Origin of the sequence: Pseudoalteromonas sp. MMG005 (assembly GCF_018101015.1) — a bacterium.
GTDB classification, from domain to species: Bacteria; Pseudomonadota; Gammaproteobacteria; order Enterobacterales; family Alteromonadaceae; genus Pseudoalteromonas; species Pseudoalteromonas aurantia.
Window position 1 is genome coordinate 57,672 of record NZ_JAGJEK010000007.1, and the last position, 115,343, is coordinate 173,014.

Here is a 115,343-nt window from a genome sequence, read left to right on the forward strand (position 1 = left end):
GCGCCCTCACACTCATTTTTCGTGGGACTAACTCGAATCAAGCGAAGAAAATACTCGCTAATCAAACATTAGGGGGGGAGGTCAGTGCTGGCCAAGATTTGCCAAGTCCGGGTGAAGCCGCCGCAAAAGCACAAACCGGACTAAATATAAAAGAAACGGAGGAAGGCCGTATTGAGGAGTGGTCCACTAAGTTTGGTGGTTTAACTGGGTTTGCGACAGATGGTGTCATGCTTGTAGCCCTAGTAAATCGTGACTCAATTGCGACAAGTGAGTTATCAATAGGTGAGCAAGGCGCAACTGGTTACGCCAAGCAACCATTAGTCAGTGTTGCGATATATGAGATTGGGCGAAAATCAGAAACACCTGATAATGTGAAGTTTTTTGATACAGTGAAAAAGTCTTTCAATTTAGCACATGGTGGACAAGATAAAACTCAAGCTAAACCACATGTAGCTAAACCAGTAGCTAATTTTGATCCGTCGGATAAATTTTTTGATTAATGCGAGTAACGCTATCAGTAAGAGGGCGTAGAGCGGTAATGTATTTTGTTTCGGAGAAAGACACACTGTACTTTAGAGCCCTTTTGCCTTGGATTCAGTGAGTTGTATTACTTTGTAAGTTGGGCAAAAACACAGAAAGAACACGTGATTTCCAAACAAATTACATGCTGTTTTTTAAAGTACGACGAAACAAGCGGTTTGTTCCTACTGACCTTTGGGTGAATAGGGTAAATCCAAAGTAAGAAAAGGGTTGAGATATGCATATGCAAAGAGAAAAGCCACAAGAGAATCAATGTAGTGAGGCTACGGATTCTATTGTGCAGAAAAAGTGTCATGTGAAGCAAGCACGTAGATTTGTTAATAGTTGGTCTAACTCAATTACACAAAGGAGGCTGCACGAAGCAAAGGAAAATAACCGCCCGATGCAGATGGTGGGTAATAATGATTCCACCACGATTGTACAGAGAATGGGGTATGAGCAAAAAAACGGATCAACGATATACTCAGAATTAAAAGAGGACGATAGCGAGATTAGTTTTGAAGGGGCAATTCGCGATAGTGAAGAACAAGAAACAGCGATTAGTGCCCGTTTGGCTTTTAATGAAATGACAATACCCTTGGCGAATGTTCAAGCGGGACTGGGGTTTTTGGATAGAAAATTCAAAAGTACAACCGCATTGAATATACAAACATTGGATGCAACGCCAAGAGGCAGAAAAATTGGTCAGATATTAACATTTCACTTGGCTGAGCGAGCAAAAAATAAGGGGGTTCCGTATGTAATTGCAGGTGGCGTTAGTGACGCAAGAACGCCTTTTTATACCCCGCTTGGATTTAAAGATATGCTTAACGCACCGCCATGGGTCGATTTGGTACAGGAAAAGGCTGAATTGGAAAATGAATTACGAAAGGAATTGTCAAAAAAGCAAAGTGAACCACTATTAAAGCGGCATCAAGAAATATCTAAATTGATGGAGTCTAATAGAATTTACATCGCTGCAAATGATTTATCATCGAACTCAAAATCAAAAATGGATGTTGTTTGGAACACATCATTGTTTTGATTAGTAATATGGCTAAACTTTAAAGAAAGGGATTCAAGATATACGTCAATAAGCGTTAAACGAGTCAGTATATTCGATAATTCACAGTTGGGGGAGATCTTAACGGATTGAGTACGAGTACACTTTTTATCATATGATGAGTTGTAGACGTAGGCGGAAAAGGTCCGTTCATAAGCTGTTGGCTAGCCAGCTTTTTTAATCACGCTGCGTGAAACACACTCTCGGTTTTATTACGTTGTTCCAGCCTATAGTGTGATGTCTTGTTACCATTTTTTGTTGATTGAAGCGCCGAAGGCGAGTTTAGGTATGGTTTATACAGCCGCACATATCCTTGTGTGCCAATAAGTGGGTTGAAGTATGCAATTTGGCGCAGCGCATAAACGTCAAAGCATTTCGTTATTTAAGGAAAAATCAAGGGGCTAAAAGCAGCCCCTTCAGTTTGAATTAAAGTGAATAAATGTGTATTTCTCGGTTTTGTTGCTGCTCGGTAATTTCCCACACCTCGACTGCACGAGTGGTACCGCCAGTGCTTTTACAAGTAACTTCATTTACGAGCACGTTGACAACGGCGTCGTACTTGGCCTCACCGTTGACGGTGATTACATCACTGTAAAAACCGGTGTTATGGCGCTCTGTAAGCAATGTTGGGATTATACCTCTAAAAGATTTGGTGTGGCAGAAGCCATCGGGTTCGCCATTATCAATATTAAGCTGGGCTTGATAGGCAACGCTGTCATAATAACCAGGACGAAAGCCATCTGAATCAATCCAGTCTGCAACCGTCAGTTGGCTTGTGAAGCTAATTTTTGGTGCCGGTGCTAATTTGTGTCTGAGCGTTTGGCTATTACCTTGTTCGTCCGTGCAATTGGCTTGTACATATTTTACTTGGTCTTCATGTCCTCGAGGGATTTTTCCCGATAGGGTTTTGTTGGTTACTGACAACGTTACGATCAATGTGTCGGTATTTTGGTCGTACACGGCTGCGCTTTGACAAGGCGTGGGGTTGGTATAATGTGGCGTGTATACACTTAAATCATACGTAGAGCTTGATTGCGTTACCATTGCCGAAATGGGGGCGTTGTTATAATAAGTGACGCGGCCCGCGCTACCGTCAGTATCATAAATGAGTTGCGATGCAGCAGCATTATCGTTTGTAATTGTCAGTGCAATGCCTGTTGCAATGATGAGCATTAATTTTTTCATAAGTATTCCTTTTTATAAATGAAGTATGAATTAAATGTAAGTTAAGTGTTCGCTTATACAATACGGGATAATTTAATTTATGAATAATGAATTTTTTGCGAATTGTCTTTTTATAAAATAATGATTTTATCTATATTATGATGTTTATCACAGCGCTGTTTTTGTAAAAATAAACTGTGATGGTGTTAAAGAATATTTATCTAATTAATATTTAAATTTCACAACGCAGTATAATTCGCGTCCTTGTTATTGAGTCAATAATGACTTTTAAATAATAATTAAGGAAATAACTATGTCAGATAATAATTGTGGTTGTGCACCAACAGAGTCATCAACTATTTTTAACCCTGAATTTTCAAATCTTAAAATGAAAGTTGTTGAATATACTGCTGCAGCGGGTGATACCTGCTTCGATAGTTCATCGGTAGTTACGTTAGCGGCCGGTACCTGTATTAATGCAGATGATGTACAACTGACAAAAGCGAAGTTAAGTGAAGTGGTTTCACCTGAGTATTTAGATGTGGTTAATGCACTATTAGCTGGTGTTGATTTTGCGACGACGCTAAATACTTATACCGTTGATATTGCAGGGGCGATGAGTCAAGTCGATCTTAAACTTTTGATTAAGGTTAACGCTTTGACTAACCTACAAGTTGTGACACCATAACCTATAAATACGTTTGGTAAATTGACGCGGTTAGGGGTTACCTAACCGCTTTTTATATTGCTCTAAACAGCTGCGGTTGGTCTTAAAAAATCGACTAAATCGGATTTATGGTTCGGTATTTTGAATTTTCTCAATACGCTCATCAAAACTAGGATGTGTGCTTAACCAACTAGACTCATCTTGGTTCTCTGTTGCGAGTTTTTGAAACACGGCGCTCATAGCATTATGGTCACCATATTGGGCTATTAAATGCTCAGATGCATATTTATCTGCTTCCAATTCAGCCTGTTTGGAGTAACTTTGCGTTATACCAATAATGGTACCTTGCAGTAACACATCTGAAAGTGCGGTAACATCTCCTAATATGACACCTAAGCCAACAAATACGAGGGAAGAACTGACAATAGATTCCATCACATGATTGTGTTCAATATGACCAATTTCGTGTAATAAAATCGCGCTTAATTCTTGTTGATCAGCTGCCAAAGCGACCATTGCATCGGTAATAATAATGGTGCCGTTTGCCAGCGCCATGGCATTGGCTTGACCTTCCCAATTGCGAAACTCAAGTGTATACACATGCTGGGCCTCGCGTTTATTGTCGATTAATTGTGAAAAGAGTGTGCTGATCTCTTGCTGTTTAAGCTCACTCAATTGGGTTTTTGAAAGTTCAGTATCATCGAGGGTAGTCAGGGTATGCTTATCGACGGCTTGATAAACGGGCTGAGGAATGGCGACGGCAATCTTTTGGGCCAAATAGGGAATCGCTTGGGTATAAAGTTGATAACTTGCAAACAAAACAACAAGCAGGGCGCTCATTGCGATCCATAGCCACTGCTTTTGTTTTTCTTTTCGTATCCTATGTTCTAGGTTGGAGTTCATTGATAACGTTTTCCATCACTTTAATATTGTGCTTTCTGATAATTGTTTGGCTACGAAAAAGCTGAGGTAATTCGATGATGATGACAAATAAAATAATAAAAAAGCCAATGCTTGATAGGGTCGCTAAGCCGATGAGCATAAGGGCCAAATTCATTATCCCTTTTAATGTTTTACCTAGATAGAAATGATGTAGCCCAGCCGCGAAAAAATAATTTAAGACGGCATAAGTATCGGGATCTTTGACGAGCGTTTGTTCTAATTGATAGTAGCGTTTTCGGGCCTCTTGCGGTAACAATGAAACGGCTTGACGCAATGCTTCCTCTTGGTCTCTTAAACTCGAATCATCCATTTTACTCTCCTAAGGTAGAGGGTCAGATTTAACATCAACACAGTCTGGGTCGTTACAACGTCGAATGCGATTTATTCCAAGCCGTAGGCCTTTTCGTAAGCCATATTTCTCAATTGCTTGATAAGTATAGGCAGAACATGACGGTGTGAAGTTACAAGATAAATTAAAGTGTGCTTTGGCGCCGCCATTGGCCTGATAAGCGGCAATGGCACGCAGCACAAAGCGTTTAAGCACGTTTTCGACCAAGCGTCAGAATAACAGCTTCACGGCTCCAAAATAGCAAAAAGCGCTTATTTTCTATGACTTGAAATACAAGCTGCCAGCCGTCTTGTGCTTCGCGATTAAGCGTGGCTTCTAGCTTCTTTAATGGTAAACCACTTGAGCCTAATAATAACGTACCACAGCCACCTTCAACGACATGGATCACTTTATATTCATCATATTGAGTCATAATACTTCCTTGATTTTATTAATTATACAGACGTATTTTATCGTTACAGAAATAAGGAAACAACCATTTTGTTTTTTCGCGATGGGAACTATTACCTCGTCGCTCTGAATGTGCTTTAGGGTCTATGCTGAGCGTGGTGTTCGAAAACGAACTTTGGGGTAAAGTTTGCTTGGATGCTGACCTTCGTCAGGAAGACTGGGGAGTCGCTAATACCATATCTGCGTCATTAATATCTTGTCTGTGTCATGAATATTTGATTGGCATGATTAATACCTCGTCGCCCAGAACGTGTTTCAGGGTCCATGCTTGGTTAATGTGCACGGTTAAGCGCTTTGGAAATAAAGCAGATGTGGATCCTGACCTGCGTCAGGAAGACAGGGGAGTTGTTAATACCATATCTGCGTCAGGAAGACAGGGGAGTTGTTAATACCATATCTACGTCATTAATATCTTGTCTGTGTCATGAATATTTGATCGGCATGATTAACACCTCGTCGCCCTGAACGTGTTTCAGGGTCCATGCCTATTCAGCGTGCGCGGTTAAGCGCTTTAAGAGCGAGAAAGTAATCACATGTGAACGTTGATTTATCACAATGCGTAAATAGGCGCGTCTTAGTCATATTGAGTAATTCAGTGTGAGTAAATATCTATGCCTCTTGTATGTGTTGATGGAGCGGCCATAAAAATCACGGTTAATGGTGCACAACAATTAGTGAAAACCACGGATAACATCCCATCGGCGACAAAAAACAAACTATCGCAAGGAAAAAAGCCGGTATTAACGGAAGACGACGTCAAGCAGTGGCTGCAAAAGTTTCAATCAAATTATGATAATGCGGCATTTAAAGGCGGTATTGCGATGGGAAAAGTGATCTCAGGAAAACCAAATTTAACCGTTAAGGGAAAGTCAAAAACCGCATTGGTGACTAAAGATACCAAAATAATGGCGATGTTACAGGTATCTAAGCCTGCACAAGACCCACAAGGTGTGCCAGATCCCGCTCCGGTGATCAATATATCGATTGAATTTACTGATGCCGCGCAAACTAAGCTGACAATTGCGTAGTCAAGTTTGCGCTAACGTATTTGTTACTTGGCTTAAGCAGAGTCGCCTTGAGCATGTTTCAGAGTCTATACTTAGCGTGGTATTCGAAAACAAACTTAGGGGCAAAGTCTACATGGATCCTGACCTGCGTCAGGAAGACAGGGGAGTCGCTATGTTTTGTGGGAGTCGCTAATACCATATCGGCGTCATCAATATCTTATCGGCGTCATCAATATCTTATCGGCGTCATTAATATCTTATCGGCGTCATTAATATCTTATCTGTGTCATCAATATCTTGTCTGTGTAAGGAATATTTGATCGACATGATTAATACTTCGTCGCCCTGAACGTGTTTCAGGGTCCATGCTTAGTCAATGTGCACGGTTAAGCGCTTTGGAGATAAAGCAGATGTGGATCCTGACCTGCGTCAGGACGACAGGAGAGTCGCTAATATCTTATCGGCATCATCAATATCTTGTCTGTGCAATGAATATCTTATCGGCATGATTAATACCTCGTCGCCCTGAACGTGTTTCAGGGTCCATGCTTGGTTAATGTGAACGGTTAAGCGCTTTGGAGATAAAGTAGATGTGGAACCTGACCTGCGTCAGGAAGACAGGGGAGTCGCTAATGTTTTGTGGGAGTCGCTAATACCATATCTGCGTCATTAATATCTTGTCTGTGTCATGAATAGTTCATCGGAATGATTAATACCTCGTCGCCCTGAACGTGTTTCAGGGTCCATGCTTGGTTAATGTGAACGGTTAAGTGCTTTCGAGGTACAGCTGATGTGGATCCTGACCTGCGTCAGGACGACAGGGGAGTCGTTAATGTTTTGTGGGAGTCGCTAATATCTTATCGGCATCATCAATATCTTATTGGCGTCATCAATATCTTGTCTGTGCAATGAATATTTGATCGGCATGATTAATACCTCGTCGCCCTGAACGTGTTTCAGGGTCCATGCTTGGTCAATGTGCACGGTTAAGCGCTTTCGAGGTAAAGCAGATGTGGATCCTGACCTGCGTCAGGAAGACAGGGGAGTCGTTAATGTTTTGTGGGAGTCGCTAATATCATATCTGCGTCATCAATATCCTGTGAGTGTCATTAATATCTTCTCGGCGTCATCAATACTTTTCCTATGTAACGCGCTCCTTGTGAGTGGCCTAACAGACATCAACAATTTTAACAGCTGATTTTATCGTAAAGAGGAAGCAATATGGGATTTTTATCAACTCTATTCTCTACCAATACACAAGCCCCCATGGTTGCCATTGGCACATTATTAGATGAGCTTTTTACCAGTGATGAGGAAGCACTTAATCTGGCAATATTAAAGCAACGAGTCGCTCAGCAGCCTAATTTAGTACAAAACACCGTTAATCAGGTGCAAGCCTCTCACCGCAGTTTGTTTGTTGCAGGGGCGCGGCCATTTTTAATGTGGGTGTGTGGCCTCGGGTTTTTATTTGCATTTGTGATAAACCCCATTTTGCAATGGATTTGGCCCGGTATCGGCACTCCGAATTTGCCTTTAGATGCCATGCTAGAACTCACGCTCGCGATGCTAGGTTTAGCGGGGCTGCGTACTGTAGAGAAGTTAAAAGGCGTGGCGAAATAAGTGTGAAATGTTGCCAAATATCGACCAATTACCGTGTCACGTTTGTAGTCGCAATTAATTTAAAATTTAAAATTTAAATTCACAGCCATCGGTTGATGGCGTCTTCATTGTACAAAAAGATAAATACGTACACATCAGTTGGGACTGATGTGGCGGAGCCGTGGCAAAGGCTCACTGTCTTTTGGGGAACAAGTTTGGCCCACAGGTTAAGTTCCCAACCACGGCGCTTGTGGGTATGCCTTTAAAATAATCGAACTTGTTCCCCATCCCTTAAATTCTTGCCGACTCGGCGCTTAAGAATATGTTTATTCAACGAAAGGAAACATTATGTCTCAATACAAAACCCCTGACGTCTACGTTAGAGAAAAGTCGATTTTGCCTCCTTCAGTGGCGGAAGTCGCTACGGCAATCCCCGCGTTTATTGGCTATACCACAACACAAGATCAAGAGGATTCAACGAAAGCTTTATTTGAAAATATGCCAGTGCGCATAAAAAGTATGGTTGAGTTTGAAGGTCATTTTGGAGGGCCGCATCAGGAAGGCTTTACCGTTATACCGAACTCTACGGGTGGCTTTGATATTTTTGAAAGTGACGACGATACAGATAATACTAATGATACAAACAACCCGTTAATTGCGGCTAAGTTCTTTTTGTATCAAGCAGTAAGCCACTTTTTTTCTAATGGGGGCGGCGCGTGTTACGTCGTGAGCGTTGGTTTAGCTAAAAACGGGTTAATTGATGCGAAGGATAAGTTTGTCGCGGCAATCAATTTGTTAAATAAAGTCGATGAAGTTACGTTAATTTCTTCTCCAGAAAGCATAGGTTTAGATAAAGTAGATCATTATGAAGTGCAAAATACCGCATTAAAACATGCAGCAAAACGCATGGATCGATTTGGGTTGGTTGATGTGCAAATGCAAGGCCCGCAATCAGGCAGCTCCGAAAGCGAAAATGATGCTCAAGAATTGCGAGCAAACATTACGCAGGGCCTAAAGTATGGTGGTGCGTATTACCCATATCTGCAGACAAATATAGCGCGTAGTTATGCCGAAGAAAGTGTTAAAGTCCACTCTTCAGTACCCGTGGTTATCAATAATACCCCTAGCTATAGTTTAGAAGTCTTTTTAGGCGCTAAGGACTCTACTGCAATTATGTCAGTGATTGATGATAATTATACTTATACGTTAGGGGATGTCACTCACGTCGCCCATGTAGATCAAGTATATATCAAAGCAACAGCAGGCCAATATTATTCATTAAAAGGACTTTATGAAGTCGAATTTGATTCAACGAATAAACAATTTAAGAAGAAGGAAAGTGGCACTTATTTTGCTGCAGCCAATGTAATGTATGGAGAGCCTACAGGTGGTGTACACAAGCTCTCTGATTTAGGGGACCCAAATTATCCATTTGCTTCAGCTGAAGTGTATAACATGGTTAAATCTCGTCTCGCTAAAAATTATCTTGTGCTTCCTCCGTCGCCGGCAGTAGCTGGTGCCATAGCGAAAACGGATAAGGAACGCGGAGTATGGAAGGCACCCGCTAATGTCGCATTGGCGCAGGTGTTGGCTCCGGTACTCGCCATTGACAACGACGACCAAAAAAATCTGAACGTTGATGCTACTTCCGGCAAATCAATTAACGCTATTCGCAGCTTTGTGGGTAAAGGCACTTTGGTTTGGGGCGCTCGTACGCTTGCAGGTAATGACAATGAATGGCGTTATGTATCTGTCCGTCGTTTGTTTAATACTGTCGAAGAGTCGATTCAAAAAGCCACGCACTTTGCGGTATTTGAGCCAAATACACCGTTTACCTGGCTAAAGCTTAAAACCATGATTGAAAGCTACCTCGAAAATCTGTGGCGAGCAGGCGCATTTTTTGGTGAAACTCCAGAGCAAGCATTCTTTGTCAATGTGGGTCTGGGCCAAACGATGACTGAAGATGATATTAACAATGGCATTATGAATATCGAAATCGGTCTAGCTGCGGTGCGACCAGCAGAGTTTATCGTCTTGACTTTCTCACATAAAAGCATAGAAGGCTAAGCCCTCTAACTCAATGATTGGGTGAGGTTATGCATTCAATCAATACACCCACTCAATCAATCTCATTTCTTATGGGCAGATGCTGCTCACACAATACAAATTTTGGAGTTTATATATGGCTACAGCAAGAACGGATATTGAAGCGGAGTATCCTATTCCAGTTTACCGCTTTGTGGTAAGTTTTGGCGAAGAGAGTATCCCGTTTTCAGAAGTTTCTGGGCTAGATATTGGTGTTGAAACAATTACTTATAAAGATGGTCATGGTAAAAAACACATGCCTGGCCAACCGACAGATGTGAATATCACCCTTAAGCGCGGCTTAGTACGTCAAAAAAGTCAATTTTACGATTGGATTTCGTCGATTAGCCTAAATTTGGTGGATAAAAAAGACATTACCATTTCATTGACGAATGAAGATCGCTCCCAACCGTTAGTAACGTGGAAAGTGATTAATGCCTTCCCTAAAAAGCTTACAGCGCCAAGCATTAATGGCGGCTCAAATGAAGCCAGTGTTGAGTCACTAGAAATGATGGCTGACGATATTAAAATCGAATTCCATTAATCATTACATTCTCCTTGTGTCAGGCACTTCGGTGCCTTTTTAGGACATATTATGATCCAAGATCTAGGCATTCCTTTAGTAGGGTATCGATTTGCAGCAGTGATCATGACTGCCGGCATTCCTAACCCTATAGATATATTCTTTAAAGAAATTAGTGGACTAAAGTCAGCTCGAGGCGTGGAGCGTAGCGGAAATCGCGTATCTATCGCCAATACAAAGCAAGCACGGACTTTGGTCCTTAAGCGTGGGGTATTGAAAGTACCAAGCACGGTACAAGAAGGTAATTTAGTGAATTTGAATTACTGGGATATGTACATGATGCGTAACGATATTCTAATTACATTATTGAACGACAATAATTTGCCGCTCAAAGCATGGTTTGTACAACGGGCGTTTTTAGAAAGTTGGGAGTGGGACAGTCTGGACGCAACTCGGAATGATGTTCTGATTGAGTCTATGAGTTTTAGTTATAGCGACTTAAAGTCAGTATCGATCCCAATTCCCTAATGATGTGAGAATGCAAAGGAGAGAGCGTGGACATTAAATGTGATCAAATTCAAGTTAAAGCAAAGTTAAAGACACAAGAACCGACTTCGAGTTCAGCTTCTGCCGATGTGGATAATGGCGAAATTAATGAGGCATTAACACCGGATGAAAATTGTGAATGTGCCCCTGAGAATGAAACACTCAATGAAGATGATTTAGCCAGATGGTCAAGCAGTGTTGCTGTGGACCTTAAACGCTATGTTGATCTTAAATTTGCACAATTTGTAAGACAAAAGAGGCCATAGATAATATGAAAAATAATGGCATAACCGCGGATGGTTTACCGCTTTGTAAAATTACCTTCTATACAAAAGTTGAACGCGGAGCAGGGAATAAAATTGCTGAATTGACGCTCCCTTACGATTCTAATTCTTTGCAAAGTTCGTACAAAAATAATGTAACCAGTTCAAGCGTTGTGGGGGCCGAAAGTGGTGCCAGTCAATATCAAAAGTCGGCACCATCTACTTTGAAAATGACTTTTTTATTGGATGACTCCGTTGTTGAAACACCCAATCAATTGCTTCAGCGTGTAATGGGTGACAATACGACTGAAACACATATAAAAACGTTATTGAAATATGGCACTGCGGTACAAGGGAAAACCCATGTGCCTGCGTTTGTGACAATTACCCCACTCAATATGGCACTTAATGCGGGCGCTGATGGCAGCTTTAGCGGTATGTTTTCCGAGGTAGAAGTCAAAAATGAGCTCGTTGATAGCAAAGGCCGCCGGGTGAAGGCCCAAGTGAGTTGTTGTTTGACGGAATGTTTATCAGAGAAAGAAATAAAATTAAAGTCAGGGAAAAGCTCACCAGATTTAACGCATATTTTTCAGCTTAAAGCAGGTGATAAGGTGTTGGTACAGGCGGCGCAGATCTACGGCTCTGCGCAATTTGTTCACCACGTTGCATCAGCAAATAATCTGGCATCAGTGCGACGGGCAGAGATCGGTCAGCAGATAACTTATCCCCCGTTGGAGCGATAGCATGGATATACGGTATACCATTACAGTGGCAGGTAATGCGGTATCTGAAAAAGTCGCCGTGCGAGAGATAAAAACGTGCATGGGAGTGAATCAAATTTCGCAACTGACGCTACTCATTGAAGATGGTGATATGGCGGCCGAGTCGTTTTTTACGACGGATGCTGATTTATTCAAAATGGGCAAGGAAATTGTTGTCAAAGCGGGGATTGCAGAGGCGCAGCAGCAGATAATTTATATTGGCGTTATCACCGAACAATCGATTGGTTATGACCGTGCAACTTACCTTCAGGTGATTGCGCGTGGCGACGTTAATAAGCTTTGCCAAGCAAAGCTAAGTAAATTGTATGACCCAAAAACATCAGATACTGACATCATAACGGATTTGCTATCTGGAGTTGGGGCGACAGCAGGTAAGATTGCTAAAAGTGAGATTAAACACCACCAATTTCTAATGATTGAGCAATCCCCGTGGGATATGTTGATGCATCGGGCTTTGGTGAATGGCTTTGTCTTATGCGATGAAGGCAAAGCTGATGTTGTTGACCTTAAAAAACACCAACCAGGCACCCATACGTTTAATTTGGCAATGGATGGATGTATTGACTTTGAGCTGTCTGTAGACACAAGCAGCCATTTAAAGAAAACACAATACACCGGTTGGGATATAAAAGAGCAAGCCTTGCTTGCGAATGCAGATCCTCTTGCGAGTAGTTACAAATATCCAAAACATGCAGATGCAGATGCCGCGTTTAGTTTGCCTGCTCAGTTATGCCATGCGCAAGCCCCCGTTGATAAAACTGAGCTTGCCGCGAGTGCAACAGCGGAGGTCAATTTTCGTTTATTGGATATGTACCAAGGTCGCGTTCGCATTGATATGTCGAGTAAAAAAGCATTAAAAGGGGTGAAATTACTCGATGCGTTAACTGTATCTGGCGTTGGCAAGCTCAGTGCTGGAGAGTATTTAGTGGGGGAAATTCACCACCATATCAGTGACAGAGGCTGGTACTGTGAATATGTATTGGGTGTGCCATTAACACGAACACTGTGGTCACCATGGCAGACGTTACCTCCAGCAGCCCCTGTTATGGCAAAAGTGGCCGCTTTTCAAAAAGATGATGAAGCGTTACAACGCATTCCGGTGTTATTACCAACGGCAACCAACAAGAAGGTCGTTTGGGCGCGATTGTTAACGCCGTTTGCAGGCAAAGAGGAAGGCGTTTTCTTACCGCCAGACCTTGATACTGAAGTATTGGTGGACTTTATTGGAGGAGATGCGCGTTATCCTGTGATTATTGGTGCATGTCATAACCCAAAAGTCATGCCGCCTTTTGCATATGATGATAAAAATGAACAGCGGGGCATCTTTTTTAAAGAACCAGCGTTGGCTGTTCAATTTACATTAAAAGAACCGCACTTACTGCTTAAAGGTAGCAAAGATCAAACAATTACCTTTGGGCAAAAGCAAGGCTATGCCCTTGCGCAAAAAGATATGGCCACGATAACAGCAAAAGACACGCTTAATTTGATGAGTAAAGATAAAGCGATGGTTGATTTAAGTAAAGATATTCACCTCAAAGCGGATGGCAATGCCACCATAGAAGCCAAAGCGACAGACGTTAAATAGTACATAAAGGAAAAATTCATGTCACAAAGTGCATTTTTAGGACAAGGCTGGGCGTTCCCTCCACGCTTTGCAACCTCCGAGTCAGGACCCGCTATAGCGTCAGGTGAAGTTCTATTGCAACAAGCCATTTATTTGGCGTTGCACACGCTCATTGGCGAACGTCCACTGTGGCCCGAAATGGGTTCTGGGTTGTCTAGTTTTACTTTTTCAGAAGCCGCAGAGCAAAGTTTAGCAGACCTAAAACAAGAGATAGCGACTGTATTACTTAATTATGAGCCAAGGATCACATTACAAGACATTGTATTTGATAGCTCAGCGTTATATGACGGCATACTCACTATTGAATTGCAGTATTTGATTCGCCAAACCAATAGTCGCAGTAATATGGTTTTTCCTTTTTACCTACTTGAGCAATCTGTATAGCTTCATTGATTGTTACTTGGGCTAAAAGAGTTCACGTTTTACACCTCTCGTTCAATGCGCAACGCTTTTGAACTGCATATTCAACATCGCTTCGTACGCTAAATATGACGTTAACCTAATCGTACCGAATTTTTCGAGTTTATGCGCTGTATTCATTTCGTGGTTATTGCAAAACCAGCACCTTAGCTTGGATTTGTAGGCATTGCTTTAATTTTAGAATGATAACTTAAGGTTTTATCATGACTGAAAAGTCTAATTATCCTGTACATATATTATCCCCTTTACACCAAGGGTTAAGCCAATCTCAGCGTCGTACAGAGCCACTGTCGAGTGCTTTTTTTCAAATTGAAGCACGCACGATTGAGCAGTGGTTGGTGTACCTGCAACAGCTAGCAAAACAAGTACGTTTTATTGATGAAGCAAGTGTGCCGAATTTACAGACTTGGGAGCAGGTTTTACCTGATGCCAATCAGTTAGCATCATTAGCCAACATGCTAAAAAACCAAGTTGTTAGTACTGATACTCAGGCATTGGCGAGTCGACCTGATCTGGCGTTATTGCTGACGTTCATTGATTTGTTACAACATACAAGTGCACAATTTAATGCGTTTGTGAGTCGGCATTTGGATCATTATTTTCATGATGTATTGCGTTTTACCAAGCAAGTTGCGCAACCGGATAGTGCGCATGTTGTTATTACACTTGGTGATATCGCCTCAATGACGCTTGCTGAAGGGATTGAGTTTGATGGTGGTAAAGACAGTGAAGGTAATGCACTAATTTACCATACAACGACACCAGCAGCGATTAATCATGCCCAAGTTGATTTTGCAGCCACCTTAAATCGGGTGATCACATCAGAGTCGGGTCAACAGGCATCATTGCAGGTGGCACGCAATGTCATCTTTGATGCTCAAACAGGGCAAATACTTGAACAGAGTGTGCCAAGCTTAGGGACGTTATCAACCGAAGAAGGTCAACCTGAGGTTGAGCTAGGGTTTAAAGTCGCCTCTCAAGATCTGTTTTTGCTAGGCGGCGAGCGCGTAGTCACATTGCAGTTTGCGACGGATAGGCTGGGAAGTACGCCCGTAAATGTATCCGATTGGCAGAGCGTATTTGATATTTATGCCAGTACTGTAGATGGACCAAGGTTATTGGCTGCTGATACGTGGGCATTTGAAAGTCATGCGCAAAGTGTTGACCAAACTCGACTTCAGATCACCTTATCGCCTTTATTCCCTGCGTTATCTCCAGCTGATGATGAATATATTGGTGGCCATTTGCATTTACCCTATTTATCGTTTGTATTGAAAAGCGATGCATATTTGTCGGTTTATGGTGAACAAGCATCGAATCAAGGGTTACTGAGCCAAATTGGCATAGAGCATATTAAACTTAATGTGAAAGTGACTGGCGCATCAGGGGTTATTGCGAGTAATAGCGAAGGCGCACTGGATACACAAAAGCCGTTTGATCCTTTTGGTCTAGACCCTAGGCTTGCGGCTAAATTTCATTTTACCCATCCAGAGTTATTGTGCAAAGACATTACTTACGCCAGCTTATCGTTTACTTGGTTAGATAGACCCAGTGACTTTAATACGTATTACAAGCCATATAGCTTCTACCTCTTTACTCAAGCGGATCAATCACAGAACTCTGAGTTCTTTAATGAAAGTGGCCGTTGTACTGTGGAAGCGTCTGATTCGACTCGCGCGGAAGAAAAGGTATGCAGTGCTGTGACGTCGTTTGACTTAAACACATTATTAGATAGTACGTGTGATTGTTTAATTTGGCCCGATAGCGAAGTGAAGATTTATCAATCGGACAAAGCGCTGGGAAGTGAGTTAGCATCAGAAGCACTTTCTGGGAAAGGACACAGCACGAAACTGTTTTATGATGATTATGATCAGGATACATTGCCAATCGTTGTCAACAATAAAGCCGCAAATACCATAGAGTTTACGACAGCCGATAATAATGTAGCGGCAGACTATGGCACGTTGCCAATGGCTGAATTAGATGCGAGGCAGTGGCCAAAATGGTACAGCCTCGAATTAACCAGCCAAGATTTTGGTCACAAAGACTACACACGTGTTGTGGAGTACTTTGCTTATCAAAATGGCATAGCGTTGGGTAAATCACCAGATAACTTCATACCCATTCAGGTTTCTCCCCCTTATACACCGCATTTGGAATTAGTTCAGTTGAATTATGAATGTGAAAGCGTCACTAGCGCCCATAGCGCGGTAGTTGGGAATACCATTTGGCTTGAGCATATAGCGCCTATTGGTCGCCAAACACTAGCATTGAATCGTATGGCACAGGCTAAATTGTTGCCAGAAATTGATAAATTAGGGTATCTCTATATTGCTTTAAAAGACGTTGTGTCTCCTGGGCAAGTGAGTATGTATTTTCAAATAGATCCCATCGATGGTTATAACATGGGGCACTCGCCTAAATTTTTGTGGGAATATTTTGATAATGGTCATTGGCAGCGATTAAAGCGAGAAGATTCACAAGGCGAGGCAGGCGAAGGGCGTATTTTGCAAGATAGCACTTATGATTTACTTGACTCGGGTATCATTATTTTTTATTTACCAAAAGTTGGCTTGGAGAATAGCTTTAATCATGATGGCCGGCTGTGGCTTAGAGCAAGTATTGAGTATGACTCCGTTGAATACCCGACCAATGAGTCTTCAATATATCCCATTTATTCACGCATACGTGGCATGTTCACACAGGGTGTAGAAGTCACATTAAAAAGTATTGAACACCCACAAGCACATTACGAGAAACCCTTATCGGCCGAGCAAATTGTAAAGTTAGCGCAACCAGATCCAATGGTTAAGCAAATTAGCCAGCCTTATCCAAGTTATGATGCCAAAGTCACAGAAACGACAGCAGCATTTAATCAAAGAGTAAGTGAGCGTTTACATCATAGGGGAAGACTGTTAACAGCGTGGGATTTTGAACATTGTGTATTACAAACTTTCCCACAATTACATTCAACACGAGCGGTACATACTTCCCAAGGGGTAACCTTGATTGTGATCCCATTAAATTATGATCCAGATGTGTTGCAACCAAAGGCACCTCGATATTTAAAACGAGAGGTACTTAATCTGATTGAAGCGCTCACAGTACCTGGGTTAGCTGTGAAGGTTGAAGATCCAAATTATGTAGAGGTGCAAGTAGAGCTGATTGTAAAAATTAATCCGCTTTATGATATCCAAAGCTCTGTTATCGAGCTCAATCAACTGGTCATAGATACATTAACACCGTGGAATAAGTCAGAGTCCGAATTGTCAAAAACGATTTATTTAACAACGTTAGCCCAAGTGTTAGAACAACATGTTGCGGTAGATATGATCCAAGTGATCAGAGCGAAACGCGCGGGTGACAATCAGAACGAATATAGTGCATTAGCACCAAAGGATGCGCAAGAGATCCTAGTACCGGCTCGCAACCATAAGATTTCATTAGCCAGTGTCTCGGGCGATGTGTTTGAAGGCATTGGTAAATGGGAAATTGAGCATGACTTTAAAGTGCAGTAATACAGCAACCCCTTGCTAATCGAATACATAACATTGCGACGCAAAGCTTAAAAGAAAGTTTTCACAGCTTTTCGGTCAGCGCGTCTTGCGTATATCACCTCTATTTTATTAGGTAAATTATGGTTTCTAATCCATTGAAAATCTCTAATGATCTTGTTTTGCATCGTGGACAAGATCTCGAGGGATTGAGAGTACAAGCACTTGAGCGGCTGCAACAATTTGCACCAAATACGTGGACTGATCACAACCGTTTTGATCCCGGTATTACGTTACTGGAGGTATTAGTCTATGTCCTGTCAGATTTAAGCTATAAATTCAGTTTTCCTGTAGAAGACCTGTTGTCTCGTGCAGAAAGTGATGCGAATCGCGGGCAGCAGTTCCTCGCACCAGAAACGGTTCTATTCAGCCATTGTGTGACAGCTGATGATTATCGGCGCTTATTTTTAGATATTGCAGAAGTAAAAAATGTGCATGTCAAAGACATAAATACAGGAACGGGGAGCGCTAGCGATACCTTTGATTTGATGATTCAGCTGTATCAAAGTAGTGATGAAATACGTGCACAAGTCATCAGTAAAATCCATCAAGCATTTATCAGTAACCGAACTGTTAATCATCAACTCGGCCAAATTGGCTTTTATGGGGTGGAAGATATATTACTGACTGTCAGCTTAGATTTAAACAACGTCGATGATGTAGTTGAAACGCTGGTGGACATTTTTCGACTGATAGACAATGAAATATCACCGAGTGTTCCTCAATATACCGCGGCGCAACTACAGCAAAAAAACATCAGCTTAGAGCAAATTTATAATGGACCAAAGCTAAATAATGGGTTTGTATTAGATTCAGATTTAGCGAACACAGCCCAAAAACGGCATCTTTATAGTTCAAATATTCTCAGTGTGCTTGATGGCCATCCACACATCGCCAATATTAGTGAATTTAAGTTTATAACCGCATCATCTCAGCAAGGGTATGAATATTGGCAAACAAAAATCCCGCCAAATGCAAATGGTGATGTGTGCCTGCCTGCGTTATTTTTCCAAAGCCCACAGTTTTTTGATGCAATCAATATCACCATTGAACAGCAAGCTTACACGTTAACTACAGATGAAAAAGTTCGAATTCGTGCTGCGTTAGATACATTCAAATCGGCACCGTTGAATGAAAGAAATATATTATTAGCGCCGCATAAACAAGGTGAGCATCGTCCATTGAGTCACTACGATTCATTGCAACACGAACTACCAAAGGTGTTTGCGGTTACCGAAAAAAGCTTAGATCAACTTATTGACTCAGGGCAAAAAGCACAGCTGTTGCAGTTTAAAGGTTATTTACATTTATTCGATCAGATACTAGCGGACCAACACAAGCAACTTGATGTGCTCCCCCATATTCTGGCATTGCCAAGCCCAGACAGCTATCAGGTTATTGCATCTTTATTAGATGACATGCTGGCCAGTGAGTCAATTAATCAAACGCAATGTGTGGCATTTTGGACCTGTGTAAATGCACTACCTCACTCTCAATTGAGTCAGGCACTGCAAGGAATTAGTGGCTTAGCGCATCTAATTACTATGTCAATTGAAACGTATCAGAATGAAGGTATGCAGCGTACCTTAGAAGCGCATTTTAGCTTAGCCCAACTGACGCGCCTCAATCGCAGTACAGCACACTTATTGGCCCGTTTTTGTATTACAGTACCAGACCCTAATTCATTGAAGTACCAAAATGTTTTTGCCTTGTATGGGACTGAACTTGCAAACAATGAATTAGATCAAAGTGGTGAAGAATGTTTGGTGGCTCGCTTAGTTTTACTTCGACAGTATATTGATAAATGTCGATTACTCAATGAAATAGGGGAGCTTGGGTGCCAGCGAGGAATGGGGTTTAATTATTTGTCACGTTTACCACACTGTGATCAATTAGCTGGGCTCAGTAAATATATTATGCGACATATTGGGCTCTCCCACCCAGGACAAATGCCGCTTGCGACCAATAACAAGGAAAGCTTCTATTTGCTTGAATCAAGCTTGCTTAATACCGATTTAAAAACCGGTAGCATATCTGAACAGCCCTTAGTGACTCAGCTACATTTTATTTTGCCAGATTGGCCGACGCGGTTCCAAAACCTTGAATTTAGAGCCTTGGTGTCTTCTCAAATTAGGATGTATACACCACTGCATCAAAGTGCCCAGAGTATGTGGTTGGACAAAGAAACTACGAGTCTTTTTGAGCGGCTGTATTATGGGTGGCTGAATTTTTATGGCGAAGCTCAGCGGAGCCGGTTCATGCAATTCAATGAGTCTGTTATTGCGGTTGCAATGAGACTGAATACGCTATTAAAGCAGTTTCTTAGGCTACCAATAGATGCGGCATCGGACAGCGCCGAGCATCGTTGGATGCTGGCTTCATTGATTATAAATGAAACGAATGAGGAGGCTGATTTCGAGACCATTAAGCAAGTCATGTATGACATATTACAGACGTACTCAGAACAGACATTATCAGATGAGCTCGAGATCGACGGCGTCGTTTTATCCGAAATTCATCGTTCAGTTACCGCTATTATTGCAAACGAAAACTTTGAATTTCCAATCGGTTTTAGCGCGGATACAGTATTTTACCTGACCGCCCAGCACTGTATTGACGAAATATGTAAACCTAGCCTGTTAGACAGCGCTAATAATCATCGCCGTTTTACTGTGGGTTATACCCCATTGCCATATTTAACGCCTATTTCACCGGTTTCACTTTCAAAAATAAACCCTACAAGCCCAGAGGCTTCTAAATTTACTGTCGCCAAAAGTACGGCAAATCGAATCTAATCAAGGAACTACTTATGACTACCTCAACTGAGCAAGATATTGAGTCGAGCACCGAATCATCAACGCCAGCACCTGAAAGCCGTGCGTCATTAATTGGCAAATTTGATGATTTACAAACCCCGACAGGTGATGATTTTGAGTCATTAATTCGCTCTAGCTTTAACCAAGTGGATGATCCCTTAAAAGTGACAGGCGCCGGTGACGATGAAACGTTGGAAGTGACTGCGCCTCTGCATATAAAGTGCAAAGACTTGGCGCCAGGTTCAACGGCACCTAGCGCGAACATTACCATAACACCAGAGCAACTGATAGTTGCAGGAGCCGATGCTGAAGCAACCATGGTGAAAGTTACGGCAGACGCTGTGTCAGTGGGCGAAAGTGGTAATTTCACGGCCAGTGCAAACACGTTAAATGCATACAACGTATTAGAAGTGAACGCAGATACCTCAATGGTCAAAGTGACTGGTGATATTAAAACGCAGTCACTGACAAGTGAGTCGGCTCACATGACAACGGTGCAAGCTGATCAAGTAAACACTGAAAAGTTAATTGTTACCACAAATACGACCTTAGGTCCGAACACCACGGCAGAGCAGTTAAATGTTAGTGGTGCAACTACGCTGAAGGACAGCTTAGCAGTTACTGGGGCAACCAATCTTGAGGGTAACCTCATTGCGAATAATGCTATTTTTAATCAACATCTGGAGGCACATAAGGCGCTGGGTGTTGGTATCAATAAAGACAGTACTAAGGCAATACTGCATATTAATAAATCAAGCAGTGACATGGATGCATTGCTACGTGTTGATGATGAGAATAATGATGACACGCCGTTCATTATCGACTCTGAAGGTAAAGTGGGTATTAATACATCTATGCCTGATAGTCATTTGCATGTGGATGGATCGTTTTTAGTTGGCGTCAGTAAAGACAGCGCCACAGTACACCTTAAAAATGATGGGCCGAGTCAGTTTAATAACGAGGTGAAAATAGCACAAGGGCTTACAGTACAAGGTGGTGTATCAGTAGGAACGTCGCTGGGAGCTGTTGCACAAGGTAATGCAGCCATATCGGGAAAAGTCGGCCTTGGCACGCATCAACCTGAGGCATTGCTGGATATTCATGCGGCGCAACCAGGTAGCATGCTCAACATGCAAAACGGTGATGATAAGTATATTAAAGTCACGAGTGCACCTGTGACCGATGAAACAGAAATAACGCTATATAAGCCAACTAAAATAGCACAAGATTTATATGTATCGGGCCGGGCGACCAGTCAAACATCTGTTGTCGAGGGCAGCTTAACCGCACAGAATACAGAGGTAGAGACGCTTCATGTTTCAGACTCCGCAACGGTATCAGGGCTCACTCAAAGTAAAACATTACTAGTGGGAGAACAATCAGGCACCACGGAGCCTGAACGCGCAGCAGGTGCTTTGATTAATGCCCCATTGACTGTTAAGCACAGCGCTCAATTTCAAGATATTACTGCAGCAACAACTTTGCAGGCGACTGACGCAGTGATACGTGAACGGTTAAATGTAGGTCATGCACAAGGTCAAAGTAACGCGCGGGTTAGTATTAATGCGCAAGGTGCAGATGAAACCACGTTACTCATCAAAGATGATGAAGATAAAGCACTCTTACGTGTTAAGAAACAAAAAGTCACACTGGGCAGTGAGGGGGGGAGTTTACCTCTTTGTGTTGAAGGCAGCATGCATGCGACAGGCAAAGTCAGCGCACCATCACTCGATATTTCAGGACATGTCAATGCCAATACTTCGCTGGTTAATGAACAAATTAAAGTTGCCGCGTTATCGTATGCTCATGGGTTTACGACGTCAGCCAAATTTGCTGTACTGGCGGATGAGACGACGACATCAGGCATCGATGTCAGTTATAAAAACGGCAATGCAACCACCTCAGTGTTGGTAAATAAAGCGGAGTATGTGGGGGTTCATAAGGCAGATCCGCAAGTTCATTTTCATGTCGGCTCAGAAAGTATGTTTGAGGGACATGTTACGCTTCGAAACACGCTAGACATTACACAGAGCGAAAATAGCCTACCGGCTTTTCGTGCCAGCTTAACACAGACACAAGTTGGTTCCGATGCAACGGATGCTCAGTTTATGGTGTATGGCAACACCGAGTTACGCGGCGCGTTTAGTGTCTTCAGCGATGATGGCGATTTTATTCGTACTAACGACTCTCAGTTGCAGTTAACGCAACTTGGTGTTGAACCGGTGTTTAAAATCAGTGATGAGACAAACGCTCAGGTGATTTATGCGCAACCAGGAAAGTTGGCAATTAATCAAGCCATCGATGTGAATAGTGCCGACTTTTCTCTCACGGGTGAGGCGAAAATAACCGGAACACTCGCAATTGAAAATCCTGAGCTAGCATTGCAGGTGAAAGGTCGAACAGATATAGAAGACAAATTACAGGTCATTGGTGAAACGGCGTTACGAAATGGCCTTGATGTCAGTGTCACAAACAACACCGCTGAGGCGGCAAAAGACGCATTGTCGGTATCAGGTTCCAGTGTGTTGAATGGCACATTAACGGTAAGTGAGGCGACAGACATAGCAGATACCCTCACAGTGGGTAAATTGGCGCGATTAAATGACGCGTTAACTGTGACTGCGCATACACAACTCAATGATACAGTGACCGTAGAGGGCGTACTTGTTGCACAAAGTAACGTCGTTATTAAAGGGCAAGTGGGTGATAATGCCTTAACGGTTGATAATAAAGCTGTATTTAGAGATGACGTGAGCATCGGCGGTGATCTGAGCTTAACACCTTACGAAGCATCAGCACGGGTTCATATCTGTGAACAGCAAGCGCAAGCGTTACGCATAGATCACCATAATGGTGAGGTGGGGTTAGTATTCTCACAAGGAAACTTGGGCTTAGGGCTAGAGCGACCAGAGTACATGCTGGATGTGGCTGAGGACAGTCGTTTCCATAAAGATTTAACTGTGTCAGGGCGTGTGGAAATTGATGACAGTTTGCATGTAAATGAATACGCCAGCTTTCGTAGTAACTTGAATGTTTATGGTAATACGGAGCTATTGGGCGAGGCCCGTGTAGGTTTAGCATTTCATCATCAGCAAGATGATTCATCGTCAGCGAGGTTAGGTAATGCGCAATTAAGTATTGAACAAAACCATTTTGATAAAGCGTTGGCTGTTTATCACCAAGGCAGTGACCCCGTGGTTTTCAAAGAGGGCCGATTGGGTATTGGGACAGAAGACCCCCGAGCACACTTAGATGTGACTGGCAATGTTACTGTAACAGGTGATATTGAGTTAGACGGTGTGTTAAAAGGGGCGGGTCGTTTAGAGTGTTTAGACGGCGCAAAGATTTTTGGGGATGTTGAATTACGTTCTGATTTAACCGTAAGTGATGACGTTCTACTCAAAGATAGCTTAACAGTCGAAGGCCATGCTGTATTCACACGTAAAGTTCGCGTGGAAGGAGACAGTGATTTTGTCAAAAATGTCGCCGTTGCTGAATCTCTCACTGTAGAGAAACGTACTAGCTTGAAGGATGATTTACATGTTGGCAAGCATGCGACTATTCAAGGTGGCGTTAATATTGAAGGTTTAGAAGCCGACAGTAAAGTATTGATAAAACCAGACACAGCACTGATGGGTTGTTTGCAGGTGAATGGTCCAGCTGAGTTTAACACGACCTTGAGTACAAGGTCGTTGAGTGCGCAAGATACATTAAATATAGGAGATACGCGAGCGTCAGCAAAATTGGCAATAAATAGCGAAGAAGGGTTAGCTGGGTTAGATATTGCGATAAGTGGTGACACGCAGCTACACCTCAATTGTGAAGGTCAATTAGGCTTAGGCACAGCACAAGCAAGTCATAAACTGGATGTAAATGGTGATGCGCGAATTAGTGAAGCCCTTTCGGTTGAGGGACGTTTGGAGGTAGGCAACGGTGCGCAAATAGCGGGGGATTGTCAGATTCAAGGCGCGTTATCGGCTGATGATTTATCTATCTCAGCGGTCAACTTACCAAATAGTCCGACGATTAATATGATTTCTCAAGACCCGCTACTCGGTGGTGAACAAACGTCAAATAACACATTGGCCACGCAATCAGCGGTAAAAGCGTATATTGATGAGCATACTTGGCAGTTGAGCCATGGTAAGAAAGTCATCGCGATTCATGATCAGCAAGAGTTTGATGCCGTGTTTGAACGTGGCACGTTGAATAATGTGACTATTTTACTCTATCCACACAACAGTCACCCTCAAGTAACTCGTGCGTACAAGCTTAATCAAGCTGTAGAAATAGGCTCAAATGTGAGTATTGTCGGCTTTAACGAGCAAGAAACACGTATTGTTAAAGCACACCCAGGGTGTCGCTTTGTTCTGCGGGGAGAGCGAGACGCGAAGGTGAAAAATGTACAGATGAAAGGCTTCACTTTTGACGGTACGATTGCCGGTGAACCATCTCGCTTTGAAGGCAGTGGTGGCGCGTTTAGTTTACGTTATGTCGAAAATATTCAACTTAACTGTGTGATAGAGCATCATTGTGTTAGCCATGATGGTGGTGCGATATATGGAGATGTCGAAGCGACTGAGGTACAAGCGTTGAACATTAGACAATGTAAAGCGGGTCGCCAAGGGGGAGCCGCCTATGGCTTGAAATACTCAACAATTGATGCTCAATTTTGCCAAGCTGAACGTGGAGGTGCTGTGGCACATTGCGATAACAGTGAAGTCTTGGCAAAACATAACAGCGCGTCGCTTTATGGTGGGGGGGCGTATAAATGTGAGAACTTAATGTGTACAGGCCACTGGCGTAACAACCGCGCAAACGGGGGGGAGGGTCAACACATATACAGTGCTGGGTGTGAGCATGGTGAACTACATGAACAGTCGCATCAAGAGGGTTATTTATGGCATGCCGTGTATCTTGACCACGCGCTTACTTGCGCGCATGGTTATTGGCGAAATGATCATATTTAACCTCAGGTTTGGATAAGGGTTTTGGCATAGAAAATGTTTTGTAAACACACTTACGTACAACCCAAGGATGATATTTTGTTCAATATCAAGGCGCTTTTATGCAGTCATAGCGGGCTATTACAAATGAAAGCAACGCCGAGAGTGAGAAAAATAGCTTTATTGGGCAAATTCGCTTATCCAGAGCTGAGGTTATTTAATGATGCAATTACACGTTAATAAAATAGGGGTCGAACTTGAGACCCCACACAGTGTGTTAGTGCACTCAGGTAAGTCTTTAACTGATTTAGAGGCGACATTTAATCAGTGGTTATCCAAAGGGTTATCATTGTTGCAACTAGAGCTGCCTGAACTATCAGGCACAACAGAGCAGATTCAGCATTTATCAGATATAGAAATAGTATTACCCGAATTGGATTGGCAGGCCATTGAGCAGAATTCACAACCGTATTTTAATGCGGTTGTGAAACCCATAATCATGGCAAGCTTACAATCAGAATTTGATTCAGGTGTACATGATGTAATGCTAACTCAGGGGGATTATTCGCTACCGAGCAATGGCACTTTAGGGGGTTCACAAGGGCCATACAGTCCGCTTTGGAGCCATTTTGTTAAGACTTATTGTGCGCATCCGGCACGCGATGTCGTTAATACACAGAGAAATAACCTACAGGGGGTAATTGCAAGTCACTTTAAGTTAGACAAAGTCATGTTAGAAAAATTGATTCAAGATGCTGATTGGCCCGCTACGCGAGGTCGTTTGATCAATTTATTTAATGATAGTCGTACAATTTTGGCGAATATTATGTTCCCTTTATTGCATGTTATACAGCGGAATATGCATGGGGGAAACAAAACTGAGGTGTCGTATTTCACGGATATATTGATGAAGCTGTCGGTTCATGATGTTGAGCGATTTTGGATGTATTTAGAGCAAACTTATATTCAATGTGTGGCTCAGCCATTACACCATGCTCAAACAGTTTCAGTGATACTCAAGAGTTATCATTGTTATGTATTTTGCCATGCGTTTACGCAATCACACTTGCAACGTGTATTAGCTGGTTTGGGTTCAAAAGGGTCACAGTTAAAGCTAAATACATGGTTTGCACTTCACCCTCAAGGTACTACTGTCGATCATCCTGCGCTAATAGGCCTTGAACGTATTTTGGATGATATAGAAGTGCATTATCAAAGTGCGAGTGAAAATCAAGCGATTCAGTGGGTAAACGAGGTAACAGAAAAGAAAAAGCCAGCTTTAGGCCTTAATGTATATACAGATATGTCTCACTATGACCAATTGCCTGAATCGTCATTGATCAGTATGGCCGTTGATAGAGCCGCGTCTGTGCACTTTAGTGCGCGTTTGTATCAATTGCAAAGCACGTATCGACTATTAAATACATTGCAAGTTGGCGCGATGTTACCGGCTATGTTTACTATAAAGTGGTCACAGTTACAGCAGGAGTTACAAAGAAGCCACCAACTCCCTATCCAGTTTCGTATGGCCTTAGAAGCTTTTGTGTTATCGGCCAGACCCGAAATAGACACGCATCGATATGTAATACAACGTCTTGAATTGTTGCACCTCTATATCAACCGTGAGGTGGCACAGCTCAGCTTTGCTGATAAGCCGCAACACCTAAGTAAAATAAGAGTGTTACTGAGTAGCTTTTCAGATGTACCAGTTGCGTTAATTATTAAACTCAGAAAACTGATACTGTCATCAAATGATATGTCTGATGCGGTAGCGCGACAGCGCAAGGGACATGTGTTAAATGAGGTTACGCTTTGGTTGGAGCACTATCAGAAACGCGTACAATTGTGTATAACGCGGCATTCTGAAAGCTACTTGCCTGCGTTTAACATTGATCAGAATAACGAACGGGCTCAGGTTAATCGCACCGAGAGTGTGGCAACTGACTTATTGATGACTGGCATTGAAGCTATCGAGGCAAATATTGGTGAAGCCGACTATTTCTATTGTGATATTCGGGTTCGCTTGAAATATCTTGAACCTCTTTTAACACAAAGCCAATGGTTGGGCGCTCAACAATACCTAGTTACGCATGATTATGTCGGGTTACTCCAATTCATAAAAGACCCAGAGCATATGGCCATTGCAACGCAAAGCTCGACGACGAATGCTGCAACGAGGTTTCGTTCAAGGGGGCTTGTTGCTACGGATAAAATAAATCATGAGTTTGAAAAAGAGCAAACTCAGCATTTAGCTGGTGTATGTGCAGCATTGGCAGCTCGATTGAATGATATACAAACCAATAATGGTAAGCGAGTTGAAAGAGCGAATAATCAAGGTTCGAGTCATCAAGGCTATGAGGAGGTGTCAACGGGTGTGCCGGTTTTATCTACAATAGTGTTAGATTTGATAAAGTCGATGGCAATTCATTTAGAGGCTATATCACTTCAAAAAGGTGATTTTGTGCCGTCACAGCATCAGTTATATGAGCGACTTACTGAACTATTGATCTGGCTTAATAGCCAATATCAATTGTGTGTTAAGCACAGAAATACTTTGCCTATTCTTAATGAAATCATTGTGTCTATTGAACAGTTGGTCGAGATTAAAAAGCGCTTTGACGACATCAACCCGAGCCTTAGTCGCGCATTACAACGCGGCATATATTGGACTCTTCCTTTAATAGAGTGGGGGGCTGAAGCGCTTATAGAGTTAGGTCAAACCAACGCGAAAAAAACCATGCAGGGTGACTGTGAACCGAATGAAGATGAACATCCCGTTGTGCATGTACAAACTGCATCGTTAGAGAAGAATTTCTTAGAGGTTGACACTCAGCGTGATGATAACAGCAGTGTGAGTGTGTTGTCAGGCCAAAGGGAGTCGGCACTGATACATCAAGTATTGTCATCTATTGAGCCAATTTTTTGGATCCATAATTGGCAAGAGGCGAAAAAGCAGTTAAAGCAGCTACGGCGTATGGCAACGAGACAACTACCAACGGTTAATAATACCCTGTTTGAGGGGAAGGCCGACCACGGTGTTTTTGAGCTGCAAATGTTACATGATGCGGGAAGTGAAGAGACACGTTATCAAATGCCGAACTCAGAGGGGCTAATTCAGTCATTGAAAAATGCTGTTTCAGTGATTGAAAATAACCTGATGACTCAGAACAACAAGCACAGGCAGCAACTGTGTGAGCATGGCCTTGAACAATTGTTAGTTCAGGGGGAGCAAGCCATCACCGCGATGCGCTGCCAGTTAATGGATAATGAAGCATTAGCTAGTGCCGATGCCGGCATTGTTTTGCTCTGGCCTTTTTTAACGCCATTGTTTGCTAAGTTAGGACTATTGGATATGAAATCGGAGCCTACGCAGGGGCAATTTGTCGACGAACGAGCCCGTGCGAAAGCGCATAGTATACTGTGCTTTATTGTGGGGGTAGACCCTATGGTTCACGCGACTTACACCATTAACGCATTACTTGGGTTACCACCTACATGCGTTGTGGAAACTCCAGAGGAGGTGCTTGAAAGTGAACATAGTGCAGTTGAACATATGCTCGCAGTGGTGATTTCGCGTTGGCATGCACTGCAAGATATGTCTGTTGCGACGTTTTCTGCATTGTTTTTACAGCGTGAAGGGCAAGTGCAGCTGACAGAAAGAGGACTTGCGATCAGCATTCAAAACAAGCCGCAAGATGTACTAATGATGCGTATGCCATGGGGACTTGGCTTAATTCAGTTACCCTGGTTGCCCAAGTTATTAATTGATGTTAAATGGCACAGCGGCTTTTAACACTGCAATATACCGTAAGCATTTATACTATTTGGAGGACAGTTATGTCACTAGTTCAAAATTCGACGCTACATCAACTGATCAATGATCATCAATCACGTTATGAGCAATATGAAATCGCACGCCAAAAAGCTGAAGATCAAGCTCAGCATACAAAGGAGCACTGGTACTTTACATTAAATACGCTGTTTGTCAGTCATGTATTACCGCAATTGGAGTCAGTAAAAGGACTATTGGCTGAGCACGGCTTTGAGTCAAATATTGTGGTTCAGAGAAAGGCAATACAAGCAATGGATGGTTCAGTAGCAGATGCCATTACACAAATCACTTTTTCATTATCGGGTTTACACAGTAGTGATAATACATTGATAGAGCAAAATAATAATATCAACCGCTTATTGTTTTTTACAGCTGAGCATTCGATGCACATACATGCGCGTTATATTACTGATATTGCATCAAGTGAAACACAAATGATGTATTTCTTAGACGAAAATGCAGCATCAAATACGCAAAGACCGCCTTGGGCTCATACGCCGGAACAGCACCAATATTGCCCACCTTGTTATGATCATGGCAGTGAATCACATAGCGTGATCAGTGATTTCATTAATTTTGTATTTTTACAAATTAGAGGAAAATTAAACCCATAACACCTTCGCTATCAACGACCTGCAGTTGGTTATTTCAAACTTTTTTTATAGTGTTTATCGAACACATTGCATTTTTCTTCACACATTCTGCACTACGACGTCTTCAATTTGAACAAACACATTAAGGTGACTTATGGCTGACTATATCAGTACATTTAATCATGTATTTACCAAATCGGAAGTTGAAGTTGATATTTTTAATGTGGACATAAATACATTGGGGTGTTGGCAAACGTTACAACAAGCGGGTTTTGAGCCTGCAGAGCTACTGACCATATTCCGTCAGCAATATTGTGTTGAAATTTGGCAGCAAATAAAAGGTGAGTGTATTCGCGACCAGTTTGTTGCTGATCTGCTATTTAAAGCTGCGGTGAGAGGTTACTTAGAAAGTTTACTTTTACGGTTACAAAATGCCTACTCGTTACCTTGTAACGGCATGTTGTGCAACAGTACTTTGTACATTCTAAATCATGGTAAAAGCTGCGGCTTAGATGAGTGGTTAGTATGGAGTATTGTTTATTTAGATAGCATTCAAAGCGCTGCTGTAGAGTCAAACTTTGTGTCAGGCAATCACTATTGTGGCGATATATTCAGCACACGGCACTAAAATTCAGTCTTACTTTATACCCTGTTTTCTAGTTTATATTTGCGTGCTAAGTGCAAAGCAATGCGATACCTAGACTCTGGCTTCTTTATCCCCACCATCTCCTGCTTTTGATAATTAAAGTAGCGACCAATTATGGGAGCATCAGCTCCCCCTTCTTTCTCAAGTGAGCTTTACCAATCATTTTCCTTCTCTTTAAGGCCGTTCCCAGCTATGAAATAACCCCTTTAAAGTTCAGTTTGAGTCAATATTTTTAGTCATGATCGGAGTACTCAATATGAAACCAAAACCTAATTCTGAAATTACGCGTATTCAGCTTGGTCCCACAGCAAAAGAAAAAAACCAAACAACAAAAAAAAGGATGCACCGACCTCGCTTACCACAAGACATTGTGATGGTCATAGTAGGCAAGTGGGCGATGCCAACAACGGTCGTTTTGGTGCTAATAACCTGCTTATCGGGTTATTACCTGGATGTTGAAGCGTTTACGCCTGTGGTTGGTATGATAGCACCTGTCATAATGGCGTTAATCATGGTGATCAGGGAAGCATCGGTGGGCAAAGATGAAGATCAGGCTTTGGCTGACCGAAAACGTGAAAGAGATGAAAGAATAAAACAATATCAAATAGAAAAAGAGCTTAAATTAGCGCAAATGGCATTGGAAGAAAAAAGGCACACGCAAGAACTAGATGAAAAAGCGAGGCAATTTGATTTATCACAAGCAGCAGCTAAGGATGTGGTTGAGTTAGCCAGAGAGATGAATTCGAGTTTAGTAGACATTATGAAAAAAGAATCAGATTAAGCTGAATCAAAAATACAGGTGTCACCTATCTACATGATTCATTATTAAAATTAGAGGTGAAACAGTACAAAAATAGGGCGCGCTTAATGAGAGGAAAGCATTTATAGCATGTAGATAGGTTTGTGTAAAAATGCAAGTTGGCAAAGCTTAGCGATGTGGGAATGGTTAACTGTTTATTCTTATTAATGCACTTCTTGTGAACTTTTTATTTTTACATTAATTACCATTTGTTAAATTATTAAACTTGTTTGTTTTCATAGTGTATTAGTTTTGTTCAAGTTTTTAATGTTACATAATATCATTGTTGCAGTTTTCCGGCCATAAATTCACCGGTGACTGTTTCTTAAAGTGGTACTATCCTTTCATTGATGCAATATGCGCCATAGTTGGTTTAAATCTTGATCTATTTATCTTTAATATGTTTTTTTTATGTCCTTTTTTTTACTTATTTTAGTATTTTATGATCAAGAACAATTATTAGAATAAATCATGGGTTTTAGTTGAGTGTTATATTCATTATTAAAACTTATGAGAGTAAGATCAGCATCGCTTTTATAATCTAAATTGAAAGGAAGTATAAGCGCTGTCATGTTTTATGAAGAATCTAATAAAAATCAGTTTAAAAGGGCTTTTTTGGGTCCGTTTACACTTGATAATCGTTCTCAAACACTCAAGCTAGGGAATGCCTTGATAAAGGTTGAACCGCTTATTTTTGAGTTGTTAGTATACTTTGTGCTGAATCCGGGCAGAGTAATATCTAGAGATGAACTTGGAGAGAAAATTTGGCAACAAGAATTTGTAGATAATAACTCTATAAATCGTGCGATTTCTGAATTACGGAGAATTCTTTCGCATGAATCGTTACCTGAAAATGTTATTAAAACCCACTATCGAAAGGGCTATAGTTTTAACTTAGACGTGAGGTTTGATCCTCTGAACTTATTTAGTGCTATGTCCTTAGAGATCCCTCACCTGAACCGTCAAAATATCCAGTTGTTTTTTCTTGCATCCTTATTAATAATCCTACAGTTAGTCATTATTTTTTAATTATAGATTTTATTAATATTTTCATAAAAAGAGGCTTTAAGCCTCTTTTTTTGTTTGTTTTTTAATCCATAAGCTTTTCCGAAGACAAAATTGTCATATCATAAGCAAAAATATCCCCTTCATAAGCGACATTTTAGAAGAGTCGCGTCATCTTGTGCCCGTCGAAATTTAGCGCCATTTTTATTCAAATATTACAAAGAGCACAACATTATGGAACAACAATTTGTTGATAGAAGAGCATCGCTATTAGCTAACAAAATAGCGCGTACCAATTCATTTATACAACGTCAAAACATTCAAAAAGTCCCGGTGACTTTTGAGGGTGAACAGCTCGATTTTATTCGTTTGGCAATGGTCGATGGTATAAATGAGGATGCCTTAAGAACGATTGACTTTCACCAGCGTTGTTTAGGCGCTGAAATTGACAATGGTCGACAATATTGGTGTATGAAAAAAGGAGATGAAATTATCGGTTTGTCGGGTTTCCATTATCGTTTATGGGATCCAAAAAGTATCGTATGGGGAGGGTGGTTTGTTGCGCAACCGAATGCGTCGGCGATGACTAAAATTGCCATGTTGCTTGATACACTCAAAGTCTTGTTAGAAGAGACCAATTATCAGCAACTGTATATTGAAGTTTTTGCCGATACAGAACAATCGAATATTCTCGGAATTTACCAATCTTTATTGTTTACTGAACTTTCACGCTTCGAAAGTTTTTATGGGCCTAACCAAGATATGGTGGTGATGAAGCTAGAACTAGATGATTTGCGTAAGCATTGGTTAGATGTAACCCGTTGTCAGCAATTGGTGCAATAAGTATGTTGATTTTGTATGTAGAGTCAGGGGCAGGCTCTCGAGCATTGGCACTGACTATGCAACAACATTTACAGCGCAGAGGCGAATCATCAACGCTTGTGTCGTTGTCTGATATTTTACCGTTATGGTTAACTCGGCTATTGTTTGACCAATACTATGACTGGTGTTTAGAGGGTAAGCAACATCATAGTAAGTTGTATGGCAGCCGCTGGTTTTATCCTGTGCTATATAAATTACTACCTTGTATGTTGTGGTTTAAAGGGAATGATAAACAAGCCATAGCAAAAAAGCTGTTCAGTGAACATGAACAAGTATTAGCGTGTAGTTATTATGGTGCTTTTTTTGCGCGCTATTATTGTAATAAATTCTCACTCAAGCGGCCCATCCATGGCGTACTTGGCGATTACAGTATTTCGTCAGGATGGCAAACACCTGTTGATAATTTATTTGTGTCGCACGCATACAACAACAGCGTGTTTGATTGGCATAGAAGTCGTTTGGCAGCGGTACACGCCAGTGGGATCCCTGCACTTGTAAGCGATACTAATAACCTATATCAAGTAAAACGAGGTCAAGTCATGCTGTGCGGAGGTGGTTGGGGCTTAGGTATTACTGCATCAATCGTCAGTGCATTACTGGGCACTCATAAAGTCACTCGATTACAAGTTGTTTGCGGTCAGAACACAGCCTTATTTACACAACTCACACGTGAGTTTTCAACATATATTGATGCACAGCAATTACAGGTGATGGGGTTTGTTGATGACTTGAGTCACCTGTATCAACAAGCTGAAATACTGATCACCAAATCTGGTGGTATTACCTTAACGGAAGCATCTTTAACCAATACTTGTATGGTGATCAGCTCAGCATTACCAGGGCAAGAGCAGCATAATCGCGCCGTTTTTAAAGAAGCCGGTGCGGTGGCTGTATGTGACTCGGTTGAGTCATTACGAGATGCTGTTGAGCAGCTGCTTGGCAATACACAACGAAAGATTACCTTAACAAACAATGCCGCGACATTGGTGCGGCACGATGCGCCAGATTACATCTGCAATGTGCTTTTAAATTATTATCAGGAGAACCGTCATGTGGACTAAAAAAGCCACACACTTAGAAAACTCAGATTTACCACAAGGGCATCTGAATTTTATCGAACGCAACCCCAGCTTTATCAAGCATCATAGGGCAAGTTCAGAACGGGTTACTAATGCGTTAGCACGTTATGCTGAGTCTGAAGTTGTGGCAGAGGAAAACATTTGTAAGTTAGTCGTTAAAATGACAAGTAGCTGTAATTTACGATGTGAGCAGTGTTTTCAGTGGCGTGAAGGCGGTTTTCACAATGGCTTAGATCCTACGGCGATACCTTATGATGAGAGTGGCAACTTATTCGATTTTATTGACCGTAATCAGTGCGATATTATTTTGACTGGTGGTGAGCCAACTTTACACCCTGACTTTCCCAAGTTTTTTAGGCGCTTAGCAGAGGCAGGTTGCTTTATTTATATCTGTACGAATGGGTTGCTGATAAAGCGCTATTTTGAGCTGTTTAGTGAATTTTCAGATCAGCTGGCATTTTTAATCTCAATTGATGGCCCAAGTGAAATTCATGACTCTATTCGTGGCAAAGGCACATTTAGGAAAACCATTCAGGGCATAGAGATGCTCGCCAAGGGCAAGCAAGAAGATGGCAAAGGCTGGCTGATTGGCGTTGAAAATACCTTAATGGCAAAGAATTTAGATCAATCCATTGAGTTGCTCAAAGTGTGTGAAACACATGGTGTAGACTGGATGATCTTCAATCACCTATGGGTGGTGGATTTATTTGCGCGTAGTGAGTATCACAAGTTTTGTGAAGAGTATAATGTGGTACCGAACTCATATACTGGTTTTGATATGGGAGACTTTAGTCACGACTATATCGAAAAAGTTATCTCGACTTTGGCGCAACTACGTGAATACCCCGCACAAATTCCGGTGCTATTTGGCCCCGATTATAGTGACGATGAATTGCGTAAATACTATCGAGGGAAAATGCCTGCTCGTGAGAACTATTTAAAAATGGGCGTGAAGTTAGATGTTGATATTGGTGGGAAATTGGTGATGACAAAACAATTTCCAGATCTGGTTTTTGGCAGTGTACTGGATGACACTTTAGAAGATTTAATGGCGTCAGACGCTTACCAGCGTGCGGCTAAATCAATGCGTGAAGGTTCTTTGAGGGTACTCAATGCCTGTCCTGATGCCCATAACTTTTTAGTGTAGGTATTTGCATGTTATCGGTCATTGTACCTGCACATAACGAGGCGTCGGTGTTGTCACATACACTGTCGTCTTTATGTGAACAGTTAGCCCCAGAAGATGAGCTGATCGTGGTGTGTGATACCTGTCAAGATATCAGTGTTGATATTGCGCGTACCTTTACGTGTCATGTGTATGATGAGCGGCTTGGCTCAGCCGCACAGACACGTAATTTTGGGGCACAAAAAGCCACCAAAGACGTGTTGGTTTTTATCGACGCTGATACTCACTGTGCCAAAAACTATGTTGCTGCAATAAAGCACTCAATGCGCGGTGGTACTGAATATGGTTGTGCACCTTTAAAAAGTGAATCTGGGCATTGGTTAGGAAAATGGATAGCCAAGAGTATCAATCGATTTAATTACACACACTGTACTTTTGGTGGAAATTGCTTTGTGAGTACACATTTGTTCAAACAGTTAGCTGGTTTTAACGAGGCGTTAATGAAAGGCGAAGATACTGATTTGGGTGAACGGCTATGTAAACTCAAGGCTCAATATGGGTGGCTTGCGCAGAGCTATATTGTTCATAACGAACGCAAGTTTAAAGAACAGGGCTACATACGTTATTTCAGCAAGCTGTGGCTGGAGTCGGTGTTATGGCAGGTGGCACCAAGCGTCTATCAACGTGTCGTAGGAGTGAAAGGATGATTTCTGCATTAAAGTTATTGTTTGCTGATATTAGTGGTCGCTTGATGATGGTGAGTGCAATCAGTGCAGTGACCACACTGGGTATTGTGCATAGCATTAATATTGCGCTACAACATCGCCATGGTGACACCCAAAACTTACTCCACAATGGGATGATATTTTCTGTGGCGTTTTTGGCGTATTTTATCATCCAGCTATTTTTTCAACGTCGTACTTTGCAGCTAACTGAACACACAATAATGCGCGTTAGGTTGTCTATTTTAGATGCAGTTCGCGCTGCAAGGTTAGCCAATGTTGAGAAAATAGGGCCGCAAAAGATTTTGGCAGCCATCGCTTATGATGCGAACGTTATGAGCCAATTGAACCGCTTTGTTGTGGTGAGTGTTGGTCAGCTATTTACGGTGATAGCAGCATTATTGTATTTGTGTGTGGTATTGCCTGTGGGCGCGGTGATCGCGTTGGTATTATTTGTACTGGCAGCACTGGCTTATAAATATCGTTTAAAGGCCATAGAACACGCGATGGCTGAGGGTCGTCATGCTGAAGATGGCTTTTTTGACAGTATGCATCACTTACTCACAGGTATTAAAGAGAATAAGCAAAACCAAGGTCGCAGCGATGCCCTCTTTCATGATATATCAACCCAAGCGCGCTCAGTACGAGATAACAAAGTACTGGCAGACTCTCAGTTTATAAATAATCAAATTATACTCATGGCTGCAATGTATCTTGTGGTGGCTGTTGTGGTATTTGTGGTGCCATTATATGGCTGGCTCAGTTCTGAGCAGCGTATGAGTTTTGTGATCATCATTCTTTTTCTAGTGAGCCCATTCCATAGCAGTATGGAGTTATTTCGGGTATTAGCGCAGTTACGAGTCTCTAAAGCAACCCTTGATAATTTGTATGAGCAAACTAAGCAAGCGCAAGAACCCGTGTGTTGTGACAGCGCAGTACAATCGAGTGCCCAGCCTGTTAACGTACTGGCATTTGAAAATGCGCACTATGCGTACGACAGTGATGGTGCATTTAATATCGGACCCATTAACTTTTCAGTGAACGCGGGTGAAATCGTGTTTATTTCCGGTGGTAATGGTTCAGGGAAAACCACTTTATTGAAAATGTTAACTGGTCTATATACCCCAACGGAAGGGGCCATATTACTCAATGGTAATGTGCTCAGTAAAACGCAATACGCCCATGAACATCGTCAGTTATTTGCGACGGTGTTTGCAGATAGCGTGGTATTTAAACCCTTTTACGGTGTAAATAAATTAGATAAAGCAAGGTTGCAGCATTGGCTAACACAAGCCAATTTGGCGGATAAAGTACAGTGGAATGAACAAGGGTTTTCAACGACTGAGCTGTCAACTGGGCAACTGAAGCGGTTGGCTTTGGTGCAGGCTTTAATGGAACAAAGACCGTTCTTAGTGTTGGATGAGTTTGCAGCCAACCTCGACCCTGAGTTTAAACATATTTTTTATACACAATGGTTGCCGCAACTAAAAAAAGCAGGAAAAACCCTCTTAGTGATCACCCATGACGAGCAATATTTCGATGTGTGTGACCAACACCTTTTGATGCGAGAAGGGCAGTTACATGCTTATGTGCCTTCTGTGCAGCCATTCTTTCATGCAATGTAGAGTACTTTACTAATGAGCTATTCTTTATCTTGGTTACACCAAAATACACAGGCCAATAAAACCGCAATATTGGTCCCTTTTTTCAATGAAGCGGGCAATGGTACTCATTTTAAACAGCGGCTAGCTTACTTTGATACGCTGGCGAGTAGTTTGCCTGCCGAGATAGACATTATCTTAATTGATGATGGTTCGAGTGATAATCCTCAGCAATATGTTAGTGCCCATTATCAAAGGTTGAGTGTGGCGAGCGTGAGCCCAAATGGACAAAAGATAGGGGCGTTGCAGCGCACGATTGAAGCACTCGATCATGAGTACATTATTTTTACCGATTTTGATACTGAACTTGAAAATTTGGCGCAGTTAACACACACCTACAGCAAGTTAGCCGCAGATGAAAATTGTATGGGGTGTTATTTTAAAATGATGCCGATTGCCAATTCAAAGCCGGTGGTGCAATTTCAATTGCTGGAATATGCCTTAGAGCGTGCTGCGTACCATTTTAACGCCAATGAAGGGTCTGTGCCAATAATGCCAGGTGCGGGATGTTTATATAAAAGACCTATTATTGAAGCATTATTGGCACGCCATAGTGGTTTGCGCAGCGGCGAAGACCGGGAAACTTGTTTACTCGGGATTGAACAAGGGTATACCGTTTTCTATGAAGCTGAGGTTGTTGCGATGACCGCGCCTCCCCAATCTTTTTGGGCGCTATATCAACAACGGGTGAGGTGGTCACGTGGGTTTATTGAGGTAGCCATTAACAAAAGCGATTTTTATGGTCAGCAAATGCGTAAAAAGACGGTGCTCGGGCGGCGTCATTTACTCGATATTATTTCGGTCAGCACATTCTTAATTGCGCCCTTATTATTGCTATTTTTGTTCTTATTAAATGAAACAGTTGGGTGGGGGTTTTTAGGTGTATGGAGCTTGATTGGCATTATTGAAACCTATGCGGTGTATCGCGTTGCCAAGCAGGAATTTAAGCAACTTCCCCAACATCGCTGGCAGTTAGTGCTGATGCCATTTGCCCGCTTATTGCTTGAAGTGCCTACTTGGTGGAGCGTGAGCAGTGCCATGATATGGCAAAAATTGCGTAGTAGGAGCACGGTATGAGTCAAGCGCAAGATGTGCAATTAAGCCCAGCCGCAGGAGAGTATGATTGTATCTATAGCTTGGGTATGGACTGTCGACCTAGACATATTATGAAGCAACTGGACTTAAAAAGTCGACGAGGCCCGTTTGACTGGATAGGCAGTTGTGCTGTGGCATCTATTATAACGGCGTTAAACACTCGGTGTGAAGATGTTTTGAAAAAAGAGCATTTGCAGCCTTTTGACACGGATTGTAAGGAGTACAAAAAGTATTGGGATCCAGTGACTCAATTTTTGAGCACCCATGACTTTGCGTTAATTGATGGTGATTTAGATCGGGAATATCCTGCGTTTAGAGCCAAATTTGATGGGATCAGCGCACGTTTTTTTAATCATATTAAGCACAGTCGTCGCGTGTTGTTTTTCTTAAATATTGGTATTGAACAGCAACCAGAATTTGAGAGCGAGTCTATCAATGAGCTGAAAGTCTTGTTACCCAAATTACAGCAGTGTTTAACTGGTTTATGCGCAGGAGAAGCCACTTTATTGGTCGCGACTTTTCACCGTGAATTGGCCGCATTAGTTGCTCCTCATATTCATTTTGTGATTAAGCAGAGCTTCTCTGAATCCTCTGAGTGGATGGAAGGTGAAGAGCGACAGCAATGGGCGGATATGTTGACCGGTGTCAACGTGCCCAAAGATACCAGTGTGAGTCACTCTCATTCGCTCACGGCACACTCACAGCCGTGAATTTGGGTATAAAAAAATTTAATTAATGACCACTTTGAAAGACGATTTATCAAGGAAAATAGGGTACTAAGTATGAACAGCGATAATGCACCACTGGTTATTTTAGGCGTAAATGGCGTATACCACGAATCATCCGCCGCGATAGTGATTGATGGACACACTAAATTTGCGATAGAAGAAGAGCGTTTAAATCGTGTAAAGCACGCTAAGCCAGCAGGGCTAGATAATCCGCACGTGTTACCACATAACGCTATTTCGGAATGTCTTAAGTTTACTGAGCTGAGCATGAAAGATGTGGATATTATCGCATTCTCATTTAATCCGGCGAAGCGTTTGGCAAAACATCGTTATTTGCAGGAACCATGTGAACCGCACAGTTGGGGCACTGTACAAGCTGAGCGTGCGTATTTCGATAAATTAATGACCATTCCTCGTCAATTTGCTGAGCTGGGGTTTGCAGGCCAGTTTATGTGGGTCGACCATGAAATGGCCCATGCTGCATCAGCATTTTATCCAAGCCCGTATGAACAAAGTGCGATTATTTCAATTGATGGAATTGGTGAATTTGAATCTGCGTCGATTGGGTATGCCCAAGGTAATGACATTCAATTTACGCATCATATTAATTACCCGCACTCAATTGGTTTTTTGTGGGAAAAAATGGCCAAGTATTTAGGGTTTTCTGAATATGACGCATGCAAGGTCATGAGTGTGGCGTCTTTTGGTGATAGTGCGCGTTATAAAAAGCAGATGCAATCGTTGCTATACCCAGAGGGGTTTGGTTTTAAAGTGGATGCAGACACATTGTGCTTTCGGTTAGAAGATTACAGTCATTTAACGGCTTTGTTTAATGTATCGAGGCGTCATGATCATGAGCCATTATTAGCGGTACACCATGATATCGCTGCGGCATTACAGGCGGTTACCAGTGAGGTGTTACTGCATTTGGCTAAATCGGCCCATGAACTGACAGGCAGCAATAATTTATGTATGGCCGGTGGTGTTGCGCTTAACTGTGTGGCAAATACCGTTTTATTTGAAGAGGGGCCTTTTGAAAACCTATACATACAACCCGCTGCGAACGACGCGGGTACTGCTTTAGGGGCTGCACTTTGGGCATATCATGGCGTACTTCAGTCAAACACGCGAGTGCCACAACCAGAACATACTTATTTAGGGTCATCATTTGATGATGCTGCTATACGCGCGGTATTAGACAACGCAGATGTGACATATACCCAGCATGATGACTTGGCTGAGCGGGTTGCGCAATTATTAGCCCAAGGAAAAGTCATTGGTTGGTTTCAAGGGGCGATGGAGTTTGGGCCGCGGGCATTGGGTAACCGCTCTTTATTGGCAGACCCTCGAGACCCAGAAATGGTGAAACGCTTGAACCGTTTGGTGAAACATCGTGAAGACCATCGACCATTTTGCCCTTCCGTATTGACTGAGTATGCGGATCAGTGGTTTGAAATAAAAAAGCAGGCTGAGGCTGCTCGATATATGTTGATGGCGTACCCTGCGAATGAACAGTTAAAAGATAAAATTCCCGCCGTTGTTCATATTGATGGCACTTCGCGTATTCAGCGTGTAGATAAGGTAAGTAACCCAAATTATCACGCAGTGATCAGTGCATTTAATCGCCTCACGGGTGTACCCATGTTATTGAATACGTCGTTTAATGACCGGGAGCCAATTGTGTGTACACCGCAAAATGCAGTTAATACCTTGATGCGTACAAACATCGATTTCTTGGTCATTGGCTCTTACTTAGTGCTCAGCAATGCTAAAAATACACGCACTAAAAATCACGCGGAAGCACAGGCGTTGGCCTAGTTTTTATTAGCCGCAATCGTGTGGGTGAATGTAGGTAATATACATTCACTCTATTAACCTAAGCGTGGTTAGGCACAAACCATCCGCTCTTAGATTGTGTAATGTATCGTTTTGAGTAACCCCTTTATGCCTAATCAACCCGTACTGCCTCAAAGCCCGAATGAGTCGGATAGCTTAACGCCAACATTAGACCAACTGGTGTTGGATATTATGACGCAAAACCCAAATGCTCTGGCAATTGTAAGCCCGCAATGGCAATGTAACTTTGCGCAACTAAGACACCATGTTGCGCAGTGTTTAAGAATGATGGATGACCATGTAGCGTGTCACTCAAAACCGATTGGCATATACAGTAAAGACCAACGAGTGATTATAGCGAGTATGCTTGCTTGTATGATCAGACGTACCCCGTTTGTGTGTTTAGACTCGAACTTTCCTGCTTTACGAGTGAATTACATGGTTAAGCATAGCCGAGCAAGTTACGTACTAACCGACTGCACCGAAACGATTTTTAAAGTGCCTAGTTTGCTGATGAGCCTGACGGAACCAGATACCAGTACAGATAGTTTGTCATGTTTAATTGGCCATAATATCGCATGGGGTCAACACCATAGTGAGTATAAACATCAAAGTGAAGCCAGTTTAGTTGCGTATGTGGTGTATACATCGGGTACCACAGGGCAACCAAAAGGCATCGCAATATCACGCGCAAGCTTGGCACATAAACTGGCGCATGCACATCGCTTTTATAATCTTACCCACTCAGACCGTTCATTGTGTATGGTCTCGTGTTGCACGGATACCTTTATTCAGCAATCAGCCATGACGTTACTGGGTGGTGCGAGTTTACATTTTAGTGCACGTTCATTGGTTGACCCTGAAGACTTTGTACAGTTTTGCCAATTGCACCATATTACGTTTACTGACTTAGCTCCGAGCTTTTGTTTGTCGTTGCTAAGTGATGAACGCGCTACGATGTGGTGGCAATATTTGTCACTGAAAACGCTGGTACTGGGTGGAGAAGAGCTTAATCAGAGTATTGTAAGTAAGTGGCATCGGTTAGGGTTATTCTCACGATGTAGGCTGGTGAATGAGTACGGACCGTCTGAAGCGACCATCACCTCGGTAATACATCAAGTAACAGCAGCAGATAGGCATATCAATCGAATTCCTATCGGGCGTGCAGTGGGCGATAGCCAATTACTTATTTTAGATAAACATGGCAATGAATCTACACAAGGCGAGCTCTACATTGGAGGGATTGGTGTTGCCATTGGATACTTGCATGACGATCAAAAAACGGCTGAAAAGTTTGTTTATTTAGACGTAAATGGCGTATCCCAACGTTTTTATCAAACCGGTGATTTGGTAACACGAGATGAACAAGGTCGATTGACGTTTCTAGGTCGCTTTGATAATCAAGTACAAATTATGGGGCAGCGCATCGAACTCGATGGCATAGAAGCAGTCCTTGAGAAGTATCCGCAAGTGACACTCAGCGCGGTGATATGTGTGGAGAATACATTGATAGCCTATGTTACTTGCATGGGTCAACTAGACAGAACACAATTACACGCGCACATTAATGCACAGCTTCCCGCTTATATGCAGCCTAATAAAGTGATTGTATTGAATGCCTTACCCCTTACCCCGATAGGTAAAATTGATAAAAAGGCGCTTCATGTGAAATACCAAAGTGCGTTGCAACAACGCATTGTTGAAAAATCGCAGACGCCAAGTAGTGTATTCAGCGCCATTGCTGAGGTGCTAAATATTTCTGTATGCAAATTAAATGTGTCACGCAGTTTTCGTGACAATGGCGGAGATTCATTGCGCGCGTTAGCTGTACAAGCGCGCTGTAAGGGCAGTGATTTACCAGTAAAAGTGTGGCAACTTCTGTCAGATACACCGCTAGAAGAATTAAAAGGAGGAGATACATCGACCCACAATCACACATTTGATCAATCGCTATTAAACTATACCTTGCCTAATAAGTTGTCGATGATTGAAAGCCCTGCGTTGGCAAAGTGGTTAGTGACATTTAGCTTATATTGCGCAGCGCCGTTTGAGGTGGACAAAATCTCACAAGTAATGACTATTTTATTGCGTAAATACCCCAGTTTGCGATTGGGCTTTAATACTGATCCAGAGCCATCTCAGCATTTAAACGCGTTTACTCAGGTACACTACAATCATTTGGATTGTGAAAGCGACGATGAGTTTAAGCGTGCGGTAAAAGACCACTTTAGTGCCAGAGTGGAGCAAATGAACATCAGTGATAATTTGCTGATAGTACATGTATTCGACAGCGCATTTGGTCAGTATATTTGTTTTGCGATGAACCATATGTTGGTTGACGATATCAGTTTGTCGCAATTATCCAGTGACACGATGTTACTGTTACACGCACCGGCGCAATTTTGCCGAAAGACCGATGTGGGTTTGTTTCAGTGGCAGAAGCAGTTACATGATATTGCAATACAAGGCGGCTTTAATGATCAAGCTCAGTATTGGTTAAATGCCTTAGATCATGCCTCAATATTTTTTGCACAGCTTAACGGCAGAGCCGCACAAAATACCCGAGTGTCACAATACACAGCACGGAAAACTGTTTTCTCAGCTGCACAAATGACGCAAATTCAGTCAAAATTGGCCGCTCAAGGTGTGAACATTATTCATGGCGTGTATGCGGCACTCATGGAAGCATTTTATTGGTTAACTGGTGAAAGTGAATTGCTGTTATCGCAAGATATGCACGGCAGAACCGCACTTGATAATTGTGTAGATGTGAGCCAGTCTGTGGGGTGGTTTGCCAATAGCGTGCCGATATTACTCACGCGGCATGCCAACTCATTATTACAACTGTCGCAAGCAAAGCAAGATATTGTCGAGATCCCTAGCGGTGGACATAGCTTTTTGCAGTTACTGTGTTTTGCTCAGCACGCAGCATTGGCCCAAAAAATGAAAAGTGCTCGACCCTATGTGCATGTTGTGTATGAGAACAACGCTTTGTTTGATTTAAACACCTTATTTGAATGCAAAACGTTAGGGTTAAGTACCCATAAACTGCTTGATGAGCACCGCTTATCACCAAATGAAGCCTTGTATCATTTAGTGAAAATTACCATATCTGAAAGCGAAACGGATGGATTACACATTGCAATTGCGGCATCCAAACACATTTTGAATGAGCAAATTATAGAGCGACTATTAGACAACACCATTGCCGCACTTGAAGTGCTGGTATAACGCAATGGCAAGTAAAGCGCACTAAAAATTGGTGTGGGTGCGCTTTATTTTTGTTTATGCTTTGAACCTTTTAGCGTGTTTTCTATACAGGATTAAATACTTATGTTGTTAATAGTAGGTCTTTTTTGGAATGTGTTGTATATGAAGGGCTTTATATGCAGCGAATAATATAGCTTGGTTGCAAGTCATTATAATTAATCATGGTGATGGGGTAACCCGAATTAAAAAAGTGTTGATAATGGACTAATGACACAATTAGCACCGCGCTCTAAAACATGAGTGTAAATTTGTGTGGTTTTTACATCGCTATGGCCCAATTGTTCTTGAACTGTTCTAATATCAGCTCCGCTTTGTAATAAGTGTGTTGCAAATGAATGCCTTAAGGTATGGCAGCTAACACTTTTGATGATATGGGCTTTTTTGGCCGCTGTTTTTATGGCTTTACGTAAACCAGATTCATCAATATGGTGGCGGCGCTTAGCATTGTTATTATATGGGTCATGGCTGTGCTTTTGTGAGTAAAATAAATAATGCCATTGTGGGTCATAGGCTGCATTTGGGTATTTCTTACTAAGGGAAAAAGGCAGCCAAACACCGGCATAATTATTTGCATTTAAATCATTCATAGCAACGGCTTTTGCCTGTTCTATTTGTGCTAAAAGTGCAGGCTTCAGCTCTGGAACGAGTGTAACAACTCTATTTTTATTACCTTTTCCCTGCCAAATTTTAATACTTGAGTAATCAAAATCAAAATCAAAATCAAAATCAATATCTTGTATTCGCAGGCGTGTGACTTCCATAACGCGTAAACCACTGCCATACATAAGCTGACAAGGTAATAATACATTAGGGGAAAGATGCGTAAGTAGGGTTTTAACCTCTGATTGTGTTAACACCACTGGGAGTTTGGTGGGTTGCTGGCTGTGATTAAAGTTCAGTGTATGTTTGAACGGTTGTTTTAAAAACTCTCGGTATAAGAAGACCAATGCATTTAAGGCCAAAGATTGTGTGCTGGGCGCCACATTCATCTCATTAGCCAGATGTGCTAAATAATGTTCTACATGACGCTCTTCCATATCTTTAGGGGCTGTTTATTATGAAATAAAATATATTTATAGACCCAATAGACATAACTTTTAATGGTTCTTTTTGCGTATCTACGGGTGATCATATAGCGCTCAAGCGCATTGAGGAAAGGTGAATTAGCCATGTAATTAATCCTAAATGCATGTTTAAATAAACAGTAGTTGGATAACGGCTTTTTGCAAGGTGTTAAAGTGCCTATTTTATCGGGGCTATTCCGTACTAATATGAGCCTGCAAAATAAGCGTTTGTATTTGTTCTCATTTTATATTATTTTGACAGAATTAAACGGGACACTGACCTGATTTTAGCGATAGAAAACAAGGCCAGCGTCCTTCTAAAAAGCTGTTATGCTTACTCAGGCAAATTATCAAAACGAGAGTAAATTTTAATTATATGATTTATCACTATTGTGCTGTTGATTCAATTGTTCCGATAATAAGCTCAAAGCAACTTTGGATGTCAGATCTAGAAAAAATGAATGACCCTTCTGAATATAATTTGGGGTTTGACATAGTACTTTCTGAGTTTGGGGAAATTTATCCAGAGCATATTCCTTGGCTAGAATACAGACATACAAAACACTCCAATAGGGTTTTGAGTACGTCTTTCACAAAGCAAGGAGATATGTTAAGTCAATGGAGAGCATACGCTAGTAATGGCTCAGGTATATCGTTAGGCTTTGATATAGAAGTTCTATTGGATATTAATAAATATATTCAGTCTGATGAGATTAACTATAGTAAGAGCTTTTTAATTGAAAAAGCTCGCAAACTAATCACCAATCATGAAGTTAATGAAAATAGCTTTGTGATGAAAGGCTTTAATACTTACGATCTAAATCTAGCTACAGAATTATCCAAGCTATCAATTTTTTACAAAAGTGAATTTTATCGCGAAGAAGAAGAGGTTCGACTTGTTACTTATTTGAATGATGATTCTGTTATTCATTCGAAACAGACTGGTAACAAAATAGAAGACAGGGAAGTACAATTTAGAGTTTCCCAATACGGGCTAGTACCTTATATGGGTTTGAAATTTTGTGATGAAAATAGAAATGCGTTAAGAGAGGTTATCATTGGTCCCAATTCAGCTCTTGCGCCTAATGATGTGAAATTGTTACTTGAGTGTAATCATTTAACCGATGTCAAGGTAGTCTCATCAAACGGAAACTATCGGTAAGCTCTATTGCATATGATTTTATCATAAGCATAACAAGGCCTTAAAGTCGGATTCGTAACAGTTGGCTCGGTTCCGCTTCGCTTCACATTATAGCCAACAATTACTCACCGCTTAAGGCGGCGTTGAGGCTGTAGAATTACTTGTTTCAGGAACTGATCTTACACTGATAGACTTGTTTTCTTTTTAGCCTTGAATCGACTGTTTTACTGTGATCTAATAGATATTATTCACCCACGGTAAACTGTTATGGCTCACTATAAGCCTGACTTATCTTGTCAAAATAAATTCATTCCTATCAATTTCGCAGAGCAAATCTTGCCAGGTACATTTGAGTACGCACTTTGTTATATTGTTGAAAATAAGCTCGACTTATCGGGGTTTGATGTATGGTATAACAATGATAAAACGGGTGCTGCGGCGTATTCGCCCACTGTGATGTTAAAGATAATTTTACTCGGTTATGCACATGGGTTGATCAGTAGTCGCCGTATCGCCAAGGCCTGTGAAAACAATATTTTGTTCATGAGTGTATCGGGCGATGTGCAGCCGCATTACACTTCAATCGCGGCGTTTGTGGCAAAAATGCATGAGCAAATTGAACCCTTGTTTACCCAAGTGCTGATGATATGTGATGAAGAAGACTTAATTGGCCGCAACATGTTTGCCATTGATGGGTGTAAATTAAAGTCCAATGCGAGTAAAGAGTGGAGCGGCACATTCGATGAGCTTAGGCGCAAAAAAGCAAAACTAGAACGCGCAAGCAAACGTATTATTGAACGTCACCAATCACAAGATGGACTGGGCGAAGAGTTGATAACTCAGGATTTAAAACAAAAAGAAAAGCTGGATAAAAGTGCAGATAAAATCACTGATTTTTTAGCCACTCACAAAGAAAAAACAGGCAGTAAAGGCAAGCCAGTTAAAAGTAATATTACCGACCCCGATAGTGCGAAGATGACGACCTCAAAAGGGACAATTCAAGGCTACAACGGCATCGCGATAAATGACGATAAACACCAAGTCATCCTGCAAGCTCAAGCGTGGGGCTCAGTGGGCGAACAACAAACTTTACAGCCAGCCGTAGCACAATTAAAACAGCAACTCGATAAATTGACCACTAATAAACTCAAAGGCGAGCACACGATAAAATTCACCGCAGACAGCGGGTTTAACAGCGAAGAAAATCTCGAATTTATGGCGCAAAGTGGATTCGATACCTATATTGCGGATAATCAGTTTAGAAAACGAAATCCGCTGTTTAAAGCCAGCGAAACATACGAAACGGAGCAAGAAAAACGCCGACTAAAACGCAGTAAAAAAGTGAAAAAGGACAGACACAAATTTCTTGCATAATTGGGTGGTTTAACTACTGTTTATATATCCAGTTTGTTTGAGTGGTTAAAATGACAAGAGCAAGGAATGCTTTAATTGATTTGTCTGCAACGCCTTATTACCATTTAATAGCACGGTGTGTACGCCGTGCTTTTTTGTGTGGGGAAGATAAGTATTCAGGAAAGAACTTTGACCACAGAAGGGAGTGGTTGGTTGAGAGAATGAAGTTACTCAGTAGCGTATTCGCAATAGAAATAGCGGCTTATGCGATTATGAGCAACCATTATGGGAAAGTGAAAAAGGACAGGCACAAATTTCTTGCATAATTGGGTGGTTTAACTACTGTTTATACATCCAGTGCGTTTGAGTGATTAAGATGACAAGAGCAAGGAGTGCTTTAATTGATTTGTCTGCAACGCCTTATTACCATTTAATAGCACGGTGTGTACGCCGTGCTTTTTTGTGTGGGGAAGATAAGTATTCAGGAAAGAACTTTGACCACAGAAGGGAGTGGTTGGTTGAGAGAATGAAGTTACTCAGTAGCGTATTCGCAATAGAAATAGCGGCTTATGCGATTATGAGCAACCATTATCACCTTGTTGTGAAAGTAAATAAGCAAACTGCGCTCGATTGGTCAGATGATGACGTTATTAAGCGTTGGTATCAACTTTACAATGGTGATTCATTGGTAGACAGATATATCAGTGGAGAAGTACTCGATGATGCAGCGATGACTTTCTTCAATGAAATAGTGTCAAAATGGCGTTTGAGGTTGTATGACATTAGCTGGTATATGAAGAATTTGAACGAATTCATAGCCAAAGAAGCGAATAAAGAAGATAACTGTACGGGTAAATATTGGGAGGGCCGCTATAAGTCCCAAGCTCTGTTAGATGAAAGAGCACTATTGAGCTGCATGGCGTATGTAGATTTAAATCCAATCAGAGCGAATATAGCAAATACGCTTGAAGAGAGCGATTTTACGTCAATTCAAGAACGGTTACTGCACTTTAAAGCTCATAAAAAAGACAATAAAAAAGCACAATTAAATCCTTCTCAAAACATCCCTCAAAAAGATGACCCAGCTGATATAAGTCAACCTGCGGAATTAAAACCATTTGGTGGAGAGCACATAGCAGGGTGCATCCCATTTAGCCTACTAGATTATTTTGAATTGGTAGATTGGAGTGGTCGCCATGTACACCCAAAAAAGACAGGCTATATAAGCGGCTCAATACCAAGGGTATTAGTGACTCTCAATATAGAAGAAACGGTATGGTTAGAGCAGGTACAAAGCTTTAGACGACAATATGCAAACTTTGCAGGGAGTAAACACGCATTATGCCGACAGGCGGCAAAGAATGACGTTAAATGGTACAAAGGGGCTGGGTAACCAGAATTTTATCTATAGAATATCAAAAAACATCAATACGAACCTAGCAAGCACATCAGTTAGCTGTTTTGCTTTCTGTGTTATGAATGAAGTTACTAGTGTGCTTCTAGATTGCACGTGGCTTGTAATGGTGAATGTACAATTATTTGCCTGTCCTGTTGTTGATGCAATTATGTGCCTGTCCCGTAACTTATTTAATTATGTGCCTGTCCCGTAACTTACTGTCGTTGTGCCTGTCCTGTCCTGTTGTTGCAGTTACTGTAATTATGTGCCTGTCCCGTAACTTCCTCCCGAAATAAAAAGCGACAGCTAATCGTTAAAAGGGTTTTGTTATAATCGAGCGTCACTGATTTAAAAGTCAGTGACGCCTTTTTGGTATGAAGTATTGTATTGCAACAGGCAAAACCGTTGACATGAATAATTACGCTAAAGTATTTAAGAATTATAAGTCGTGCTTTTTTATTTGAGTATGTAAAAGCAATAGATAATGGTTTTGAGGTATTTGATGATCTTGGAATCATTTAGGTATATTGTGATTTAAGTTCGCTGAAGCTGTAAGTACTTATAGCACGCTGTGAAACAAGGATAAAATACAGCTGATCTTTGCCACTTATTTTACCAAGCATTATTTGCTTATTATGACGGATGCAACAAAGCCTAAGGAGGTGTTATGCAACTTTCAGATGACAGTATCGAACTTTTACCATTTAAAGAGTCTGATTTTGAACTCTTTCTAGAAATTATTACTTGTCCACAGATGATGGAGCATGTTTATGATCCTTTGACTTATGATGAGGCTAAATTTTCTTTTGGAGAAAGATTACCACCTTGGAAACTTGAAAGTGATAAATGGCGCTCTTTTAGTATCAATGAAATCAAAAGTGGTGAAAAGTTGGGGTATATATCGCTTAGAATTGTCAATCATAACGCTAAAATTGCTGAAGTAGGCTTTATGATTAAAGCGAGTGCTCAGGGGAAAGGTGTTGGTAGTAAAGCGCTTAAACTTATTAAGCAATACGCATTTGATGCATTAATGCTAAATAAACTCGTTGCTTTTTGTTCTGTACATAACTCAGGCTCATTTAATTTATTAGAGAAAGAAGACTTTTCCCGTGAGCGCTGTTTAAAACAAAATACCTTAATTAATAATCATTACAGAGATGATTATGCGTATGGCTTATGTAAGCCCACTTTATAACACATGTGAACCCAAATTTTTGAATCCAATAGGTGATAATAAAGATATCACCTATTAAGCATGTTGCGTGCATTGTGGCTCAGAGTTGATCACTCAATAAAAATATCAGCTCACTACAAGCTAATTATTGAGGACAACTTTTCTGATCATACTTGCATAATCTCTGGCATCTAGATGTTCGCTATTACAAAACACGATACTAGAATACGCTTTGTCTGGAATACGCTCATAATTAGTGACTGTGCCTAACCAGCCACCACTATGGGTATATATTTTACCAAACTCACTGTCGACCACCATTTGCCCATTAGCGTATTCAAATCGTTCATGTCTTATTTCACTATTCGGGGTTAAAAACTGTCTAAGTAACGCTGTGGGGTTATTTCCTAAGGTTGGGTTATAGAAATAACGATCCCATTTAGCCATATCTTCTACATTTGTATGTAATCCACCATCACCTACCCAAAATAAATTGGTCATGCTGTTGATATAGCCACCTTGTTCAGATGGACGATATCCACTTGCTCGCCTTTTAACAATTTCGGTTGGCTGATCGCTAAAGAATGTATGGGTCATATTAAGTGGTTTGAAAATACGCCGTTCTGCATAATCTCGTAGTGACTCGCCCGAGACTTTTTCTACCAGCATCGACAATAAGAAATAGGCATAGTTACTATACTGCCATTTTTTTTCCGGCTCATGACGCAAAGGTACTGTTTTCACGTAGTCGTAGAACTCACTAATCGTCAAATAATCTTCGTTACCTAATCTAAATTTATTGCCAGCAGATGATCGCAACTTCATTGCGTCTGGATCTTCTAAATTATCAACAAAATCATAATCACCCATCCCTGCAACATGGCCTAGCATGGCATTAATTGTAACCTCTGACCCATAATTTCTCAGCTTTGGTAAATATTGACGTATATCTGCAGATAACGATATTTTACCTTCATCAGCCAATAGCAAAACGGCCATAGCGGTAAACTGTTTAGAAACTGATGCAATTCTATGCACATGAGAGCCATCTAATGAATTATTAAGCTCTAAATTGGCGAGCCCGTAACCATCTTGATGCACTAGTTCACCATGCTTTATAACACCAACAGAGCAACCTGGACCATCCTCAGGTATATTAGCAAATATGGCATCTATTTTATCATCAAGGTCGTCGGATTTATTATCTGCCTGAACCGAAAGGGATGCCGCCCCCATGAATAATGCCAGTGAATATTTTAATGCCTTTTTCATATTAAGTCCTTTCCTATATATTTATTAGCTTTGCTATGATTAGTCTTTGCTTCTAATGTGGTTTAGTTAAAGAATAAATACCAAATGTTAAAAATTAAATGTACCTTTTTTATGTTCTAAAAAGCAAAGACAATTTAATTAATAATTGATTTTGAGCTATATGAAAAAAGCAAAGGCATACATTTTTTCATAATGCATTAAGGTGGTTACGCTTTTTACCTTAAAATAGTTTTGCGATTAGTTTAATAACGCCAAATACAATGCTTAAACAGGTTAACGATTAACAAGCTACAAAGCCACTAAATGATTGAATTTAAATAGGAATTCCGCTATGGTGGCACATTAATTCAAACCAATTTTAAAATGAGTAATTCTACAGACTCGTTATAAGGAGAGGGAAGCTTTGGAGCGTATCGAAGTCACGTTAGTCAATTCATTTACCGACAATGGAACAGGTGGTAACTCTGCGGGGGTTGTTTTTAACGCCGATAAATTATCAAATACGCAAAAATTGAAAATCGCGCAGGCTGTCGGGTTTTCGGAAACCGCTTTTGTTTCAGAGGATAACGAAGCGGATTTTGAAGTCTCTTTTTTTACGACTACCAGTGAGGTCGACTTTTGTGGTCATGCTACGCTCGCTGCGTTTTCAACAATGTATCAAAAAGCTATTATCCCTGTTGGAAACTATGTTCAACGCACCAAAGCTGGAATGCTTGCTGTGTGTATTGATCCAAATGGCAAGATAGTTATGGAGCAAAAATTACCACAAAAGTTGCGTGATTTTTCATATCAAGAAATATCAGATGTGCTTGGTATAGAAGTTAATATTCTGGAAAGAACGGCATTGCCTATAGAAGTTATTTCAACAGGACTACCCGATGTCATTATTCCTGTTCCGTTAGGTTTTTTAGATAAAATAAAGCCAAACGATCATAATATTGCCGAATTTTGTAGAAAACATAAAGTGGTTGGCTTCCATGTTTTTGAACTTTACGAACAGCAAAATACATTAACCGCAAGCTGTCGTAATTTTGCACCACTGTTTGGTATTTCTGAAGAGTCGGCAACAGGAACTTCTAACGGTGCGTTAGCCTGTTATCTCGCCGAACATTTAGACATAGGGTGCGACTACGTTTTTGAGCAAGGTAGGGCAATGAATTGTACTTCAATCATTACCGCTTCTGTGCAAATAGAAGAGTCACAAGTAATCGATGTGAGAGTCGGTGGGTTCGCTGATGTTATTGATACTGTTGAAATCTCTATATAACAAGAAATAATAACCCTGCTGGGTAGCTAGGAACGCTATTCTAGAACTGCGAAAGTGGCATAAAAAGATAATCATTTTATGCCTGTTTTATCAATCAACGACTATGATCTTTTTGATTCACAACCCCTTTGATTCGACACACTCGTTATGGTGCTGGCTTATTTTTAAGCTACCTCTCGAAACCGGAGGTGAATACCAAGGGGAATAGTTTGTGGTGCTAAATTAGCTTACTGTCGGCAGTATGTCGTGTATTTTTCGTCACCGACACTTTAAAAAATTTGACATTATTATCGCTCAAAGTAGCGAGGAATATAAATGATATTAAAGAAATTAAGAGCAGATAAAAACTGGTCACAAGAACAAGTTGCAACATTTAGTGGACTTAGTACGAGAACTATTCAACGTGTTGAAAGCGGCCAAAGTGCCAGTATTGAAACACTTAAATCTCTTGCCTCTGTATTTGAAGTTGACGTAGTAACATTAACAGCGGAAGTTACAGTGATAGATAAAAAATCTGAACATTGGAAAGCGCAGCATTGGTTCTTTAGAATGTCAGCTTTGGGCACTGCATCACGAAAAGCTCAAATTAGAATCGAATTGGTACTTTTAGGTTTGGCTATTTTGGAAACCATCATGAGCTACTTCGATCCTATACATACACCCGTAGCACTGATATTGATGTACAGTCTTTATAGCCACGTTGTTTTTATTAGGTATGGTGATAAGAATCATGCTTGGGACACGCAAAATACAAGGCATGTTAAAAGCTCTAAAGCGGTTGGTTAGATGTCGCTTTGCGAAAGAGGTGGGGAGATGAATTAATGATGAGGTTGTTAGTACTGATTTAAATTGCAGTGTTAAATTATACTCCTTCTAAAGTTGCGTATATTAAGACCCTCTGGCAAATTTAAAAGACGAAGTAAGATTACTAAATTACAATTTACGCTTGTATTAACGAATAGGCAGGGTATCGTATAGCAAAAATTCTAGCTCGTTTTTAAATTGGAAGTCTGATGCGTAAACTGTTGTTATTGCTTTTATGGTTGTCGACCCCGGCTATGGCCTATCAAGTTCAGCCTATGATCGTTGATCTTGCATCACAGGGTAAAAAGTCACTCGTCACGTATCGACTGCAAAACCCCAGAGACACTGCTCTGCCGATTGAAATTGAGGTGTTCAAGCGTACATTCGATGAAAACCAAAAAGAAGTGTTGGTACCTGCAGAAGATGACTTTATTGTACTCCCTCCACAAGTAGAAGTACCTGCAAAGAGTTATCAAGTATTTCGCGCTAAATATTTAGGCTCCCCTGAGTTAAAAGAAACCAACTCCTACCGCATCGTTTTTAAACAACTACCTTTACCTAACGAAGATGAAGAGTCCGGTGTTAAAATGGTATTCAACTTTGCAACCTTAGTTTTTGTTAGTCCCGATGGCGTCAATGCGCAACAAAAAAGTACACTGAACTGTGTGCAACTAGACGACTGCACATTGACGATTAGTAATGAGGGCCAACGCGTGCTAAACCTTTCGCACTTTGACTACCATTTTCATCAGGGTAAAACCATTGTGAAATGGGCACAATTTCAATCTATCACACCTGGGCGCTTTATTATGCCAGGGCACAAAGTAGAGCTAGATCTCAAGCCTCTGTTAGGGGAAAAGCCTACGAAAAGCGCCGCACTTATCAACCTATTTAGTAAAAAGTAAGATAAGTGATGATTAAACTGGGCTTTTTTACTCAGCCTGCTCAGTGTAAGTGTGTCATTTTTTCACTACTACTATTTTGGGCTTGCTCACCTTTTGCGGCAACTTTCAATATGGACTTTCCCGTGCGGCTAAATGCTGCCGAAGTGGGGCAAGTTTCTGCCGCAACTAATGGGGTTCAAATTACCGCTATTGTTGCCTCTGACTTTAAAAACAGTTTGCAAACTGTACTTAGTGATAAGGTCAATGACTGGCTAACCAAAAAAGGAAATGTGCCCATTACGGTAGAGGAATATGCAGAACAAGGCATTACTCTAAAAATGCAGGCTCAAGACCTCACCATAGAGATGGCGTTAGCAGAAACTGCGATGGCCACGGGCAGTTTAACGTATGGTAAACAAAAGCACTTCGATAGACCAACTGGTGAAACTAGTTGGGCGATGTTAAACAATTTTAACTTAAACCATGAGCGCAGTAATAATAACCATGATTACAGGTCGCAGCTTGAATGGCTGATGAATGCCAATGTTGGCGGCAGCGACGGAGTTAATATGCGAGGTTCATTGTTTTGGGACAATAGTAACAGCCAAGCGAGTGATCTATATCGCGGTGATACTGCTTTATTTTATGACATACCTGAAGCGCCGCTGCGTTTTACGCTTGGGGATACGCAATTCAACAGTACAGGACACCTCTCCGGTGCTCAGCTTGGTGGGCTTAGCATTGAAAAAGCCTATTCTAGATTACAACCTCAACGCAAGATAACGCCGAGTAATAGTCAACAGTTTGTGTTGCCTCGTGCCGCCAACCTAGAAATTTATATTAATGATTTTTTGATTTCTAGGATCAGACTAAAAGCAGGACGCTATGACCTGAGTGATCTTCCACTTACGTCAGGCGTCAATAATATTCAAGTCGTTGCAACTTACGCCAACGGTGACACGCAAGAGTTCTATTTTACCACTCATTACAATGCAAGGCTGCTTGCAAAAGGGTTGAGTGATTACGCGTTTACCATAGGCCGCCTTTCTTCTATAGAGCAGGACCGTTACAAGTATGACGACGACCTGTTTGTTTCTGGCAATTATGAGTATGGTGTAACCGACAGGCTCACACTGGGGATGAACGGCGCAGCGCATTCAACAGGCCATGTGGTGGGCACTATCGCGACCGTAAACAACTTTGTAGGCAATCTTTCTTTTCGTTATTCACAGAGCAAAGTGAATCATGCTCAGTCTGGCAATATCTATTCTATTGAAACAGAACATAGTATTTTTGGCCATGGTAATTTTGGCTCACCCAATCTGCGACTCGGGTACGAAGCTAGGCAAGATTTTACCAATACACCGTGGCAAGAATTCAGTACTATCTCTAGTAGCAAAAGGGCATTTGCAGATTATAGTTACTTTATAAATGAGCACGTGGATTTTAACCTAAGTGTGTCTCGTGACCGAGGTGATGATCATATTGTTACCGACAATGCAGCTCTTGAGCTTAACTTGCGTTATGAAGATATGCGTGTTCGCACTGGTTTTTCGCATACTGATAGCACCGACACACGGATTGTGTCTGAAAACCAGTTTTTCTTAAACTTTACCTGGAATCATTATAATCGAGACACGAGTAATAGAGCGCGAGCACAATATAGCAGCAAAGATAAAGTCGCCAGCGCAAGTTATGCAAAAACAAACAATAACTTCGTCAACGACTACGGCTATGAAGTACGGACAGAACATGGAAGTGACTTTAGACAAGAGCAAGTGGATGCAAGCTATACCGGCGCATTTATAAGAGCAGATGTGAGTGCAACCAACTTTACTCGCGAGCAACAGCAGGGTGACAGCCGTTCCAGTATCAATATATCAACCAGTTTAGGGGTTGCTGATGGCCATTTTGGCATGGGAGCCACAACAACGGCGCCCTTTGCTGTTATTAGCAAACATAACACGCTAAATGACGCAGATGTTTTAGTAAACGTGGACCGCCATGGGCGAGCTCAAACTAAACCAAGTGACCATATGGGTGCGCTTGTGGAGCTTGGTACTGGTTATACTAGCGCACAGTTGAACATTGATGTGCCAAGCGCTCCACTGGGTTATGATTGGGGCCCTGGCGTGTATGTTTTGGTCGGCGGGGCCACAACAGGACACCATATTCAAATTGGCTCAGAACTTTCTTATACAGCAATAGGAAACTTATTGGATGACAAAGGCATACCTATTGCAATGAAACGAGGGACGGTGTTTAAAAAACAGCCCCTAAATAGTAAAGATAAAGCCCTAACAGGCATCGCAATATTTACCAACCGCACAGGGCGCTTTGTTGTCGAAGGCATTGGTGTAGGCAAGTATATTGTTGAAATAGGGGGTATGATCGGGCACTTTAGTATTACTGACGTAGAGCAACGTTTTATAAGGCTTGGGTCGCTTGAACTTGCGAAAAGCCAACTGAAAGGAGGTGATAACAAATGAAGTTTATAATCTTTACTATGCTAACTCTGAACTTTTTGTTGTCTGCACAGAGCGCATTCGCAAGAGGAAATGATTGCGATGGCAATATGTTTGCTACCTCAAACCCGTCAGACATTATTGAAGAGTACAACAATCGAGTCACGGTATACATTCCAATAAAAATACAAGTCTCAGACAGTTTATTGAACTGTGCGGATGAAATATGGGTTGAGGATGTTTATTACTACTCAATGGTGTTTTCAGGCCCAACTCAAGACAAGTATGCAAAGTTGTACAATTCGCAGTTTAAAAAAATTAAGGTAAGAAATGGCATTTGGCGATCCAACCTAAAAGATCGTGCAACACAAATGTGGGTGAGACTAAGACATTATAGTTTATTCCCTGCTGGTGCCTATACGGGTCATGTCGTTGTATCTGTTGTCAAAAACAATGAAATCATTGATCAACAATACTTAGACTTAAGCTATTACTCTGAACCACAGGTTGCTATTTCGCTGTCAAATTCGAGCAAAGGCAAGGTGTCGGGTAACAATGGCAATTACCATATTGATTTGGGTGAATTGAAAAGTAATATGCGCTTTAATTGGGGCATTAAAATATTGAGCAACAGCTCGTACGATATAGTCGTTGATTCTGAATATAATGGATTACGTCACGAAACCAATAAACAAGCGCTGATAGACTATTCAATTAAGTTTGATAACTCACAAGTCTCATCGTCTGAGCGGCTCTATCGCAGCTATAATTTCTATCCTGGTGTAAAAAACAAATGGTACGGGTTTGAGTTTAAGCTTGGCAACGTTGAGCTGATGCCAGCGGGAACCTATCAAGATAACCTATCGCTGACGGTATATCCTAGGTAACCTCAGCTCTGGATAAGCGAATTTGCCCAATAAAGCTATTTTTTTCACTCTCGGCGTTGCTTTCATTTGTAATAGCCCGCTATGACTGCATAAAAGTGCCTTGATATTGAACAAAATATCATCATTGGATTGTACGTAAGTTTGTTTTCAAAACATTTTCTATTCCAAAACTCTTATCCAAACTTGCAGTTAGGTAGATAGTGCTGAGTCGTGGTCGTGTTGCTCAGCATGCCGCAGCTGTGGGTTAAATTGCTTGATGTCAAAGCTGTATTGTACAGGCCAATTCGTATTTACTTTCTTCTGTATTTCGCCGTGCACGTGAACAAACATAGCACCTGACATACTGAGCAACCGTACTCTGTTTTCTATATCCGTCAAAATATCGACATCTAAAAAGAGCGGCCCTCAAAAGTTAATTTCTCTGCGTCAAAAATACGTGATATGGGCTTTGACCCCAAAAAAATTAGGCTGCGGCTAATGGTCTCAGAAATAGGATGATTATTTTATCTTTTTCAGAACACTTCTAAGTTGTTGTTATTCATTTATTTAATTAATTATTGTTGGCATAAATAAAAAATAATTAATTCTATCTTAATTCTTGGTATGCCTATTGCTTTAAATAATCAAAAGGTGACAACACCTCATCATCAAAAACCAAATAAAAACTAATCCAGTGTTTAGTTAAAAGGGAAAAAGCCATGAATACATTACTAAAATCGTTATTAGCTGCAACTGCAATCACTTCAATGGGCGCTGCGGCGGCAGTATTAGATACCTCTGGTACTGAAGCAAAATTTACTTTCGAAGGCACTATTGAGCCACTGTGTAAAACAAGCAGCGGTAACAACAATAGTGTGACAAGTTTAAAATTAGATTCTTCACAACAAACACAAGAAATTGGTACCCTTGATGTTTGGTGTAACACTGGTGAAAATGCAACAACGGAATATACCTCTGCAAACGGTGGTTTCTTAGTCGCCAATAATACTCAGGGCAGCAAAATTGCTTACACTCTTAACATTGGTGACACAGTAGGTATTGATTTACAAACAGGTGCATACAAACACTCTAAAGCAACAGCAGCAGGTACTGGCAGCACAGGTGATACACAAGCGACATCACTTAAAATTACACCTCAGTCAAATGGTCTAAATGATGCAGGTACTTACTCAGATACAATCACTGTTACAGTAAGCCCTAACTAGTTTCAAATTTAGGCAGCACAGTTTATGGCTTAATCTAGACTGCCTGAACTATCAAAAGAGCTAACTATTGTTTGTAGTTGGCTCTTTTTAATACACGTATTTGTACGACTGCTCTCACCTAAAAACCTTCTATTTTCAGCGTTCGCTTTAGACTATCTCTTATTATCATCACACACCTATTTTTGGATGCCATTATATTTGTGAAGAGGCAATCTTCATTAAACCCATTACCATTTAACCGGTTACAATGTTAGGCTATTATTAACGATGCTACGTAACCTAATTTATCGGTGTGAGACTCGCTGGACCTTTATCGTTTTGCTGAATTGATACAAGATAATTGAATGCGCTATGCTACACTAAGTGAGAGGCTGTTGTTTAAATGTCAATAATGAAATAAGGTGAGATAGGGTGGGAGTCAGGTATGACGATATTAATATGTGCCCTGTATTACGTTATCGACAGCGATTGGTACTTGTTCTCCACTTCAGAAGTTGTTATAAGACCTTTAGTAAGTGGAATGAAACAGGTATAAGATGCCATTGATGGTTTAAGGGTAAAAGCGATGAGTACATTACTAAAATCACTGCTAGTTGCAACTGCAATCACTTCAATGGGCACAGCTGCGGTAGTATTAGATACATCTGGTATTGAGGCTAAGTTTGCTTTTGAAGGTACGATTGAACCCTTGTGTAAAACAAGCAGCGGTAACAACAATAGTGTGACAAGCTTGAAGTTAGACGCTTCACAGCAAACACAAGAAATCGGTACGCTTGATGTTTGGTGTAATACAGGCGAAAACGCCACAACGGAATATACGTCAGCAAATGGTGGTTTTCTAGTTGCTAGTAATACTCAGGGGAGTAAAATTGCTTATACACTCAACATCGGTGATACCGCTGGTATCGACTTAGAATCGGGTACATACAAGCACACTAAAGCAACTGGAGCTGGTACAGGCGACACAGGTGAAACACAAGCGATATCACTTAAAATTACCCCTCAGTCAAACGGTCTAAACGATTCGGGTACTTATTCCGATACAATTACTGTCACAGTCAGCCCTAACTAATCTTCAATTTATGCTGCCTAAATGGTATAAAGATCAAATCCTTTATATGGTGAGTGCTTGGTAACACAGTTACGCGTACTACCGCTTCAATTTAAAAAGTGTTCTATTTTCAACGCTGCCTTGTTAATATTCCTTGTTACAATATAAACCCTTTTTGGGTATATTCGCTTTCTGTAGAGGTGTAATCTTAATTAAATCTGAAATAGGTGTATTTAATAAGGAAATAGAAAATGACCTCATTAAAGGGGGGGGTTATTGGCGTTATTCTGAGTGCATTACTCGGTTGCTCTGATAGAGCTCAACAAGCCGACTCAAACTTTGTTCCTCAAAATACCCAACAAACCTTTTCAAGTAAAAACAGCCCTATTGTATTTATAGACGAAGCTCACAATAATTTTTTAACAACAAATGGGCGGTTCAGGCCTTTTGCGCAAGTTCTTGAGAGTGATGGATATACTGTTCGACCTAATCAGGAGCGTTTTTCTGCAAAGAGTCTGCATCGCGCTGATATACTCGTGATTGCGAATGCGCTAGATAAAAATAGAAAAGACTGGGCCCCGCCATTTTCTGATGCACTGACTGACGAAGAAGTGTCCATTGTTAAAATATGGGTACAACAAGGAGGCTCACTTTTTTTAATTGCAGATCATACTCCGTTTCCTAAAATAATTGAAAATCTAGCCGGTCAATTTGGTTTTAAATTCAGTCATGGACATGTGAATAATGCGATGTTTTACGCTCATGACAAAACGCTCGGTGATCATATAATTACCGCTAAAGTTACTCAGAGTGAACCGCTTCGTTATTTGCCGACCGGTGTCACTGAAACGGTAAAAAGTAAGATTCAACGTAATCGCATAGAGCGGGTGAGAACATTTGGTGGTTCAGCTTTTAAAGCGCCACCTGAGGCGACATCACTTTTAACTTTTGGTGAAGGCGCTTTTTCTATTGTCCCTGACATACCTTTTCAAGTAAACGCGGATACGCCTAGAGTGTCTATGGACGGGTGGAGTCAAGGTGCTGTATTAGAGATTGGGAAAGGTCGAGTAGCTGTATTTGCTGAGGGAATGATGTTTTCGTCTCAGTTAGATACTGAATCAGGAAGAACATTTGGTTTAGCAGCTAAAGGCGCTGAACAAAATGAAATGTTTTTATTAAATTTGATGGCTTGGCTTGCTGGTGTGATTTAAAGGTGCAGCAAATACTATTTAATAAGCTATTTTATCTTTTTCAAGAGGTGTTGATGCAATGCTGCGTCTGTTGGGCACGTTAGCAATGATTTTTTATGGACCTTAATATACCTGCTCATAACTTTCTGATTTTGTTATCAGAAAGTAGCTTGTGTGTTTTAAAATAGACCCCTAATATAGACTGAGTATGCAGGGATAGCTTACAAAAGTTCAAATAGCACATTAGCGTTTGATACAGCGTACGCCATAAAAGAAAAATTCCCGTAGCATAAACAATATAATTCTAGGCACACAGGGCAAGTATCGCCTTTGTTTAGCATATAATTATGCGTTGCAAGCTAGGTGCCGATTGAATACCAAATTATGAACTTTTAAGGAGAGTATAAAGTGAATTGGGCGTCTTTTGGTGCATTTCTAAAAAGTGTTTTTATACCGCTTGTTACGGTTGCAACAGCGACGATGGTTGCTTTTTTGAATTCTTCAATTTCACAGGTAGACCACGAGCTGAAGCAGCGGATTGCCGCTGTAGATATTGCGATTAAGGAAGCGCGTGATGAACGTGAAAAAATAGATGCCGAGCGTGAGTTTAATTTTAAAATTTATGACCTCGTGCAACAATCTCTAGAAGAAAAAAATGAACGCAAGCAAGAAGTCGCAAAACAGTTTGTGCTAGTTATGGTCGATGGCGAGTTAAGGCGCCGTCTGTTGGGCGTTTTAGAAGAAGGTGGCACCCCAACAATTAAACAAGAAGCTGCAAACATAATTGTACAAGAAAAAGAGTTTCAACGTGATGAAAACAGTAACTTAAGAACCAATAGAAATGTTAAGCCCTCTTTTGATTGGGAGGATTGGGATTATGATATTTTTTGGTGTACGTCATCTGGAACTCATGCGAAAGAACAAGCTAATTTTATAAAACAAGAACTTGAGCGAGAAGGAGCGAAAGGTCGAATTAGAGTTCGAGAATTGTACCCTTCAGTCAATTCACGCACTGGGTATAAAGTATCAGGCTACGCAATTAGGCGAAGTGAAAATGAAACGACACAGGCTAATGCTTTAGAAAAGCTTGCGGAAACAGTGCTATCAAAAAAAGGCTATCCGGCAATATTCAAACAGCAACTCACTAGCCAGAATACTAGGTGGTATATCAGTGCTTTCATATGCCCGTGATAGGGTAATGTATTGAGACTGTCTATGCTTTACACTTGTCTTGTCGTAGGAAATTTAGAGCCTATTGTAAGGCGTACTTTTATTAAGTTTGCGTAGTTATATAAGGGATGTTTTGCGATATACGATAGCGTTCGCACTGAGTTTTTTACTTTTTACAGGGTGTAAATCTACTGAAGGATTTACCCCTGTTTCTAAAATAAAATCTGGAGTTTCGAAAGAGGGCTCACTTGCAAATACAACGCTAATTTTAGATGTTAAAGCTGGTTTAGAAAAAGTGATTGGTAATACCATCAATAACTCAGAGCTATTCAAGTTTGTTATTCAACAACCCGTTGGAAGCTCAGGTTCTCAATTTTGGCGTGAAATGTGGGTTGTCAAAAAAGCCAATGAAGTGACCCAATACCTTATTACATTCAAAGAAGTTGGTTTAGGTTCAGCAAACTTTGAAATAACAAAAATGTATGAAAACACCGTAAGGAAAGAGTGCCCTAAATCTGTAGATGGATTTGAGCAAGGTCAATCCAATTTATTTGTTAAAGTGTGTTTAGGTACCCCTGATTACATAGACCACAACTCAGATGGCCGATATGTCTATTTATATCATCGGCCAAATGGTATCGTCCTCACTTATTTATTTAGCAAGGAAAACAAGCTTACAAAGTTTTCCGTTTACCAAGACTACACGTGAAATGAGATATGTATAAGATACCGTAGGAGGGAGAGCCGATGGTGACAAACCATTGATGCCAAAAATAGTGACTGAAAACTAGACTAAATGAACTGCGACGAATGGTCGTGGTTGTATTTAGCCTTTTTATTGCTGCTTATTCTTGTCGCATATGCTCCTTCATTTCGAGAACTGCTTTAACATCGACAGAATACTCTGGAGTCGGCCTCGCTGAGGAACCCTAATTGGTTCGCCTGATTCTTCACAAAAGCCGTATGTGTCTAGACGAATGCGTTCAAGTGATTGTTAAATTTTTGGTAATAGCCTTTGCTCGCGTTCAACAATGCGGATTAACAAACTACATTGCTCTTCCCAGGTGGCTTTATCACTTGAATCGGTTACGTCAGGTTTATTCAGTATTTGTGTTTTTGCATCACGAACATGTGCCCTCGTTTCGTTATGTAAGTCTATAAGCCTTTGTTTAAAAACGCCAATTGCTCCGCATTCATATAACCTTCCTCAGGTGCGTTGAGGATTTTTTAGCTCTAGCGCTAATTCAGATACTGATTTACCTGCTTTCATATTACTCATCCACATTACTCTAAAACGTTAATTGTATTGTTATAACGTATTATTTGGGGTGTGTTAGAGCCTTTTATTTGTCGTTTGATTATAAAAATAGTGTGGTGTTGGCAAACAGTGAGTGACGACAAAAGCGCGATGGTAAATCTACGTATGGTCAATTTACCCTTGTTTATAGAGTGAAAATGCGTGGCCAGCCACTTAAAAGAGGTGCGTGTTCTTGATCTTGAAAACACCAAGAACACTTTATTAATGAAAGTTAAGGGCTTCAGTTAGGAAGCCCCGTTTTTAAGGTTATTTGAGGCTTCAATAAGGCATATACTCAGGAGGTAAGGGAAATGCAAAACGCCCTTCTACTGGGTAATGATCAGACAAATCCCAGCTTTTCCAGTGTTGACTATTGATACTGCGCGGTGTCAGCATTTTATTTTCTGATGCGTAAGGTGTCAGGTGGCCATTGCTATACAGCACGTAATCCAAATATTCATTGAATTTATCGTCTGCATATATATTAACTGGGCCAGCGTAAGAGTAAGGATAAGCGCCAGTGGCTTCTGGCTCTGTTGCATCTAATAATGCAAGGAAAGCCAAGTGCTCTTGTGGATAGTTGATTTTATCTACGTTAAAGTCACCCGCCATTATCACAGGCTCTTCATACGGAATGTGTTTGCTGTCAATGAAGCGCTTTAATTGTGCCAGTTGTTCAAAACGAACCGTTACATCTTGCTCACTGGTATAAGCGTGAGTATGGGTGCCAAAAATATGGAAAGCATTGCTGCCTTTTCTTATTTTTGCATAGTTCATTCCCTTACCAGCCAAGCAGCCATCAGCTCGGCAAGCGTTATAAACAACGGCATCTTGGGTTTCAATGGGCCAGCGGCTGGCGATGAATGAACCACCTGTCAAAATCTTACCTACTTTCCATGGGATTTCGGTCATGTACGGATAGGTTTTTGCCACATTTGCTCTGAACTTAGCCGTCAAGATAGGATCAAAAACTTCTTGAAATACAACTACATCGTAATTATCCATATACTGAGCTATGGTATCGAGCCGGTCGCCTGTATTTTTTGAGGCCAGTGGGGGTAATAATGCCCATGTGTTGTAAGTCAGTACATTTAATTCGTTTGAATACTCAGATTTTTCAGACTTGGCGAATTGGTTATGAATGACGTAGTGAATGTCATCTCCCGAGGTTCTGGCTGAAGATGATTTAAACGCCAAAGTTTGTTGTTGACCGTCAATCGAGACATAGTGAATATCGCGATCATCGTACCATGGGTCATTTTGAGCACTGAGCCACATGTTACTGAATGTCATGGTACCGAGCAGCTTCTGCTTTAGGTAAACCGGTTGTTCAGTACCATTAACCCTTGTTGTAAAAACATACTCTTTCCCCCACTTAATACCTTGGTCTCTGTTAAAGCGTAAGAATTTAACCGTGGCTAAAGGGGGAACTTCCGTTGCCAATTGTTGCCACTGGTCACCATGGCGAATATTGTTGTGCCCCGTTTGCTGGGTATTGAGTGTGAGGGGAGCCATGGTGTTATTGGTTAAATACATATAGCTTTCTGCCAACGCTTGACCGGATAATAAGCCTGACAAAATACCTACGATGATTAAACCGAGTGCTCTGCACTGTTTAAGGGGGATCATGTATAGTTCCTTTTTTAATTGTTAGGTTTGTAGCTCTACTTCTTGCAGGGGTGACTTATATATTGTTGATTTTTAAAATCATAAAAAGATTTTTCAGTAATAAAATAGAGCTTCATCGGAGGAAAGTAAACTATAACAGTTACATTATTATTACATTTCGGTGGTTTGTCGCGTGTATCCGTTATAAAGGGATAATTAACCAAGTTTACCAAACTTACTCATGACAGCATCATAACAACAAGGCTAAAAGTATCTTTGCTAAATTATTAACAAGTGTTTTAATGTTCCTTATAGTGGACGTCCCTAGTTTTGCTCTCATATATCTAATTTGCTACACATGTTCAGGAGGGGGCTTTCATTTCATTCGTCTAACTAGCACAAAGGAGCGTCAGGCTTATGGGTAAGTGGATATTGACTTTGATTCAATTTTTCCCGCTATCTATTTTTGCCACTTTTGCATTCTGGTATGGTCCACCCTCTGACGACCGTTGGCTTGACGCGTTCCAGCTAGGTGCCTTATTAGGCTTGCTTCAACTTCTCATTTTATTGCCTCAGAATAGCCCACTAAACCGTTTGGTTTTAGCCGGCAATATTTACTTGATGTTGGGTGGTTTAGCCGTTTGCTTCGAGCAATGGTGGTATTTACAACTTTACGGCTTATTACGCGAGTCAGCTATTATTATACTCATGGTTATTGTTGGCAGCTTAACAACTTTTGCGTCTTCTTCGGGGTTTATTGCTGTTAAAGGGAGTGCGCGTAAATTTTCTATTTATTTACTGTTAGCGTCTATTTCAATGATCCCACTAGCCATTATTTTTTCGGGTAATCGCACTTATGCGGCAGTGTTACCGATTATATTTTTGGCAATTCTGCAACGCTATTTGTCGCACATTGCGCAAAAAGTATGTGAGATAAAAAGTGCGAACTAACGCCCAGGAGCCTTAATTTAGTTGGTGGCTACTAACGCAGTAATGGGCTATTTTGCATTCATTAGAGAACAACTTACTCTCCTTAACTAAATTCGTTTTTCTTAGGTGGTTGTTAAGCGAAATAGTTGGCCAAATATATTTTTTACTGCAAATTTTAATGTTCCTAGCATTTTTTGATAAGGTATAAAAATAACCCGTAAGACACTTTTTGCTCTATCTTTTTTGTGCCTCACTTGACAGCCAATGTAACTTATAATTCGCCAATAGTAAGGACATTTCTTTTGCGCCCATCACTGTATCCTTGTCGAACTGAATATAAAGAGGTTGCAAATGCTGCTCTTTTCCTTTTACATGTGCTCTGATACTTTGCAGCAAGAAACACGTGCTTTAATAGAGGTAAAAGTAAGTGAAAGGTGGCGTGTAGGTTGAGTAAATATTAATTCTGAGTTAATTTTGTTGGTGTAACTAAAAGGAGATAGTAAATGAAATTAAAATTTAACAAGAAACCGCTCAAATGCTTATCAACAAATACTAACCGTTTATCAATTGGTAATACCCCGCTGATTGCAGGTGGTACAGGACAAAATACCGGTAATACAGCTTGCTGTGACCAACAGTCTAATCAAAACCAGTGTGGCCCCACGATTCCAATTGTTTTAACCGCTTATACAGCGTGTGACTGCCCAACAGCATTAAATGTATGTGGTCCGAACTAGATATTTTGTAAGCACTTACACTTTTTATAAGTGCTAACATAACAATGAAGGGTAGACTCTTGTATGAGTCTACTTTTTTTGTTTTTGCTCTTGCTGCCATGCCCATGTAGGCGATTTGACCAGTAAGTTTAGCCTGTAACCCCAAGTCGGTGCATGCCACAGCCTGTTTATAAGTGTGAGATAACCCGAGAAAAACACTTTCAGTGGGTTAACGCTGTTTAACCTCGGATAAACCCCATAGGTTACGGGTTCATTTTCTTGTGCGAATGTGCCAAACATTTTGTCCCAAATGATGAATATACCAGCATAATTTTTATCAAGGTATTGCTTATTGGTCGCATGATGCACTCTGTGATGTGAGGGGGTATTAAAAATTGCTTCGATAGGACGAGGTAGTTTTTTTATCGTCTCGGTATGCAATAAGGTTTGAAACACTTGTACGACTATTTCGGCTAAAAATATTATAAATGGGTGAAAGCCCAACAGAGCCAAAGGTAGGTGAAAAAACAGTGGGAAAAACCAGTCCAGTGGACCATGGCGATAGGCTACCGAAATATTAAAATGCGGCGAACTGTGGTGCACAGTGTGCGTAGCCCAGCCAAAACCGTTTTTATGTAAAAAGCGGTGCTCCCAATAATAAGCGAGATCAGCAATTACAATACAACAAAGTATGCTCCAACCATTTAGTGGTAGGTCAGTAATACGAAAGTGATTGTAAGTATATAAAAATATGCCCGCATAAGTGGCTGCGACAACAGCGACGATGAGGATAAACATGCCCAATGTAACAAAGTTGGCCACACTGTCCCCGAAAAAATTTCTAGTAAACTGCTTTTTCACCACGTAGCGCAGACATTCAACAATAAATAAGCCGATGGCGATAACGAAAAACCAATCATCAATCCAAGCCTCTAGGCCCCATACTTCATTTGGTGTAAATAGTTGTGTTAAAAGTTCCATGCTCCGCTCCTAGTTGTACGACACGAACACTTGCGTTGATGTTGTTTTGCCAGATAGATCTAAAGCATGTACTTCAAGTACATATGCTACTTTTTTACTATAGTCTATTTCTTTCCAAGCGTTAGTTAATTGAGTTTCAGTATATTTATCAACAGGTAATAGTTCAGTGTAATGGTGCGTATCTATTGTGAAGGGTTTATCGAACTGGCTTAGGTTAATTATGTCATAACCTATGATTACGTCAGCTTGTTGATAGTTATTTGATAACGCTGAATATAAAACATAGACTTTTTGAGGGGCTTTTTTAAGCGCTTGGTGCAACGTACTGTGTTGATTAAAGTGCTGCCATAACTGCCCGATATTATGCAGTGGAATCCGCTTGCGTACGCCGGCAATACGAATCGTGTCTGGCGTGATTTTATCGTTTTCGTTATCAATAGGGGTTACTTTATTGCGCTCTATGATTTGTGTGCTGGGACTTAAGTTGATTTCTTGGGCGGCTGCATTATTTCCTTGAAACAACGCAAGCCCCCAAAAAAGAACAACAATAATAACGCTTGTAAATATTGCACTAAATAGATTCATACAACACACCATATATAAGAAGAGATGGTGTAATTTACGTTATATAGCTTTAAATTGTCAATATGAAAATTTACCGTTTTTACGTTAATTGTGAACAAAGTAATACAGATGCTTGTTTGAACTTATAAATTTCATCAAGTAAACCTAACGGTAATAAAGACTCAGCCATAAGATAATTAGCGTAAATACCATAGGCAATAAGTTCTACTCTCTTTGATTCAGCGTCAGGGTATTGTGTTTGAAATTCATGAATAAGATGCTGAATGAACTCCTGCATAATGTGCTGTTGGTGGACTTTGATAGGGGCAAGCCTTTTTGCTTCGGAAAATAAAGCCTCACCAATGATTGTGGTATTGATACTTTCTTTACTACGAGAAGAAAACAGCGAATCTATGAGAGCTTCAGCTCTGTTTGATGATGGTAGCCATGTTAATAACTCCTGCCATTGCTGAGTATATTTATCTCGCCACCGTTCACTTAACAAACAAATTATGTCGTCACGATTACCAATATAATGCCTTAAAATAGTGCGTTTCATTTTGGCTGTCTCAGCAATGTTTTCTAGTGACGTTGCTTGAATACCCTTTTCTAAAATACAAACCTCAAGTGCATCGAGTATTTCTTCTCGACGTTGTCCTGCTACGCTCGGCCTTGCCATTGTTCTCTCCCATTACATTTATAACTCTACTATAACGATCCTCTTTTAAATTGTCATGTTGACAATTTAAAAGAGAGTAAGGTAAGCTATAAATTGTCTGGTTGACAATTTATGATTCAATATGTCGAGGTAATCATCTATATGAATAGAATCACTCAGCTAATGGTGCCGCTATCACTCATGTTATTTATCGGGTGTGGCGCAAGTGAACAAACAAAAATAGTGTCAGTAGTTCAAGCAATGAATGCTTCTCCAAGTATTGTTGCCCGCCCTTTGGCAAGGTCTGAATTTATTGGTTTTGAGTCAGCACCGGTTAGACCAATCGCTAAAACAGCGGATGGCAAGCGTTTATTGGTCGCGAATACATCTAATAATAGCCTCGAGATATTTACTGTATCTGTTGATGGGGCGCTTACTCATCAACAATCGCTTACGGTTGGTTTAGAGCCTGTTTCAGTCGCTGTGATGCAAAACCAAGCATGGGTAGTTAATCATCTTTCAGACTCTGTGAGTGTGATTGACCTTAGTCGAACAGTTGCACAAGTCACACGGACGTTACTGGTAGGAGATGAGCCCAGAGATATCGTGTTTGCGAATAATAAAGCATTTATCACCACAGCGCATCGTGGTCAGCAAAGGCTGTACCCAGCGTTAAAAAATATTGATGGAGCTGGTGATCCTGCATTGCATCAAACGGGACAAGGGCGCGCTGATATTTGGGTCTTTAACGTAAATGATTTAGGGAAAACATTGGGTGGGCAACCGATAAAAATAGTGTCCCTGTTTGGAGATACGCTACGTGGCTTGGCGGTTACACCAGATCAAAAAACGATTTATGCAGGAGTGCTGAATTCGGGTAATCAAACTGCGGCTGTCCATGAATCTGTGATGTGTGCTGGTTACGAAGATGATGAATATGGAGCTTACCCTTGTCAAGTATTGGATGGGTTAACCAGTCCCAACGGATTAGAGGACGGTTATTTACCTGGTGGAAGAACGGCGCCGGGCATTAATAAAGACGGGGTTGCTCAGCCTTGGACCAGTATGATTGTCAAATATGATAACCGCACAAAGCAGTGGTTAGATAGTAAAGGTAGAAACTTTTCAAATGGCATTCGTTTCAACTTACCAGACCTAGATGTGTTCGCAATTGATACTGTCTCCTTAAGCCAGCGTGCTGCGTATAAACATGTGGGAACAACCTTGTTTAATTTGGCAGTAAACCCCCAATCAGGCAACGTATATGTTTCAAATACACAAGCAAATAACGCTACGCGTTTTGAAGGGGCTGGCGCATATGCTGGATCAACTGTTCAAGGGGACATTGCACGAAGTCGTATTACAGTTATTACTCCAAGTACGCAAGAAGTGCGTGCAAGGCATTTAAATCGACATATTAACTATACTGACCTTAAAGGCAATGCTTTGGTTAAGCAGCATAGCTTATCGACGCCTATGCAACTGGCGGTATCACAAGATGGGAAAACGCTTTATAGCGCTGTTATTGGTTCAAACAAAGTAGCAGTATTGCCAACTTCGCAGTTAGAAAATAACCAGTTTTGGGATAATGAAGGCAAGGAGTTTGACCCTATGGTATTGAGCCAGGGATATTTTTCCGTTGAAGGAGGCCCAGCTGGGTTGCTGCTTGATGAAGCTCAAAGTGCATTGTATGTATTTACACGCTTTGATAATAGTTTGGTTAGTATTGATTTAAATAGTAAGCGTGAAAAGCAACGGTTATATATGCCGACCTTAGAGCCACAAGATTTTAGTGCGGGCCGAGCAATGTTGTATGACGCCAACCGCTCATCATCAAATGGAGAGTCTTCGTGTGCTAGCTGCCATATTTTTGGTGATACCGATCATTTGAGTTGGAATTTAGGCAATCCTGATGCCTCAAATGGTAAAAATCCGCAACCATTTCCGACTCAAAACATATCAGAGCTAGGGTGTTCGCTCGTTGGACCAGCTGATGAAAGCTGTCAATTACTCGATGTTATTAATGGCAATGGGGATTTACAGTCGTTTGCAGCGATGAAAGGCCCAATGGGAACACAAACCCTTCGAGGGATGCGTAATCACGGACATATGCATTGGCGGGGAGACCGTTCAGTGGGTTACTTCGGTGAGGATAGTAAACAAACGCTCGACGAAAAAAGCTCATTTAAGAACTTTATTGTCGCATTTGAAGGCTTACTCGGGTTAGATATTAGCTTGCCAGAGTCAGTAAATACGACTGAAAAATCGCCTGACGTGATTGCGCTTGAGAAAGATATCGATACATTTGCTGATTTTATGCTGCGCGTGGCATTACCACCGAATCCGATCCGCAATTTAGACAATACGCTGTCTTTGTCGGCCCAAAAAGGCGCTGGTTTTTTTCATGGTTCTCGACGGTCTGATGGTGCAGCAGAAGACACCTCTGTTAATGGTGAAAGTACAGATGGGGTAAATTGTCAAGGGTGTCATGGCGTTGATCATGCACAAGGCTTTTATGGGACTCGCGGCGAGGTGGCTCATGGTGGCGAGATTCAAATATTGAAAGTGCCTCAGCTTAGAAACCTATATACCCGTGTTGGCATGTTTGGGCTGCCTGATAGAGAGGGGTTTTTACCATCACATACGAAAGAACATCAAGGTGATCAAATTCGAGGCTTTGGTTTTTTACATGATGGGGCAACAGATCAACTCGGAAATTTTTTAAAAGGCGCGGTTTTTGATAATGGCGAAAAAGGGTGCTTACCGGGAACAAATGAGCGTCATGGTTGTCATTTCAATTTTGGAAAAGTGGGGATCCCTGATGCCTCAACGCGTCAAGGTTTGGTGGATTATATGATGGAATTTGACAATGATTTGGCTCCCATAGTCGGCCAACAAATTACCCTATCGGCGCTGTCAGGAGCAGGTGTGTTCAACCGTATTACGCTATTAGAACAACGCGCGAAAACGCCGTTTATTTCTAAAATTTTAGGGGGGAAGGTGACAGAGTGTGACTTGATTGCATTAGGAACTATTAACAATCGCAAACGAGGCTACTTATTTGAGAGTAAAACGCAAACATACCGCTCAGACTCGGCATATGAACAGCCGTTATCATCGATACAAATACGTTTATTGGCAAGGGAAGAGAACAATAACTTGACCTATACTTGTACTGTGCCAGGCAAAGGGTGGCAGTCAGCGCTAGATTATGATTTAGATGGCATTTTAAATGCCGATGAGGAGAAATAGTATGTGGCCTACATTACCATGGAGTTATTGGTTAGGATTTGTGCTAATACTATGGCTGTTATTCGATTTGATCCGTGGCGAGGCGTATATTTGGCAGGCATATCGTAGAGAGAGTGAGCCAGGGATGTATTGGTTTACCATGCTTGTATGGGCTGTGGTGGCCGCAAGCTGCTTTATATTTCCTTATTGGCCTTATGATTAGGTCTGTTGTAAAGGTGTTGTTATGAATACACAAAATGGTTTACCGCTTGATGCTTATATTTCACCACAGTTTTTTGCGTTAGAGCAGCAGCATATTTTTTCAACTACATGGGCTTTTGCTGGGTTAGTTGAAGACTTAAACGTTGAAGGTGATTATCTGACAGTGCAAGCAGGGTTGAATAATATTTTGGTGATTAAAGGTAAAAGCGAGCAGCTTTTGGCTTTTCATAATATGTGTCGCCACAAAGGCACCAGACTCCGTGATGGCAAAGGCAAGGCAAGCAATAAACTTGTTTGTCCTTATCATGATTGGGCCTACGATTTAGAAGGGAAGCTATTATCATTGCCTAAAGCAAGCAGGGAGTTTCCGGCCTTAGATAAAAGTTGTTATGGCTTAAAGAAAGCGAATGTGGGCATTTGGCGAGGGATGATTTGGGTCCACCCAGATCCCAACTCCCAATCAATTGAGCAATGGTTTTCGTCAATGGTACCTTATTTAGGGCCTCATAAAGTTGAGACATTAATTGAACCTGAAGACAGTATTATCATTGAAGATATAGAAGCGAATTGGAAGGTTGTTGTTGAAAATTATATTGATCACTATCATTTAGCTCACCTTCATGTTGGCACATTGAATATGTATGATCATAAACGTGCCGAGTTTGGTTTTGTTGGACCGCACTTTCGGTTTTGGGAACCATTAACAAAAGAGTATCAACAAGACATCAAGCAAAACTCGCCTTACCCACTTATTTACGATACGAAGATAGAGAAACTAGGCACTTGGGTGCCGATGCTATTTCCAGGTATCGGGTTAGCTGAGTCTGAGTCCTCATGGTCTGTTTTTCAGATAGTCCCAGTCGCTGTCGATCGTAGCAAAGTGATCATTCGCACAAAAATGAAGAATGGTTCTGCATTAGAATTTATGAAGCAAAGTATTCGCTCAGCAAGTTACTGGAACAAAAAGGTTAAAGCGAAAGACTCTGGGTATGATGATAAGCATGGGCTTGGATCTGCGAACTTTTTGCAAGAAGATATTTATGTGTGTGAACAATTGCAGAAATCTTTTTCTAGCCCGTTTTTTGAGTTTGGGCCAAGCGCAGAATACGGAGAGTGCCCTGTGAGAGAACATAAAAAGCTTGTGTGGGAGTGGATTAAACCGCACTGGCGATGATTATCTTTTAAGGCAGGTTGTTGTTATCTTTGATGTAATTGACACGCAATTTCATGTCATATCGATTACAATGAAAAAATAAGGCATTTTGCAGCGCTAAGAGAGCAAATATATGCACAGAGGAGTTGTAAAGACACTGACAGCCGTGATGGTGTTGTTTTGGGTCGCGTCTTGTCAGTCAACGTTAGATCTTCAGTCTGCGAACGAAATTAAAAAGCTGACTAAACAAGTTAGTCAAGACCCAAATGATATCGTGGCGATAGTGCAAGGAGTAAAGCGCTCTCAGCAAGCAATTAGTCAAGATACAGCCAAAGTGCAGCAATTACTTGCTAATTTAGACACAATCATTGAGCAGGTGTGGGGTGAGGGAAATAAAGAATTGCCCAGTAATACCCGCTATGTGAAGTATTCCAATGACTATCAAGCCCGTGCTATTGTGGATTTTGATACAGGGTGGGTCAAAATTGAAACCATTGCCACCAAAAAAATCAGTGAAAAACTCTCACAGGCGGTATTTGAAACACTATTAACTTCTGATGACCCTAGTCAAACGGATATTTTTTCTAGCCAATCCCCTAAGGTTGCAGGTGAACCTTTTTTATATCCCCAAGTACGAGACCAAGATGGTCAGTTAGTCCGTTTCGAATGGCGGGCTCGGCGGTATGCTGATTATTTAGTTGCCAATAAGCTGAAAACGACGTTTGAAGGGGATAAAAAGATATCTTATGTCGGGTTTAACTTAGTGCGTGACCACAAACACTTGCGTCATTTAAAGTACAGTGAATATGTGTTAGCGTCAGCTAAAAAATACAACATAGCCCCAGCACTCATTTACGCGGTGATTGAGACTGAAAGCTCTTTTAACCCTTATGCCGTGAGTCATGCAAATGCCTATGGGCTGATGCAGGTCATTCCGGCAACAGCAGGTCGAGATGTCTATAAACTAGAGAAAAAACGCACGGGGCAGCCCACAAAGTCAGTGCTTATGAACCCCAAACAAAACATTGATATTGGTACTGCGTATTTGAAAATATTAAACACACGTTATCTTGTGGGAGTAAGTCATCAACAAAGCAGAGAGTATACCATTATTTCAGCCTATAACGGGGGGGCGGGTAATGTGTTTAAAACCTATCATTCGAACCGTACAACAGCAGTACAAAAAATTAATGCACAGTCTCCGTCTAGTGTGTATAAACGCCTTCGTCACCAGCATCCACGTGATGAATCGCGCCGTTACTTAGAAAAGGTGACCAAAGCCAAGGAAAAGTATTTATAGACGGTCACACTGCCGTTAAGAGTACAACTTATGGCGTAAATAGTATGGCAATAAACAAATATTAAGGCCTTTGAAACTAAAGTCTCATAGGCCTTATAGGGGGGCTTAATTTATGCTGTACACTGAATCGGCGTTAATAGTTGTGCCTTTTATAGCTTAACCTCAGCTCTGGATAAGCGAATTTGCCCAATAAAGCTATTTTTCTCACTCTCGGCGTTGCTTTCATTTGTAATAGCCCGCTATTACTGCATAAAAGCGCCTTGATATTGAACAAGATATCATCATTGGATTGTACGTAAGTTTGTTTTCAAAACATTTTCTACTCCAAAACCCTTATCCAAACCTGAGGTTACTTACTTTGTTGGCCGCTGATGAGTGCTGATAGCCAGCTAATACTGCGCACGCCGAGCATAGGAAAGGAATCGCTATGGCCTGCGGACTCAATGACAATTTTTTGCAATTTTAAGCTTTTATCATTTCTTTTGTGCAGCAACTCCACAAACTCATTGACGTGAATACCTAACTTATCTTCCAACGCACCGTATGAGATGAATACATTGGCATTGAGTTGCTTATGTTGAGTGCCAAGCTCTAACAAGTGAGGAATATCGCGCCAAAGAGATGGACTGCCGAGAATATAGTTTTTGAACGTATCAGGCTGCGCCATTAAGATATAGCTACCAAATAATCCACCAAACGAAAAGCCGAAATAGGTACGATTATTTGGGTCAGCGTTATATTGGTTTTCGATATATTGAATGATGTCGTTTCGGATAAATGCTAGGTGATTGTTTGCTTGACCCAGCTGATGTTTGGCTTGAACTTTGGGGTCGCTTGATGCTCTTATTGAGAAATCACGACCACGACTTGCACTGGCCTCTTTGTCTTTTAATGTCCCCTTGGTGTTTATTTGCCAGGAAATCCCAACTAAAATGGCATTTTCCATAAGAAATGCAGTCGCACCTGATAACAACTCCATATGCCACTGAGCGTCGGTGTAATAAATGACAGGATAAGCTGTATCTTCATGTTTGTTATATCCCTCAGGCAACTTTATATACAGTTCGTATTGCTTGTCTTGCTGTGTGTCTTTAATTGGTATTACGTGTGTATGGGGTAACGTGAAAGAGCTTGCGCCACTTACATTTGCCGTAAGTAGGAGGAGTATACAAGCCAAAGTGATTACCCAATTATTTTTAATGTTCATTATGTTACTTCCTTATCAATTGCTAAGCCATATTGAAGACGTGGTTTCAGGTTAAAGACTCAAGCTCACTGTATCGGCATTGTGTTTAAAAGACCTGACGTTTAGCTGATTTGTATATGATATGATGTGTTGAATTTTATTGTATTAATTATCAATCGGTTATATGTAAATGTGTGATGTGTAGAGCCGCCTTGCCTGTGTATGTAACATCCCTCACATGGCCTTGTTTCAGTGTTTATATAAGCGGTGCTTGCACTTTTGTATTGAGACTTTGATAATATTTGTAATTAAAGGGGTGAAAAGAGACCTGAATGAGTACAACTAAAAGCAGTATCTATTCTATAGCGCAGCTCGGACATGCAGCATTAAGGGCGCGAGCTGTTGAAGTTGAAGATATTCTCAGTGATGAATGTCAGCAACTCATCAATACAATGATGTTGGCGGTATCTGAAGCGGGTGGCGTGGGTATTGCTGCACCGCAAATACATCACAGTAAGCGTATTTTTATTATGTGCTCAAAGCCCAATACACGGTATCCACAAGCGCCACTAATGGCACCAACTGCGATTATTAATCCCGAGATTTTGCATTATTCAGATGAAAAGGTAAAAGATTGGGAAGGGTGCTTAAGTGTGCCAAGTATGCGAGGCTTAGTGCCAAGATATAAGCAGATAACAGTACGGTATTTGGATCAACAAGGTCATGTGCGTCAGGAAACGTTGACAGGCTTTATTGCACGTATTTTTCAGCATGAGTTAGATCACTTAAATGGGCTCACGTTTATTGACCAGTTAGAGTCGATGCAAGATTTAATCAGCGAAAGTGAGTGGTATCGTCAGTTTGCTGACAGCAACTGAGCGAAACTTCAATGGAGAAGTTGCAGCCAATAAAGGCGAATGCCCTTGGCTAACTTACAACGCCAGATATTAACAGACGTTGTAAGTTAGTATTCATGTAAAGCTTATTTATGTTTGCGACGACGCAGCACCGCGAATGGTGCCGCTAAAAGTGCAAACCAAGCAAGAGAGCCAGACGAAGACTCTGATGATGCTTGAGTCACTGTTGGCGTAGGAGTTGGCACAGGTGCAGGCTGCTCTGCATCGGTATCCACGACATTCTCAATATTTATTGTGATGGCAGCAGGGTCTGATGTATTACCTAACTTATCGATAGCAATGACCATCAAAGTAGCGATATTGTTCCCCGCTTCAAAATCAAGGACTGCTGAATTAGCAACAACGATTTGGCCATTATTATTAACTGAAAAAGCGGTGTTAGTTGATGACTTTACTAAATACTCAGCAATTTCAAGGGTATTTTCTTGCGTTACCGATTCAAGTTGACCAATCACTGTACCAGTGGCTGTATTTTCCTCAACTGAAAACTCAGCAGCAATGAGTTTAGGTGGGGTATAATCCGCCGCACTGTCAATCACATTCTCAATATTTACCGTTACTTTAGTCGCTTCAGATTCATTACCTAATGTATCAACCGCAATGACCATGAGTGTTGCTGTGTTATTACCCGCTTCGAAATCAAGTTCACCAGCGACTAACACTTCACCTTTGTTATTCACGGTCAACGCAGTATGTGAAGACGATTTCACAGTATATGTTTTTACTTCAAGGGTATTTTCTTGTGCTTCTAACTTTAGTTGCCCAATAACGGTATCTTTTGTGGTATTTTCCGCAACAGAGAACTCGGCAGCGATGAGTTTCGGTGGCGTATACTCTGCAGCACTGTCAATTACATTCTCAATATTAACTGTCACTTTAATGGCTTTAGATTCATTACCTAATGTGTCAACTGCAATGACCATGAGTGTTGCTGTGTTATTACCAGCCTCAAAATCAAGTTCACCAGCGACTAACACTTCCCCTTTGTTATTGACGGTCAATGTAGTATGTGAAGACGACTTGACTGTATATGTTTTTACTTCAAGGGTATTTTCTTGGACAGCTAATTCTAGTTGACCTACGACCGTGTCTATTGCGGTATTTTCTGCAACTGTGAACTCAGCGGCAAAGAGTTTAGGTGGTGTATACTCAGCTGCGCTATCAATCTCATTTTCAATGTTTATGATTATTTCAGTTGCTTTAGATTCATTACCAAATATATCCGTTGCAACAACCATTAATTTCGCGGTGTTATTACCAAGTTCATAGTCTAGCTCGTCAGAGTTGACAACGACAATTTCACCCTCTTTATTAATTGCAAATGCGGTATGTGTTGACGATTGAATTTCGTATTGAGTAATTTCCTTGTGAGCTTCAAGGTCTGTTATAACGAGTTTGCCAATCGGAGTGTCGTCGGCGGTGTTTTCAGCAACAGAAATCGTCATAGGCAGCAGTACGGGGGCTTTTAATGGGTTTCCATACTTTAGCATTGAAGAAGTAATAGGTAACAATACCCCTTCAAGTTCACCAGAGGTGAGTGCAAATGCAGAATCAGCATTGATATACGCTGTTTCACCTTGTTTAATCTCAACGACAGTTTCACCCGCTGCGTTTGTGAATGTTGCAGGAGAGGTTGCGAATGTGGTTGTACCCGTTAGTGTATCAGTTACATCGTATGCACCAATCTGATAACCGTAACCTACAGAGGCTTCAACCGTGATTGTATCACCTAGGTTACTACTGGTAAGGCCGATTAAGTCTGAGCACCCTGAGAATGTGACAGTATTTGAGCCTGAGGTATGATACATGTCCGATAAAAATGCCCATTGTGATGCACCATCAACAATAGGTCCACTTATTGTGCGTGAGCGGCCTGGTACTATAGCACTGCGGCCTACATCACTATACTGCGCTAATGCGTAGTCGTACGTGCCGTCGTTATCAAGGTCTAAATTCATTGCATAACCACCCGCTCGACGCAAGTGTGTTAGCTCATCACGCAGCATGATTGAAGCCGTAAATGCCACACCAGTATCACATCCGTCAGCCGTCACAGCGTTAAATGTTGTGGCTAGAATGTTGAAATCTTTTTCAGATTCACTTACTTCAGTACCCGTTGCAACTAACTGCTCTGACATAGGGGTAATATCTTTGAAGCCATTGTTAGTCAATGCGACTTTGAAATTACCAGCAACACGTTCATAACTCAGTTTTAAACCAACATGTGCTTTCGGTAGGGCATGATAAACAAGGTGTAAATCATGGTCACCTTCAGTATTTGGGTCATCAAAGACTAATGCGCCATCAAATTCAGATAAAGTCAGTGCTGGGCTACGCTCAGCTAGCTCATCCGCATTAAGTGGGTTCTTCAGTTTCCACTGTGGTAACTTAGCAGGGTCAATCGTCAAGGTTACATCAAACTCAACAGTTTGACCTGCTGGTACAGTAACAGATTCAGGCATTTCCCAGCTCACTGCACCCGTTGCAGCATCATTTTCATAACGTGCTTGCGTGCGAAGGTTATAAGTCTTGGCTTCGCTTGAGAAGTTTTTCAATGTCACAGTTTTAGTGTATGCCGTTACTTCTGACACATTTTCAAAACCAAATGACAACGCCGCTTGGTTAGTATCAAACTCTGAGTGATAGACCCATGCCGCAACCGGTGATTTAACCGCTTTATCAACATTCACTAAACCTGCACCAATCAAACTAATCGGTGCCAATGGTGAATCAGGGTTAACCGATGTTGCTTCAACTGTTACATTCAGATCAGCGGTGTTCATGATGGTTGCTTTAATTTCTGAAGCATTACGCTCTGGTAACGCTTCACGAACAAGTGCCACAGCACCTGCTGTCATTGGACCTGAGAACGAAGTACCCGTTGCGCCAGCCACTTTATCTTGTGTGCCCGTTGCTGCAACTTGAATGTTCACACCTGGTGCTGTGATTTCTGGCTTTAATAGACCATTCACTGAAGGACCACGTGATGAGAAGTCTGCCACTGCACCAGCAACATTCTTCATCACTACTTGGATTGCATACTCAGCCGTTTCACCCGCTGCTAGTTTATCTTTTATTGCTTTACCCGCTTGGAAGTTCACACCCACAGAGAAGATAGTGATTTCTGTAGAGCTGCCACCCATTGGTGCTGGAGTACCATCTACGTTATTATTTGCAACAAGCACAAATGCCGCGCCTTTAGCTTGTGCATTTAATACTTTTGTTGTAAATGCACATGCACCACGGTCAATCAATACCGCCTTACCTGTGAAGTCCACATCGTCAGCAAATGCATCACAACCATTTTGGTTTGCATCAGGATATACAAGCTCTGTATTCGTGTTGCTGAACGTGAACGCGCCTTGAGGACCAAAGCTTGCGGCTTGAATAACCGTCTCAGCACCTGCAACAGTACCGGATGCAATACCTTCTTCTAACGTTGGGTGTGTCATTGCACCCACTGATAGTGCATTTGGTGTCGTACTTGGACCACCGATACGAAATGGGTGGTCACCATCGTTACCCGCTGAAACGACCACATTCACGCCTAAGCCAACCGCACGTTGAATAAGGTATTGTACACCACTGCCTGTGTATGTATCACCGAACTCACCACCGAGAGACATGTTGATCACATCTACACGGTCTGAAATATCGCCATCCCCATTAGGATCCATTGCTGACTCGAGTGCCGCAGCTTGTGCTGCACTAGGACAACCACCACCACAGACAGAATAAACATACAATTCAACGTCTGGTGCAATGCCTGTCACCGAGTGAGAAACCGATGTACCATGACTTGTTGGTGAGTTTTCTTCAGTAGGTACCGCTGGATCATTCTCAATGGGATCGGCATCGTTACGCATATAATCGTAACCGCCTTTGACTTGACCTTGAGGCCATGCAACCGTTGTTGGATCTGCTTGAGCAGCTTCATACGCTTCAACAGTACCGGCAGCTTCATTGAAGATTTTGTGGGTATAATCAATACCAGTGTCAAGCACAGCCACTTTTTGGCCCATACCTGTAGCCAAACCTTCAGTACGTACTGGCGTTGCTTTAATGTAGTCAGATGATTCTGCAATGTGTAGTTCAGAATCAAACATAGGTAACACACGTTCTACGCGTGCGTCTTTTTCAATCGCTGCTAGCGCTTCTTTTGACGCTTCAACAATGAGTGTAGGGGCTAAAATACGTGTTTGACCAATAACTTTTGCATTGAAGTCTAAACTGTTTAGTTCAAGCGTTAACGCTTCTTGAAGTTGTGAAATTTGCGCCATTGTTGCACGTGCATCACCTGACTGGTATGTACCCTGAGCATATAAATTTGCTGCGGACGTTGCTTTTAGCACAATTAAATAGGATGTTGGCGCATTCTTTTTCGTATCTTGAGCTGCAAATTTTACAGCCTCGAAATTGGTAAAATTACTGACCATATTGGCAGTATTAGCAGAGACACCCGCTGTGAGTAATACACTACCTACTGCAGCTGCAATTGTTGATTTTTTTATAAGCTTAGACATACATTCCCTAGGAGTCATTGGTAACTGATTCTAACGATCGTTACTTTTATTGTTAACAAATATGCAGGTATTTGTTTTTTTTGTTCCTAGTATTATACATGCGAAAATGGACATAAATATAGTGTAAAAATATCAATAAAGTTATTTTATATTTAATTCATACTTAACTAGTTTGAGTTTTAACCAATGTTGCCTCCTCACCCGTTTTATTATAACGGAATATTAAAGCAACTCTTAAACTAAAAAGTCAAAGCTTGCATAGCTATGCGAAATAATATGGCATGATTAATTTGTTCAATATAGCCAACAATAACAATAAGGAAAGTTCATGGAATTTGAAGTAGCAAGAGATACATCAAAAGCGTTGTGTGATATGCCACAGAAAACATTTTTACCCAGTGGAACCATTATTAGCTTGATTGCTGAGCAGGCGAAGCTTACACCAGAAAAAGTGGTGATCATAGAAGGTGATTTGTCGGTAAGTTATGAGCAGCTGCTAGCACGCTCAGATGCTTTTGCAGCGGCGCTAGCTGAACGAGGCGTGAAGTCGGGTTCCTTGGTCGGGGTATGTATGAGTCGCTCATGGGATCTAATTGCTACTTTATTGGGGGTTTTAAGGGCGGGGTGTGCTTATGTGCCCCTTGACCCAGCATACCCACAAGAACGAGTCCATTATATGTTGTCACATTCCAAAGCATCAGCAGCCATTGTTGAAAATGAGCATATGGCGCACCTATGCCAGATAGCACGGGAAGTCATTCATGTTGATACGATTAAAAATCAAGCCATTGATAATGTTCCGGGTCCAGAACCTACTGATTTAGCGTATGTGATCTATACCTCGGGGTCTACGGGGAAACCAAAAGGGGTTGCGGTTGAGCATCGCAATGTGGTGGCGATGAGTCATGCCATGGCAGAGCTGTTTAGCTCTGAGGAGTTATCTGGGGTATTGGCTGCCGCTTCGGTGTGCTTTGATACATCGGTGATGGAAATCTTCGGTACGTTGTCACTTGGTGGCACTATTCTGATGGCAGATAACGCATTGGCTCTACCTAAACTTCCTTATGCAGATAAAGTAAAAATGTGCGTTATGGTACCTTCATCGATGCAAACATTATTGGGCACCGATACGCTTCCCGATAGTATTCGGTGTGTGGTGTTTGGAGGTGAAGCTTTGAAAGCGCCGCTAGTAAATCAAATTCATAACTTGGCATTTAAACCAAGGGTTATGAATGCGTATGGTCCGACCGAGGACACTGTTTTTTCTACAATTAATGAAATTACTGAAGACACTACTCGTATTACAATTGGTCGCTCTGTCGTAAATTCAAGGGCATATATTCTAAATGATGCAATGCAGTGTACAGCGATTGGTGAACCCGGTGAATTATATTTAGCTGGTAGTAAACTCACTCGGGGTTATCTCAATGATGAGAATATGACAACGTCACGTTTTGTCACTCTGACGCCGACTGACCTGATACCTGAAACTCGCTTATATAAAACGGGAGATTTATGTCAGTGGAGTGAAAATGCAGAGATAGAGTTTTTAGGCCGTATTGATCAACAGGTTAAAATACGAGGTTTCAGGATAGAGCTAGGGGAAGTAGAGTCAGTACTTGAATCGATGAGTGAGATAGATGTAGCAGCGGCGGCTGCGCTTGATAGTGGGACTGGTCAGCAAATTTTAGTGGCTTATGTGGTAAACCAAAAAGGTAGCGTAACGAGTAAGGCTGTGAAGGCGTTTTTGTCAGAGCGATTGCCAAAATATATGGTGCCTCAGTTTATTATGCAGATGAGTGCGTTACCTTTTTTACCAAATGATAAGTTAGATCGTAAAAGCCTCCCAGATCTTAATACTGTGCGCTTAGCAGCTCAGCATGAAGCAAGCGGTCAAGTGAGTAATAAACCGCAAGTGGGCTATGAGTACAGTTCAGTGTTATTAACGATTCAAACTGAAGTAGCGAGTTTGCTTAATATAGCAGAACCAGAGCAAGTGCTTTGCGACCTACCATTTGATAGTTTTGGTGTTGACTCACTAAGCTCGCTAGAGTTACTCAGTCGATTACGAGCGGAATTAGAATATAAGTTACCACAGAACAGCCTTGTTCTATACTCGACCCCTCGTGCTTTAACACACTTTTTTCTAGACCGAATGAATCAAAGTGTAAGTCAAGCATCCTCTGAATCTAGTTTAATGACAGATCATAACAATCCGAAACTTGAAACACTCTCCGGATTTCAGACGCTATTGCAATCTAGTCACCCGACTTTTCAATCAGCGAGCGCCCCATCTTGGAGTATCGCCGATAAAAGTGTATTGGTAGAGCAAGTCACTGACATGGTCAATAATAATCAACGTAACCCATATGGAAAAGTGCTCCGTACGGGGAGCTCTGCAACGGGGGTTATTGGTGATTCATATAATAAAGAACAAGATAGGAAGGCTATTATATGGTCAACGAATTTATACTTCGGTTTAAACCGCGATCCAAAAGTAATCAATGAAGCCGTTCTTGCATTAGAACGCTTTGGTACTGGCATGGGGATTTCAGCCGCCGCGACTGGCATGACAGACCAACATGTTGAATTTGAAAATGAGTTTGCAGAGCTTGTGGGTAAGCCTAGCGCATGCCTATTTCCGACAGGGTATACCGCTAACTTAGGGGCTATTTCGGGTATATTAGGAAAAAATGATACGGTCGTTATTGACCAGCTTTGTCATGCCTCTATTGTGGATGGTGCGCGCTTAAGTGGCGCTAAAATTAGAACATTTCAGCACAATAGCGCGAGTGACTTGGCGTCGGTGCTCGCCTCTGAAACATCACCTTATCATACAACTTTAGTGGTGTTAGAAAGTGTCTATAGTATGGGTGAAGGGACAGCGCCAGTTGCAGAGATAGTTCGAATCGCAAAACAATATGGTGCGTTGACTTTAGTGGATGAAGCGCACTCTTTTGGCTTCTATGGTCACTCTGGAGCAGGTGTTTGCTCACAGCAAGGTGCAACGGATGATGTTGATTTTATTATGACAACGCTGAGTAAAGCACTGGGAAGTATTGGTGGGGTAATAGCTGCGAGTAAAAAGCACATTGCACTGCTGAAGTCATCTTCACGGGCGTATATTTTTCAAGCGTCAATTAGCCCCGCTGATATTGCAGCTGCTCTGGCTTCTTTAAGATACTTACGTACTGATGATAGTTTGCGTGAACAATTATGGGACCGAACGCGTTATATGCGTAAGCGCTTTACAGAGGCTGGGTATGATTTAGGCACTGGCGATGGTCCAATAGTGACCCCTCACTTTGGTGATAAAGATAAGCTCTATGCGATCGTGCAAGGGCTATATGAGCGCGGTATTCAAACGCTGGCGGTCACGTATCCGATTGTTGAAATGGGGCGAGGACGATTAAGGTTTATTTGTTCAGCAGCACACACACATGCCGATATTGACCGCACACTTGAGGCACTTATTGAGACAGAGCAAGAGGTGAATCGAGCTTTTGCGGCATCAGAAGATGCATTAATAGCAGCGTGTGAAAGTAATTTAGACCCTCAATCTATGAGTACAAATGTTCAAAACTGGATAAATGATTTTTCAGCTTATTTGAAGCTTGTTTGTAAAGCATCAATAGAAACTGCACCTGAGTTGGTGTTATCGATAGTTGCTCATGAAAGTCAGGCTCCAATCTCGATTATGCTTAGAGGCGGTAAAATAATCTTAGAAACAGAGTATTCTGTTGATTTGCCGTATTGTACTGTGTCTATTGCAGATCCTCAGATGATAAAAGGTTTATGTGAAACTAATGTGCAAGCCTTGCTAAATAGCATTTGTAATGGTGCATGCGTTGTAAAGGGGCAAACGGAAGTCTTTATTTGGTTTATAGCGCGTTTGTGTGAGTATCAGCAGTATTGTTTTGGAAAGCCATCTCAAAGTAGTGAGGTTAGTAACTAAGTTGATTCTATTTGATATTGATATTTTTATAAAAAAGCATAGATTAGTGTTGCATTGTGTTTGTTAAATAAAGTCAAATAATAACTCTAAATAATGTTGGTGCGGGAGCGCACCAAATAACAGGTGTAAAAGTGGAACTTGAAGCTTAATAGGGGCTTTATATTGAGGTTGGTTAGGCTAATGGATTTGAAAAAAGCACACTGAGAAGTATTTTTCATATGTTAATTGTTCTCTATTTTTGATGGGGGGTGTAAGGCATTTTTTACATTAATTAGTATAAGTTGTGCTTTAATATGGTTTTAAATAAAGGGGTTTTTAATTGTTTTCAGGTTTGTGTTTTTTAACCGCCCCCCACACACAAGCATCATACACACTCCTTATTTGTTTTGTTTGATATGTTTTTTAATTGGTTTTTTAGACAATAAATTAAACTAGGGTTGCATGGTTTTCTGTGAGTATGTGAATTTTAGATAGCCAGATCAATGTGATGGGAATAATAGGTTTAAGTTGTTTTTATAGATTTTATTTATTTTCTATAGATTTCAGTCGTGTTAAAAAGCGCGATACAGCGCTTTTTATACTCACTATTTATTTGATTTTTTATGGAATAAAATAATTAATGTTTATATTGTGATAAAAAATCAGATATTAACCTTAATCTAAGGCTTCAGAAATATAGATAAACATATCGAAACTAGGCTTCACTCCATGCGCTTCATCACCATAGCTTTGAGCGCTTACTTTTAGCTCTTTACACCGACCGAATGTATTTAATGTGCGAGTTAGTTGCGCTGAGGTGGTTCTCCATTGATTCATATTTAGATAGTTGTTGGTTCCATAATCTCCACAACGAACAGTAAAATCAAATCGTCCAGTTCCTGAGTGTGCAAAGACATCGAACGTTAATCGTCTTTGTGCATCAAATTGGGGATCGTACTCCGCATCAGCCACGACAGGTATTGTGATATTGTATTCATAGAATAACCCGCATGGTGATGTTGGAAAAATACATTCGTGCGCTACATCGGATTCTCTACTAAAGTCAGTATCTGTTAAAACATATTTAGTTCCACCGATAAATATTGGATCGGGTGCGGCATACAGTGAAGATGAAATTGAACACAATAATGAACCAAAAAACACAATGCTTTTCTTCATATTAACTCCGTTTATTAATGTTATTTGTTTATTGTATAAAATATACATGTCGTGTATTTCATTAATATTACATAGATGTGTTAAGTATCATTTTCTTAGAGTTGATTGTTTTTAATAGCTAAGAGGTGGCTGTACTGAGTTATAGGAGGGTAAGCTCATTTTAAGTTGCAATATCTCCCATGAAAATATTATATGAATTTTGTTGTTTTTCGATTGCTACTTAATCTCGCACTTAGGTTTGAACGATGATTTTAATGTATTGCATCTTCTCAAGTTATTACTGAGTTATACCCCGTACATAAAAAGTCTTACATATAAGCAATCTTGCCTTTATTTATTAAAGCAGCTTGAAAAACTTAAGTGTTAATTTCTAAGTTGTTTGGAAAAGTAAAAATACTTGGTACTTACTTATATTTATAAAAGTGATAATACAGCTGAATAAAAAGCAGCTTAATAAAAAGCGTAGCAAAGCGTGTTAAAGGCTGTAGATTTACGGACAAAGGAAGTGTACGGTATTGTTGTGAATTACAGTGTTATCAACTAAAAATGTAGATCAGAATCATGTGAAATTAAGCGTTACGATAATGCTCGTTTAGCCCTGTAATGCCCTGTAATTCAGTTGGTAGCTAATTTATGTAATAATCCACCTATTATAAACATAATAAAATTTCACTATGGAACGTCGCACTTTCTTAAGAACAACCTCAGCACTATGCTCAGCTGGTTTATTTGGCCTTTCTATGCATGCTAATGCTAATGAAAAGACTATTTCAGGGGATGATAAAACAGAACGTATGTCTATCGCGAAGTTAAGAGACCTTAACATCGCTTTTCCTACAATGATTGCTGTAACCCCAACTGGTGAAACCATAGAAGTGCAGCGCAAACCGCGGATCATTCGTCGGTATGCACAACATATTTATGTTTACTTTGAGCAATCGAAAGAAATAAGTGTATTTTCTTTGGCGGGTGAACGTACAGGCAAACTTCCTTTAACAGACAATCTGCAGGCAATAAAAGATTTTGCAATTGATACACAGCTGCAATCACTGTACGTTATTGAATATGGCCATCACCAAATTACAGTGCTCGACTTTTATGGGCAAAAGGTGGGGAATATTGGTGAGTTCGGTATTGAGTTATTACAGGATTTAAATGGGCCAAAAAGTATCACCGTCGATGAGCGTGGTAAGGTGCATGTTTTAACGGGTAACGACAATATTATTAGAGTGTATTCAGCCAATGGCGCATATGTTTCGTCATACAATCATATTCGTCGTAGCAGCAGTAAACTCAGGCAGTTAGATGGATGTAAGATGATCACTGGAGTGGGCGGCAAGTTCAATGATAGTGTGACCGTGTTATCCGGTTATTAACCTGTAAAATGTATAAGCACCGCCTTTTTATTTTAAGCGGTGCATGATTGATGGGGTCTAGGAGTTTACTTAGGTCACTCATCTGCCAGCAGTTTTCTCCAACCAACCACATTTGCAGGCCCTTTACGGCGCAAGATAAAGTTTCTGACTAAACGGCCTATAAAGCTTTCCCCAAGCCCTGCAAGTTTAATTATCTTATTTGATTCATTGACTGTCCAAGCTATTCTGGCACCGCGTGCTTTTTCGTAATTAGACAGAGCTTGTGGCAAATTATCTAAGTGATTGATCACTTGGTCAGCCAAGCAATTAACATCTTCCAGTGACATACCGGCACCTTGTTGTAAACTGGGCGGGCAGCCATGTAATGCATCCCCTATTAAAACGACACCTTGAAACACCGAGTCAGTTTTCATGACACTTTTTAGCTCTCCACGAATAATGTGTTCATTAGATGGCATGGTATTCAAGCAGTGCAAGACCGGCGCGGTATAGTTTGCAAAAAGGCTGTATAACGCTTCTTTCGTTGGCATGTCGTAATAGGTTTTTGCTGTGTCAGTTACATGCGCATAGCAGTACACCTCATCCTTACTGATTGGGTAAATCATGAATAACGTGGTATTACCGACATAATACACGGGCTGAAAGTTGTCGGATGGTGCCGATGCAATAAAGCGCCAATTAGTGACCTTATGCTTTAATAAAGACGTGTCAGGCTGCACCATTTGCCTAACCTGAGAGTTTATGCCGTCGGCAGCTACTACAAGGTCGTAGGTTTTTGAGGGCCCGTGATTCAATGTGACGAATACACCATTTTCAGTTTGTTGAATATCTGTTGGCCAAGTATGAAGTTGAATCTTATCAGCGATACCGGCCCTTAATATACGCATTAACTCATCACGTTTTAATGCGACAAAAGGGCCCTTGCTTAATGGCGCTTCCATGAGCGATGCTTTGGCCAATGTCTCGCCATCCGCTAAGGCATACTCAATGGAATTTACTTGATGGGCGCATTTGATAATTGTGTCTGACATACCTAATTTATCAAGCTCTATCATAGCGTTAGCAGGTAAACAAATTGCGGCGCCTTCATTGGTTAATACGGTCGATTTTTCGATAATATCAACATCAATAGTATGTGACTTTAAGCGGTGGAATAATGCGCATCCAGCAATTCCAGCGCCAACGATGAGTACCCGCATAGTGTTTGACCTTAATTTAGAGTGTTCTTTGCATTATATTATTTATTTTACAACGACATACTAACAGGAGTGTAGTGAAAAATATGATTTCTTATACTTGATGATAAGTTGGGGTTGTCGTAATGGGTTGTGATAGCACCATAACCAGGAAGCAATGGCACGTGTGCTAGCAACAACGTTTTTGTTACGTGCCATATATGCAAAATACAGAGAAAAAAGTGCGAATGGTGCTCAGTGACGTTCAATTATTTTAAGTACTGTGTTTTTGATTGGCGCTTTGTAATCACATTTTTTATATCTAACTGTGTGTTCTCTCGCGAGTCTTTAACATTTATGCCTTCATGTTTTAACAGCCATAACTTTCGTTCGATACCACCGGCATAACCAGTAAGCGCACCATTACTAGCAACAACACGATGGCAAGGCACGATGATACTGATCGGGTTTCTGCCATTAGCACCACCGACAGCTTGTGCGCCTTTTGGGCGATCCACTTGTTTGGCAATATCTAAATAGGAGCGAGTTTCGCCAAATGGAATTGCGCCAAGAGAGGCCCATACCTGCTGTTGAAATGCCGTGCCGATGGGGTCAAGTGGTACGGTAAAGGCATTGCGCATACCGCTAAAGTACTCTGTGAGCTGCTGTATACTTGTTTGTGTTATATGGTTTTTATTCTTAGGTTTAATTTCATCCCCACAAAATATGACATGTCTTAGCCCAAGGTTTGATGATGCACATTCAATCATACCTAGGGGGGAATTAACGTAATCGATGAACATAAATGTATCTCCTAACAGATATAATATATGCGTTGCTTAAAGTGCTTTTGTTGGCTTATGTATATCGTGGTTAACATCATACTGGTTTTTGGAAGAAATACTGGCTGGAACTAGAACTAATTAGGAAAAATTGAAAGTGGGTGTGTGCAAGTGGGAAAATAATCACAGGGAGTATGTATTTGGGTAAAGCCTATTGAAGTTTTGTCTGATTTTCACTCTAAATGTAAATGAATGTGAAAATTAAACCGTTCCATGGTGTATGTAATTTGTTTCTGGTGTTTATTTTTTGTGTTAATTTTGTTTTTTTTAATTGTTATTGATTTGTCTTTAATAGGTACTTAATCTTGGTTTTTCGTGCTGTGTTAATTTTTGTATTTTAAATCAATTGTTTGCGGTGGTTTGGTCGTAAGTTTTTTAACTCAACGTTCTGTGTTTTGTTAACAGACTTGGGTTGTTTTTGTTGCTAAAAATAACTGAGTAATTAATTTAATTTTAATAATAATTTCATAATAGATTATTATATTCCCAGCCCATTTGTCAGATGGGCTTTTTTGTATAAAAAGTAGGCTAAAAGTCTCGGTTTAAATAATTTTAACAAAACCAAAGAGATAACACACACGGGAATATTATGTTTAACTACACACGGGCTCGCGGGCGACTGCGACATTTAAGGCGCTATATTATAGCGGGAGTTTGTTCCAGCATGACGGCAGGTCACGCTGCTGCCAATGTTATTTTCACTGAATATGTGGAGGGAGGCGGTAGTAATAAAGCGATAGAAATTACTAACGTTGGTACATCTAGTATTGATTTGAGTAAAGTGTCAATTGCGTTAACAACCAACGGTAAAGCGTTTGCTGATGTAACGCCAATTACCCTAACTGGTACTTTGGCAGCAGGAAGCAGTCATGTATTAACCAATGGGGGTGCCGTCGATGCTTTAAAAGCACTAAGTAATGCGACGAGCAATGCAACCAGCTTCAATGGTGATGATGCCTTAACTTTATTGTTAGATGGCAAAATTGTAGATAGTTTTGGTCAAGTTGGTACCGATCCGGGTAAAAACTGGGGGAGTGGTGACACAAGTACCAAGGATAGAACCTTGCGCCGTAAGGGCAGTATACTCGTTGGTGATTTGATATCTGATGATGCGTTTAACCCAGCTAATGAGTGGGTTGGCTTTGCCAAAGACACCTTTGATGGGCTCGGTTGTTCTGGCGTTGCTGCATGTGGTGGTGATGGCAATATACCATCGAAAATCAGCGGTATAGCAAAAACAATCATCAATGCAGATAGTCGTTATGATTTTACGCCAAATGTCACTAATCTCGATAATGATACGCTGACATTTAGTATTGAAAACAAGCCAAAATGGGCTGATTTTGATACGAGTACAGGCAGGCTGTCAGGAGAGGTTAAGGCGGGCGATATTGGCAACTATAACAATATTGTCATCACCGTGAACGACGGCACTGCATCTGATGCACTTGCATCTTTTTCTATACTTGTTAGGCCAGCAGGGACAAATGATGTACCAAAAATTACAGGTACACCGTTGTCGTCTATTCAAGCGACTCGGTCATATAGCTTTACACCGAATGCCACGGATATTGAAAATGATACACTGGTATTTGCGATTGAGAACAAGCCTATTTGGGCCTCGTTCGATACGCAATCAGGTAAACTCACCGGTGCACCGAATGAGTCGCAAGTGGGCGTGTACGCTGATATTGTCATCTCGGTTGCTGATGGTCACAATACCGCGCAAAGTCTTCCCGCATTTTCTATTTCAGTAACTGATAAGCCGGGCAGTAACTATGATTACAATCAATATTATGCGACTGCAATAGGTAAATCGGGCCCTGATCTTGAAGCGGCGCTCGCTTTGATTGCACGGCAAGGGCAAAAACAAATGACCTATACACAAGTATGGGATGCGCTTAAGTATACTGATGAAGACCCTGCAAATATCAATAATGTGATTTTGTTTTATACCGGTCGCAGTCAAGCCAAAAACACCAATGGTGGTGGTACAACTGACTGGAACCGAGAGCATAGTTGGCCAAAGTCACATGGTTTTCCAGAACAAAACCAATTTGGGTATACTGATATTCATCATTTACGCCCGACCAATGTGAAAGTCAATTCAGCCCGCAGTAATAAAGACTACGATGATGGCGGCGCGCCTGTCAGTAATGCGCCAGGTAACTTTACTGATGATGACTCTTTTGAGCCACGGGATGCCGTAAAGGGGGATGCTGCCAGAATGATGTTTTATATGGCGGTAAGGTATGATGGTACCGATGGCAATATGCCAGATCTAACGCTTGTAAATACCATTAGTGGCAGTAAATCTGCAACATTGGGGGTACTATGTAATTTAATGCAATGGCACCGTCAAGACCCTATTGATACGTTTGAGCGCGAACGCCATCAGCGTATTGTGGAACAACAAGGTAATCGTAACCCATTTGTAGATAATGCTGAATTTGCCGAAACATTGTTTGCGAAAACGTGCCCAACTTTAGGGAAAACGGCCCCGGTTATCAGTGGGTCGCCGACGCTTGAGATTGGTGCGGGTAGTGCGTATCAATTTACGCCATCAGCATCAGATGCAAACCGAGATACATTAATATTTTCAGTCACTAACAAACCAAAGTGGGCCAACTTTAATAGTGTAACAGGTACGTTGACCGGCACACCTGGAATAGCTGATATTGCGGCATACCAAAATATTCAAATCTCAGTGAGTGATGGTGCGTTAAGTGCAAACTTAGCTGCGTTTACCATTAATGTTGTTGATCCAAAGACCATTAAGCACCCTCCAACTATTTCGGGCATACCGAATACCGGCGTATTAATTAATCAAGTCTATCGCTTTCTTCCTACAGCAAATGATGTAGATGACGATACGTTAACGTTTAGTATTGTTAATAAACCAAGCTGGGCAACCTTCAATACAACGACAGGTGAGCTGACAGGTACACCGACAAAAAGTGATGAAGGCAACTATGGCGGGATTGTGATAAGTGTTACAGATGGCAATACAGCCGCGGTTGAACTTGGCGCTTTTGCAATTCTGGTGAGTAATGATACGCCAGCTACGAATGTAATTTTTACTGAATATATTGAAGGCAGTAGTAATAATAAAGCGATTGAAATCACAAACTTCACTGGTAGCACGCTTGATTTAAGCCGAGTTAAAATTGTACTAGCCGATAATGGCAAGCCTTTGTCAACAAGTGGCTTACGTACACAGAGCCTGTCAGGCTTGTTAGTTGATAAAGCAAGTCATGTGATTGTTAATAGTGGTGCGAATGATGAAATAAAAAGCCGCCAAAATAGCACGAGCACAGTGACTTATTTCAATGGTGATGACACTTTAGTCCTTATGGTGGATGATAAAATAACGGATGTTTTTGGTCAGTTGGGCACAGATCCAGGCAGCAGCTGGGGAACTGGTGATACCTCGACAAAAGATAGAACACTGCGGCGTAAAGTGGGTATTGTTGCAGGTGACGTTAACGGATCTGATGCGTTTGATCCGAGTGTCCAATGGCAAGGTTTTGAAAAAAATGTGGCTGATGGCTTAGGGTGTAGTGGGGTAGTTGCATGTAGTGGCAGTGGTACATCACCAATTGAACTTGGTCAATGTGGCGATAGGGCGACGCTGATAAGTGAAATTCAAGGTGCTAAGAGTACCAGTCCACTAGTTAATAAAGGTGTGATTGTTGAAGGCATTGTGGTGGCAAGTTACCAAGGTGCAGGTCAACATGGTGGCTTCTTTTTACAAGAAGAAGATAAGCAAAAAGACAAAAGTGACGCAACATCTGAAGGTATATTTGTCGCGCATACAGCCACGCAAGTGACTCCTGGGCAGCAGATCAGGTTTACGGCTAAAGTGGCGGAAAAATATGATCTCACTCAATTAGTCGAGGTAGGAAATATTACGACTTGTGCTACCAATGCGCTAGCGATGGTAACGCCTACGGCCGTAAATTTACCGTTTGCAGAAAATTTTGATCAAGAGTCTCTAGAAGGCATGTGGGTGACGTTACCCCAGAAGCTCCATGTTACTTTGAGCCATAATTTCACCAGATATGGAGAGGTATTATTATCTAAAGGCCTGCGGATACAACCGACGAATAAGTTCCCGAAAAATGACCCTAAGCGTCAAGCGCTTGCCGATTTAAACGCCCGAAATGTACTCTTAGTTGATGATGATTCTACACAACAAAATCCGGAAAGTATCAGTTATTATCCAGAGTTTAGTGCAGACAAACCGCTTCGTTCAGGGGCAAATGTAGCCGGTATCAGCGGTGTTATCCATTATGGGTTCGGAAAATATAAACTATTGCCGAACAGCGTACCAAAATTTGAAAATGTGAATGCACGACGCAGTAAACCGTTTGACCGTAAATCATCAGAGCATATTCGTGTCGCAAGTTTTAATGTTTTGAATTACTTCCTTGACTTTAAAGGTCGAGGTGCAAGTAATGAGAAAGAGTTTAAGCGCCAGCGAAGTAAGATTATTCGTGCTATTACAGCAATGGATGCCGATGTTGTCGGGTTAATGGAAATTGAAAACAGTGGGTATGGCAGCAACAGTGCAATTCAAAATCTGATTGACGGATTAAATGAGCGAGACAAACAACACACATGGCGTTTCATTAACCCTAAATTAGAAAAGGTTGGCTCTGATGCGGTAACCGTTGGGCTTATTTACCGAAGTGATAGAGTCCTTCCTGTTGGTATACCAGAGGTCGTAACAGATGCCCCTTTTGATGAACAAACCAAAGCACATCGCCCACCTATGATGCAAAGTTTCAAACCGCTTAACGGTGGCAAAGAAATCAAAGTAATTGTGAATCATTTCCGCTCTAAAGGAGGATCTTGTGGTGCTGACATGGACGATGATGTGCAAGGGGCGTGCAATGGTCAACGAGTGTTGGCATCAAAAACACTATTGAAACGGCTTGGAAAAGAGGTAAAACCTAGTACACCAGATGTTTCTATCGCTATGGCGCAACGATTGGCTATACAGACTGTTGATGAGCCAATATACGCAATCTTAGGGGACTTTAATGCATACGCATATGAAGACCCAATGATGGCATTTTATGATGCAGGTTTTGCTAATTTAAGTGTTGAGAAAGAAACAGGCAATAATTATTCATATTATTATGGTGGTATTGCAGGCAGTTTAGATCACTTATTAACTGCAAATACAACACTTAATAGTGTGGCACAAGTGATGCACTGGCATATCAATGCTGATGAAGCGACCGCCCTTGATTATAACACTGAAAATAAAACGGATGCCCAGCAAACAAAGTGGTTTGGTGAAACACCTTATCGCTCATCGGATCATGATCCTGTTATTGCAGACTTTGATTTAGCCGCGGTTGTGTTACCGGTAAATCAAGCACCGACAGCAAACGATGATAAAACATCTATAAAGCAAGGGGAAACGGCGAACGTTAATGTACTCGAAAATGATATAGACCCGGATTCGGATGTATTAAGAGTGACTTCGGCAACGCTTGTATCGGGTTCTGGCAGTGTGAGTTTCTCTGGGCCGGTTGTTTCATTTATCCCGATTGATAACTTTCTAGGTGAAGCCGTTATTAACTATATTATTGGTGATAGTAATGGCGCAATTTCAACGGCGACTCTAACAGTAACTGTTTTAGCAAAAAATGCACCGCCAGTTGCCAATGATGACAATGCAAGTACCTTAGAAGATCAGCATGTTATATTATCTGTTTTGGATAATGATCAGGACGAAGCGAAGGCGTTATTGCAAATTACCGGTGTCAATGTATTGTCAGGAAAAGGAGTCGCAACTCATTCAAAAACAGCAATTACCTTTACACCAGAAAATAATTTTAATGGTGAAGTACGACTTAGCTATGATGTACAGGATGTTGAAGGAGCCTCTGCGACGGGGAGTGTGACGATAAATGTTGCGGCGGTGAATGATGCGCCGATTGCCAAAGATGATATCGCCAGCACGTTTGAAGATCAAAACCTGATACTCGCGGTATTAAGTAATGATATTGATGAAGTTAAATCGTCACTAAAAATTACAGGAGCAAAGGTGTTATCAGGTCGAGGCGTTGTGACCTACTCTGAAGCAATGATTACCTTTACACCAGACAACAACTTCCATGGTGAAGTGCGACTTAGCTATGATGTACAGGATGTTGAAGGAGCCTCTGCGACGGGGAGTGTGACGATAAATGTTGTGGCTGTGAATGATGCACCAACTGCAAATGATGATATTGCAACAGCATCAGCACGTAAGGAAACTGAAATTGATGTATTGGCAAATGATGTTGATGTGGATGGAGATGCGCTAACGATTACTTCAGTAATCGCTGATACCGGTACTGTGCGTATTGAAGGCAGCAAGCTAATTTATCAAGCGAGCGCATTGAATACGGGATCCGCGACTATTCGTTATGATATTTCGGATGGGACCGAGTCAGCGTCTGCAAATGTTAAAGTGACTATTAGCACGCTCAATATAGCGCCGATTGCTCACAACGACGTGGCGACGCTTAATTTGGGCGAGCAGTCAATTTCTGTTTCTGTACTTGCTAATGATACCGATGCGGATGGTGATACGCTGACAATTGCAGAAGTGCGCACAGATGTGGGTACGGCTGTGATAGAGAATAACCACATCTTGTTTACAAAAACCGACTCGTTTAATGGTACCGCACAAGTAAGTTATGTTGTGTCTGATGGGTTTGGTGGTCAAGATAGCGCCATTTTGGAAATCACGCTAGTTCAGGACTTAACCCCAACAATTATAGTCCCTGCCCCCATGACAGTGAATGCTGTAGGGCAATTTACAGAAGTTGACACTGGGGTTGCAACTGCAGTTAACTCAAGCGGTGAGGCAATAGGAGTGCAGCGCCTCGATAGTCACTTTTTACGTTCAGGTGCAAATCAAATAAAATGGCAAGCATGTGACGCTGACAATGTCTGTTCTGAGGCGGTGCAACATGTGAATGTGAGGCCATTGTTGAGCTTTGCGTCACCAAGTCAGGTAACACTTGAGGGGACAAAGGCTGTGATCCCTGTGTTATTGAGTGGTACACATTTTGAGTATCCAGTCACGGTTAGCTACACATTGACAGGTACCGCTAACGAGGATGATTTTAATACAGTTGCGACTGAGGTCATTATTACTCAGGGCACGCAAGTTGATATTGAAATAGATGTATTACCAGACGAATTGGTTGATACTGATGAAACCATTGTTATTACACTCGATGCCGAGAATGCGAATCTAGGTGCGCAAATAGCACATACAATTTCAATTTCAGAGTCAAACCTTTCGCCTGTTGTGACTTTGAGTATGGTGCAAGCAACGCAATCGCGTACAGTGATGTCTCAGCAGGATGGTATTATTCGCGTTCAAGCACTTGTAAAAGATCAAAACCCTGACGATACCCATACTATTACTTGGAGTCTATCGGGTGGATTAGCGGGCGATACCTCTGTCCTTAATGAAGTCAGCATTGATCCTGCATCAGTTCAGCCAGGTACCTATCAAGTAGATGCGGTTGTAACGGATAATGGTGGATTGTCTGATACACAAAGTGTGTATTTTAAAGTTGTTGCTGCAGCGCCTGCACTTGATGCGTCGAAAGACTCTGATGGTGATATGATCAATGACGCGCTGGAAGGGTTTGCAGATGATGACCGAGATGGCATTCCTAATTATCTAGATCCGATTGATGCTCCGTGTCATGTTTTACCAACGAACACAAGTGACTGGCAAGCGGGTTTAATCGAAGTGGAAGCTGGAGTATGTATCTCTTTGGGAAGCGCCAGTCTTGGTAGCGCCAGTGCCGCGTTAACGGATGAGCAAATTCAAAATAGTCCACAAATATCCATTGATGAAACGATGGTTAATCATGGCGGAATTTTCGACTTTGTGGCAAATATTGCTTCTGGCATGCAGCAAGTTAAAATCGTGCTACCTTTACAGTCGGCTATTCCGGCCAATGCGCTATATCGAAAATTCTTACCTGAACAAGAGTGGGTTACCTTTGTATCAGAAGGGGGCAACGAGTTGCACTCGGCACCAGGTCAGCAAGGGTATTGTCCTGCAGTTAACGATGGCAATTGGCAGCCTGGGTTAGTTGAAGGGGCTTGGTGTGTGCGTTTAACTTTGGTTGATGGCGGTCAATATGATGCTGATGGTGTTGTTAATGGTAAAGTTGTCGACCCAGGAGGTGTTGGGGTTGTATTGAACAACAACGCTGCTCCTGTCGCTATAGATGATAAGGCTGAAGTAAAGGTTAACCAGCATACAAATATTATGGTACTGAGCAATGACACAGATATCGACAATGATGTATTAACTGTCATTAGTGCCAGTGCAAAACTTGGCACTGTTCATATTAATAGTGATTCAAGTCTTCAGTATCAAAGCGCACCTGATTTTATCGGCAATGATACAATTTCTTATACGGTAAGTGATGGACAAGGTGCGATTGCAAGTGCACAGGTGCTGGTAACCGTAATCGCTAAGACGCTTTCGCAGAATCATGCCCCGACGGCTGTGAACGATAGTATTACAGTGTTTAATGATGAAATTTCAACCATTGACGTACTGTTGAATGATACTGATGTGGATGGAGATCGGTTAGTGCTGCGCAGTGCTACGACGGGTACGGGCTATGTCTCTATTGTGGCCAATAAACTGCGCTATCAGCCCATTGCTGGTGGTGCGGGGCAAGTACTTATTAGTTACACTATTGCGGACTCCCATGGTGCGCAAAGTACAGGTAGTGTTGCTGTTTTGGTAAAAAGTAGACCAATTGAGTTACCTGAAACGGGGCAAGTAAAATCAACAGCCAGCAGCGGATCTATACCACTGCTAATTTTGATATTACTGTTTCCTGCATTATTACGACGAAGAACCAAGTAACATCGTAATATAGGCAATTGCATAAATGATAAAACCCTTGCTAGGTAACCCTAGCAAGGGTTTTTTTATCGCTAATTTATGATTGCAATTGGTTGTTGCATAGAGTAACGATGGAGATAACAAAATAAGGTTTCAGAATTAAATACTTAACCTCAGGTTTGGATAAGGGTTTTGGCATAGGAAATATTTTGTAAACAAACTTACGTATAATCCAATGATGATATTTTGTTCAATATTAAGGCGCTTTTATGCAGTAATAGCGGGCTATTACAATGAAAGCAACGCCGAGAGTGAGAAAAATAGCTTTATTGGGCAAATTCGCTTATCCAGAGCTGAGGTTACTTAACACGGGTGTACCGTGCATTGATGGGATAAAGCAAAAAACTTGAAATGTTATAATGTAGCAATTAGTATGTCGCGATAATATAACATAGCAGTAATTATACAATGAAAAAACGGTTACCCTCTCTTATCGTAAGCATGCTTGTTTCTGGCGTGGCGTTTGCAGAAAATGAGACCCAGTCAATGGAGTTGATTGAAGTCATAAGTAAGAAACAAGCGTACCGTGGCAACGTGGATATTGCGCAGTTACCTCAATCAGTGTCAGTGGTTACCTCTGAGCAATTAGACTCTCTCGGCATTAATAACTTTCAACATGCGCTTAATCAGGTAAGTGCTATTTCGACACAAAATAACTTTGGTGGCTTATGGGAAAGTTTCGCAATACGAGGCTTTGCGGGCGATGAAAATTTACCATCGGCTTATTTAATAAATGGTTTCAGTGCGGGTCGCGGCTATAGTGGTTTACGTGATGTGTCAAACATACAAGCAATTGAGGTGTTAAAAGGCCCAGGCTCTGCGTTATACGGTAGAAGTGAGCCTGGAGGCACAATTAACGTGATCACAAAGAAGCCATTATTTGATCAAAGTGGCTATGTACAGTTGTCACTGGGTGAGCATGATTATCAACGTCTCGAAGGTGATTATACAAATGGGGTTAATGATAAAACGGCATTCAGAGTAAATGGTGCATTTGAAAAATCAGATAGCTACCGAGATACGATTACCACTGAGAAGGTGGCACTAACACCGTCTTTTTTAATTAAGGTCAGTGAAGGTACACAACTGACTTATGAACTGGAGTATGCAAATCAAGCCATTCCTTTTGACCGTGGTATACCTGTTCTACCTGATTTAGACCTCCCGTCGAGTCGGTTTTTGGGTGAGCCACATGATGGGGCAATGAATGTTGATGCCATTGGTCATCAATTAGAAATATCACACCAGGTTAATGCAGTTTGGACAGCCAATGCCGGTGTAGGTATAAGAGAGTCGTCTTTAGAGGGGTACTCATCAGACACTGAGCTGTCTCCTGGTAGACAGCTACTCTATGTCGATGGTCAAACGGTTAATCGACAGCGCAGATATCGAGATTATGATGCGACTGACCTTTCAGCCCGTGCGGAGCTAAGCGGTGCGTTTTCTATGCTTGGATATACCCATAACCTAATGTTTGGTGCTGATATATATGACTATGAGCTCGAGACACACCAACAACGCTTTAGAGTAGCATGGGGTGCTGGGGAGACGACATATAGTGTGAATGTGTTTAATCCAGTCTATGGTCAAGTGGCGCCGGAGCTAGCTGCAACGGTCAATTATTTAGAGCAGCAAGATGCATGGGGGATATACTTTCAAGATCAAGTGAATATGACGGACAAACTTCAGGTATTACTGGGTGCTCGATTTGACCGATTTAAACAAACCGTTGAAAACCACTTAGCGAGTACGCGCAGTGAACACACTGAATCTGAATTTAGTCCAAGAGTTGGGGCCGTCTATAGCGCATTCAATAACTTCGATGTATATGCGAGTTACTCGTCAGGGTTTAGGCCTAACTCCGGCGCTGACTATTTAGGCAATACATTTGCACCAGAAAAAAGTAGATCTTTTGAAACAGGCATTAAGTGGCTAAAAAACGATAAAGGTGTTGAGCTGACGCTGACACTTTTTCGGGCGACAAAATCGAATATTCTAACGGCCGATCCGGTAAATTCTGGTTTTAGTGCCGCCTTAGGTGAAGCGCAAAGTCGTGGTGTCGAGTTAGATTTTATTTGGAAATTGACGAACAATACAGAACTCACGAGTAGTTACGCTTATGTTGATGCGCATACGGTAAACGATATGGTGAATACTGATTGGGGAGTGAGTATTCCAGCCGACAGTCAACTTATTAATGTGCCTCAGCATAGCTACAACATGATATTGCGTCACTACACGCAGTTTGCAGGTTATGGTGTTGATTTTGGTGTGAATGTACAACATGTAGGAAAAAGGTTAGGAGAAACAATTAACCCAGACTATGAATTACCAGCTTACACATTAACCAATCTATTTGCGAATATAACGTTATCAAGTGCGTTTATGTTGCAGCTGAACATCGATAACGCACTGAATAAACACCATTATACCAATTCATATTCAGCGTTGTGGACTATGCCAGGTCAGCCTTCGCAGTTTCGGGCGAGTATAACCTACCAATTCTAAATTATTACAGGATCAGGGCGTACTAATACTGCGCCTTTACAGTTATGACAAACAATACATTAAATAAACGGTTAGTATCGATTGATATACTGCGTGGCTTAGTGATAGTAATTATGTTAATTGATCATGCTCGGGAGCGGTTCTTTTTGCATCACCAAGTGGCTGATCCGATGGATATTCAAACCACGGATCCAACGTTATTTTTTACTCGATTACTCGCACACTTTTGTGCGCCCATTTTTATCTTTCTGACTGGTTTATCAGCATTTTTGTACCAAAACCCCTTTAATCAACCACAGCGAGCCGTGCAGAGCTTTTTGTTAAAGCGCGGTGCGCTATTGATACTACTTGAAATGACAATCATTAACTTTTCGTGGTTTGCTGCCTATAACACATTATATTTGCAGGTTATGTGGGCGATTGGCGTCAGTATGATATCTCTGGCCGTATTGAGTTACCTACCTAGAATATGGTTAATAGGGCTGGGAATCGCAATTGTGTTTGGGCATAACGCGCTCTCACCAGTGACATTTTTACCTGATGAAATGGGCTATACACTTTGGACCATACTCCATGATAGAGGTTATTTGCTAACTGATGGGTTTATAAAAATCAAAGCATCGTATCCAGTGTTGCCTTGGATTGGTGTGATTGTGCTTGGTTATGTGTCAGGCCCGTTATTTACTAAATCTGTTGATGTTGCAACGAGGCAAAAAACTTTAATTGCTGGAGGTATTGCGTGTTTGATTTGCCTATGTATTTTAAGGTCACTTAATGTGTATGGGGAAGCAATAGACTGGCAAATACAAGATACCTTGGTGATGTCGGTTATGTCATTTTTAAATTACACTAAGTACCCACCCTCATTACCTTTTTTACTCTTTACTCTGGGGGCGGGCGCGCTGTTACTTGCATACCTAGAAAATGCACAAGGTAAAGTAAGTGAGGTATTACGTACATTTGGATCTGTGCCATTATTCTTCTATATAGTGCATTTATATGTATTGTTATTGAGCTATTTTGTGCTGTTTCAAATTTTTGGTCCGACGTTACATTTTGGTGCCAATAATACCCCGTACTTGGCGTTTCCTAATATCGAACTGATATGGTTAACTGCCGCGGTCCTTACAGGGTTACTTTACAAGCCATGCAAAGCGTTTGCTAAATTCAAGCATCACAGTGAACTGCGGTGGGTGAAGTATTTATAGACATATTTAAAGTAGAGAGGGCTTTATTGATATGGTCCTCTTTTCCTTTAAGTTGGCAGATGAAGTTCAAACAAATACGTCTCATGCTCATAAGTTTTATTACACCACTGGTGCTTTTCGATTATCGCTTTTGGGATCTGTTGGTTGGTGGTTAAATGGAAACCGAAACGTTGATAAAAGTCTGCCAAGTGAGAGAATGGCAAACAATAAATATGTTCGTACTGCTTCGTATGTTTCAATAGAAAACACACTATACTCTCTGCGAGTTTACGCCCTCTGAAATGTTCATTCACATACATTCCACCAAGTTCGGCATTGCTACTATCGATACGCTGTAGCCGACCTAACGCTACTTTTTTTCCATCTAAGAGTGCAATCGCAATCACCTCACCATTAAATTGAGAGGGCCGAAACCCGATCCTCTCATATTGTTTATTGACCCACTCTAATTCATCTAGTTTGGCTCGTCGCACAGTGATATTCATAATGGTGTGCCTTTATATTGGGTTAGTAATGCATAAAAATCGTTCAAAAGGAGCGGTGTTATCTGTTGTTGCGCATTGATGCCGCGACGCTGATTATTACATTGATAATTCAATGTGCTACGGTATGGTTTAGATTATCATTGACTCAGATGGAAAGCTAATATGGCCACCGATAGTATGCACGCGTATATTTTGTACGTGAAAAGTGCATTAATGCGACGCGCTACAGCGGAAAAAGCGCGCGCGAGTGAACGCTACTTTCCAAATGGCGCTGTATGCTTAGGCGTAAATGCTGCAGACATAAAGTATACGATTAATGAGTTTCATCAAGCTTATGCCGATCTTACCGCGAATGACATGTTAGCCATAGTTGAAGCGCTTTTAGCGGATGCAAAGTACAATGAAGAAGTGCTTTGCGCGTTCGGGTTGCTCAATAAATTTGTAAAGCGTCACTATGATGACCGCCTGTTAGATAGGTTTAAATATTGGTTAGAGCATTACGCGAGTAACTGGGCTATGGTCGATGATTTATGCATTAAAACCATTTATTTATTTTTGTTGTCTCGGCCTCACTTGATAGAGCAAACACAGCATTGGGTGCATTCAGAGGTCTGTTGGTGTCGTCGCGCGAGTAATGTGGTTTGGGTAAAGTTCATCGAAAGAAAAATAGGTAAAGAGGTATATCGATTAGACAAAGGGCTAGTGTTTAAAAATTGCGATATCTTGTTAAGTGATCCTGATGAATTCGTGCAAAAAAGCATTGGGTGGTTATTGAAAGTAACTGCAAAATATCACCAAAATGAGGTAATTGGTTATATACAGCGTAATATTACCCAATTCCCTCGTGCAACACTGCGCTATGCAATCGAAAAAATGGACATCAATGTTCGCCAACGACTTTTGTCATGTTAGCGGAGGGCTCACTTTGTACAGAGACTATGAAAGAGTCGAATAGTGTAAAGTGAGACATTTAATCAGGCGTAATTATAGGTCTAAATAGAGCATCAGCATGTCTTTATGTTGGATCCCATTTTCAAAAATGGCTTCTTGATAATGTGTGAGGAAATGGTTTTTTACGACACTGTCGACACGAAACCCCAGTTGCTGGTAGTAACTTAACTGATAACCGAAACTACCAGTACCTAACTCAATGCGCGTCACGTTTTTCGTACGTATCTGTTGCAATGCAAAAGAAAGTAACTCAGAGCCAATCCCTTGTTTTTGATAGTCGGGCTCGACTGATATATTGAACACTTGAGCGGTGCTTTGTGATGTCAGCTTTGCTAAGCAAGCTGCTACCACTTGGCCGCGTTCCTCATAAACAAAGCACCATGAATCATCGCGGTATTTGCGAATGCTTTGTTCACATGGATCAGCTTCTAATAAAAGTGATATAGGTACATCATAGCCAGAAACTTCGCTAAATTTCATGGGATATTTCCTTTGATCAAATCTCACTAAAAATAGTATTGTTAAATTCAGCACTTAAAGCGATGAGTGCTGTGTGTCGTTTTACGCCGTACGTAAATTACATTACCTCAAGCTATGACACATGTACAATAATAGATACCTCATAATGAACTATCATTCCAGCTAGTTAGCAGATAGTTATAATTTATCCGCTTTGTTTATTGTCTCGATCCTTATTGCGACCGTCACTTATGGCAAATGGTGAGTACTCATCATTGATATTCTGGGCACTTGGTTAACTGGAAGAGAAATAACTCATAAAAATGACAACGGTTTTTTGACATACTGGAGTGTTTTATCTAGCTTACCACGGAGTCAAATTTATGTTTAATTGGACTTGCTTAAACGCCTGCGTAGTGAAGATTACCAACAATACTCATTACTCAAGAAAATGTCAGCATTAAAGCGGCTTCACTCTTTAAATAAGACTGTCGTTTCATATGACATAAATGTTCAGAGAAATTGGGCACAATTGGTCATGGATATTCAAGTTCTACGTGAATAATATCTCGGTAGTGTGTGAATGCATACTACTATGCGTATTTATTGGGTCAGTGCGGAAAATTAAAATGTTATCTGCTGTTACAAACACAGCTGATTTGTAATATAAGGTAGTGCATCGCGTTGATGCACTACCTATAAATCGTGAGTGGTTAATATACAGTAAAGTAGCCTACAGTGACGTCACCTTCATGGTACAGCGCGTTACCCTGATGGTAGTAGACTTTCATAGACAGCTTGGCATAGTCGGTTTGCAAAGACATGCCGCCAGTATCTCTAGGTATAGAATACATACAGTGGGTTTCACTATAAAAATAGTATGGATCACTTGGTTGAACAAAATAGTTGATTTGATTTTCGGAGCAATTTTGCAATACGTAGCCAGCATTGGCCAGCTGTTGTTGGACTGCCCGTACTTGTCTACCATATTCAAGTACCTCGGAGGTACTATTATAGCCTGATGCTAAATCTACATTTGTTGCCATAGACGATAAACTAAACACACAAGCTAAGCTTGTCAACGCAGCAGTAACTAAATTTTTCACAAAAATATCCTTCTAATTTTCATTGAGTGAAGGCCAGTTAACATTGAAATAATGTTAACTATGGCGCTAAGTATTAGACGATTTAAATATTAAAGTTTTCTTAAATCAGTATCTAAAGTTAAAAATCTAAAACTTGACTTTTGTAATTTTAATTTTGCAAGTGTAAATATTATGATGCTTTTTCACTGTGAACGACTTATGAGCATAAGCTTGTATTTGTCATTCTTTATCTGTAGATTCCTTCGCTTTTTTTGGTAATTGGCTAGCATAATTTATCTAGTAAGGAGTATATGTGTTGGATGTTTCGGTGTTGCCTATGTTTTTAGGGGCTTGTCTGTTATTGGCAGTATCGCCAGGACCTGATTTGTTATTATTAATGAGTTATTCATCAATTAAGGGGTTTAAAGCGGGCACTGCCATTGCCGGTGGTATATTTTTAGCAGGGTTGCTGCAAAGTGTTTTAGTTGCGGTCGGGTTAGCTAAGCTGTTGCAGCTTGTTCCTGTTTTAGCTGTTATGATTAAGCTTGTTGGCGCATTGTATTTATTATGGTTAGGGATAAAATTCATTAAAAATTGGCATAATGCTGGAGTATCGTGCACAAACGTATCAAAGCATGCTGGTAAAAGTATGAGGCAGCTATTTTTACTGGGCATGTTAAATAATCTATTGAACCCTAAAGCGCTGTTATTTTTTGCCTTATTTTTACCTCAATTCATCAATACTCAAGCACCGATATTGACGCAAATTATGTTATTAGGTGTATTACTTAGTATGGTTACGTTAATGATTAACGTAATGGTGAGCTGGATGGTGAGTATAGCCACTAGTCAATTTACAGCGAAGATAAAGCCAGGGCGTTATGTCGATGGTATTTTGGGTATATTGTTTGTTGGTTTGGCTGCTCGACTTGCTTTGAGTAAATAAATAATGGCAGTGTGCTACAACTGGCAAGGGGCTTTACAGTATGGTTACTAGTTTGGGGAATCAAAATCTCATTGATAACCAACTATGGCAGGTTTATTGTGATATTTACTTTTCTGGCTATTTGAGAAAGCAGCCTTTATTACATTCACTCAATAATAAAAAAGGGGCTGTTATCAGTATTTGGAATCCATTGGGTGGGCATTTTGGCCAACTAAAAAACAATCAATTAGGACGGGCTAAACGAGCGTTATTGAGACATGTTAATCACACACATTTTTTGCTGTGGGGTTGCTCTAAAGATTTCACTTATAGAGAGTTAAGTGTGTTTATAGAGGTTAATCAAAACGAAGCTCAACGGTTTGCAAAGTTAGCGCAACAATTGGCGTACTATTATATTGAAGATGGTATGCTGGTACTAAAAAGTACTTATCAAGTAAATACCCAGCAGGAGTTGGGGAGATTATCGAAACACATAATAACAAGACCGAATTCATTAGGTTTATCTAATTTAACCTCAGGTTTGGATAAGGGATTTGGAATAGAAAATGTTTTGAAAACAAACTTACGTACAGTCCAATGATGATATTTTGCTCAATATCAAGGCGCTTTTATACAGTAATAGCGGGCTATTACAAATGAAAGCAACACCGAGAGTGAGAAAAATAGCTTTATTGGGCAAATTCGCTTATCCAGAGCTGAGGTTAATTTAGCTTTAGATAACGATAATGCATGACAAATAGATAGAAAATAAGGCTTAAAGGGAATAGTTGATGATAAGAATCATGACCAAGTCAGATTTTGTTGAGTTTTGGCCTACGTTTGAGGCCATCATTTTAGCGCAAGAAACTTACGCATTTTCACCGAGCATGAATTGCGATGAGGCATTTTCGTTGTGGTGTGAAAGCGCATTAGTGGCCTTTGTTTTTGAAGAAAAAGGGAAAATATTAGGGACGTATTATTTGAAAGCCAATGGGATGGGCCCAAGCAGTCATATCAGTAATTGTGGTTATATGGTTAGTGCAGATGCTAGAGGTAAAGGGATTGCTAGACAAATGTGTATACACTCACAAGAGGTTGCGGTTGAAAAAGGCTTTAGTGCAATGCAATACAACTCAGTAGTGTCGTCAAATCAAGTGGCAATTACACTGTGGCAAAAGCTGGGGTATAACATTATTGGCACAATTCCAAATGGATATTGTCATGGTCAATTGGGGTATATCGACAGTTATATTATGTACAAACAATTATCAGCTGTATAAAGCGCAGTTTTTTATATAAATGACATAAAGGCCCCTATGAGGCCTTTATGTCATTGCGTAAAGTATTGACCATTCTAGCGCTAAACGACTTATGTAAAGTAACGACATAGCGAATTTTTTGCCTTGTTATTACACCACTTACTTTAAAATCGAGCTAAGAATTTATTCACTGACTCTAATTCCCTACGTTTCAGGGCGATACAGGTATGCACACTTTCACTCACTTTCTCTAAGCTACGTTGGTAACCAGGTACAGCAGACACTTTCTCTTTAAAAAATGCTTCGGTTGTTTTCAAATCATGTATTTCACACCCATTTCCGGTATAGCTAGGCAGTGTTGGTAACATGAACGGTGGCATTTTTTTACTAAGGGCCGCATAGTTTTCATATATCCAAGTTCTGAAGTGCTTTTTCCGAGATTCAGTATAACCTTGGCCTGAAAATATAATTCTTAAATCTGACGGAGTGACTTTGTCAGTTAATGCATAATCAAGTACTTTGCTTTGCAGTGTTTTACTACCAAAATAACTGAGTGCAGCCAATAAGTGTGTGCGTGTTTGTGGCTCTTTAGTTGTCTCAAAAGCATTTTGGTATGCTTTGAGTAAATCGACATTGCCATGATAGGCCGCCAATTTTAAGAACGTACCCGCAAGATATGGATCCACTTTTGTCGAGTCTGTTAAATACAGCGCGGTTTGTTGTTGAGCTGTTGTGATTATGCTTTGATCTTTTCCATCAAACCCTTGTAGAGCGATAACAATGGCACGCAAACTTGAAATGGCGGGTATTTCTTGCGGTTTCGAGGTCAAGCCATATTGAGCAATGGCTGGCTGAATACTCCGGCGAATGAACCCAGGCCAAAACTCTTCATTTTGTTTCGTTTTAAAGGTACTTTTTTGCGCCCGAAGTAGTCGAATCGCATTGCTTGCAACACGAGGGTGTTGGTCACTGGCAAATTGTTCTAATGCAGCCATAAGCTGCCCTGCATTTATTTTACCTGCATCAAGCAGCGCATCAGCTGCAGAAAGCAAGGCGAGCCTTTCTCTGTCCGATAAGGCACTTTTAGCATGTTTTAATAGAGTATTAAATTGTTGCTCTTCTAACATCCAGCGATAATAGCCTAATGCACCTTTATCGGGATAAATCCATTGTGGTTCGAAGTCTAATTGTACTCTTTGTGATTCTTTGTTGAGCAATATTTGTGTAGAAGCCACTTTATCACCTTTACCATATTTGATGGTGACAGGGACATTCCATAGCTGCTTGGGCGCCTCTACGCCAGCATTGGCGAATCGTTGTTGTGATAATGTGAGCATTTTCCCGCTTTTAGTCACAGAAATGAGTGGGAATGACGACTGTTCTACAAATGAACTTAAAACACTTGCAACATCTTTGTTCGATGCGAGGCTTAGCTCTCGCCATAAGTCAGCAGCTTCAGCATTTTTGAAGGCATACTTTTTCATATAAGCACGCATTCCTTTTTGGAAAGCGTCGGCGCCAATCCAATTTTCGATCATAGATAAGACGGCGCTCCCTTTACTGTATGCAAGGCCAAGCCCATCCATAATATCTGCTTCGGTTTTAATGGGTTTCCTGATCGGTTTAGTTGATAATTGTGCATCGAGTGTCATAACGTAATTTTGTGGCAAGTCTAAATGGCTGTTAAACTCAGGGTTGAGCTGTTGGGTCACTTTAGCAGCCATCCAACTCGCAAAAGCCTCATTAAGCCACAAGTCATTCCACCATTTCATGGTGACGAGATTGCCATACCATTGGTGTGCCAATTCATGCGCAATTACAGATACATTGGTTTGCTTTTGGCGACTCGTTGCGTTGTTAGGATCAACCAGCAGTATATCTTCACGGTACGTTACTAAACCTGAGTTTTCCATAGCACCAAAGGGGAATTCAGGTACCGCCACCGAATCTAATTTCTTATAAACGTAGGGAATACCAAAATAGTCTTCTAGTACCTTTAAGACTTTGGGCATATTGTCGATGGCGTAATCTGCGAGCGCGAGTTTACCTTGTGGCGTGATCACTTTCCCTGGAATTGGCATACCTGTGATGGCTTTTTCTTCAAAGGGTCCCACCGCCATAGCGACTAGGTAGCTGGGGATAGGGGGAGTTACGTCGAAAAAGTGTGTGGTATTGGTTTTGTTTTTCTGTGCTTTTATCAGCGGTGTATTGGCGTATACCTTTTGAGCATTCGGCGCTGTGATGGTTAATTGAAACGGAATCTTATATTGCGGTTCATCAAACACAGGGAATGCACGGCGCGCATCACTCATTTCAAATTGTGTAAATAGATAGGCTTTACCTTGATCTATGGTTTTATATAAGCCAACGCTTTGCTGATTATATGGGGCATCAAAATTGATAGTGAGCGTGTATTTACCCGGTTGTAACTGTTGGTCACAGTGCAGCCTTACCTTGCCTGTTTTCAGCATGGTATTGGATAAATCACACTCTGTATTGCCAATCAGTTTTGCAAGTTCAATAGCATAATCTAGCCCATTAATTTCAATATAATGAGTCGCTTCTAGCACGCTTAGCTCTATGCGGCTGATACCACTAAAGGTATCTTTATTAGGGTCTAATGTGAGGTGTACTGATTGTGAGCTTGGCTTAGCGAGTGGTTCAATAATGTAATCATTGTCTTCACTGGCGTGCGCAGTCTGCATTGCTAAGCTAATAGCGAGGGCTAACAAGCGTTTATAAAACATGGTTGGGGGTCCTTAATTATTCTTGTTATTCGGTTACCTGAATACAGGTCTAAATATAAAATTGTTATTACTACAGACTATCAGTTCACTCATAGACATGGAAGCGTATGGGTAATAGTCAGAGAGCTGTTTTTACAGACAGGCATGAAGTTAAGTAACCTCAGGTTTGGATAAGGGTTTTGGAATAGAAAATGTTTTGAAAACAAACTTACGTACAATCCAATGATGATATTTTGTTCAATATCAAGGCGCTTTTATGCAGTCATAGCGGGCTATTACAAATGAAAGCAACGCCGCGAGTGAGAAAAATCGCTTTATTGGGCAAATTCGCTTATCCAGAGCTGAGGTTAAGTAGTTGAAAGAACCTTAGGTTAGTGATATTCGATAAGCTCGTCTAAACTAATGACATATCTCTTTAACAGGGTGGGTTAGTATGCGCTTGAAAGTGCGTTTGATTGCGGTGTTACTGTTTACTTCGTTACTGCCGTTATTAGTTGTATTTGTATTGAGCATTACGCACAGCTCTGAACAAGCGCGTCGCTTAAGCATCCAAGGGGCGTTGGCGCAAGTAGGAAATGCCGCGGCGCTGTTTGAGCGATACTTTATTCAGCGTAAGTCAGAAATTGCGCTAATGGCCCGAGACCCTCGTGTACAAGGCATGGATTTTGTTGCCATGCGACCTTTTTTGATCGAAGAAAAGCGCTTGCAAAATAATGTATATGAGAAGTTTATCGTCGGTACCAAAGACGGTAGTTTTCATAATACGGAGGGAGGAAACCCTCATCAAAATATGAAACGGACGTTTGATGATAGTCAACCCTATTCGATGCAAAAAACCATTAAGAAACGGGATTATTGGAAAACAACGGTAGGTGAGAATGTTGATAACAAAGCAATGACGTTCGTTTCAGATCCGATGATTTCTTACACCACCGGCGTTCGGCAAATTGTGGTGAGTGCGAGTATTTTAAATAAAGAGCAAAAGGTCGTTGGATTGCTAGGTGGCAGTATCCCATGGCGAGAAGTTGACCGATTGGTATCATTGGTCCAATCACAAGTAATGACGCAGTTCGATAAAGAAGCACGTTTCATGTTGGTCTCGAATTATGGGTACTATATGTACCATTGGGATCCAAGTAAGGTGATACAACTTAAGCGTCATAATGATACTTGGGTACTAAATGAAATTGGAGAAAAAGTATCGGTAAGATTAAAAATAAATGAGGAGTCGAATGAAGCGATTAGGGCTTTGGGCCTAAAGATGCTCGCGGGTCACACTGGGGTTATTGAGCTTAATGATCCAGATAGTCATGAGCCACAACATGTATTTTTTGCCCAGATCCCAGCCGCTGGCTATAGCATAGCGGTGGCCGTACCTAATTCGGTTATTTTCGGGCCTGTTCAAGAGCTGAAAGAGCTTCTATGGGGCACCTTCATTGTGGTGCTTGTCATTATAATAGGCTTGGCGATAAAGTTATCAGCACAGATTTATGCACCAATACATAACTTGATTAAGGCGTCTAAAGCACTTTCTGGAGGAGACTTCACTTACAAGTTGTCGAACTATAGAGAGGATGAATTAGGAGAGCTGAGTCGTGCATTTATGAAAATGCGTGATCAAGTGCACATGCGCGAAAATGAGTTAGAAAAGCATGTGAAAGAACGTACCCTTGCATTTGAGCAGGCAACAGAAGAAGCACAGCATGCGGTACTGATTAAAAGTCGTTTTTTAGCCAATATGAGCCATGAAATTCGAACGCCATTGAATGGCCTACTGGGTATGCTTGAGTTATTACAAATGCAATCGACGCTGAGTGCGGATCAAATAAAATTATTAAATATGGGGACTACCTCGGGGCAGCATTTGTTATCTTTAGTGAATGATATATTGGATATTTCTAAGTTAGAAGAGGGTCAAGTAGAACTCGTCATTGAAGATTTTTTTGTTTCAGACATGTTGGATGAAATTTTAGTCATGCTAGCACCTACTGCGAAGCAGAAGTCACTTGGATTGGTCGTTAATTGTGATGCAAGCGTACCAAGCGAGATAAAAACAGACAAAGTTCGATTAAAGCAAGTCTTGGTAAACTTGATCAACAATGGGATTAAATTTACATCACAAGGGAGTGTGCAAGTACAGATATCTGCCAGCCAAGAAGCGACTCAGTGGCGCTTGCAATTCAGTGTGATAGATACAGGGATAGGGATTAAACCAGAGCAATTGGAACGGATCTTCCAACCATTTCAACAAGCTGATGACAGCACAACTCGAAAGTTTGGTGGCACTGGACTTGGGCTGAGTATTTGTCGAGAATTGGTCACATTATTGGGGGGCGAAATCGCTATTCAGTCACAATATAACAGTGGCACGCAAGTGACGTTTGACATTTCAGTGTTAGAAGGCGAAACGCGCATTAAAAATGGCGTTTTATCCATTGCAGAGCAGCCTTTAGTAGGCAAAGTATTGGTTGCTGAGGACAACCCAATCAATCAGATGGTCATCAATGCAATGTTAAGTAAATTAGGGTTGGAGGTGTGTCTTGTTGAAGATGGAGGGTTAGCGGTTGAACAACTGGAATTGGAAGCTTTTGATTTGATTTTGATGGATATGCATATGCCTAATTTAGATGGTATTGAGGCAACAAAACAGATCCGTCGAAGTCAAAAATGGCGAGGTATCCCAATAATAGCCACCACAGCAAACGTTTTACCGCAAGATATAGCACTATGCTATAGCGCAGGAATGGATGATCATTTAGGTAAGCCACTACAAATCAATGAACTACGGAAGGCGCTGGTCCGTTGGCTTCCTAAGTAGTTAAAAACCTTTATATATTAATTGCTTATAACCTAATTCAGCGTAAGTGGATTGAGTGGTTGCAATTAACCTCAGCTCTGGATAAGCGCATTTGCCCAATAAAGCTATTTTTCTCACTCTCGGCGTTGCTTTCATTTGTAATAGCCCGCTATTACTGCATAAAAGCGCCTTGATATTGAACAAAATATCATCATTGGATTGTACGTAAGTTTGTTTCCAAAATATTTCCTATTCCAAAGCCCTAAAGCAACCTAAGGTTAATTAGGTTGCTTTAGGGGTGATCCCTTTTTCTTCATTATGCATAATTTTTGCACATTTACATTCTAAATTCCCCATTATGGTTGTGGCAATTGCGGTACTTTTTGCCAACACTTACTTGATAGATATGACAGAGAGCAAATTATGACAAAGCAAACCCTTCTAAGTTTGATATTTTTCTGTGCGAGCGTATTAGGTGGCTGTGGTGGGGGAGGTGAGAGCTCCGGATCAACGCCAGTTCCAGATGATACGGGAAGTGTGGTTAATAATACGGCCCCTACTGCGGTGGCGGGGGCGGACCAGTTTGTGTCCGTAGGTGAACAAGTAACACTTAATGGTTCACAGAGCTCCGATGTTGATGGTGATACTTTGTCATTTAACTGGAGAATTATGAGCCAGCCTAGTACTAGCCAAGCGAGTTTGGACAGTTCGGCACAAAGCTTGGTTACTTTTTCCCCGGATGTCGCGGGCACTTACATACTGGGTCTTATTGTGAATGATGGCTCGGTTGACTCTGCGCAAGACACGGTGACTGTGAGTGCGGAGCTTGTAAATCAAGCCCCAGTGGCGAATGCGGGGAGTGATCAAGAAGTCACATTGGGCCAGTTGGTGATGTTGTCGGGTTCTGCAAGTCTAGACCCTGACGGGACAGAGCTACGCTATCAATGGACATTTTTATCTAGGCCAACAGGAAGTTCTGTCACCTTGGTTAATGCTGAAACAATTCGCAGCGAGTTTACAGCCGATGTTGCTGGTAGCTATTTAGTTGGGCTGATTGTTAATGATGGCGTTATTGATTCGGCGCAAGATAGTGTCTCGATTACAGTGATGCCTGCGGTCATAAATCAACCACCAATTGCGAATGCGGGCGTTGACCAACAAGTTCCGTTGGGTCAGTTAGTTTCTTTATCAGGCATTGCGAGTCAAGACCCTGATGGGGATCAATTAACGTATAACTGGGTGTTTGTGACTAAACCCGGTG

Annotated in this window: 83 protein-coding genes and 1 pseudogene (2 of these 84 cut by a window edge); 62 read left to right on the forward strand and 22 right to left on the reverse strand. The window is 41.2% G+C overall.

Annotated features, from left to right (window positions below):
• Both J8M01_RS07100 and J8M01_RS07105 read left to right on the forward strand, forming a co-directional pair.
• Positions 1 to 500 carry the 3' portion of a hypothetical protein gene (locus tag J8M01_RS07100; RefSeq protein ID WP_211057514.1) on the forward strand. 412 nt of this gene lie to the left of the window's left edge, so only the last 500 of its 912 coding nucleotides appear in the window; its start codon lies beyond the left edge, outside the window; its stop codon occupies positions 498 to 500.
• 257 nt (positions 501 to 757) lie between these two features.
• The gene (locus J8M01_RS07105; RefSeq protein WP_211057515.1) at positions 758 to 1,564 is read left to right on the forward strand and encodes a hypothetical protein; all 807 of its coding nucleotides are present in this window, start codon (positions 758 to 760) and stop codon (positions 1,562 to 1,564) included.
• Positions 1,565 to 2,008: 444 nt separating this feature from the next.
• Here J8M01_RS07105 and J8M01_RS07110 read toward each other — a convergent pair whose 3' ends face one another.
• Entirely contained in the window at positions 2,009 to 2,767 is a 759-nt protein-coding gene (locus tag J8M01_RS07110) for a hypothetical protein (RefSeq protein WP_211057516.1), read from the reverse strand.
• Positions 2,768 to 3,059: 292 nt separating this feature from the next.
• On the opposite strand from J8M01_RS07110, the gene J8M01_RS07115 reads away from it, so the two are divergent.
• The gene (locus J8M01_RS07115; RefSeq protein ID WP_211057517.1) at positions 3,060 to 3,434 is read left to right on the forward strand and encodes a hypothetical protein; all 375 of its coding nucleotides are present in this window, start codon (positions 3,060 to 3,062) and stop codon (positions 3,432 to 3,434) included.
• 105 nt (positions 3,435 to 3,539) lie between these two features.
• Here the strand turns inward: J8M01_RS07115 and J8M01_RS07120 are convergent, their stop codons facing one another.
• The 4 genes from J8M01_RS07120 to J8M01_RS07135 are packed head-to-tail and all read right to left on the reverse strand — an operon-like array spanning position 3,540 to position 5,116.
• Positions 3,540 to 4,316 carry a M48 family metallopeptidase gene (locus J8M01_RS07120; RefSeq protein ID WP_211057518.1) on the reverse strand — a complete coding sequence of 259 codons (777 nt, stop codon included), beginning with the start codon at positions 4,314 to 4,316 and terminating at the stop codon, positions 3,540 to 3,542.
• Positions 4,294 to 4,665, reverse strand: a complete 372-nt coding sequence (locus J8M01_RS07125; RefSeq protein ID WP_210997486.1) for a TM2 domain-containing protein — start codon at positions 4,663 to 4,665, stop codon at positions 4,294 to 4,296. The genes J8M01_RS07120 and J8M01_RS07125 overlap by 23 nt, the downstream gene beginning before the upstream one ends.
• Positions 4,666 to 4,674: 9 nt before the next feature.
• On the reverse strand, positions 4,675 to 4,899 hold the full coding sequence (gene yidD / locus J8M01_RS07130) for a membrane protein insertion efficiency factor YidD (protein WP_138597431.1): 225 nt from the start codon (positions 4,897 to 4,899) through the stop codon (positions 4,675 to 4,677).
• Positions 4,892 to 5,116, reverse strand: a complete 225-nt coding sequence (locus tag J8M01_RS07135) for a DUF4177 domain-containing protein (RefSeq protein ID WP_119860791.1) — start codon at positions 5,114 to 5,116, stop codon at positions 4,892 to 4,894. Before J8M01_RS07135 ends, yidD begins: the two co-directional genes overlap by 8 nt.
• A 649-nt stretch (positions 5,117 to 5,765) precedes the next feature.
• Between J8M01_RS07135 and J8M01_RS07140 the strand changes: the two genes are divergently transcribed.
• The 26 genes from J8M01_RS07140 to J8M01_RS07265 all read left to right on the forward strand — a co-directional run bounded on the left by J8M01_RS07140 (position 5,766) and on the right by J8M01_RS07265 (position 44,554).
• Positions 5,766 to 6,182, forward strand: coding sequence for a hypothetical protein (locus J8M01_RS07140; RefSeq protein ID WP_211057519.1), 417 nt, complete (start codon positions 5,766 to 5,768; stop codon positions 6,180 to 6,182).
• A 1,200-nt stretch (positions 6,183 to 7,382) separates the two neighbouring features.
• Positions 7,383 to 7,781, forward strand: coding sequence for a 3TM-type holin (locus J8M01_RS07145; RefSeq protein ID WP_211052346.1), 399 nt, complete (start codon positions 7,383 to 7,385; stop codon positions 7,779 to 7,781).
• A 327-nt stretch (positions 7,782 to 8,108) separates the two neighbouring features.
• Entirely contained in the window at positions 8,109 to 9,827 is a 1,719-nt protein-coding gene (locus J8M01_RS23920) for a phage tail sheath C-terminal domain-containing protein (protein WP_247671042.1), read from the forward strand.
• 115 nt (positions 9,828 to 9,942) lie between these two features.
• The gene (locus J8M01_RS07155) at positions 9,943 to 10,389 is read left to right on the forward strand and encodes a phage tail protein (protein ID WP_192509452.1); all 447 of its coding nucleotides are present in this window, start codon (positions 9,943 to 9,945) and stop codon (positions 10,387 to 10,389) included.
• Between the two features lie 51 nt (positions 10,390 to 10,440).
• Positions 10,441 to 10,896, forward strand: a complete 456-nt coding sequence (locus J8M01_RS07160; RefSeq protein WP_192509453.1) for a phage tail protein — start codon at positions 10,441 to 10,443, stop codon at positions 10,894 to 10,896.
• Positions 10,897 to 10,922: 26 nt separating this feature from the next.
• The gene (locus J8M01_RS07165) at positions 10,923 to 11,180 is read left to right on the forward strand and encodes a hypothetical protein (RefSeq protein WP_192509454.1); all 258 of its coding nucleotides are present in this window, start codon (positions 10,923 to 10,925) and stop codon (positions 11,178 to 11,180) included.
• A 5-nt stretch (positions 11,181 to 11,185) separates the two neighbouring features.
• Positions 11,186 to 11,920 carry a hypothetical protein gene (locus J8M01_RS07170; protein ID WP_210997492.1) on the forward strand — a complete coding sequence of 245 codons (735 nt, stop codon included), beginning with the start codon at positions 11,186 to 11,188 and terminating at the stop codon, positions 11,918 to 11,920.
• Position 11,921: 1 nt separating this feature from the next.
• The gene (locus tag J8M01_RS07175; protein WP_211057520.1) at positions 11,922 to 13,544 is read left to right on the forward strand and encodes a phage baseplate assembly protein V; all 1,623 of its coding nucleotides are present in this window, start codon (positions 11,922 to 11,924) and stop codon (positions 13,542 to 13,544) included.
• A gap of 18 nt (positions 13,545 to 13,562) precedes the next feature.
• Positions 13,563 to 13,967 (forward strand): GPW/gp25 family protein, encoded by a 405-nt coding sequence (locus tag J8M01_RS07180; protein ID WP_211057521.1) that lies wholly within the window; start codon positions 13,563 to 13,565, stop codon positions 13,965 to 13,967.
• Between the two features lie 239 nt (positions 13,968 to 14,206).
• Positions 14,207 to 17,521: a hypothetical protein gene (locus tag J8M01_RS07185; RefSeq protein WP_211057522.1), complete on the forward strand. Its 3,315-nt coding sequence runs from the start codon at positions 14,207 to 14,209 to the stop codon at positions 17,519 to 17,521.
• 119 nt (positions 17,522 to 17,640) lie between these two features.
• Positions 17,641 to 20,352, forward strand: coding sequence for a hypothetical protein (locus J8M01_RS07190; protein ID WP_211057523.1), 2,712 nt, complete (start codon positions 17,641 to 17,643; stop codon positions 20,350 to 20,352).
• Positions 20,353 to 20,366: 14 nt separating this feature from the next.
• Complete coding sequence (locus J8M01_RS07195; RefSeq protein WP_211057524.1) at positions 20,367 to 25,343, forward strand: polymer-forming cytoskeletal protein; 4,977 nt, start codon at positions 20,367 to 20,369, stop codon at positions 25,341 to 25,343.
• A gap of 196 nt (positions 25,344 to 25,539) precedes the next feature.
• The gene (locus tag J8M01_RS07200; protein WP_211057525.1) at positions 25,540 to 29,112 is read left to right on the forward strand and encodes a contractile injection system tape measure protein; all 3,573 of its coding nucleotides are present in this window, start codon (positions 25,540 to 25,542) and stop codon (positions 29,110 to 29,112) included.
• Positions 29,113 to 29,156: 44 nt separating this feature from the next.
• Positions 29,157 to 29,765 carry a hypothetical protein gene (locus J8M01_RS07205; RefSeq protein ID WP_211057526.1) on the forward strand — a complete coding sequence of 203 codons (609 nt, stop codon included), beginning with the start codon at positions 29,157 to 29,159 and terminating at the stop codon, positions 29,763 to 29,765.
• 133 nt (positions 29,766 to 29,898) lie between these two features.
• On the forward strand, positions 29,899 to 30,372 hold the full coding sequence (locus J8M01_RS07210; protein ID WP_211057527.1) for a hypothetical protein: 474 nt from the start codon (positions 29,899 to 29,901) through the stop codon (positions 30,370 to 30,372).
• Between the two features lie 274 nt (positions 30,373 to 30,646).
• Complete coding sequence (locus J8M01_RS07215; RefSeq protein ID WP_192509464.1) at positions 30,647 to 31,171, forward strand: hypothetical protein; 525 nt, start codon at positions 30,647 to 30,649, stop codon at positions 31,169 to 31,171.
• Between the two features lie 588 nt (positions 31,172 to 31,759).
• Complete coding sequence (locus tag J8M01_RS07220; protein WP_192509465.1) at positions 31,760 to 32,218, forward strand: winged helix-turn-helix domain-containing protein; 459 nt, start codon at positions 31,760 to 31,762, stop codon at positions 32,216 to 32,218.
• A gap of 210 nt (positions 32,219 to 32,428) precedes the next feature.
• The gene (locus J8M01_RS07225) at positions 32,429 to 33,037 is read left to right on the forward strand and encodes a hypothetical protein (protein ID WP_192509466.1); all 609 of its coding nucleotides are present in this window, start codon (positions 32,429 to 32,431) and stop codon (positions 33,035 to 33,037) included.
• A gap of 2 nt (positions 33,038 to 33,039) precedes the next feature.
• Positions 33,040 to 34,137: a glycosyltransferase gene (locus J8M01_RS07230; protein ID WP_210997499.1), complete on the forward strand. Its 1,098-nt coding sequence runs from the start codon at positions 33,040 to 33,042 to the stop codon at positions 34,135 to 34,137.
• The gene (locus J8M01_RS07235; protein ID WP_211057528.1) at positions 34,127 to 35,302 is read left to right on the forward strand and encodes a radical SAM protein; all 1,176 of its coding nucleotides are present in this window, start codon (positions 34,127 to 34,129) and stop codon (positions 35,300 to 35,302) included. Before J8M01_RS07230 ends, J8M01_RS07235 begins: the two co-directional genes overlap by 11 nt.
• 8 nt (positions 35,303 to 35,310) lie before the next feature.
• Complete coding sequence (locus J8M01_RS07240) at positions 35,311 to 35,988, forward strand: glycosyltransferase (RefSeq protein ID WP_211057529.1); 678 nt, start codon at positions 35,311 to 35,313, stop codon at positions 35,986 to 35,988.
• Complete coding sequence (locus tag J8M01_RS07245) at positions 35,985 to 37,628, forward strand: cyclic peptide export ABC transporter (protein ID WP_211057530.1); 1,644 nt, start codon at positions 35,985 to 35,987, stop codon at positions 37,626 to 37,628. Before J8M01_RS07240 ends, J8M01_RS07245 begins: the two co-directional genes overlap by 4 nt.
• 12 nt (positions 37,629 to 37,640) lie before the next feature.
• The gene (locus J8M01_RS07250) at positions 37,641 to 38,741 is read left to right on the forward strand and encodes a glycosyltransferase family 2 protein (protein WP_211057531.1); all 1,101 of its coding nucleotides are present in this window, start codon (positions 37,641 to 37,643) and stop codon (positions 38,739 to 38,741) included.
• Positions 38,738 to 39,469 carry a DUF1796 family putative cysteine peptidase gene (locus tag J8M01_RS07255; RefSeq protein ID WP_211057532.1) on the forward strand — a complete coding sequence of 244 codons (732 nt, stop codon included), beginning with the start codon at positions 38,738 to 38,740 and terminating at the stop codon, positions 39,467 to 39,469. Before J8M01_RS07250 ends, J8M01_RS07255 begins: the two co-directional genes overlap by 4 nt.
• A gap of 72 nt (positions 39,470 to 39,541) precedes the next feature.
• Positions 39,542 to 41,305 carry a carbamoyltransferase C-terminal domain-containing protein gene (locus J8M01_RS07260; protein ID WP_211057533.1) on the forward strand — a complete coding sequence of 588 codons (1,764 nt, stop codon included), beginning with the start codon at positions 39,542 to 39,544 and terminating at the stop codon, positions 41,303 to 41,305.
• Positions 41,306 to 41,431: 126 nt separating this feature from the next.
• The gene (locus tag J8M01_RS07265; RefSeq protein ID WP_211057534.1) at positions 41,432 to 44,554 is read left to right on the forward strand and encodes an amino acid adenylation domain-containing protein; all 3,123 of its coding nucleotides are present in this window, start codon (positions 41,432 to 41,434) and stop codon (positions 44,552 to 44,554) included.
• A gap of 221 nt (positions 44,555 to 44,775) precedes the next feature.
• Here the strand turns inward: J8M01_RS07265 and J8M01_RS07270 are convergent, their stop codons facing one another.
• The gene (locus tag J8M01_RS07270) at positions 44,776 to 45,630 is read right to left on the reverse strand and encodes an integron integrase (RefSeq protein WP_348772726.1); all 855 of its coding nucleotides are present in this window, start codon (positions 45,628 to 45,630) and stop codon (positions 44,776 to 44,778) included.
• 466 nt (positions 45,631 to 46,096) lie between these two features.
• Here J8M01_RS07270 and J8M01_RS07275 point away from each other — a divergent pair, with 466 nt between their 5' ends.
• The 5 genes and pseudogenes from J8M01_RS07275 (at position 46,097) to J8M01_RS07295 (ending at position 50,742) form a co-directional block, all read left to right on the forward strand.
• Positions 46,097 to 46,819 (forward strand): DUF2971 domain-containing protein, encoded by a 723-nt coding sequence (locus J8M01_RS07275; RefSeq protein ID WP_211057535.1) that lies wholly within the window; start codon positions 46,097 to 46,099, stop codon positions 46,817 to 46,819.
• A 246-nt stretch (positions 46,820 to 47,065) separates the two neighbouring features.
• Positions 47,066 to 48,172, forward strand: coding sequence for a transposase (locus tag J8M01_RS07280; RefSeq protein WP_247671043.1), 1,107 nt, complete (start codon positions 47,066 to 47,068; stop codon positions 48,170 to 48,172).
• 50 nt (positions 48,173 to 48,222) lie between these two features.
• Positions 48,223 to 48,438, forward strand: a pseudogene (locus J8M01_RS07285) (hypothetical protein); the annotation flags it as partial.
• An 89-nt stretch (positions 48,439 to 48,527) separates the two neighbouring features.
• Positions 48,528 to 49,544, forward strand: a complete 1,017-nt coding sequence (locus tag J8M01_RS07290) for a transposase (protein ID WP_211057536.1) — start codon at positions 48,528 to 48,530, stop codon at positions 49,542 to 49,544.
• A gap of 670 nt (positions 49,545 to 50,214) precedes the next feature.
• Complete coding sequence (locus J8M01_RS07295) at positions 50,215 to 50,742, forward strand: GNAT family protein (protein ID WP_211057537.1); 528 nt, start codon at positions 50,215 to 50,217, stop codon at positions 50,740 to 50,742.
• Positions 50,743 to 50,862: 120 nt separating this feature from the next.
• Here J8M01_RS07295 and J8M01_RS07300 read toward each other — a convergent pair whose 3' ends face one another.
• A complete protein-coding gene (locus tag J8M01_RS07300) occupies positions 50,863 to 51,993 on the reverse strand; it encodes a serine hydrolase domain-containing protein (RefSeq protein ID WP_211057538.1) in 1,131 nt (376 codons plus the stop codon).
• 403 nt (positions 51,994 to 52,396) lie between these two features.
• Here J8M01_RS07300 and J8M01_RS07305 point away from each other — a divergent pair, with 403 nt between their 5' ends.
• The 5 genes from J8M01_RS07305 (at position 52,397) to J8M01_RS07325 (ending at position 58,300) form a co-directional block, all read left to right on the forward strand.
• Positions 52,397 to 53,260, forward strand: coding sequence for a PhzF family phenazine biosynthesis protein (locus tag J8M01_RS07305; protein WP_211057539.1), 864 nt, complete (start codon positions 52,397 to 52,399; stop codon positions 53,258 to 53,260).
• 315 nt (positions 53,261 to 53,575) lie between these two features.
• A complete protein-coding gene (locus J8M01_RS07310; RefSeq protein ID WP_247671044.1) occupies positions 53,576 to 54,046 on the forward strand; it encodes a helix-turn-helix transcriptional regulator in 471 nt (156 codons plus the stop codon).
• Between the two features lie 227 nt (positions 54,047 to 54,273).
• Positions 54,274 to 54,969 carry a fimbria/pilus periplasmic chaperone gene (locus J8M01_RS07315; protein ID WP_211057540.1) on the forward strand — a complete coding sequence of 232 codons (696 nt, stop codon included), beginning with the start codon at positions 54,274 to 54,276 and terminating at the stop codon, positions 54,967 to 54,969.
• 8 nt (positions 54,970 to 54,977) lie between these two features.
• Positions 54,978 to 57,437 carry a fimbria/pilus outer membrane usher protein gene (locus J8M01_RS07320; RefSeq protein WP_247671054.1) on the forward strand — a complete coding sequence of 820 codons (2,460 nt, stop codon included), beginning with the start codon at positions 54,978 to 54,980 and terminating at the stop codon, positions 57,435 to 57,437.
• Positions 57,434 to 58,300: a hypothetical protein gene (locus J8M01_RS07325; RefSeq protein ID WP_211057541.1), complete on the forward strand. Its 867-nt coding sequence runs from the start codon at positions 57,434 to 57,436 to the stop codon at positions 58,298 to 58,300. The genes J8M01_RS07320 and J8M01_RS07325 overlap by 4 nt, the downstream gene beginning before the upstream one ends.
• A 189-nt stretch (positions 58,301 to 58,489) precedes the next feature.
• On the opposite strand, the gene J8M01_RS07330 is transcribed toward J8M01_RS07325, so the two are convergent.
• On the reverse strand, positions 58,490 to 58,678 hold the full coding sequence (locus tag J8M01_RS07330) for a hypothetical protein (RefSeq protein WP_211057542.1): 189 nt from the start codon (positions 58,676 to 58,678) through the stop codon (positions 58,490 to 58,492).
• Between the two features lie 320 nt (positions 58,679 to 58,998).
• Between J8M01_RS07330 and J8M01_RS07335 the strand changes: the two genes are divergently transcribed.
• The 5 genes from J8M01_RS07335 (at position 58,999) to J8M01_RS07355 (ending at position 63,625) form a co-directional block, all read left to right on the forward strand.
• Positions 58,999 to 59,505, forward strand: a complete 507-nt coding sequence (locus J8M01_RS07335; RefSeq protein ID WP_192509497.1) for a hypothetical protein — start codon at positions 58,999 to 59,001, stop codon at positions 59,503 to 59,505.
• A 565-nt stretch (positions 59,506 to 60,070) separates the two neighbouring features.
• The gene (locus tag J8M01_RS07340) at positions 60,071 to 60,577 is read left to right on the forward strand and encodes a hypothetical protein (RefSeq protein ID WP_211057543.1); all 507 of its coding nucleotides are present in this window, start codon (positions 60,071 to 60,073) and stop codon (positions 60,575 to 60,577) included.
• A gap of 230 nt (positions 60,578 to 60,807) precedes the next feature.
• Entirely contained in the window at positions 60,808 to 61,767 is a 960-nt protein-coding gene (locus J8M01_RS07345; RefSeq protein WP_211057544.1) for a DUF4350 domain-containing protein, read from the forward strand.
• Positions 61,768 to 62,154: 387 nt separating this feature from the next.
• Positions 62,155 to 62,937 (forward strand): hypothetical protein, encoded by a 783-nt coding sequence (locus J8M01_RS07350; protein WP_211057545.1) that lies wholly within the window; start codon positions 62,155 to 62,157, stop codon positions 62,935 to 62,937.
• Positions 62,938 to 63,049: 112 nt separating this feature from the next.
• Entirely contained in the window at positions 63,050 to 63,625 is a 576-nt protein-coding gene (locus J8M01_RS07355) for a hypothetical protein (RefSeq protein ID WP_211057546.1), read from the forward strand.
• 285 nt (positions 63,626 to 63,910) lie between these two features.
• On the opposite strand, the gene J8M01_RS24330 is transcribed toward J8M01_RS07355, so the two are convergent.
• Complete coding sequence (locus J8M01_RS24330) at positions 63,911 to 64,099, reverse strand: hypothetical protein (RefSeq protein WP_348772728.1); 189 nt, start codon at positions 64,097 to 64,099, stop codon at positions 63,911 to 63,913.
• Positions 64,100 to 64,492: 393 nt separating this feature from the next.
• On the reverse strand, positions 64,493 to 65,842 hold the full coding sequence (locus tag J8M01_RS07360) for a sphingomyelin phosphodiesterase (RefSeq protein WP_211057547.1): 1,350 nt from the start codon (positions 65,840 to 65,842) through the stop codon (positions 64,493 to 64,495).
• A 396-nt stretch (positions 65,843 to 66,238) separates the two neighbouring features.
• Between J8M01_RS07360 and J8M01_RS07365 the strand changes: the two genes are divergently transcribed.
• Positions 66,239 to 66,772 (forward strand): hypothetical protein, encoded by a 534-nt coding sequence (locus tag J8M01_RS07365; protein WP_211057548.1) that lies wholly within the window; start codon positions 66,239 to 66,241, stop codon positions 66,770 to 66,772.
• 482 nt (positions 66,773 to 67,254) lie between these two features.
• Entirely contained in the window at positions 67,255 to 67,488 is a 234-nt protein-coding gene (locus J8M01_RS07370; protein WP_211057549.1) for a hypothetical protein, read from the forward strand.
• A gap of 69 nt (positions 67,489 to 67,557) precedes the next feature.
• Here the strand turns inward: J8M01_RS07370 and J8M01_RS07375 are convergent, their stop codons facing one another.
• The 3 genes from J8M01_RS07375 to J8M01_RS07385 all read right to left on the reverse strand — a co-directional run bounded on the left by J8M01_RS07375 (position 67,558) and on the right by J8M01_RS07385 (position 69,691).
• Positions 67,558 to 68,448: a sterol desaturase family protein gene (locus J8M01_RS07375; protein WP_211057550.1), complete on the reverse strand. Its 891-nt coding sequence runs from the start codon at positions 68,446 to 68,448 to the stop codon at positions 67,558 to 67,560.
• 9 nt (positions 68,449 to 68,457) lie between these two features.
• Positions 68,458 to 69,033, reverse strand: a complete 576-nt coding sequence (locus tag J8M01_RS07380) for an effector binding domain-containing protein (RefSeq protein ID WP_211057551.1) — start codon at positions 69,031 to 69,033, stop codon at positions 68,458 to 68,460.
• 79 nt (positions 69,034 to 69,112) lie between these two features.
• On the reverse strand, positions 69,113 to 69,691 hold the full coding sequence (locus tag J8M01_RS07385; RefSeq protein ID WP_211057552.1) for a TetR/AcrR family transcriptional regulator: 579 nt from the start codon (positions 69,689 to 69,691) through the stop codon (positions 69,113 to 69,115).
• 141 nt (positions 69,692 to 69,832) lie between these two features.
• Here J8M01_RS07385 and J8M01_RS07390 point away from each other — a divergent pair, with 141 nt between their 5' ends.
• The 4 genes from J8M01_RS07390 to J8M01_RS07405 all read left to right on the forward strand — a co-directional run bounded on the left by J8M01_RS07390 (position 69,833) and on the right by J8M01_RS07405 (position 75,576).
• Positions 69,833 to 72,922, forward strand: a complete 3,090-nt coding sequence (locus tag J8M01_RS07390; protein ID WP_211057553.1) for a hypothetical protein — start codon at positions 69,833 to 69,835, stop codon at positions 72,920 to 72,922.
• Between the two features lies 1 nt (position 72,923).
• Positions 72,924 to 73,124: a hypothetical protein gene (locus J8M01_RS07395; protein WP_211057554.1), complete on the forward strand. Its 201-nt coding sequence runs from the start codon at positions 72,924 to 72,926 to the stop codon at positions 73,122 to 73,124.
• Between the two features lie 21 nt (positions 73,125 to 73,145).
• Entirely contained in the window at positions 73,146 to 74,297 is a 1,152-nt protein-coding gene (locus J8M01_RS07400) for a Rieske 2Fe-2S domain-containing protein (RefSeq protein ID WP_211057555.1), read from the forward strand.
• A 112-nt stretch (positions 74,298 to 74,409) separates the two neighbouring features.
• Complete coding sequence (locus J8M01_RS07405) at positions 74,410 to 75,576, forward strand: murein transglycosylase domain-containing protein (protein WP_211057556.1); 1,167 nt, start codon at positions 74,410 to 74,412, stop codon at positions 75,574 to 75,576.
• 349 nt (positions 75,577 to 75,925) lie between these two features.
• On the opposite strand, the gene J8M01_RS07410 is transcribed toward J8M01_RS07405, so the two are convergent.
• On the reverse strand, positions 75,926 to 76,783 hold the full coding sequence (locus tag J8M01_RS07410) for an alpha/beta hydrolase-fold protein (RefSeq protein ID WP_211057557.1): 858 nt from the start codon (positions 76,781 to 76,783) through the stop codon (positions 75,926 to 75,928).
• A gap of 311 nt (positions 76,784 to 77,094) precedes the next feature.
• Between J8M01_RS07410 and def the strand changes: the two genes are divergently transcribed.
• Complete coding sequence (gene def, locus J8M01_RS07415; RefSeq protein ID WP_192509512.1) at positions 77,095 to 77,640, forward strand: peptide deformylase; 546 nt, start codon at positions 77,095 to 77,097, stop codon at positions 77,638 to 77,640.
• Between the two features lie 104 nt (positions 77,641 to 77,744).
• Here the strand turns inward: def and J8M01_RS07420 are convergent, their stop codons facing one another.
• Entirely contained in the window at positions 77,745 to 82,202 is a 4,458-nt protein-coding gene (locus J8M01_RS07420; RefSeq protein ID WP_211057558.1) for a S8 family serine peptidase, read from the reverse strand.
• 328 nt (positions 82,203 to 82,530) lie between these two features.
• Between J8M01_RS07420 and J8M01_RS07425 the strand changes: the two genes are divergently transcribed.
• Positions 82,531 to 86,157 carry an amino acid adenylation domain-containing protein gene (locus J8M01_RS07425; RefSeq protein WP_211057559.1) on the forward strand — a complete coding sequence of 1,209 codons (3,627 nt, stop codon included), beginning with the start codon at positions 82,531 to 82,533 and terminating at the stop codon, positions 86,155 to 86,157.
• Between the two features lie 654 nt (positions 86,158 to 86,811).
• On the opposite strand, the gene J8M01_RS07430 is transcribed toward J8M01_RS07425, so the two are convergent.
• Positions 86,812 to 87,315: a hypothetical protein gene (locus J8M01_RS07430; RefSeq protein WP_192509515.1), complete on the reverse strand. Its 504-nt coding sequence runs from the start codon at positions 87,313 to 87,315 to the stop codon at positions 86,812 to 86,814.
• 674 nt (positions 87,316 to 87,989) lie between these two features.
• Between J8M01_RS07430 and J8M01_RS07435 the strand changes: the two genes are divergently transcribed.
• On the forward strand, positions 87,990 to 88,691 hold the full coding sequence (locus J8M01_RS07435) for a hypothetical protein (protein ID WP_210998018.1): 702 nt from the start codon (positions 87,990 to 87,992) through the stop codon (positions 88,689 to 88,691).
• Between the two features lie 74 nt (positions 88,692 to 88,765).
• Here J8M01_RS07435 and J8M01_RS07440 read toward each other — a convergent pair whose 3' ends face one another.
• Positions 88,766 to 89,890 (reverse strand): FAD-dependent monooxygenase, encoded by a 1,125-nt coding sequence (locus J8M01_RS07440; RefSeq protein WP_211057560.1) that lies wholly within the window; start codon positions 89,888 to 89,890, stop codon positions 88,766 to 88,768.
• A gap of 245 nt (positions 89,891 to 90,135) precedes the next feature.
• On the reverse strand, positions 90,136 to 90,669 hold the full coding sequence (locus tag J8M01_RS07445; protein WP_192509518.1) for a methylated-DNA--[protein]-cysteine S-methyltransferase: 534 nt from the start codon (positions 90,667 to 90,669) through the stop codon (positions 90,136 to 90,138).
• A 703-nt stretch (positions 90,670 to 91,372) separates the two neighbouring features.
• Here J8M01_RS07445 and J8M01_RS07450 point away from each other — a divergent pair.
• The 3 genes from J8M01_RS07450 (at position 91,373) to J8M01_RS07460 (ending at position 103,374) form a co-directional block, all read left to right on the forward strand.
• The gene (locus J8M01_RS07450) at positions 91,373 to 99,619 is read left to right on the forward strand and encodes an ExeM/NucH family extracellular endonuclease (protein WP_211057561.1); all 8,247 of its coding nucleotides are present in this window, start codon (positions 91,373 to 91,375) and stop codon (positions 99,617 to 99,619) included.
• A 447-nt stretch (positions 99,620 to 100,066) separates the two neighbouring features.
• Positions 100,067 to 102,166: a TonB-dependent siderophore receptor gene (locus tag J8M01_RS07455; protein WP_211057562.1), complete on the forward strand. Its 2,100-nt coding sequence runs from the start codon at positions 100,067 to 100,069 to the stop codon at positions 102,164 to 102,166.
• Positions 102,167 to 102,210: 44 nt separating this feature from the next.
• Entirely contained in the window at positions 102,211 to 103,374 is a 1,164-nt protein-coding gene (locus J8M01_RS07460; RefSeq protein ID WP_211057563.1) for a heparan-alpha-glucosaminide N-acetyltransferase domain-containing protein, read from the forward strand.
• Positions 103,375 to 103,421: 47 nt separating this feature from the next.
• Here the strand turns inward: J8M01_RS07460 and J8M01_RS07465 are convergent, their stop codons facing one another.
• Positions 103,422 to 103,859: a GNAT family N-acetyltransferase gene (locus tag J8M01_RS07465; RefSeq protein ID WP_211057564.1), complete on the reverse strand. Its 438-nt coding sequence runs from the start codon at positions 103,857 to 103,859 to the stop codon at positions 103,422 to 103,424.
• Between the two features lie 162 nt (positions 103,860 to 104,021).
• On the opposite strand from J8M01_RS07465, the gene J8M01_RS07470 reads away from it, so the two are divergent.
• Entirely contained in the window at positions 104,022 to 104,771 is a 750-nt protein-coding gene (locus tag J8M01_RS07470) for a DNA alkylation repair protein (protein ID WP_247671045.1), read from the forward strand.
• A 72-nt stretch (positions 104,772 to 104,843) separates the two neighbouring features.
• Here J8M01_RS07470 and J8M01_RS07475 read toward each other — a convergent pair whose 3' ends face one another.
• Positions 104,844 to 105,290 (reverse strand): GNAT family N-acetyltransferase, encoded by a 447-nt coding sequence (locus J8M01_RS07475; protein WP_211047985.1) that lies wholly within the window; start codon positions 105,288 to 105,290, stop codon positions 104,844 to 104,846.
• A 692-nt stretch (positions 105,291 to 105,982) separates the two neighbouring features.
• Entirely contained in the window at positions 105,983 to 106,375 is a 393-nt protein-coding gene (locus J8M01_RS07480) for a hypothetical protein (protein WP_211057565.1), read from the reverse strand.
• Between the two features lie 292 nt (positions 106,376 to 106,667).
• On the opposite strand from J8M01_RS07480, the gene J8M01_RS07485 reads away from it, so the two are divergent.
• From J8M01_RS07485 to J8M01_RS07495, 3 genes are all read left to right on the forward strand, one after another.
• Positions 106,668 to 107,300 (forward strand): LysE family translocator, encoded by a 633-nt coding sequence (locus tag J8M01_RS07485; RefSeq protein ID WP_211057566.1) that lies wholly within the window; start codon positions 106,668 to 106,670, stop codon positions 107,298 to 107,300.
• A 40-nt stretch (positions 107,301 to 107,340) separates the two neighbouring features.
• Positions 107,341 to 107,880: a hypothetical protein gene (locus tag J8M01_RS07490; RefSeq protein WP_211057567.1), complete on the forward strand. Its 540-nt coding sequence runs from the start codon at positions 107,341 to 107,343 to the stop codon at positions 107,878 to 107,880.
• A gap of 190 nt (positions 107,881 to 108,070) precedes the next feature.
• Positions 108,071 to 108,559, forward strand: coding sequence for a GNAT family N-acetyltransferase (locus tag J8M01_RS07495; protein WP_210998620.1), 489 nt, complete (start codon positions 108,071 to 108,073; stop codon positions 108,557 to 108,559).
• Positions 108,560 to 108,702: 143 nt separating this feature from the next.
• Here the strand turns inward: J8M01_RS07495 and J8M01_RS07500 are convergent, their stop codons facing one another.
• Positions 108,703 to 111,285, reverse strand: coding sequence for a M1 family metallopeptidase (locus J8M01_RS07500; RefSeq protein ID WP_211057568.1), 2,583 nt, complete (start codon positions 111,283 to 111,285; stop codon positions 108,703 to 108,705).
• Between the two features lie 433 nt (positions 111,286 to 111,718).
• Between J8M01_RS07500 and J8M01_RS07505 the strand changes: the two genes are divergently transcribed.
• Both J8M01_RS07505 and J8M01_RS07510 read left to right on the forward strand, forming a co-directional pair.
• On the forward strand, positions 111,719 to 114,103 hold the full coding sequence (locus tag J8M01_RS07505) for an ATP-binding protein (protein ID WP_211057569.1): 2,385 nt from the start codon (positions 111,719 to 111,721) through the stop codon (positions 114,101 to 114,103).
• A gap of 402 nt (positions 114,104 to 114,505) precedes the next feature.
• Positions 114,506 to 115,343: the 5' portion of a YHYH protein gene (locus tag J8M01_RS07510; RefSeq protein WP_211057570.1), read on the forward strand. Its footprint extends 1,670 nt past the window's final position; 838 of the gene's 2,508 nt are visible here — the first part of the coding sequence; the start codon lies at positions 114,506 to 114,508; the stop codon falls past the right edge of the window.

Excerpts from the sequence above, each read along its gene's own strand:
- J8M01_RS07105 (WP_211057515.1), top strand. The coding sequence starts at position 758 with ATGCATATGCAAAGAGAAAAGCCACAAGAGAATCAATGTAGTGAGGCT.
- J8M01_RS07110 (WP_211057516.1), bottom strand. The coding sequence starts at position 2,767 with ATGAAAAAATTAATGCTCATCATTGCAACAGGCATTGCACTGACAATT.
- J8M01_RS07115 (WP_211057517.1), top strand. The coding sequence starts at position 3,060 with ATGTCAGATAATAATTGTGGTTGTGCACCAACAGAGTCATCAACTATT.
- J8M01_RS07120 (WP_211057518.1), bottom strand. The coding sequence starts at position 4,316 with ATGAACTCCAACCTAGAACATAGGATACGAAAAGAAAAACAAAAGCAG.
- J8M01_RS07125 (WP_210997486.1), bottom strand. The coding sequence starts at position 4,665 with ATGGATGATTCGAGTTTAAGAGACCAAGAGGAAGCATTGCGTCAAGCC.
- J8M01_RS07135 (WP_119860791.1), bottom strand. The coding sequence starts at position 5,116 with ATGACTCAATATGATGAATATAAAGTGATCCATGTCGTTGAAGGTGGC.
- J8M01_RS07140 (WP_211057519.1), top strand. The coding sequence starts at position 5,766 with ATGCCTCTTGTATGTGTTGATGGAGCGGCCATAAAAATCACGGTTAAT.
- J8M01_RS07145 (WP_211052346.1), top strand. The coding sequence starts at position 7,383 with ATGGGATTTTTATCAACTCTATTCTCTACCAATACACAAGCCCCCATG.
- J8M01_RS23920 (WP_247671042.1), top strand. The coding sequence starts at position 8,109 with ATGTCTCAATACAAAACCCCTGACGTCTACGTTAGAGAAAAGTCGATT.
- J8M01_RS07155 (WP_192509452.1), top strand. The coding sequence starts at position 9,943 with ATGGCTACAGCAAGAACGGATATTGAAGCGGAGTATCCTATTCCAGTT.
- J8M01_RS07160 (WP_192509453.1), top strand. The coding sequence starts at position 10,441 with ATGATCCAAGATCTAGGCATTCCTTTAGTAGGGTATCGATTTGCAGCA.
- J8M01_RS07170 (WP_210997492.1), top strand. The coding sequence starts at position 11,186 with ATGAAAAATAATGGCATAACCGCGGATGGTTTACCGCTTTGTAAAATT.
- J8M01_RS07175 (WP_211057520.1), top strand. The coding sequence starts at position 11,922 with ATGGATATACGGTATACCATTACAGTGGCAGGTAATGCGGTATCTGAA.
- J8M01_RS07180 (WP_211057521.1), top strand. The coding sequence starts at position 13,563 with ATGTCACAAAGTGCATTTTTAGGACAAGGCTGGGCGTTCCCTCCACGC.
- J8M01_RS07185 (WP_211057522.1), top strand. The coding sequence starts at position 14,207 with ATGACTGAAAAGTCTAATTATCCTGTACATATATTATCCCCTTTACAC.
- J8M01_RS07190 (WP_211057523.1), top strand. The coding sequence starts at position 17,641 with ATGGTTTCTAATCCATTGAAAATCTCTAATGATCTTGTTTTGCATCGT.
- J8M01_RS07195 (WP_211057524.1), top strand. The coding sequence starts at position 20,367 with ATGACTACCTCAACTGAGCAAGATATTGAGTCGAGCACCGAATCATCA.
- J8M01_RS07200 (WP_211057525.1), top strand. The coding sequence starts at position 25,540 with ATGATGCAATTACACGTTAATAAAATAGGGGTCGAACTTGAGACCCCA.
- J8M01_RS07205 (WP_211057526.1), top strand. The coding sequence starts at position 29,157 with ATGTCACTAGTTCAAAATTCGACGCTACATCAACTGATCAATGATCAT.
- J8M01_RS07210 (WP_211057527.1), top strand. The coding sequence starts at position 29,899 with ATGGCTGACTATATCAGTACATTTAATCATGTATTTACCAAATCGGAA.
- J8M01_RS07215 (WP_192509464.1), top strand. The coding sequence starts at position 30,647 with ATGAAACCAAAACCTAATTCTGAAATTACGCGTATTCAGCTTGGTCCC.
- J8M01_RS07220 (WP_192509465.1), top strand. The coding sequence starts at position 31,760 with ATGTTTTATGAAGAATCTAATAAAAATCAGTTTAAAAGGGCTTTTTTG.
- J8M01_RS07225 (WP_192509466.1), top strand. The coding sequence starts at position 32,429 with ATGGAACAACAATTTGTTGATAGAAGAGCATCGCTATTAGCTAACAAA.
- J8M01_RS07230 (WP_210997499.1), top strand. The coding sequence starts at position 33,040 with ATGTTGATTTTGTATGTAGAGTCAGGGGCAGGCTCTCGAGCATTGGCA.
- J8M01_RS07235 (WP_211057528.1), top strand. The coding sequence starts at position 34,127 with ATGTGGACTAAAAAAGCCACACACTTAGAAAACTCAGATTTACCACAA.
- J8M01_RS07240 (WP_211057529.1), top strand. The coding sequence starts at position 35,311 with ATGTTATCGGTCATTGTACCTGCACATAACGAGGCGTCGGTGTTGTCA.
- J8M01_RS07245 (WP_211057530.1), top strand. The coding sequence starts at position 35,985 with ATGATTTCTGCATTAAAGTTATTGTTTGCTGATATTAGTGGTCGCTTG.
- J8M01_RS07250 (WP_211057531.1), top strand. The coding sequence starts at position 37,641 with ATGAGCTATTCTTTATCTTGGTTACACCAAAATACACAGGCCAATAAA.
- J8M01_RS07255 (WP_211057532.1), top strand. The coding sequence starts at position 38,738 with ATGAGTCAAGCGCAAGATGTGCAATTAAGCCCAGCCGCAGGAGAGTAT.
- J8M01_RS07260 (WP_211057533.1), top strand. The coding sequence starts at position 39,542 with ATGAACAGCGATAATGCACCACTGGTTATTTTAGGCGTAAATGGCGTA.
- J8M01_RS07265 (WP_211057534.1), top strand. The coding sequence starts at position 41,432 with ATGCCTAATCAACCCGTACTGCCTCAAAGCCCGAATGAGTCGGATAGC.
- J8M01_RS07270 (WP_348772726.1), bottom strand. The coding sequence starts at position 45,630 with ATGGAAGAGCGTCATGTAGAACATTATTTAGCACATCTGGCTAATGAG.
- J8M01_RS07275 (WP_211057535.1), top strand. The coding sequence starts at position 46,097 with ATGTCAGATCTAGAAAAAATGAATGACCCTTCTGAATATAATTTGGGG.
- J8M01_RS07280 (WP_247671043.1), top strand. The coding sequence starts at position 47,066 with ATGGCTCACTATAAGCCTGACTTATCTTGTCAAAATAAATTCATTCCT.
- J8M01_RS07290 (WP_211057536.1), top strand. The coding sequence starts at position 48,528 with ATGACAAGAGCAAGGAGTGCTTTAATTGATTTGTCTGCAACGCCTTAT.
- J8M01_RS07295 (WP_211057537.1), top strand. The coding sequence starts at position 50,215 with ATGCAACTTTCAGATGACAGTATCGAACTTTTACCATTTAAAGAGTCT.
- J8M01_RS07300 (WP_211057538.1), bottom strand. The coding sequence starts at position 51,993 with ATGAAAAAGGCATTAAAATATTCACTGGCATTATTCATGGGGGCGGCA.
- J8M01_RS07310 (WP_247671044.1), top strand. The coding sequence starts at position 53,576 with ATGATATTAAAGAAATTAAGAGCAGATAAAAACTGGTCACAAGAACAA.
- J8M01_RS07315 (WP_211057540.1), top strand. The coding sequence starts at position 54,274 with ATGCGTAAACTGTTGTTATTGCTTTTATGGTTGTCGACCCCGGCTATG.
- J8M01_RS07320 (WP_247671054.1), top strand. The coding sequence starts at position 54,978 with ATGATTAAACTGGGCTTTTTTACTCAGCCTGCTCAGTGTAAGTGTGTC.
- J8M01_RS07325 (WP_211057541.1), top strand. The coding sequence starts at position 57,434 with ATGAAGTTTATAATCTTTACTATGCTAACTCTGAACTTTTTGTTGTCT.
- J8M01_RS07335 (WP_192509497.1), top strand. The coding sequence starts at position 58,999 with ATGAATACATTACTAAAATCGTTATTAGCTGCAACTGCAATCACTTCA.
- J8M01_RS07340 (WP_211057543.1), top strand. The coding sequence starts at position 60,071 with ATGAGTACATTACTAAAATCACTGCTAGTTGCAACTGCAATCACTTCA.
- J8M01_RS07345 (WP_211057544.1), top strand. The coding sequence starts at position 60,808 with ATGACCTCATTAAAGGGGGGGGTTATTGGCGTTATTCTGAGTGCATTA.
- J8M01_RS07360 (WP_211057547.1), bottom strand. The coding sequence starts at position 65,842 with ATGATCCCCCTTAAACAGTGCAGAGCACTCGGTTTAATCATCGTAGGT.
- J8M01_RS07365 (WP_211057548.1), top strand. The coding sequence starts at position 66,239 with ATGGGTAAGTGGATATTGACTTTGATTCAATTTTTCCCGCTATCTATT.
- J8M01_RS07370 (WP_211057549.1), top strand. The coding sequence starts at position 67,255 with ATGAAATTAAAATTTAACAAGAAACCGCTCAAATGCTTATCAACAAAT.
- J8M01_RS07375 (WP_211057550.1), bottom strand. The coding sequence starts at position 68,448 with ATGGAACTTTTAACACAACTATTTACACCAAATGAAGTATGGGGCCTA.
- J8M01_RS07380 (WP_211057551.1), bottom strand. The coding sequence starts at position 69,033 with ATGAATCTATTTAGTGCAATATTTACAAGCGTTATTATTGTTGTTCTT.
- J8M01_RS07385 (WP_211057552.1), bottom strand. The coding sequence starts at position 69,691 with ATGGCAAGGCCGAGCGTAGCAGGACAACGTCGAGAAGAAATACTCGAT.
- J8M01_RS07390 (WP_211057553.1), top strand. The coding sequence starts at position 69,833 with ATGAATAGAATCACTCAGCTAATGGTGCCGCTATCACTCATGTTATTT.
- J8M01_RS07395 (WP_211057554.1), top strand. The coding sequence starts at position 72,924 with ATGTGGCCTACATTACCATGGAGTTATTGGTTAGGATTTGTGCTAATA.
- J8M01_RS07400 (WP_211057555.1), top strand. The coding sequence starts at position 73,146 with ATGAATACACAAAATGGTTTACCGCTTGATGCTTATATTTCACCACAG.
- J8M01_RS07405 (WP_211057556.1), top strand. The coding sequence starts at position 74,410 with ATGCACAGAGGAGTTGTAAAGACACTGACAGCCGTGATGGTGTTGTTT.
- J8M01_RS07410 (WP_211057557.1), bottom strand. The coding sequence starts at position 76,783 with ATGAACATTAAAAATAATTGGGTAATCACTTTGGCTTGTATACTCCTC.
- def (WP_192509512.1), top strand. The coding sequence starts at position 77,095 with ATGAGTACAACTAAAAGCAGTATCTATTCTATAGCGCAGCTCGGACAT.
- J8M01_RS07420 (WP_211057558.1), bottom strand. The coding sequence starts at position 82,202 with ATGTCTAAGCTTATAAAAAAATCAACAATTGCAGCTGCAGTAGGTAGT.
- J8M01_RS07425 (WP_211057559.1), top strand. The coding sequence starts at position 82,531 with ATGGAATTTGAAGTAGCAAGAGATACATCAAAAGCGTTGTGTGATATG.
- J8M01_RS07430 (WP_192509515.1), bottom strand. The coding sequence starts at position 87,315 with ATGAAGAAAAGCATTGTGTTTTTTGGTTCATTATTGTGTTCAATTTCA.
- J8M01_RS07435 (WP_210998018.1), top strand. The coding sequence starts at position 87,990 with ATGGAACGTCGCACTTTCTTAAGAACAACCTCAGCACTATGCTCAGCT.
- J8M01_RS07440 (WP_211057560.1), bottom strand. The coding sequence starts at position 89,890 with ATGCGGGTACTCATCGTTGGCGCTGGAATTGCTGGATGCGCATTATTC.
- J8M01_RS07445 (WP_192509518.1), bottom strand. The coding sequence starts at position 90,669 with ATGTTCATCGATTACGTTAATTCCCCCCTAGGTATGATTGAATGTGCA.
- J8M01_RS07450 (WP_211057561.1), top strand. The coding sequence starts at position 91,373 with ATGACGGCAGGTCACGCTGCTGCCAATGTTATTTTCACTGAATATGTG.
- J8M01_RS07455 (WP_211057562.1), top strand. The coding sequence starts at position 100,067 with ATGAAAAAACGGTTACCCTCTCTTATCGTAAGCATGCTTGTTTCTGGC.
- J8M01_RS07460 (WP_211057563.1), top strand. The coding sequence starts at position 102,211 with ATGACAAACAATACATTAAATAAACGGTTAGTATCGATTGATATACTG.
- J8M01_RS07465 (WP_211057564.1), bottom strand. The coding sequence starts at position 103,859 with ATGAATATCACTGTGCGACGAGCCAAACTAGATGAATTAGAGTGGGTC.
- J8M01_RS07470 (WP_247671045.1), top strand. The coding sequence starts at position 104,022 with ATGGCCACCGATAGTATGCACGCGTATATTTTGTACGTGAAAAGTGCA.
- J8M01_RS07475 (WP_211047985.1), bottom strand. The coding sequence starts at position 105,290 with ATGAAATTTAGCGAAGTTTCTGGCTATGATGTACCTATATCACTTTTA.
- J8M01_RS07490 (WP_211057567.1), top strand. The coding sequence starts at position 107,341 with ATGGTTACTAGTTTGGGGAATCAAAATCTCATTGATAACCAACTATGG.
- J8M01_RS07495 (WP_210998620.1), top strand. The coding sequence starts at position 108,071 with ATGATAAGAATCATGACCAAGTCAGATTTTGTTGAGTTTTGGCCTACG.
- J8M01_RS07500 (WP_211057568.1), bottom strand. The coding sequence starts at position 111,285 with ATGTTTTATAAACGCTTGTTAGCCCTCGCTATTAGCTTAGCAATGCAG.
- J8M01_RS07505 (WP_211057569.1), top strand. The coding sequence starts at position 111,719 with ATGCGCTTGAAAGTGCGTTTGATTGCGGTGTTACTGTTTACTTCGTTA.